This is a genomic window from Sphingobium sp. HDIP04 (genome assembly GCF_000445085.1).
GTDB lineage: Bacteria > Pseudomonadota > Alphaproteobacteria > Sphingomonadales > Sphingomonadaceae > Sphingobium > Sphingobium indicum.
Genome location: NZ_ATDO01000142.1, coordinates 55257 through 169477 on the forward strand (window position 1 = coordinate 55257; position 114221 = coordinate 169477).

General features: G+C 60.2%; 112 protein-coding genes and 7 pseudogenes (2 of these 119 cut by a window edge). 65 read left to right on the top strand and 54 right to left on the bottom strand.

All coding sequences use genetic code 11. From position 1 onward, the window contains the following. From fliQ to queE, 12 genes are all read left to right on the top strand, one after another. Nucleotides 1-239 carry the 3' portion of a flagellar biosynthesis protein FliQ gene (gene fliQ, locus L286_RS46420; protein WP_007682643.1) on the top strand. The gene continues 34 nt to the left of window position 1, outside the view, so 239 of the gene's 273 nt are visible here — the last part of the coding sequence; its start codon lies off the left edge, out of view; the stop codon is at nt 237-239. Beyond that, the gene (gene fliR / locus L286_RS46425; RefSeq protein ID WP_007682646.1) at nt 236-1018 is read left to right on the top strand and encodes a flagellar biosynthetic protein FliR; all 783 of its coding nucleotides are present in this window, start codon (nt 236-238) and stop codon (nt 1016-1018) included. The genes fliQ and fliR overlap by 4 nt, the downstream gene beginning before the upstream one ends. Nucleotides 1019-1021: 3 nt before the next feature. Beyond that, nucleotides 1022-2161 carry a flagellar type III secretion system protein FlhB gene (gene flhB, locus L286_RS46430; protein ID WP_021224055.1) on the top strand — a complete coding sequence of 380 codons (1140 nt, stop codon included), beginning with the start codon at nt 1022-1024 and terminating at the stop codon, nt 2159-2161. A 94-nt stretch (nt 2162-2255) separates the two neighbouring features. Continuing rightward, nucleotides 2256-2711 carry a hypothetical protein gene (locus L286_RS46435; RefSeq protein WP_021224056.1) on the top strand — a complete coding sequence of 152 codons (456 nt, stop codon included), beginning with the start codon at nt 2256-2258 and terminating at the stop codon, nt 2709-2711. Between the two features lie 341 nt (nt 2712-3052). Continuing rightward, nucleotides 3053-4501, top strand: coding sequence for a flagellar filament capping protein FliD (gene fliD / locus L286_RS46440; protein WP_021224057.1), 1449 nt, complete (start codon nt 3053-3055; stop codon nt 4499-4501). Nucleotides 4502-4515: 14 nt separating this feature from the next. Further along, complete coding sequence (locus L286_RS46445) at nt 4516-4914, top strand: flagellar export chaperone FliS (RefSeq protein ID WP_021224058.1); 399 nt, start codon at nt 4516-4518, stop codon at nt 4912-4914. Between the two features lie 126 nt (nt 4915-5040). Beyond that, on the top strand, nt 5041-6231 hold the full coding sequence (locus L286_RS46450; RefSeq protein WP_021224059.1) for an aspartate aminotransferase family protein: 1191 nt from the start codon (nt 5041-5043) through the stop codon (nt 6229-6231). A 173-nt stretch (nt 6232-6404) separates the two neighbouring features. Next, on the top strand, nt 6405-7334 hold the full coding sequence (argF, locus tag L286_RS46455; RefSeq protein ID WP_021224060.1) for an ornithine carbamoyltransferase: 930 nt from the start codon (nt 6405-6407) through the stop codon (nt 7332-7334). A 246-nt stretch (nt 7335-7580) separates the two neighbouring features. Further along, nucleotides 7581-8489 (top strand): Hsp33 family molecular chaperone HslO, encoded by a 909-nt coding sequence (gene hslO, locus L286_RS46460; protein ID WP_031293631.1) that lies wholly within the window; start codon nt 7581-7583, stop codon nt 8487-8489. Between the two features lie 95 nt (nt 8490-8584). Continuing rightward, on the top strand, nt 8585-8974 hold the full coding sequence (locus L286_RS46465) for a DUF3617 domain-containing protein (RefSeq protein ID WP_021224062.1): 390 nt from the start codon (nt 8585-8587) through the stop codon (nt 8972-8974). Between the two features lie 46 nt (nt 8975-9020). Continuing rightward, nucleotides 9021-9713, top strand: a complete 693-nt coding sequence (queC, locus tag L286_RS46470) for a 7-cyano-7-deazaguanine synthase QueC (protein WP_021224063.1) — start codon at nt 9021-9023, stop codon at nt 9711-9713. A 4-nt stretch (nt 9714-9717) separates the two neighbouring features. Next, nucleotides 9718-10365 carry a 7-carboxy-7-deazaguanine synthase gene (gene queE, locus L286_RS46475; protein ID WP_020820148.1) on the top strand — a complete coding sequence of 216 codons (648 nt, stop codon included), beginning with the start codon at nt 9718-9720 and terminating at the stop codon, nt 10363-10365. 188 nt (nt 10366-10553) lie between these two features. Here queE and L286_RS46480 read toward each other — a convergent pair whose 3' ends face one another. From L286_RS46480 to lipB, 3 genes are all read right to left on the bottom strand, one after another. Next, nucleotides 10554-11258 carry a hypothetical protein gene (locus tag L286_RS46480; protein ID WP_021224064.1) on the bottom strand — a complete coding sequence of 235 codons (705 nt, stop codon included), beginning with the start codon at nt 11256-11258 and terminating at the stop codon, nt 10554-10556. A gap of 75 nt (nt 11259-11333) precedes the next feature. Next, nucleotides 11334-11624 carry a hypothetical protein gene (locus L286_RS46485; protein WP_031293635.1) on the bottom strand — a complete coding sequence of 97 codons (291 nt, stop codon included), beginning with the start codon at nt 11622-11624 and terminating at the stop codon, nt 11334-11336. A gap of 61 nt (nt 11625-11685) precedes the next feature. After that, the gene (lipB, locus tag L286_RS46490; RefSeq protein ID WP_031293637.1) at nt 11686-12408 is read right to left on the bottom strand and encodes a lipoyl(octanoyl) transferase LipB; all 723 of its coding nucleotides are present in this window, start codon (nt 12406-12408) and stop codon (nt 11686-11688) included. Nucleotides 12409-12492: 84 nt separating this feature from the next. On the opposite strand from lipB, the gene L286_RS46495 reads away from it, so the two are divergent. Beyond that, nucleotides 12493-13281, top strand: a complete 789-nt coding sequence (locus L286_RS46495; RefSeq protein WP_013041176.1) for a hypothetical protein — start codon at nt 12493-12495, stop codon at nt 13279-13281. Here L286_RS46495 and L286_RS46500 read toward each other — a convergent pair. Genes L286_RS46500 through L286_RS46510 form a run of 3 tightly spaced genes read right to left on the bottom strand, consistent with a single transcriptional unit; the run spans nt 13263 to nt 15183 of the window. Next, nucleotides 13263-13862 carry a GNAT family N-acetyltransferase gene (locus L286_RS46500; protein WP_021224067.1) on the bottom strand — a complete coding sequence of 200 codons (600 nt, stop codon included), beginning with the start codon at nt 13860-13862 and terminating at the stop codon, nt 13263-13265. The two genes, L286_RS46495 and L286_RS46500, sit on opposite strands and share 19 nt — an antisense overlap. Nucleotides 13863-13864: 2 nt before the next feature. Further along, complete coding sequence (gene hemF, locus L286_RS46505) at nt 13865-14716, bottom strand: oxygen-dependent coproporphyrinogen oxidase (RefSeq protein WP_021224068.1); 852 nt, start codon at nt 14714-14716, stop codon at nt 13865-13867. Beyond that, nucleotides 14713-15183 carry a tRNA (cytidine(34)-2'-O)-methyltransferase gene (locus tag L286_RS46510; protein ID WP_021224069.1) on the bottom strand — a complete coding sequence of 157 codons (471 nt, stop codon included), beginning with the start codon at nt 15181-15183 and terminating at the stop codon, nt 14713-14715. The genes hemF and L286_RS46510 overlap by 4 nt, the downstream gene beginning before the upstream one ends. 193 nt (nt 15184-15376) lie before the next feature. On the opposite strand from L286_RS46510, the gene petA reads away from it, so the two are divergent. The 4 genes from petA (at nt 15377) to L286_RS46530 (ending at nt 18757) form a co-directional block, all read left to right on the top strand. Continuing rightward, entirely contained in the window at nt 15377-15958 is a 582-nt protein-coding gene (gene petA, locus L286_RS46515) for a ubiquinol-cytochrome c reductase iron-sulfur subunit (RefSeq protein WP_013041172.1), read from the top strand. An 11-nt stretch (nt 15959-15969) separates the two neighbouring features. After that, nucleotides 15970-17289, top strand: coding sequence for a cytochrome b (locus L286_RS46520; RefSeq protein WP_013041171.1), 1320 nt, complete (start codon nt 15970-15972; stop codon nt 17287-17289). A gap of 14 nt (nt 17290-17303) precedes the next feature. Continuing rightward, entirely contained in the window at nt 17304-18152 is an 849-nt protein-coding gene (locus L286_RS46525; RefSeq protein WP_007682710.1) for a cytochrome c1, read from the top strand. A 68-nt stretch (nt 18153-18220) separates the two neighbouring features. After that, the gene (locus L286_RS46530; RefSeq protein WP_031293640.1) at nt 18221-18757 is read left to right on the top strand and encodes an adenine phosphoribosyltransferase; all 537 of its coding nucleotides are present in this window, start codon (nt 18221-18223) and stop codon (nt 18755-18757) included. Between the two features lie 134 nt (nt 18758-18891). Here the strand turns inward: L286_RS46530 and L286_RS46535 are convergent, their stop codons facing one another. Both L286_RS46535 and L286_RS46540 read right to left on the bottom strand, forming a co-directional pair. Next, the gene (locus L286_RS46535) at nt 18892-19494 is read right to left on the bottom strand and encodes a 5'-methylthioadenosine/S-adenosylhomocysteine nucleosidase (protein ID WP_007682707.1); all 603 of its coding nucleotides are present in this window, start codon (nt 19492-19494) and stop codon (nt 18892-18894) included. A gap of 43 nt (nt 19495-19537) precedes the next feature. Next, nucleotides 19538-20356 (bottom strand): class I mannose-6-phosphate isomerase, encoded by an 819-nt coding sequence (locus tag L286_RS46540; protein ID WP_021224071.1) that lies wholly within the window; start codon nt 20354-20356, stop codon nt 19538-19540. On the opposite strand from L286_RS46540, the gene L286_RS0125100 reads away from it, so the two are divergent. Together L286_RS0125100 and L286_RS46545 are read left to right on the top strand one after the other, a co-directional pair. Next, a complete protein-coding gene (locus tag L286_RS0125100; RefSeq protein ID WP_152522359.1) occupies nt 20330-20596 on the top strand; it encodes a hypothetical protein in 267 nt (88 codons plus the stop codon). The genes L286_RS46540 and L286_RS0125100 overlap by 27 nt on opposite strands. Further along, on the top strand, nt 20589-20807 hold the full coding sequence (locus tag L286_RS46545; RefSeq protein ID WP_021224072.1) for a hypothetical protein: 219 nt from the start codon (nt 20589-20591) through the stop codon (nt 20805-20807). The genes L286_RS0125100 and L286_RS46545 overlap by 8 nt, the downstream gene beginning before the upstream one ends. Here L286_RS46545 and L286_RS46550 read toward each other — a convergent pair. Further along, nucleotides 20800-21705, bottom strand: coding sequence for an ROK family protein (locus L286_RS46550; RefSeq protein WP_037493757.1), 906 nt, complete (start codon nt 21703-21705; stop codon nt 20800-20802). The genes L286_RS46545 and L286_RS46550 overlap by 8 nt on opposite strands. A gap of 239 nt (nt 21706-21944) precedes the next feature. On the opposite strand from L286_RS46550, the gene L286_RS46555 reads away from it, so the two are divergent. Together L286_RS46555 and L286_RS46560 are read left to right on the top strand one after the other, a co-directional pair. Beyond that, nucleotides 21945-24275: a GH92 family glycosyl hydrolase gene (locus L286_RS46555; RefSeq protein ID WP_021224074.1), complete on the top strand. Its 2331-nt coding sequence runs from the start codon at nt 21945-21947 to the stop codon at nt 24273-24275. A gap of 297 nt (nt 24276-24572) precedes the next feature. Then, a pseudogene (locus tag L286_RS46560) lies at nt 24573-25473 on the top strand (IS256 family transposase); the annotation flags it as partial. Between the two features lie 35 nt (nt 25474-25508). On the opposite strand, the pseudogene L286_RS49720 reads toward L286_RS46560, so the two are convergent. Beyond that, nucleotides 25509-26535 (bottom strand): annotated as a pseudogene (locus L286_RS49720) (IS3 family transposase); the annotation flags it as partial. A 186-nt stretch (nt 26536-26721) separates the two neighbouring features. Between L286_RS49720 and L286_RS49725 the strand changes: the two are divergent. After that, complete coding sequence (locus L286_RS49725) at nt 26722-26913, top strand: hypothetical protein (protein WP_021224076.1); 192 nt, start codon at nt 26722-26724, stop codon at nt 26911-26913. Nucleotides 26914-27150: 237 nt separating this feature from the next. Here L286_RS49725 and L286_RS46580 read toward each other — a convergent pair whose 3' ends face one another. Then, complete coding sequence (locus L286_RS46580) at nt 27151-28668, bottom strand: hypothetical protein (protein ID WP_021224077.1); 1518 nt, start codon at nt 28666-28668, stop codon at nt 27151-27153. Nucleotides 28669-28821: 153 nt separating this feature from the next. On the opposite strand from L286_RS46580, the gene L286_RS46585 reads away from it, so the two are divergent. Both L286_RS46585 and L286_RS46590 read left to right on the top strand, forming a co-directional pair. Next, on the top strand, nt 28822-29841 hold the full coding sequence (locus L286_RS46585; protein ID WP_021224078.1) for a glycosyltransferase family 2 protein: 1020 nt from the start codon (nt 28822-28824) through the stop codon (nt 29839-29841). Continuing rightward, nucleotides 29814-30539, top strand: a complete 726-nt coding sequence (locus L286_RS46590) for a class I SAM-dependent methyltransferase (protein WP_031293648.1) — start codon at nt 29814-29816, stop codon at nt 30537-30539. The genes L286_RS46585 and L286_RS46590 overlap by 28 nt, the downstream gene beginning before the upstream one ends. Here the strand turns inward: L286_RS46590 and L286_RS46595 are convergent. Further along, the gene (locus L286_RS46595; RefSeq protein ID WP_238559352.1) at nt 30513-32099 is read right to left on the bottom strand and encodes a hypothetical protein; all 1587 of its coding nucleotides are present in this window, start codon (nt 32097-32099) and stop codon (nt 30513-30515) included. The genes L286_RS46590 and L286_RS46595 overlap by 27 nt on opposite strands. 202 nt (nt 32100-32301) lie before the next feature. Between L286_RS46595 and L286_RS48185 the strand changes: the two genes are divergently transcribed. Beyond that, nucleotides 32302-32946 (top strand): class I SAM-dependent methyltransferase, encoded by a 645-nt coding sequence (locus tag L286_RS48185; protein ID WP_084498572.1) that lies wholly within the window; start codon nt 32302-32304, stop codon nt 32944-32946. After that, complete coding sequence (locus L286_RS48760; RefSeq protein WP_152522360.1) at nt 32939-33811, top strand: hypothetical protein; 873 nt, start codon at nt 32939-32941, stop codon at nt 33809-33811. Before L286_RS48185 ends, L286_RS48760 begins: the two co-directional genes overlap by 8 nt. Here L286_RS48760 and L286_RS46610 read toward each other — a convergent pair. Both L286_RS46610 and L286_RS46615 read right to left on the bottom strand, forming a co-directional pair. Then, nucleotides 33798-35471, bottom strand: a complete 1674-nt coding sequence (locus L286_RS46610; protein ID WP_021224085.1) for an ArnT family glycosyltransferase — start codon at nt 35469-35471, stop codon at nt 33798-33800. The genes L286_RS48760 and L286_RS46610 overlap by 14 nt on opposite strands. A gap of 2 nt (nt 35472-35473) precedes the next feature. After that, entirely contained in the window at nt 35474-36481 is a 1008-nt protein-coding gene (locus L286_RS46615; protein ID WP_021224086.1) for a glycosyltransferase family 2 protein, read from the bottom strand. A 326-nt stretch (nt 36482-36807) separates the two neighbouring features. Between L286_RS46615 and L286_RS48190 the strand changes: the two are divergent. Next, nucleotides 36808-37328: pseudogene (locus tag L286_RS48190) on the top strand (IS3 family transposase); the annotation flags it as partial. 24 nt (nt 37329-37352) lie between these two features. After that, nucleotides 37353-37442 (top strand): annotated as a pseudogene (locus L286_RS49880) (IS3 family transposase); the annotation flags it as partial. Between the two features lie 43 nt (nt 37443-37485). Here the strand turns inward: L286_RS49880 and L286_RS49485 are convergent. Then, a pseudogene (locus L286_RS49485) lies at nt 37486-37879 on the bottom strand (transposase); the annotation flags it as partial. 223 nt (nt 37880-38102) lie between these two features. On the opposite strand from L286_RS49485, the gene L286_RS46625 reads away from it, so the two are divergent. From L286_RS46625 to L286_RS46635, 3 genes are read left to right on the top strand one after another with little or no spacing between them, the layout of a single operon-like run. Continuing rightward, nucleotides 38103-39266: a capsule polysaccharide export protein gene (locus tag L286_RS46625; RefSeq protein WP_021224090.1), complete on the top strand. Its 1164-nt coding sequence runs from the start codon at nt 38103-38105 to the stop codon at nt 39264-39266. Next, the gene (locus L286_RS46630; protein WP_021224091.1) at nt 39266-40048 is read left to right on the top strand and encodes an ABC transporter permease; all 783 of its coding nucleotides are present in this window, start codon (nt 39266-39268) and stop codon (nt 40046-40048) included. The genes L286_RS46625 and L286_RS46630 overlap by 1 nt, the downstream gene beginning before the upstream one ends. Beyond that, complete coding sequence (locus tag L286_RS46635) at nt 40045-40692, top strand: ABC transporter ATP-binding protein (RefSeq protein ID WP_031293656.1); 648 nt, start codon at nt 40045-40047, stop codon at nt 40690-40692. The genes L286_RS46630 and L286_RS46635 overlap by 4 nt, the downstream gene beginning before the upstream one ends. Nucleotides 40693-40713: 21 nt before the next feature. Here the strand turns inward: L286_RS46635 and L286_RS48195 are convergent, their stop codons facing one another. The 6 genes from L286_RS48195 to L286_RS46660 form a co-directional block, all read right to left on the bottom strand. Continuing rightward, the gene (locus tag L286_RS48195; RefSeq protein WP_084498573.1) at nt 40714-41181 is read right to left on the bottom strand and encodes an adenylyltransferase/cytidyltransferase family protein; all 468 of its coding nucleotides are present in this window, start codon (nt 41179-41181) and stop codon (nt 40714-40716) included. Continuing rightward, on the bottom strand, nt 41182-44994 hold the full coding sequence (locus L286_RS46640; protein ID WP_084498574.1) for a CDP-glycerol glycerophosphotransferase family protein: 3813 nt from the start codon (nt 44992-44994) through the stop codon (nt 41182-41184). Nucleotides 44995-45135: 141 nt separating this feature from the next. Then, entirely contained in the window at nt 45136-46104 is a 969-nt protein-coding gene (gene fcl, locus L286_RS46645; RefSeq protein ID WP_021224094.1) for a GDP-L-fucose synthase, read from the bottom strand. Nucleotides 46105-46108: 4 nt separating this feature from the next. Next, nucleotides 46109-47227 carry a GDP-mannose 4,6-dehydratase gene (gmd, locus tag L286_RS46650; RefSeq protein WP_021224095.1) on the bottom strand — a complete coding sequence of 373 codons (1119 nt, stop codon included), beginning with the start codon at nt 47225-47227 and terminating at the stop codon, nt 46109-46111. Between the two features lie 53 nt (nt 47228-47280). Then, entirely contained in the window at nt 47281-49092 is a 1812-nt protein-coding gene (locus tag L286_RS48200) for a discoidin domain-containing protein (protein WP_084498575.1), read from the bottom strand. A gap of 57 nt (nt 49093-49149) precedes the next feature. Next, on the bottom strand, nt 49150-53322 hold the full coding sequence (locus tag L286_RS46660) for a CDP-glycerol glycerophosphotransferase family protein (protein ID WP_084498576.1): 4173 nt from the start codon (nt 53320-53322) through the stop codon (nt 49150-49152). 280 nt (nt 53323-53602) lie between these two features. On the opposite strand from L286_RS46660, the gene L286_RS0125125 reads away from it, so the two are divergent. The 6 genes from L286_RS0125125 to L286_RS46685 are packed head-to-tail and all read left to right on the top strand — an operon-like array spanning nt 53603 to nt 58532. Then, nucleotides 53603-54745: a polysaccharide biosynthesis/export family protein gene (locus tag L286_RS0125125; RefSeq protein WP_031293658.1), complete on the top strand. Its 1143-nt coding sequence runs from the start codon at nt 53603-53605 to the stop codon at nt 54743-54745. A gap of 48 nt (nt 54746-54793) precedes the next feature. Beyond that, nucleotides 54794-55357: a dTDP-4-dehydrorhamnose 3,5-epimerase gene (gene rfbC / locus L286_RS46665; protein ID WP_021224099.1), complete on the top strand. Its 564-nt coding sequence runs from the start codon at nt 54794-54796 to the stop codon at nt 55355-55357. 3 nt (nt 55358-55360) lie between these two features. Then, nucleotides 55361-56434, top strand: coding sequence for a dTDP-glucose 4,6-dehydratase (gene rfbB, locus L286_RS46670; protein WP_021224100.1), 1074 nt, complete (start codon nt 55361-55363; stop codon nt 56432-56434). Then, nucleotides 56431-57318 carry a dTDP-4-dehydrorhamnose reductase gene (gene rfbD / locus L286_RS46675; RefSeq protein WP_021224101.1) on the top strand — a complete coding sequence of 296 codons (888 nt, stop codon included), beginning with the start codon at nt 56431-56433 and terminating at the stop codon, nt 57316-57318. Before rfbB ends, rfbD begins: the two co-directional genes overlap by 4 nt. Before the next feature lie 24 nt (nt 57319-57342). After that, on the top strand, nt 57343-58218 hold the full coding sequence (rfbA, locus tag L286_RS46680; RefSeq protein WP_031293660.1) for a glucose-1-phosphate thymidylyltransferase RfbA: 876 nt from the start codon (nt 57343-57345) through the stop codon (nt 58216-58218). Nucleotides 58219-58250: 32 nt separating this feature from the next. After that, nucleotides 58251-58532, top strand: a complete 282-nt coding sequence (locus L286_RS46685) for a hypothetical protein (RefSeq protein ID WP_021224103.1) — start codon at nt 58251-58253, stop codon at nt 58530-58532. A 44-nt stretch (nt 58533-58576) separates the two neighbouring features. Here the strand turns inward: L286_RS46685 and L286_RS49885 are convergent, their stop codons facing one another. Next, on the bottom strand, nt 58577-58714 hold the full coding sequence (locus tag L286_RS49885) for an IS3 family transposase (protein WP_443215363.1): 138 nt from the start codon (nt 58712-58714) through the stop codon (nt 58577-58579). After that, nucleotides 58691-58927, bottom strand: a pseudogene (locus L286_RS0125130) (IS3 family transposase); the annotation flags it as partial. The pseudogene L286_RS0125130 and the gene L286_RS49885, both read right to left, overlap by 24 nt. Before the next feature lie 430 nt (nt 58928-59357). Between L286_RS0125130 and L286_RS48205 the strand changes: the two are divergent. The 7 genes and pseudogenes from L286_RS48205 (at nt 59358) to L286_RS48770 (ending at nt 73727) form a co-directional block, all read left to right on the top strand. Then, nucleotides 59358-60974 carry a glycosyltransferase family 2 protein gene (locus tag L286_RS48205; protein ID WP_084498584.1) on the top strand — a complete coding sequence of 539 codons (1617 nt, stop codon included), beginning with the start codon at nt 59358-59360 and terminating at the stop codon, nt 60972-60974. A 6-nt stretch (nt 60975-60980) separates the two neighbouring features. After that, nucleotides 60981-61817 carry a DUF5672 family protein gene (locus L286_RS0125135; protein ID WP_238559353.1) on the top strand — a complete coding sequence of 279 codons (837 nt, stop codon included), beginning with the start codon at nt 60981-60983 and terminating at the stop codon, nt 61815-61817. Beyond that, nucleotides 61814-62761 (top strand): phytanoyl-CoA dioxygenase family protein, encoded by a 948-nt coding sequence (locus L286_RS46700; RefSeq protein WP_037493740.1) that lies wholly within the window; start codon nt 61814-61816, stop codon nt 62759-62761. Before L286_RS0125135 ends, L286_RS46700 begins: the two co-directional genes overlap by 4 nt. A 77-nt stretch (nt 62762-62838) precedes the next feature. Then, nucleotides 62839-66501, top strand: coding sequence for a glycosyltransferase (locus tag L286_RS46705; RefSeq protein WP_152522361.1), 3663 nt, complete (start codon nt 62839-62841; stop codon nt 66499-66501). A gap of 77 nt (nt 66502-66578) precedes the next feature. Further along, entirely contained in the window at nt 66579-72104 is a 5526-nt protein-coding gene (locus L286_RS48210; RefSeq protein WP_084498577.1) for an HAD-IA family hydrolase, read from the top strand. Between the two features lie 133 nt (nt 72105-72237). Continuing rightward, nucleotides 72238-73408 (top strand): annotated as a pseudogene (locus tag L286_RS46740) (IS3 family transposase). 40 nt (nt 73409-73448) lie between these two features. Next, entirely contained in the window at nt 73449-73727 is a 279-nt protein-coding gene (locus L286_RS48770; protein ID WP_202960968.1) for a hypothetical protein, read from the top strand. Here L286_RS48770 and L286_RS46745 read toward each other — a convergent pair. Further along, entirely contained in the window at nt 73684-74748 is a 1065-nt protein-coding gene (locus L286_RS46745) for an integrase (RefSeq protein WP_021224118.1), read from the bottom strand. The genes L286_RS48770 and L286_RS46745 overlap by 44 nt on opposite strands. 318 nt (nt 74749-75066) lie before the next feature. On the opposite strand from L286_RS46745, the gene L286_RS46750 reads away from it, so the two are divergent. The 21 genes from L286_RS46750 to L286_RS46835 all read left to right on the top strand — a co-directional run bounded on the left by L286_RS46750 (nt 75067) and on the right by L286_RS46835 (nt 87728). After that, nucleotides 75067-75642, top strand: a complete 576-nt coding sequence (locus L286_RS46750) for a DUF1643 domain-containing protein (RefSeq protein WP_021224119.1) — start codon at nt 75067-75069, stop codon at nt 75640-75642. Then, on the top strand, nt 75639-76088 hold the full coding sequence (locus tag L286_RS0125150) for a zinc-finger-containing protein (RefSeq protein WP_021224120.1): 450 nt from the start codon (nt 75639-75641) through the stop codon (nt 76086-76088). The genes L286_RS46750 and L286_RS0125150 overlap by 4 nt, the downstream gene beginning before the upstream one ends. Continuing rightward, complete coding sequence (locus tag L286_RS0125155; RefSeq protein ID WP_238559354.1) at nt 76085-76690, top strand: J domain-containing protein; 606 nt, start codon at nt 76085-76087, stop codon at nt 76688-76690. The genes L286_RS0125150 and L286_RS0125155 overlap by 4 nt, the downstream gene beginning before the upstream one ends. 2 nt (nt 76691-76692) lie before the next feature. Beyond that, entirely contained in the window at nt 76693-77289 is a 597-nt protein-coding gene (locus L286_RS46755) for a hypothetical protein (RefSeq protein ID WP_052033857.1), read from the top strand. Nucleotides 77290-77292: 3 nt separating this feature from the next. Continuing rightward, the gene (locus L286_RS46760; protein ID WP_021224123.1) at nt 77293-78549 is read left to right on the top strand and encodes a hypothetical protein; all 1257 of its coding nucleotides are present in this window, start codon (nt 77293-77295) and stop codon (nt 78547-78549) included. Further along, a complete protein-coding gene (locus tag L286_RS46765; RefSeq protein ID WP_021224124.1) occupies nt 78549-78839 on the top strand; it encodes a hypothetical protein in 291 nt (96 codons plus the stop codon). Before L286_RS46760 ends, L286_RS46765 begins: the two co-directional genes overlap by 1 nt. Beyond that, a complete protein-coding gene (locus tag L286_RS46770; RefSeq protein ID WP_021224125.1) occupies nt 78836-79093 on the top strand; it encodes a hypothetical protein in 258 nt (85 codons plus the stop codon). The genes L286_RS46765 and L286_RS46770 overlap by 4 nt, the downstream gene beginning before the upstream one ends. 14 nt (nt 79094-79107) lie before the next feature. Further along, nucleotides 79108-79521: a hypothetical protein gene (locus tag L286_RS49490; protein ID WP_238559355.1), complete on the top strand. Its 414-nt coding sequence runs from the start codon at nt 79108-79110 to the stop codon at nt 79519-79521. Next, nucleotides 79518-80036 carry a hypothetical protein gene (locus L286_RS46780; protein WP_021224127.1) on the top strand — a complete coding sequence of 173 codons (519 nt, stop codon included), beginning with the start codon at nt 79518-79520 and terminating at the stop codon, nt 80034-80036. Before L286_RS49490 ends, L286_RS46780 begins: the two co-directional genes overlap by 4 nt. Beyond that, a complete protein-coding gene (locus L286_RS49890) occupies nt 80033-80284 on the top strand; it encodes an NrdR family transcriptional regulator (RefSeq protein ID WP_443215336.1) in 252 nt (83 codons plus the stop codon). The genes L286_RS46780 and L286_RS49890 overlap by 4 nt, the downstream gene beginning before the upstream one ends. 2 nt (nt 80285-80286) lie before the next feature. Beyond that, nucleotides 80287-80508 (top strand): hypothetical protein, encoded by a 222-nt coding sequence (locus L286_RS46790; protein ID WP_031293671.1) that lies wholly within the window; start codon nt 80287-80289, stop codon nt 80506-80508. Continuing rightward, the gene (locus L286_RS46795; RefSeq protein WP_021224130.1) at nt 80498-80722 is read left to right on the top strand and encodes a hypothetical protein; all 225 of its coding nucleotides are present in this window, start codon (nt 80498-80500) and stop codon (nt 80720-80722) included. The genes L286_RS46790 and L286_RS46795 overlap by 11 nt, the downstream gene beginning before the upstream one ends. 916 nt (nt 80723-81638) lie before the next feature. Continuing rightward, nucleotides 81639-81857, top strand: coding sequence for a hypothetical protein (locus L286_RS46800; protein WP_021224131.1), 219 nt, complete (start codon nt 81639-81641; stop codon nt 81855-81857). Between the two features lie 141 nt (nt 81858-81998). Further along, complete coding sequence (locus L286_RS46805; RefSeq protein ID WP_037493744.1) at nt 81999-83339, top strand: DUF3560 domain-containing protein; 1341 nt, start codon at nt 81999-82001, stop codon at nt 83337-83339. Then, on the top strand, nt 83336-83935 hold the full coding sequence (locus L286_RS46810; protein ID WP_021224133.1) for an SAM-dependent methyltransferase: 600 nt from the start codon (nt 83336-83338) through the stop codon (nt 83933-83935). The genes L286_RS46805 and L286_RS46810 overlap by 4 nt, the downstream gene beginning before the upstream one ends. A 98-nt stretch (nt 83936-84033) precedes the next feature. Beyond that, nucleotides 84034-84339, top strand: coding sequence for a hypothetical protein (locus L286_RS48775; protein WP_152522362.1), 306 nt, complete (start codon nt 84034-84036; stop codon nt 84337-84339). Nucleotides 84340-84341: 2 nt separating this feature from the next. Next, nucleotides 84342-85091 (top strand): hypothetical protein, encoded by a 750-nt coding sequence (locus L286_RS46815; protein ID WP_031293677.1) that lies wholly within the window; start codon nt 84342-84344, stop codon nt 85089-85091. Between the two features lie 3 nt (nt 85092-85094). After that, nucleotides 85095-86111 carry a hypothetical protein gene (locus tag L286_RS46820; RefSeq protein ID WP_021224135.1) on the top strand — a complete coding sequence of 339 codons (1017 nt, stop codon included), beginning with the start codon at nt 85095-85097 and terminating at the stop codon, nt 86109-86111. Nucleotides 86112-86125: 14 nt separating this feature from the next. Continuing rightward, on the top strand, nt 86126-86785 hold the full coding sequence (locus L286_RS46825; protein WP_021224136.1) for an ATP-dependent DNA ligase: 660 nt from the start codon (nt 86126-86128) through the stop codon (nt 86783-86785). A gap of 19 nt (nt 86786-86804) precedes the next feature. Further along, on the top strand, nt 86805-87260 hold the full coding sequence (locus L286_RS46830; protein ID WP_021224137.1) for a hypothetical protein: 456 nt from the start codon (nt 86805-86807) through the stop codon (nt 87258-87260). A 183-nt stretch (nt 87261-87443) separates the two neighbouring features. Beyond that, on the top strand, nt 87444-87728 hold the full coding sequence (locus L286_RS46835; protein ID WP_031293679.1) for a hypothetical protein: 285 nt from the start codon (nt 87444-87446) through the stop codon (nt 87726-87728). Between the two features lie 177 nt (nt 87729-87905). On the opposite strand, the gene L286_RS46840 is transcribed toward L286_RS46835, so the two are convergent. The 30 genes from L286_RS46840 to L286_RS46980 all read right to left on the bottom strand — a co-directional run. Beyond that, nucleotides 87906-88697 (bottom strand): hypothetical protein, encoded by a 792-nt coding sequence (locus tag L286_RS46840; RefSeq protein ID WP_152522363.1) that lies wholly within the window; start codon nt 88695-88697, stop codon nt 87906-87908. A 3-nt stretch (nt 88698-88700) separates the two neighbouring features. Further along, the gene (locus tag L286_RS46845; RefSeq protein WP_021224140.1) at nt 88701-89075 is read right to left on the bottom strand and encodes a hypothetical protein; all 375 of its coding nucleotides are present in this window, start codon (nt 89073-89075) and stop codon (nt 88701-88703) included. Nucleotides 89076-89078: 3 nt separating this feature from the next. Further along, nucleotides 89079-89297, bottom strand: coding sequence for a hypothetical protein (locus L286_RS46850; RefSeq protein WP_021224141.1), 219 nt, complete (start codon nt 89295-89297; stop codon nt 89079-89081). Between the two features lies 1 nt (nt 89298). After that, complete coding sequence (locus tag L286_RS46855) at nt 89299-89673, bottom strand: hypothetical protein (RefSeq protein ID WP_037493747.1); 375 nt, start codon at nt 89671-89673, stop codon at nt 89299-89301. A 22-nt stretch (nt 89674-89695) separates the two neighbouring features. Next, nucleotides 89696-89968, bottom strand: coding sequence for a hypothetical protein (locus tag L286_RS46860; RefSeq protein WP_021224143.1), 273 nt, complete (start codon nt 89966-89968; stop codon nt 89696-89698). After that, on the bottom strand, nt 89965-90522 hold the full coding sequence (locus L286_RS46865; protein ID WP_031293681.1) for a glycoside hydrolase family 108 protein: 558 nt from the start codon (nt 90520-90522) through the stop codon (nt 89965-89967). Before L286_RS46865 ends, L286_RS46860 begins: the two co-directional genes overlap by 4 nt. A 62-nt stretch (nt 90523-90584) precedes the next feature. Beyond that, the gene (locus L286_RS46870) at nt 90585-90962 is read right to left on the bottom strand and encodes a hypothetical protein (RefSeq protein WP_021224145.1); all 378 of its coding nucleotides are present in this window, start codon (nt 90960-90962) and stop codon (nt 90585-90587) included. A gap of 66 nt (nt 90963-91028) precedes the next feature. Next, nucleotides 91029-91238, bottom strand: coding sequence for a hypothetical protein (locus L286_RS46875; RefSeq protein WP_021224146.1), 210 nt, complete (start codon nt 91236-91238; stop codon nt 91029-91031). After that, nucleotides 91235-91780, bottom strand: coding sequence for a DUF4376 domain-containing protein (locus L286_RS46880; RefSeq protein ID WP_021224147.1), 546 nt, complete (start codon nt 91778-91780; stop codon nt 91235-91237). The genes L286_RS46875 and L286_RS46880 overlap by 4 nt, the downstream gene beginning before the upstream one ends. Then, nucleotides 91777-95550: a hypothetical protein gene (locus L286_RS46885; protein WP_152522364.1), complete on the bottom strand. Its 3774-nt coding sequence runs from the start codon at nt 95548-95550 to the stop codon at nt 91777-91779. Before L286_RS46885 ends, L286_RS46880 begins: the two co-directional genes overlap by 4 nt. A 144-nt stretch (nt 95551-95694) precedes the next feature. After that, nucleotides 95695-99630: a hypothetical protein gene (locus L286_RS49495; protein WP_021224149.1), complete on the bottom strand. Its 3936-nt coding sequence runs from the start codon at nt 99628-99630 to the stop codon at nt 95695-95697. After that, nucleotides 99631-100338 (bottom strand): hypothetical protein, encoded by a 708-nt coding sequence (locus L286_RS46895; RefSeq protein WP_021224150.1) that lies wholly within the window; start codon nt 100336-100338, stop codon nt 99631-99633. A gap of 159 nt (nt 100339-100497) precedes the next feature. Beyond that, nucleotides 100498-101265: a hypothetical protein gene (locus L286_RS46900; protein ID WP_021224152.1), complete on the bottom strand. Its 768-nt coding sequence runs from the start codon at nt 101263-101265 to the stop codon at nt 100498-100500. A 13-nt stretch (nt 101266-101278) separates the two neighbouring features. Further along, complete coding sequence (locus tag L286_RS46905) at nt 101279-102469, bottom strand: hypothetical protein (RefSeq protein ID WP_021224153.1); 1191 nt, start codon at nt 102467-102469, stop codon at nt 101279-101281. A gap of 3 nt (nt 102470-102472) precedes the next feature. Beyond that, nucleotides 102473-102643, bottom strand: a complete 171-nt coding sequence (locus tag L286_RS49110) for a hypothetical protein (protein ID WP_021224154.1) — start codon at nt 102641-102643, stop codon at nt 102473-102475. An 18-nt stretch (nt 102644-102661) separates the two neighbouring features. Beyond that, a complete protein-coding gene (locus L286_RS46910; protein ID WP_021224155.1) occupies nt 102662-103138 on the bottom strand; it encodes a hypothetical protein in 477 nt (158 codons plus the stop codon). Next, entirely contained in the window at nt 103131-103472 is a 342-nt protein-coding gene (locus tag L286_RS46915; RefSeq protein ID WP_021224156.1) for a hypothetical protein, read from the bottom strand. The genes L286_RS46910 and L286_RS46915 overlap by 8 nt, the downstream gene beginning before the upstream one ends. Beyond that, the gene (locus L286_RS46920; protein WP_021224157.1) at nt 103472-103843 is read right to left on the bottom strand and encodes a hypothetical protein; all 372 of its coding nucleotides are present in this window, start codon (nt 103841-103843) and stop codon (nt 103472-103474) included. Before L286_RS46920 ends, L286_RS46915 begins: the two co-directional genes overlap by 1 nt. A gap of 62 nt (nt 103844-103905) precedes the next feature. Then, nucleotides 103906-104922: a major capsid protein gene (locus L286_RS46925; RefSeq protein ID WP_021224158.1), complete on the bottom strand. Its 1017-nt coding sequence runs from the start codon at nt 104920-104922 to the stop codon at nt 103906-103908. A gap of 84 nt (nt 104923-105006) precedes the next feature. Beyond that, nucleotides 105007-105669, bottom strand: coding sequence for a head decoration protein (locus L286_RS46930; protein WP_021224159.1), 663 nt, complete (start codon nt 105667-105669; stop codon nt 105007-105009). Between the two features lie 34 nt (nt 105670-105703). After that, complete coding sequence (locus L286_RS46935; protein WP_021224160.1) at nt 105704-106195, bottom strand: hypothetical protein; 492 nt, start codon at nt 106193-106195, stop codon at nt 105704-105706. Nucleotides 106196-106218: 23 nt separating this feature from the next. Then, nucleotides 106219-107118 (bottom strand): S49 family peptidase, encoded by a 900-nt coding sequence (locus L286_RS46940; RefSeq protein ID WP_021224161.1) that lies wholly within the window; start codon nt 107116-107118, stop codon nt 106219-106221. Further along, nucleotides 107115-108761, bottom strand: coding sequence for a phage portal protein (locus tag L286_RS46945; RefSeq protein ID WP_238559357.1), 1647 nt, complete (start codon nt 108759-108761; stop codon nt 107115-107117). The genes L286_RS46940 and L286_RS46945 overlap by 4 nt, the downstream gene beginning before the upstream one ends. Nucleotides 108762-108814: 53 nt before the next feature. Beyond that, nucleotides 108815-109051, bottom strand: a complete 237-nt coding sequence (gene gpW, locus L286_RS46950) for a head-tail joining protein (RefSeq protein WP_021224163.1) — start codon at nt 109049-109051, stop codon at nt 108815-108817. 3 nt (nt 109052-109054) lie between these two features. Next, nucleotides 109055-111256 carry a terminase gpA endonuclease subunit gene (locus L286_RS46955; RefSeq protein ID WP_021224164.1) on the bottom strand — a complete coding sequence of 734 codons (2202 nt, stop codon included), beginning with the start codon at nt 111254-111256 and terminating at the stop codon, nt 109055-109057. Continuing rightward, a complete protein-coding gene (locus L286_RS46960; protein WP_021224165.1) occupies nt 111243-111764 on the bottom strand; it encodes a hypothetical protein in 522 nt (173 codons plus the stop codon). Before L286_RS46960 ends, L286_RS46955 begins: the two co-directional genes overlap by 14 nt. Before the next feature lie 220 nt (nt 111765-111984). Next, nucleotides 111985-112638, bottom strand: a complete 654-nt coding sequence (locus L286_RS46965) for a hypothetical protein (RefSeq protein ID WP_021224166.1) — start codon at nt 112636-112638, stop codon at nt 111985-111987. A 2-nt stretch (nt 112639-112640) separates the two neighbouring features. Further along, entirely contained in the window at nt 112641-112829 is a 189-nt protein-coding gene (locus tag L286_RS46970) for a hypothetical protein (protein WP_021224167.1), read from the bottom strand. Continuing rightward, nucleotides 112829-113476 carry a hypothetical protein gene (locus L286_RS46975; RefSeq protein ID WP_021224168.1) on the bottom strand — a complete coding sequence of 216 codons (648 nt, stop codon included), beginning with the start codon at nt 113474-113476 and terminating at the stop codon, nt 112829-112831. The genes L286_RS46970 and L286_RS46975 overlap by 1 nt, the downstream gene beginning before the upstream one ends. Beyond that, nucleotides 113476-114221, bottom strand: the final stretch of a protein-coding gene (locus L286_RS46980; protein WP_021224169.1) for a DNA cytosine methyltransferase. The gene runs 1120 nt beyond the window's last position; 746 of the gene's 1866 nt are visible here — the last part of the coding sequence; its start codon lies off the right edge, out of view — the gene reads right to left on this strand; the stop codon is at nt 113476-113478. Before L286_RS46980 ends, L286_RS46975 begins: the two co-directional genes overlap by 1 nt.

Genomic DNA, 114221 nt, shown 5'->3' on the forward strand with positions numbered 1-114221 from the left:
AGCAGGCGCTGTGGATCACGGCGCTGGCGGCGGCGCCGATCCTGATTCCGGCATTGGTCGCGGGCGTCGTGATCGGCATGGTTCAGGCGGCGACGTCCATCAACGAACAGACGCTGGCCTTCATTCCCAAGATCATCGTCGTCGGCGCCATGCTGGTGCTGTTCGGCGGGTCCATCATGGTGCTGATCGCCGATTTCACGCGCGAGATTTTCGAGCGCATTCCGGACCTGCTGCAATGATCGCGCCGGGCTTCGCAAATGTCGAAGTCCAGCTATGGATCTGGCTGATCGCCATGATCCGGCCCGGCGCGGCGTTCATCGCCGCGCCTGTCTTCGGCGCGCCTGCCGTGCCGCTGCAACTGCGGCTGATCCTGTCGCTGGCGCTGGGGATGGCGGCGCTCAACAGCGTGCATATCGTGCTTCCCGCCGACGGCGTCGCCAGTTTCCAAGGCGTCATGCTGGTGGCGGGCGAAGTGCTGGCGGGCCTCGCCATCGGCTTTGCCGTGCAGATCGGCTATGCTGCCGCTTTGGTCGCGGGCGAAGCCATCGGCAACACCATGGGCCTCAATTTTGCGGCGATGGTCGATCCCTCCTCCGGCCAGGCGACGCAGGCGGTGGGGCAGTTTCTTTCCATCCTCTCCACCTTCCTGCTGCTCGCCATGGACGGGCATCTGATGCTGGTGAGCTTCGTGGTTCAAAGCTATCAGGCGCTGCCGCCGGGCGGCGCGATGCTCAGCAACGACGCGGTCTGGCACCTCATTGAATTTGGCGGCGCGCTGCTCGGTGCGGGCGTCACCATCGCGCTGCCGGTCGGCTTTGCGCTGGTGCTGGTGCAGATCGTCATGGGCATGCTGGCGCGCACCGCGCCTGCGCTCAACCTCTTCTCCGTGGGCATGCCGGTGGCGCTGATGGCAGGGCTGATCCTGCTGGCCGTCACCGCGCCGATCATGGGGGAGGGGATCACCGCCGCGCTCAAGGCCGGGCTGGACCAGGCCCAAGCCATTGCGGAAGGGCGCTGAACCATGGCGGAGAGCAATGGCGGCGGCGAAAAGACCGAAAAGCCGACAGCCAAGAAACTGAAGGACGCCGCGGAGAAGGGCGACATCCTCCAGTCCCGCGACCTGGCCACCGCGTTGGTGGTGATGGCGGGCATCGGCTGGATCGCCGTCATCGGGCCTTCGATGGTCGAATCCCTGTCCGACATGCTGATAGAGGCGCTGCGCTTCCGGCGGGAGGACATCGTCAATTTCGCGCCGGCCGACCGGGGTTTTGCCTTGCTGTCCGGCATCGCCCTGCCGGTGGCGGGGATCATGCTGGCGACCCTGCTGGCCGCCATCGCCGGACCGGCGCTGTTGGGGTCGCTGGGCTTTCGCCCCGGCGCCTTCGCGCCCAAGGCGTCGAAGCTGAACCCCGCAGCGGGCCTCAAGCGCATGTTCGGCATGCAGGGCCTGATCGAACTGGTGAAATCCGTCGCCAAAGTGTCGCTGCTGGGCGCGATCGGCGTCTGGATGATCTCAGACCGGCTGACGGAGATTGTCGGCCTGGGCAAGTCGGGCCTGGCCCCCGCCATGGCGGATCTGGGCAATATGTTCATCATGACCTGCCTGGTGATGGCGGGCGGCCTGTTCCTGATCGCGGGCATCGACGTGCCCGCGCAGCTCATGCAGCGATCCAAGCGCCTGTCGATGAGCAAGCAGGAAATCAAGGACGAGCATAAGGAGAGCGAAGGCTCCCCTGAACTGAAGGGCCATATCCGCCGCAAGCAATTTGAGGTGCTGAGCGGTTCGACGCGCAAGGCGGTGGCGGAGGCCAGCGTGATCATCACCAACCCGACCCATTTCGCCGTCGCCCTGCGCTACAAGCCGGGGCAGGACGCCGCGCCGGTCGTGGTGGCGCGGGGCTGCGACGCCATCGCCGCGGCGATCCGCGAACTGGCCGACCAGAATGGCGTGACGGTGCTGCAATATCCGGAACTGGCCCGCGCCATCTACTTCACCTCGCGCGCAGGGCAGATCGTCAATGAAGGGCTGTACATGGCGGTCGCGACCGTGCTCGCCTTCGTCTTCCGGGTGGAAAATCGCCTGGCGAGCGAAATGGATCGTCCGTTCATCACCGTGCCGGACGATCTGCGCTTCGACGCGGAAGGCAAAAAAACGGCTTGATAATCAACGCTTTCATGAAAATGCCTCGTCCTTAACTTAAGTTTAGGACTCAATATCCGTATAATCTTCGCGGGGACGCATTAGGATGTGCGTCATGAACAACTATATTTCGCGGACTGAACTGTCGGTGGAGCGCAGCGCGACCCGCGCGCCGTCCGCCGTGTCCGCGATTCAGCCGGTTTCCTCTTCCGGCACCGCGCAGCAGGGCGACCAATCCCCCCGGCATTCGATGGCGCAGGATCAGGCAGGCGCGGAGGAAAGCATCGCCACCAGCGCCGAATATGCGAAGGTGCATGCCCGCATAGCCGACATATTGGGCGAATTGCGCAGCCAGGGCGGCGCGGCGACCGTCGATGGGGCGGCCGACGAAATCCAGTCGATGCTGCCGACGCCGCAGGTTCTGGTTCCCCTGCCCCCCGCCTCCAAGGAAGCGGTGGAAAGCACGATCCGCATCGCCAAGCGCATCGCCGAGCAGGCCGCCTATGCCCATGCGGCGCAGGCCAATATCCGCCGCGGCGCGGTTGACCAGATTCTTTCTCCAGGCGTTTGAGCAGGGTTCGTCGAGGAGTTTTCCGCTCCGTTCGCAAGCGCCATTTCAGGTGGCGTGGACGAAACCGGGGCTCGTCGGACTGGGCGGTTTGGGTGGTTCCTCCTTTCGTCACCCCGGGGCTTGACCCGGGGTTCCGCTTTTCTTGTAAACCGGCGCCCAGTCCAAGGCAGCGGGACCCCGGATCAAGTCCGGAGTGACGGAGGTTGATGGCCGCAATTGGCCATTCCCGGCATTTCCGAATGCGTCGCGGGTGAGGATAGCGCTGGTTCCCGCCTCCCCCATGAAAATCATTCCTAAAGGTCTTCGCGCTAGGGCCGTTCTCTCTCTTGAAAGGACGGTCAATGACTTCGGTGAGCAGCAGCATCTTGACGGCGCTAGGCGCGGGATCGGGCATCGACACCGCGTCGCTCGTCTCCAGCCTGGTCAGCGCCACCAAGGAACCGCGCCAGGCGGCCATCACCAACCGCCAGACGCTCAACAGCGCGCGGATTTCCGCGCTGGCATCGGCTTCCAGCTCGCTCGACACCTTTGCCGATGCGCTGAACAGCCTGCTCGCGGGCACCGGCTATTCCGGCACGCCGGCGTCCAACGACCCCAGCATCGCTTCGGTGAGCGCGCTGCCCGGCGGCACGCCGACGGGCCTGCCCGCGCAGATCGAGGTGCGCCAGCTTGCCGCCAGCCGCACTCTGGTTTCCGCCGTCAACGCCAATCAGGACGCTGCGCAGGGGGCTGCGGCCACCGTCGGCATCGGGGAATTGTCGCTGAAGGTCGGTAACGGCAACCCCGTTTCCATCACGATCACCGCGGCCAATAACAGCTTTACGGGCCTGGCCGCCGCCATCAACGGTTCGGGGGCGGGCGTGACCGCGACCGTCGTCACCGATTCGCAGGGGACGCGCCTGATGCTGAAGGGGCCGACCGGCGCGGCGAACGACTTTTCGCTTACCACGGTTTCCTCCACGACCGACGGGACGACGGGCGCGGACCTTTCCCAGTTCGCCTTCTCCGCGACGACCCCGCCTGCGGGCAGCAGGATGAGCTCCGCCACAGAGCCCAAGGACGCGGTCATCCTGCTCGACGGCGTGGAGCAGCATTATGCCGGCAACACCATCGACGGCGCGATCCCCTATCTGCGGATCGACCTCAACAAGGCGGCGCCGGGGACCAATGTCACGCTGGCCACGACGGAGCCGACCACCTCGATGCGCGACCTGCTGGTCGAGTTCGTCGACGCCTACAACACGCTGATGAAGGCGCTGAACACGGCTACCTCGACCGGCACGGACCAGTCCAACGCGGGCGTGCTGAACGGCGAATCGTCGATCCGCGACATGAAGCGGCAGCTTTCGCAGATGGTGTCGGCTGAGCTTGGCGGCACGGGCGTCTACAGGACGCTGAACGACCTGGGCGTCAGCACCAATCGCGACGGCACGCTGTCGCTCGACATCAAGGCGCTGGACAAGGCGATCGCGGCCGATCCGAAGGCGATCACGCAATTGCTGAACCCGTCGGTCAGGACCGCGACCAATATCGGCCTTGCCGGGCTGATGGACAGCGTGCGCGACAATATCAAGAAGGATGGCGGGCCGCTCGCCGCCACGCAGGGCAAATATGAGAAACTGGCCAAGGAACTGGCCGATCAGCTCGACAAGCTCGACATGCAGATGACCAATTATCAGGAGCAGCTCACCAAGGTCTATTCGGCCATGGAGACGCGCCTGTCGGCGTTGAAGGCGACGCAAAGCTATCTCCAGCAGCAGGTCGCTCTCTGGACCAAGAACGACAATTAAGGGGTCGGAATATCATGTTCTACAATCACGGCGGGTTCGGTGGCACGGCAGCGGCGCGGCGTTATGCGGCAGTCCACACCGGCAGCCGGATCGAGGGCGCGACGCCCCATGCGCTGGTCAAGCTGTTGTTCGACGAACTGCTGCTGGCGCTGGACGCGACGGCGCTGGCCGAACGCAATGGCGACCGGCTGAAAGTGTCGGACAAGCAGGCCCGCGCCATGTCGATCCTGTTCGCGCTCGAATCGAGCCTGGACTTCGACAAGGGCGGCGACATCGCCACCGGCCTGGCGCAAATCTATCGCGAAGCCCGCCGCCTGCTGCTGGCTAGCGCCAAGGAGCATGATGCCGCCCCGGTCGATCAGGCCCGCGTCATGATCGGCGAAATCGCGGAGGCGTGGAACCAGATCGGCTGACGGCATCCACGGGGTTGCGCCTTCAAAGGCGCCCCTGTATAGGCACCGCTCGCAAAGGGCGGCCCGGCGGGGGCCGCCTTTTTGCGTTTCGGACTTTGTTTGCATCAGCCCAGAAAGGGAAGGACCATGTCGATCACGCCGCTCATGCCCGTTTACCCCCGGTGCGATGTACGCCCGGTCCGAGGCGAGGGCTGCTACCTGATCGGGGAGCGCGGCGAGCGCTATCTGGATTTCGCCAGCGGCATCGCGGTCAACCTGCTGGGCCACGGCCATCCCAGGCTGGTCAAGGCTATAGCCGATCAGGCCGCGACGCTGATGCACACGTCGAACCTCTACGGCATGCCGCTGGGCGAGAAGTTCGCGCAGCGCCTGGTCGACACGACCTTCGCCGACACGGTGTTCTTCACCAATTCGGGTGCGGAGGCGGTGGAATGCGCGATCAAGACGGCGCGCCGCTATCATTATGCCAATGGGCAGGCGCACCGGCACAAGATCATCAGCTTCGACAACGCCTTCCATGGGCGGACGCTGGGGACGATCTCCGCCACCAGCCAGCCCAAGATGCGCGACGGCTTCGAACCGCTGCTGCCCGGCTTCACCGTTGTGCCGTTCAACGATCTGGAGGCTGCGACGGCCGCCGTCGATGACAATAGCGCCGGTTTCCTGGTGGAGACGGTGCAGGGCGAGGGCGGCGTGACCCCGGCGACGCAGGCGTTCCTGTCCGGCCTGCGCAAGCTGTGCGACGACCACGGCCTGCTGCTGATCCTGGACGAGGTGCAGTGCGGCTATGCCCGTACCGGCACCTTCTTCGCCCATGAGCAATATGGCCTGACGCCCGACATCATGGCGGTGGCCAAGGGCATCGGCGCTGGCTTCCCGCTGGGCGCCTGCCTCGCGACCGAGGAAGCGGCCAAGGGCATGGTGTTCGGCACCCATGGGTCGACCTATGGCGGCAATCCGCTGGCCATGGCGGTCGGCATGACCGTGCTGGACGAGGTGCTGGGCGAGGGTTTCCTGGACCATGTGAAGAGCATCGGGGCGCGCCTGCGCTCGGCCCTGGAGCAGCTCATCCCCAATCACGACATGTTCGAGGACGTGCGCGGCCTGGGCCTGATGCTGGGCGTCAAGATGAAGAGCGATTATGACGCCCGCGCCTTCGTGGCGCATCTGCGCGACAATCACGGCCTGCTGACCGTGTCGGCGGGGCAGAATGTCGTGCGGATCCTGCCGCCGCTGGTGATCGAGGAAAGCCATGTCGCGGAATGCGTCGAGCGGCTTTCCGCCGGTGCGCGGAGCTTTGCGGAGGCTGCGGCCTGATTATATCCCCGTTCGTGCTGAGTAGGGGCTGAGCGAAGTCGAAGCCTGTCCTGAGCGCCTGCCTTGGCAGGCAGTCGAAGGGACCCGTATCGAAGCATCAGTCCTTCGATACGCCACTTCGACAAGCTCAGCGGCTACTCAGGGCGAACGGTAATTTGGGGGCGAACCTTCCAATGACCAATCATTTCCTGAATCTGAGTGACGCGGGCGGCGATGCCATCGCCGCCATGATTTCCGACGCCATCGACCGGAAGGCGGCGCGCAAGGGCTGGCCCAAGGGCAGCGCCGATGCCGACGCGCCGCTGGCCGGGCACACGCTGGCGATGATCTTCGAGAAGAATTCGACCCGGACCCGCGTGTCGTTCGACATGGCGATCCGCCAGTTGGGCGGCACGTCGCTGATCCTGGACGGCGCGACCAGCCAGCTTGGCCGGGGCGAGACCATCGCCGACACCGCCCGCGTGCTGAGCCGCATGGCCGACGCCATCATGATCCGCACCGACGATCATGCCAAGATCGAGGAAATGGCGCATCACGCGACCGTACCCGTGATCAACGGCCTGACCGACCTGTCGCATCCCTGCCAGATCGTCGCCGACCTGCTGACGGTGGTGGAACATGGCATTTCGCTGCCCGGCAGCCAGTGGGCCTGGCTGGGCGACGGCAACAATGTCCTCCATTCCATCGTCGAGGCGGCGGGCCTGATGAAGTTCGGCGTGCGCATCGCCGTGCCGGAGGGTTATGACCCCGACCCGTCCTTCGAGGCCGAAGCGCAGGCGCGTGGCGCGACCATCACCCGCACCCGCGACCCGCTGGCGGCGGTCGCGGGCGCGGACATCGTCGTCACCGACACCTGGATCTCCATGGGCCAGGCCCATGCCGAGGAGAAGCTGGCGGCGATGATGCCCTATCAGGTGACGCCCGAATTGATGGCGCTGGCCAAGCCGACGGCGAAATTCCTCCACTGCCTGCCCGCCCATCGCGGCGAGGAAGTGGTGGAAGCGGTGATCGACGGGCCGCAATCGGTGATCTGGGACGAAGCGGAAAACCGCATCCATGCGCAGAAGTCGGTGTTGCTGTGGGCGCTGGGGCGGCTTGGCTGACGCTAAATCCTCCCTGCGCGCAGCGTGGGAGGGGGACCATGCGAAGCATGGTGGAGGGGAAATTCGGAGGTCGTGCCTCTTCCCCTCCACCACCGCTTTCAGCGGCGGTCCCCCTCCCCATCTACCGATGGGGAGGAATGGGATGGGTCCGCTCTCCAACCCACCCGATTTGCAAGCGCGTCCATCGCCGCCTATCTAACCGCCTTTGCATGACCGGCCCGCCCAGCGGGCCGCACGGAGCCTGATTTGACCCCTTCCCCCACCCTCGACCAAGCCTTGGGCTTCACCATCCCCTCCCGCCATGCGCGGGGGCGGATCGTGCGGCTGGGGCCGGTGCTCGACGACGTCCTCGCCGCCCATGCCTATCCGCCGCAGATCGAACGGCTGCTTGCCTCCGCGCTCGTGCTGGCAGCGCTGCTCGGCTCGACGCTCAAGGATGTGGGCGGGCAGCTCACGCTCCAGGCGCAGACGGAAAATGGCGTCGTCAGCCTGCTGGTCGCCGATTACAAGGGCGGCGAAGTGCGCGGCTATGCCAAGTTCGACGCCGACCGGCTGGTCGAGCTTGGCCCCGATCCGACGCTGTTCGGCCTGTTCGGCAAGGGTTATCTGGCGATCACCTTCGACCAGGCGGTTTCCGGCGAGCGCTATCAGGGCATCGTCCCGCTCGACGGCGAATCGCTGGCCGACGCGGCGGAGCATTATTTCTTCCAGTCCGAACAGATCCCCAGCATCATCCAGATCGCCACCCGCCACGATCCGGGCCAGGGGTGCCTGGCCGCCGGCCTGCTGCTCCAGCACCTGCCCGAGGGCGAAGTCGGGCGCGAACGGCTGCATGTCCGCCACGACCATCCGGAATGGGAACATGTCCAGGCGCTGGCCCATACGCTGAAGGATGCGGAACTGACCGACAGCGATTTGCCGCTGTCCGACATCGTCTGGCGCCTGTTCCACGAAGAGGAGGAGGTGCGCGTCACCGATCCCGCCGCGATCAGCAAGGGGTGCCGTTGCGACCTGGATCACATCCGCAGCGTCATCGGCCGCTTCCCGGCGGCGGAGCGGGCGGACATGGCGGATGATCAGGGCATTATCGGCGTCGATTGCGCCTTCTGTTCGCGCCTCTTCCCGGTCGCGCTCGCCAGCTTCGCGGAGGAATGAGCGGGCATTTCCCCCATTGCTATCAAATTGCCGCAATTGACGGGCAAGGCTGATGCGGATCAGCAACGATCGACAGGGGGATCGGAATGACGGCAATGCTGCGCGCCCTTGGCGCGGCGATGGCGATGATGGCGGCAGTTCCCGCCGTGCAGGCGGCGGCGCCCGCGCCACGCCTGGCCAAGGGATTGGAGACAGGCGAATGGGAATTGCGCGGCCGGGGCGAGGGCGGCGCGCGCAGGCTCTGCGTGTCCAGCCTCAGCCAGCTTCTGCAAAGCCGCCACGCCGGCCATGCCTGCAAGAACTTTACCGTCAGCGACGCCGCCAATCGGCTGGTCGTCACCTATGAATGCGGCGCGGCGGGCAATGGCCGGACCGACCTGCGCGTCGAAACGTCCCGGCTGGTGCAGATCCAGTCGCAGGGGGTCGCCGACGGCGCGCCCTTCGCCTTTGCGCTGGAGGGGCGTTGGATCGGCGCCTGTCATTGAATGCGCGCGGCTTGCGCTGACGCGTCGGGAGGCGTAGCGCGGCGCTATGGTTGCCCATAACGGAAAATTCGCCGTCGTCCTGCTGTCCGGCGGGCTCGACTCCATGGTGGCGGGCGGGCTGGCGCGCGAGGCCGGCTATCGCCTGTTCGCCCTGTCGATCGACTATAACCAGCGCCACCGGCTGGAATTGCAGGCGGCGGGGCGCGTCGCAACGGCGCTGAACGCCATTTCGCATATCGTGCTGCCGCTGGACCTGACGGCCTTTGGCGGTTCCGCGCTGACCGCCGACATCGCCGTTCCCAAGGGGGGCGTCGGCGCGGGCATCCCGATAACCTATGTGCCGGCGCGCAACACGATCTTCCTGTCGCTGACCCTGGGCCTGGCCGAGGTGGCAGGCGCGAACGACGTGTTCATCGGCGTCAACGCGCTGGATTATTCCGGCTATCCCGATTGCCGGCCGGAGTTCATCGACGCCTTCCAGAAGATGGCGGCGCTTGCCACCAAGGCGGGGGTGGAGGGCCATCCGATCCGCGTCAACGCGCCGCTCCAGCATATGAGCAAGGCGGACATCGTGCGCGAAGCCTATCGGCTGGGGCTGGACACGGGATTGAGTTGGTCCTGCTACGATCCGACGCCGGACGGCAGGCATTGCGGCCTGTGCGACAGTTGCCGACTGCGGTCCAAGGGTTTCGTGGAAGCGGGCCTGCCCGACCCCACCGTCTACGCGGTGAAGCCCTGACGCCATGAGCTACGCCGTCAAGGAGATGTTCCTGACCCTTCAGGGGGAGGGCGTCCATGCCGGGCGCCGGGCGGTCTTCCTGCGCTTTGCCGGTTGCAACCTGTGGACCGGGCGGGAACAGGACAGGGCGAGCGCCGTCTGCCGCTTCTGCGACACCGATTTCGTCGGCACCGACGGCGATGGCGGCGGCAGGTTCGCGGATGCGGACGGCCTGGCCGACGCCGCGCTGGCCCTTTGGGGCGAGGGGCGGGACGGGCGCTATATCGTGCTGACCGGCGGGGAACCGATGCTCCAGGTCGACGACGCGCTGGTCGACGCGCTCCATGCGCGCGGCTTTGCCATCGCGATCGAGAGCAACGGCACCCTGCCCGCGCATCCGGGGCTGGACTGGGTCTGCATCAGCCCCAAGGCGGGAAGCGAAGTGGTCCAGCGCAGCGGCAATGAGCTGAAGCTGGTCTGGCCGCAGCCGGGGCAGGGGCACAGCATCGCCGATGTCGAGGATATGGAGGGCTGGGCCTTCGACCACTGGCTGGTGCAGCCGCTAGACGATCCCAAGGCTGCGGACAATGCGCGGGCGGCGGTGGAACTGGTGATGGAACGGCCGCGCTGGCGGCTGAGCCTCCAGTCGCACAAATATCTGGGGTTGCGGTAGAGGGGTGGTTTAGGTGGCTTCCCGCCACTCTTCCCTTGTCGCCCCCTCTCTCTTCGTCGCCCCGGGCTTGACCCGGGTTCCCGCTTTCTTTCCAAGGGCGCGCCTGTCCCAAGACAGCGGGACCCCGGATCAAGTCCGGGGTGACGGAAACTGATGACGGGAAGCGGCAAACCCCGCCATCAATGGCCTCAGGGCTGCACCCCGATCTTCTGGTTCCACGCGAGCTGGCAGGCGGGCAGCATCTTGCCCTTCTTCCAGCATTTGGGATCGAAGGAGGGCAGGGTCAGCGAATAGCTGCGGCCCGGATCGCCGTAGAATTGCTCGCCCGCCAGGACCAGCGACTTCTTGATCGATCCCAGCCCGCTCCGCGCCACGTCGTTCAGCGTGCCCCGCTGGGCGAAGATCGCCTGCCGCCCCACCAGCGCCGCCGCCTGGCAGAAGCCGCGCTGCGCCTGCACCGTCGAATAGCCCGAATAGATGCGCGTGCCATATTGGTCCGACGCCATCTGGCCGGGCTTGCCCTTGCCGACCGTGCGCTGGAAATAGCCGAGCAGCGTCGCCTGCGCCGCATCCAGTTCGGCGTCATGATGGGCGATCATCGCGTTGTAGTTGCTGATCGACAGCAGGGTCGGTTCGAACTGGCATTGCAGCGCCGCGACGTTCAGCGCCGCGCGCAGGTTCCACACCAGCCCGGCCTTCACCTCCGCCGCGGTTGCGCCCGGCAGGCCCAGCGCTGTCGCGGCTTCGGCGTCGGTCAGGGGCGGGGTCGAGAAATCGGGCGGCGACCAGAAGAATTGCGCGGCGGCCGGCTGCGCCGTCAGCGCCGCCCCCATCGCGGCCAATCCCAATGAGGCGCGGCGTCCGATGGAACGGCCCATGAAACGCGATGTCATCCTGATCCCTCTTCGAAACGGGCGTTGCGAACTATGCTTCGCCCGTCTGTATCATGCCTGAACGCGGATGCCAGCCTATTGATCCGACAGCACTTCGGTATCGGTCGCGGGCTTGCCCTCGCTTTCATTCCTCGCCGCCGCCGGAGCGGCCGCATTGTCGCTGCGGTTGGCGGGCAGGGCCATGGCCACGCCCTCGCTCTGCACGCCGTCCAGGTCGGTCATGGCGTCGGTCGCCGTGCCGTCCACCACTTCCAGATTGTTCATCGGGACAGTGGTTCCGCTTTCCTTCTGGCTGCCGCATCCCGCCAGCGCCATGCAGCCGGCCGAAACCAATATTGCTATTGTCGTCTTGACGTCAGGACGCATCCGGGTCTCCTAAAGCGTTGCAGCATGCCCGGCAGCCCCCCACCTGGCGAAAGCCGCGACCCTAGCGGCCCGTTCCGCATTGCTCAACCCCTGCTCCATCGGCGGCGGGACAGCGGCGCAGGCGATTGAGAAAGGCCGGTAAATGCCGGGCGAGCGCCAGGTCCAGCTCCGCCATCGGAATTTCCACGCCCAGCGCGGCCATGCTGGTCACCGGATATTCGGCCAGGCCGCACGGCACGATGCCTCCGAAATGGGACAGGTCGGGATCGACATTGATCGAAAAGCCATGAAGCGTGATCCAGCGTCGCACCCGGATGCCCAGCGCGCCGATCTTCGCCTCCCGCCCCTGGGCATCGTCGGCCCAGATGCCGATCCGCCCCTCCGCCCGCCGCGCCGCGATGCCGAAATCGCCCAGCGCCTCGATCATCCATCCTTCCAGATGGTGGACGAAATTGCGCACGTCCTTGCCCCGTTCGCGCAGGTCGATGTTGAGATAGCCGATGCGCTGGCCCGGCCCGTGATAGGTATAGCGGCCGCCGCGCCCCGCATCGTGCACGGGAAAGCGCGGGTCGAGCAGTTCGGCCGGATCGGCGCTGGTGCCGGCCGTGTAGAGCGGCGGATGTTCGAGCAGCCAGACCCGTTCGGCGGCCCGCCCCTCGAAGATCGCGGCCGTCCGCGCTTCCATCTCCGCCAATGCCTGGGGGTAATCGACGGGCGCGCTTTCCACGCGCCATTCCACGGTCCGGACGGCGGGGGCTTGGTCGGCTGGGGATTGCGGGGACATGGCGCTTCCTTGACTTGGGCAGAGCGAACGATCAAGTCTCCTCCGCTATTTTAAGAGCATCGGGAAGAGAACAAGGCGTAAGATATGGCGACGATGTCCATCGGCAAGGCGTGGGAGGAGGCGGTCGCCTTCGTCGCGCGTGAAGGCAGCCTGCTGTTTCCCGTCGCCCTGCTGTTCGTGGCGCTGCCGGGCCTGATCCTTCAGGAGATGACGCCGCCCGAACTCGCCAAATGGAACCTGTCGGAAACCACCATGCCGCAGGTGCCGGGCAGCTTCTGGCTGGCGATGATGCTGGCGGTGGTCATCATCTGGTTCGGATCGCTGACCCTGTTCGCGCTCGCCCTGCGGCCCGGCATCAGCGTGGGAGAGGCCCTGCGGCTGAGCTTTGCGCGGCTGCCGGTGTTGCTGGGCGTTGCGCTGGTGGTGGCCGGCCTCCTGGCAGGGGCGGTGATCGCCGCCACCCTGGCGGTGACGATCCTGTCGCTCATCGCCAAGCCGCTGGGCGCGACGCTGGCGCTGCTGCTGGGCGCGGGCGTGGTGGCCGCAACGATTTTCGCAAGCGTGCGGCTGCTGTTGCTCAATCCCGTGGTGATCGACGGGACGGAAGGCGTCATGGCTTCGCTGCGCCACGGCTGGGCGCTGACCAGGGGGCATTTCTGGCGGCTGTTCGGCTTCATCCTGGCGCTGACGCTGCTGTCGGCGATCGTCGGCGGCGCGGCGCAGGCGGTGTTCGGCCTGGTCGGGACGTTGATCGGCGGGCAGGCCGGCGGCCGGCTGATCGGCGGGGTGGCTGCCGCTGCCGTGTCGACGGTGGTGCAGGTCTATATGCTGGTGATGCTGGCGCGGCTCTACCGTCAGGCGGAGGGCGACTGACCCAGCATCGGCACATGCGGCGCGGCGTCGGGCGACAAAAGCCCCGCCAGCCGCGGATCGGCGAAGATTTCCACCTCCCGCCGGTAGGGCACGAAGCCTGACTTGCGATAAAATCCCAGGGCGGCGGGGCTGTCGAGCGTGCAGCTATGCACCCAGAAGCGCGTGACTCCCTTGCGCCAGGCCAGCGCCTTCGCCTGCGCCATCAGCCATTGGCCCAGCCCCTTTCCGGTCAGGGCGGGGATCAGCCCGAAAAAGGCCAGTTCGCAATCGGGCGGCGACCGGAAATCCAGTTCCAGCAGCCCCACCTCCACCCCGCGCGGGTCGGTCACGGCATAAACCTCTACCGCGGGATCGTGGATGATCGCCGTCAGCGCGGCGTCGTCCATCGCCAGGCGGGAAAACCACAGCCACGGTTCCCCAACGCGCCGGAACAGCGCGCGATAGGCGTCGGGCGCGGGCGCCTTCCACGGCGCCAGCCGCAGCGGGGAGGGCGGGATGGGCGCGGGCTTCGGCCGTTCCCGCATTTCCAGATGGGTGACGATGGTCGCGATCCGGTCGTCCGGAACCGGCGTCAGGCCCATGTTCAGCTCCAGCTCGCCATCGGCGGCAGGCTCATCAGGATCGCGTCGACATTGCCCCCGGTCTTCAGCCCGAACAGCGTGCCGCGATCATGCACCAGGTTGAATTCGGCATAGCGGCCGCGCCATTCCAGCATGCGGCGATAGTCGTCCTGCGACCAGCTTTCCCCCATGCGCCGCCGGACGATGGGCGGGAAGGCCCGAAGAAACGCCTCGCCCACGTCCCGCGTGAAGGCGAAATTGGCGTCGAAATCGCCCTCCAGATGGTCGTAGAAAATCCCGCCGACGCCGCGATGCACGCCGCGATGGGGTATGAAGAAATAGTCGTCCGCCCATGCCTTGAACCGGGGATAATAGTCCGCGTCATGGGCGTCGCAGGCCGCTTTCAGCGCGGCATGGAAATGCGCCGTGTCCTCGTCGCGAGGCAGAGGCGGGTTCAGGTCCGCGCCGCCGCCGAACCAGCGTTTCGACGTCACCAGATAGCGCGTGTTCATGTGCACGGCGGGCACATGGGGGTTGGCCATATGCGCCACCAGGCTGATGCCGGTGGCGAAGAAGCTGGGGTCTTCGCTCGCGCCATGGATGGTCTTGGCGAATTCGGGCGAGAAGGCGCCGCCCACGGTCGAGACGTTGACGCCCACCTTCTCGAACACCTTGCCCTTCATCACGCCGCGCACGCCGCCGCCGCCTTCGCCGGGCGCCAGGCCCGGCGCCTCCCGATCCCAGGCGATATAGTCGAAGCGGGCGTCGGAGCCGGCCTCCCGCTCGATCGCCTCGAATTCGGCGCAGATGCGGTTCCTCAGCGATTCGAACCAGGTGCGGGCGGCCTGCTGTTGCGGGTCCAGGATCAGGGTCATTGCGGGAAACTTCCAGTCTGGCGAAGGGCCTCTGCTACCGCGATGCCCGTGGAAACGGCGATGTTCAAGGATCGAAATCCCGGCGCCATCGGAATGCGCACGCGCACGTCCGCCAGATCGCGGACGGCATCGGGCACGCCCGCGCTTTCCGACCCCATCAGCAGAATGTCGTCGGCGCGGAACTCGACATCGGGCAGGCGCTGCGAGGCGTGGCTGCTCATCAGCATCAGCCGCCGGCCTTCGGCCCTGCGGCGGGCGTCGAACGCCTCGAAATTGGCGTGGCGGGTCACATCGGCCGATGCCCCATAATCCATCGCCGCCCGTTTCAGCTTCGCGTCGGAAAAGGCGAATCCCGTCGGCATGATGATGTCCACGGGCACGGAAAAGCAGGCGGCAAGGCGCAGGATCGCGCCCACATTGCCGGCGATTTCGGGTTGATAAAGGGCGATACGCATGCCCCGCGCCATAGAACAGCGCGGTTAATTCTCCTAGCCTGTCTAAAAGGCTTGGCAAATGGCGCATCCTACGGTTATCAGGCCTGCAAATCGCGCCCGGGGGAAAGGCGCGCCCTTCTGCTTGGGCGCCGCGGCTCTCCCGATACCATAGCCATAAATGGGCAATGCGGCGGGGTCAGGGACGTTCTTGCAAGGGTTGAAGTGCATGGCGATCGTTGAACATGTGGAGAGTGAGGGGGCGGCCGTCTCCGGTGGAGGCGGCGGCGACGGCGTGCGTCGTCGCGATTTCATCAACATCGCCGCGGTGAGCTTTGCCGGGGTGGGGGCGGTCGCGGTGGTCATACCGCTGGTCGACCAGATGAACCCCAGCGCCGACGTGCTGGCGCTGGCTTCGACGGAGGTCGACCTGTCCGCCATCCAGCCGGGCCAGGCGATCAAGACGACATTCCGGTCGCAGCCGCTGTTCGTCCGGCACCTGACCGACAAGGAAATCGCCGAAGCCGACAAGGTCGATCCGGCCAGCCTGCGCGATCCGCAGACGCTGGAGGAACGCACCGTCGACGGCAAGAAGCAGTGGCTGGTCACCATGGGCGTCTGCACCCATCTGGGCTGCGTGCCGCTGGGCGCGGGCGAGGGCGAGAACAAGGGCGAATATGGCGGCTATTTCTGCCCCTGCCACGGGTCTTCCTACGACACTGCCGCCCGCATCCGTAAGGGCCCCGCGCCCAAGAACCTGGAAGTGCCGAAGTTCAGCTTCACTTCCGACACCGCCATTCTCGTGGGTTGAGGGGGACTGTCATGAGCTTTCCATGGGCTGAACATTATACTCCCAAGCATCCCGCGATGCAGTGGATCGACGAGAAGCTGCCTTTGCCGCGCCTCGTCTACAATGCCGTGGGCGCCGGTTATCCGGTGCCGCGCAACCTCAACTATTTCTGGAACTTCGGCGTCCTGGCCGGGCTGGCGCTGGTGATCCAGATCGTCACCGGCGTGATCATGGCGATGCATTACGGCGCCAACACGCTGGTCGCCTTCGGCACCGTCGAACAGACGATGCGCGACGTGAACGCGGGCTGGCTGATGCGCTATGCCCATGCCAACGGCGCCAGCTTCTTCTTCATCGTCGTCTATCTGCACATCTTCCGCGGCCTGTTCTTCGGTTCCTACAAGGCGCCGCGCGAGATGGTGTGGCTGCTCGGCCTCGTCATCTTCCTCCTCATGATGGCGACCGCCTTCATGGGCTATGTGCTCCCTTGGGGGCAGATGAGCTATTGGGGCGCGAAGGTGATCACCGGCCTGTTCGGCGCGATCCCCGTGGTGGGCGAGCCGATCCAGACCTGGCTGCTGGGCGGTTTCGCCCCCGGCAACGCCTCGCTCAACCGCTTCTTCTCGCTGCACTTCCTGCTGCCCTTCGTGATCGCGGCCGTCGTGATCCTGCACATCTGGGCGCTGCATATTCCGGGTTCCTCCAACCCGACCGGCGTGGAAGTGAAGGGTCCGCAGGACACCGTGCCGTTCCACCCCTATTATACGGCGAAGGACGGTTTCGGGGCGGGCGTGTTCCTGATCCTGTTCGCGATCCTGCTGTTCTATGCGCCCAACTATCTGGGCCATCCGGACAATTATATCGAGGCGAACCCGCTCTCGACGCCCGCGCATATCGTGCCTGAATGGTATTTCTGGCCCTTCTACGCGATCCTGCGCGCCTTCACCGTCGACTTCTTCTTCGTTCCGGCGAAGCTGTTGGGCGTGCTGGCGATGTTCGCGTCGATCCTGCTGCTTTTCTTCCTGCCCTGGCTCGACACCTCTCCGGTGCGGTCGGGCAATTACCGGCCGACCTTCAGAAAGTTCTTCTGGATCCTCATCATCGACGTGCTGATCCTGGGCTATTGCGGCGGTGCGCCGGCGGAGGAGCCCTATGTGATGATCTCCCAGGTCGCGGCGGCTTATTATTTCGCCCATTTCCTGATCATCCTGCCGCTGATCTCGCGCTTTGAAAAGCCGCTGCCGCTGCCCAATTCGATCACGGAGGCGGTGCTTGGCCGCGACGTCATCGAAGGGGAGCGGGAGGCGCTTCCGGGCATGGGCAGCGATCCGCAGCCGTCGCACGCCGGTTAAGGGGGATAAGACTAATGATACGCATCGGCGCATTTCTTGTCGGCCTCTTCTTCGCGGGCTGGCTGCTGGTTTCCTTTCTGGTGGGCGCGGTGGCCTTCGTCACCGAGCCGCCGGCGAAGACGGTGGAGCATGAGTTCCACCTCAACCCCAAGCATGTGTCCTTCTCGTTCGACGGGCCTTTCGGCAAGTACGACCAGGCGCAGCTCCAGCGCGGTTTCCAGGTGTTCAAGGAAGTCTGCTCGGCCTGCCACAGCCTGAAGTTCGTCGCCTTCCGCGACCTCAAGGGCATTGGTTATAACGAGGCGGAGATCAAGGCGATCGCCAAGCAATGGGCGATCAAGACCCCCGACGTCGATCCGAAGACGGGCGAAATGTCGACCCGTGATCCGATCCCGGCGGATTATTTCCCCAAGCCCTTCGCGAACAATGTCGCGGCTGCGGCGGCGAACAACAATGCCATCCCGCCGGATCTGTCGCTGATGACCAAGGCCCGCCATCATGGCAGCGCCTATGTCTATTCGCTGCTGACGGGCTTCCAGGCGCAGCCGGCCGAGTTGCTGAAGGAATTTCCGGACGCCAAGACGCCGGAGGGCCTGCACTACAACCCCTATTTCCCCAACCTGAACCTCGCCATGGCGCCGCCGCTGACGGCGGATGGGCAGGTGACCTATGGGGACGGCACCAAGGCGACGGTGGATCAGATGTCGCAGGACGTCGCGGCCTTCCTGACCTGGACGGCCGAACCCAAGCTGGAAAACCGCCGTCGCGCGGGCCTGGCGACGATCTTCTTCCTGCTGATCGCGACGGGCCTGGCTTACATGGCCTACCAGAATATCTGGGCGGACAAGAAAAAGGCCGCCTGATCGGGGCCTGAAACGGAACATCGAAGGGGGCGCGGGAAACCGGGCCCCCTTTCCTTATGAGGGCGAAGATGAGCGCTGACAGCCTGGCGGCCCTGGTCCGCACGATCCCCGATTTCCCCAAGCCCGGCATCCAGTTCCGGGACATCACGACATTGCTGGCAGACGCCGCCGGACTCGCCGAACTGGTCGAACAGATGGCGGCGGCGGCGCGGCCGCTCGACCCGGCCTTCATCGCCGGGATCGAGGCGCGGGGCTTCATCCTGGGGGCGGCGCTGGCCCATGCGCTGGGGGTGGGCTTCGTGCCGGTGCGCAAGAAGGGGAAGCTGCCCGGCAAGACGGTGGGCATCGACTATGTGCTGGAATATGGCACCGACCGGCTGGAACTGCATGAAGGGCAGATTCCCGATGGAGCGCGGGTGGTGCTGGTCGACGACCTTATCGCGACCGGCGGAACCGCGCTGGCGGCGGCGCAACTGATCCGGGAGCAGGGCGCGACGGTGCTGATGGCGCTCTTTGCCATCGATCTTCCCGATCTGGGCGGCATGGCCGCGCTGGAAGCGGACGGCGTCGCATCGGCAGCGATCATCGCCTTTGAGGGGCATTGACCAGGTTCGGGTCAGCCGCCTTAGATAAAGGGGAGTGAGGTCTCAACGGGGCCAATCCAGGACATTCCCCTCCCGCAGGCGGGAGGGGGAACGTCCGCTTCCTACCCATTGCACCCCAGGACGACCGCATCTCCTCAGCGCCCGAGCGCTCCTTCCAGCATATCCACCGCCTGCGCCAGACGCTCGTCCAACAGCGCCAGCAACTGGGTCCACCCCAGCATGTCCGCCAGTTCGCCCGGACCGTCCGAAATGCCGCGCAGGCCCATCACGGGAACGCCGAAGCGTTGGCAGGCGCGGACGACCGCGAAGCTCTCCATGTCGACCATGTCCGCGTCGATCGCGGCATAATCCTCCCCGCCGACGATGTTCGCCCCGGTCGACAGCCGAGCGGCGCGAAGTTCCAGCGGCACATGCAGCGCTATTTCGGCCGGGTGGTCGGAAAAGGGGGTCACGCCTTTCGGAAAGCCCAGGCGGGAAGCGTCCATGTCCCGCCAGGAGACGCTGGCGACCTGATAGACCTCCCCCAGGGTGCAGGTGCGCGATCCCGCCGAGCCCAGCGAAACGACCAGATCGGGCAGCGCGCCGTCCTGATCCAGCCGCTGGAGCGCGAGGCCGGTGTTGAGCGCCGCTTCCACCGGACCCACGCCGATCATCAGCGGATCGAAACGGGCCCTGAGATGAGGGCCATATTCGGCCTCTACCGCCATCACGAACAGAACCCGCTTGTCCGCGATCATTTCTCCCCGTGGCATGAAATCCCCCAGATCGGCCGATGTCAGGTCAAGGCAGGCGGGCGAGCAGCGCGCTCATCCCGTCATCGATGGTCAGCGCGGCCGTCCCTTCGATCAGCCAGCATTCGCCCCGGCGCCACGGTTCGCCGTCGATCGCGCCGGCGCCGGCCAGCGGGATGAACCAGGCCATCTTCTCTTCTATCCATTGCCGGCTTCCCGCCTCGCCCTGCACCAGGTCCAGGATGAAGGGCGCGTCGCCGCCCGCAACCAGCCTTTCCTCAGCCATGATCGGGACCACCCTGTCGGGCAGGGCGTAGGGGGCCGCCATGCTGACCGCCATCGCCTCCTCCAAATGCAGTTCGCGGGGCCGGCCATAATCGTAGAGGCGATAGGTCACGTCATTATTCTGCTGCACTTCCACCAGCGTCACGCCGCCGCCTATGGCATGAACCGTGCCGGCGGGAATATAATAGAAGCTGCCCGCGCGCACCGGCTTCCAGTCCATCAGCGCTTCGATGCTGCCGTCGAGGGCTGCGGCGCGCAGGGCGTCCGCCGTCAGGTCGCAGGTCAGGCCGATGCCCAGCCGCGCATCGGGTTCCGCGTCCAATATGTACCAGCATTCCGACTTCCCGCCCGCCAGTCCGCGCTCCCGCGCCTGCGCATCGTCGGGATGGACCTGCACCGACAATTTTTCGCTGGTGAAGATATATTTGACCAGCAGCGGCAAGGGCCGCCCTGCGCCTCCTTCCGGCGGCGAGAACCAGATTTCCCCGATGCGACGGCCATCGGACGGCGCGACGGCCGACGGAATGTCGACGCGGCCCCAGGGCTTTTCGACGCTATGGGCAAGCAGGCGGGTCGTGGTCATGCGGTTCCTTATGAACGGTCGTTGCCGGCAGGCAAGAGCCTCGATCCGGAAAGGAGAGGAATATCGGGCAGGCGGTCGGCGAAAAGGGGGCGCGACATCGCCACGGCATCGTCCTTCCCGTCGGAATCGGAAACGGTCCGTATCGATCTTCCCGTCTGGAAGTTCGTTCTTCAGTTGCTATATGCAACCAATCTGTTCGACGAGGATCGGAACATGAAACGGCCGGTGCCCCATGAATGACGTGATCGGCATGCTCTGCGGGCGGATATGGCTGCGGCTGGAGGGGCGGGTGGCTGCCCTGATCCTGCCTGCTTTGGCGACGGCGGCGTTCCTGATGTTCTTCGCCACGGCCTATCGGTGGGTCGACGACCTGCTGGTCGCCGGCGTGATCGCCATGGTCGCGCCGATGATGGTGCTGCCGTTGCTGCTCCGGCGGAGGGGCGTCAACTGACGCTCTCGCCCGCCAGCGCATCCATGGCCAGGGCGAGCGCGCCAAGAGGGCCGGCCTGATCGCCCAGCAGCGGCGTGGTGACGATCCGGCCGATGCCGGCCTGGTCGACATGGGGCAGATAGCCGCCCAGCAGCGCGACGACCTTCCGGCGGACCTGCTCCAGCAGGTCGGCCCGACCCATGCCCACGCCGCCGCCGATCAGCACCTGCCGGGCCGAGGTGCCGAGCAGGATGGTGGCGACCAGATGGGCGATGTCGCTGGCAACATCGTCCCATCGCGGGTCGGCGGGATCGATCTCATGGCCCGGCATGCCGAAGCGCCGGGCGAGCGCCGGTCCGGACACCAGGCCCTCTATGCAGTCGCCATGAAAGGGGCAACAGCCCGCAAAGCCATCGCCCGGAGCGCGCGGGACGCGGATATGGCCGATTTCCGGATGCATGGCGCCGTGCACGGTATGGCCGTTGAACGCGAACCCTCCGCCCACGCCGGTTCCGATGGTGATATAGCACAGGCTGTCGGATGGCGCCTCCCCCAGCGCGCCCGCGCCCCAGCGCAGCTCCGCCAGAGCGGCTCCGTTGACGTCGGTGTCGATCATCGCGGGGCAATCGAACGGCGCGGTCAGCGTGCCGAATATGTCCGCGCCCGCCCAGCCGGGCTTGGGCGTCGGCAGCATGACGCCGAAATCGGGCGCGCGGCGATCGAGCCGAATCGGGCCGAAGCTGCCGATCCCGATCGCCGCGATCGGAGCCTGCGCATGCCAGCGTTCCAGCACCGCCACGACCCTGGAAAGCGTTTCCCGCGGCGTCGTGGTCGCTATCGTCTCCCGGTCGCAAACCGTCGTGCCGCGTGCGCGGAGAACCTGCACCTTGGTCCCGCCCAGTTCGATTCCCGCCAGCATCGGTTCAGCATCCGTCATTGCCGTCCAATCACAAGGCCGCACCCCGCAAGTTCCGCGCCCACCGCCATTTGCGGCCTTATTCGACATTTGTGCAAGGGGATGGCGGCTTTTCCATTGCCGGCCGCTGTCAGGGCGGGAAGAACAGGGCAGGGCGCGAAACGGCGCAAGCCGATGATAGGGAGATAATGGATCATGATCGGGCAAAAACCATGCTTCAATCCTTCCCTGGTTGCCATCCGATGAGGGGGACGTCGTTCCTCTGCGCGCTGCTGCTGGCGGCTTCTGCCTGGCCGCTCGCCGCACAGATGCCTGCCGATCCGCTGGCCTTCGTCGATCCCCTGATCGGCACCGGCCCCGAAGGCCACACTTTTCCCGGAGCCTCCGCGCCCTTCGGGATGGTCCAGCTTTCGCCCGACACCGATGCGACCTGCCAGATCCGCGAATGCTATGCCCATGCGGCGGGCTACAGCTATCATGATTCGACGATCCAGGGGTTCAGCCATACCCATTTCTCCGGCGCGGGCCATTCCGACCTGGGCGACATATTGGTGATGCCGCAGGCCGGAGCGGTCCGGCTCGATCCGGGCGATCCCGAACGGCCGGGCTCCGGCTATCGCCAGCGCTTCTCGCACGACAGCGAGACGGCGAAGCCCGGCTATTACGCCGTGACGCTGGCCGACAGCGGCATCCGCGCCGAACTGACCGCGGGCGAGCGGGTGGGCATTCACCGCTATGCCTTTCCGGCCGGGCAGGAGGCGCATCTGCTGATCGACCTGCGCTCCTCTCTTTACGATTATCCGGGCAAGATCCTCTGGTCCGGGCTGCACCTGCACCCCGACGGCACGCTGACCGGATTTCGCGAGACGCGGGGATGGGCGGCCGGCCGCAAGCTGTTCTTCGCCATGCGCTTTTCCGCGCCGCTGAAGGACCATGCCTTCATCGACCGGGATCAGGCGGTTCCCTATAAAGGCTTCCAGGCGCCGGGGCGGGGCAGCGACGCGCTGGCCGAGAAGCTGGGCAAGGCGCTGGAGGCAAGGCTCGACTTCGGCAGGCTCCATGGCCCGTTGGAGGTCCAGGTCGCGCTTTCAGGGGTGGACGAAAGCGGGGCCATCGCCAATCTCGATGCCGAAGGCGCGGGTTTCGACACCGTCAGGAGGAGGACCGAGGACGCATGGCGGCAGGCGCTCGGGCGGCTGAAGATGGATGCGCCGGAGCCGATGCTCAGGAATCTCTACACCGCGCTCTACCATACGCTGCTGGCGCCCAGCATCTGGAGCGACATCGACGGGCGCTATCGCGGGCCGGACGATCAGGTTCATGTGGCGAAGGACTTTACCTTCCGCTCCACCTTCTCGCTATGGGATACGTTCCGGGCCGAACATCCCTTGCTGACGCTGGTCCAGCCGGAAAGGACGACCTCCGACGTCGTCAACTCGCTGATCGCCAGCCGGGACCACAGCCCGCACGGAATATTGCCGGTCTGGCAGTTCGCCGGGCGGGAGACATGGACGATGATCGGCTATCATGCTGTGCCGGTGATCGCGGACGCCTATCTCAAGGGCATAAGGGGCTTCGACGCGGACAAGGCGCTGGCCGCCATGGTCGCCAGCGCGGACCATGCGCCCTATGGCGGGCTGGGCGACTATATGAAGCTAGGCTATGTGCCCATCGACCGGGAGCCGGAGGCGGCATCGAAGACCGTCGAATATGCATTTGACGACTGGACCATAGCCCGCATGGCGCAGGCCATGGGGCGCGGCGACGTGGCCCAGCGCTTCCTGGCCCGTTCGGGCAACTGGCGCAACAGCTTCGACGCCAGCACCGGCTGGCTGCGGGCGCGCAAGGCCGACGGCAGCTTCCGCACCCCGTTCGATCCGACCGCGATCAACTATGGTTCGGATTATACGGAGGGGAATGCGTGGCAATATAGCTGGTTCGTGCCGCAGGATCAGGCGGGGCTGTTCCGCCTGCTGGGCGGCGATGCCAGGGCGATCGCTAAGCTCGACGCCATGTTCGAATATGACATGTCGAAGCTCGACTACAGCCATGCCGAGGATATTGCCGGGCTGATCGGCCAATATATCCACGGCAACGAACCCAGCCATCATGTCGCCTATCTCTACGCTTATGCGGGCGCGCCCTGGCGGACGCAGGCGCGGCTCAAGCAGATCGTCGAGACCCAGTACAAGCCGACGCCCGACGGGCTGTCGGGCAATGACGATCTGGGGCAGATGTCGGCCTGGCTGCTGTTCACGGCGCTGGGCTTCTATCCCGTCACGCCGGGGTCGAACCAATATGTCATCGGTCGCCCCTTCGTCCGACGCGCGGTACTGACGCTTCCCAACGGCAAGCGCTTCACGGTGGAGGCGGAAAATCTGACCGACGCCAATGTTTATGTAGGTGCGGTCGAACTGAACGGACGGCCGCTGCGGCGGAGCTGGATCGCGGACGGGGAGATTCGCAAGGGCGGGACGTTGCGCTTCAGCATGCAGGCAAAGCCGAACCGGAAATGGGGCAGGGGAGCGGGAACCCGGCCTTATTCGCTTTCTACCGCGCCGGCTGAGCGGTGATGGGCGTGGCAAGGATTGAACTTGCGACCCCTGCGATGTCAGGCAGTGGGAGAAGGGAAATTCTGTCAATAAATTCAATTTGATATGGAAATTGACAGATCCGCATTCCCTGAACTTGCTCAACTCAGTCATCGTTATCGCTCCTGCAATTTCAGGATGCATTCGGCCAAGGCAAGGTCAAGCTCACCCCGTGATGTTTGACGTGCTCCCCTGGAATGTGACCGATATTGAGTAGAGTCCGACACGAAGGAGTCGGACGGAATGAAGCACAGCAGGTTCAGCGAAGAGCAGATCATCGACAAGATCATCTCAATGTATGCGCGGCATGAGCACGCGGGAGATCACCGGGCATCTGCGCGAACTGTACGGCATCGAGGCCTCGCCCGATCTGATCAGCACGATCACCGACGCGGTGCTGGAGGAAGTGGCGGTCTGGCAACAGCGTTCGCTGGACCCGGCCTAACCGCTGGTTTTCTTCGATGCGATCCGGGTCAAGATCCGCGACGAGGGGATGGTTCGCAACAAGGCGATCCATATCGCCCTGGGTGTCATGGCCGACAGGACCAAGGTGGTCCTTGGGCTATGGCTGGAACAGAATGAAGGCGCCAAGTTTTGGCTGCGTCATGAACGAACTACGCAACCGCGGCGTTGAGGATATCATGCTGGCCGTCGTCGACGGCCTCAAGGGCTTCCCCGATGCCATCACCGCCGTTTTTCCCGAAGCGATGGTTCAAACATGCATCGTCCATCTGCTGCGCAACTCGATGGATTTCGTGGCATGGAAAGATCGCAAGACGCTTGGAACCGCCCTGAAGGCCATCTACCGTGCCGTCGATGCCGCGGCCGCTGAGCAAGCGCTGACAGCCTTCGAAGCGAGCTTCTGGGGACAGCGCTATCCCGCCATCGGCCAGAGCTGGCGCCGGCCTTGGCCCGAGGTCATTCCCTTTTCGCCTTTCCCGACGAGGTCAGGCGGATCGTCTACACAACGAATTCGATAGAGGCTTTGAACTCCAAGCTGCGCCGGGCCGTTCGAGCGCGGGGCCATTTCCCCAACGATGAGGCGGCCACCAAGCTCCTCTATCTGATCTTGAACCGATCGGAGAAAGAGTGGAGAATGCCGCCGCGTGAGTGGAACATGGCAAAGGCCCAATTTGCCGTGCTCTTCGGCGAACGCTTCATCAGGGCCATGACGGCCTGATGGTCAACCGCCTCGCCGCACACGAAATTCCTTACAGGCCTCTCCTGGTTGTAATCCTCTGCCCAAGCGGCGATCACCACCCGGGCATGGTCCAGGCTCAGGAACAGGGTCTCGTTGAGCAGCTCGTCGCGCATCCGACCGTTGAAGCTCTCGACGTAACCATTCTGCATCGGCTTGCCCGGGGCGATATAGTGCCACTCCACCCCGACTTCCCCGCACCAGGCGAGGACGGCGTTCGAGGTCAGCTTGGTGCCATTGTCGCTGACAATCATCCCAGGTTTGCCACGTCCGGCGATCAGCTCGCTGAGCTCGCGCACCACCCGACGCCCCGAGATCGAAGTGTCCGGCACCGCGCGCAGGCACTCGCGGGTTACATCGTCGACGATGTTGAGCACTCGGAACCGGCGTCCCGTAGCCAGCTGATCATGGACGAAGTCCAGGCTCCATCGCTGGTTGGGTAGCGCCAGAACCGGAGCCGGTGCCCGTGCGCCGATGGCACGACGCCGGTTGCACCTGCGTCGGACCGCCAGCTTCTCCTCGCTATAGAGACGCTGTGTCTTCTTCCGGTTGATCACCACGCCCTCCCGCCGCAGCAGGATGTGCAGCCGACGATAGCCAAACCGGCGGCGCTGCTGCGCAAGCTCGCGCAGCTTCGACCGAAGGTCAGCATCATCTTCCCGCTGTGACCGATAGCGCATGCTCTTCCGGTCAGCGCCGATAACACGGCACGCCCGCCGCTCGCTCATCCCCAGTACCGCCTGGAGACGAGCGACCGCCTCTCGCTTGGCAGCGGGCGTTACCAATTTTTTGCGAGAAGATCCTTCAGGCCGGCATTATCCAGCATCGCCTCGGCCAGCCGTCGCTTCAGCTTGGCGTTCTCGTCCTCAAGCGCCCGCAGCCGCTTGGCCTCCGAGACTCCAGACCACCATATTTGGCCTTCCAGTTGTAGATCGTCGCTTCCGACACGCCATGGCGACGAGCCAGGTCGGCAGTCTTCGCGCCAGCCTCCTGCTCCTTCAGCACGCCGATGATCTGCTCTTCTGTGAACCTTGCTCGCTTCATTCGTCCGTCCTTCCATCAGGCCAGACTCTAATCAAGCTTGGAGGAAAATCCGGGGGTCAGGTCAGGCGCAGGGGTGTACCATTGAGAGCATCCGATTCCTGATCGAAAAGACCGCCTGCTTGACCGTCTGCGCGACAGGATCAATGCACGGCAGGAAAAGGCGTTGACTCGCATGATGCGGAAGGATTGGACGGCTTCGTCGGAGGCCTGAGTGCCCACAATTATCGCACCATCACCGATGCCGCCTCGTCGACCGCAACCCGTGATCTAGCGGAACTTGTCAAACTCGGCGCGCTGGATCGGGTCGGCGAGCGGCGCTACGCGCGCTATCATCTGACAATTGTCAACAGAAAGGGCGATGTCGGCGCAGACGGGTAGCGATCCTGCCCGGCCCGGTCATCGCGGGTCAGATAAGCGCGGCGAAAATGTTCGACGCCTGCTTGGGCTTGCGCAGAGTATAATGGTGATGCATTTTCCGGATTGCTTTATGTCGTTCAAACGAAGCGTCTGGAACAGGGCGGCTTAAAGTGTCCCCGCATTCAGGACGGCGTAATGCGCCTTTCTGCCGCTGAACTGGGAGCACTCTTCGAGGGACTGGACTCGTGTCGGCTCCCCTTAACTAGGCTTGTTGATTTTTAGAGCGCTAGACAAGTGGTTCGAACGCAGATAGCGCCGACTTCGACACACCCACCACAGCAAGAGGAGACCGCCTAGGCTGATGATGGCACCAACCCGCTCCTGCCAGATGTAAATTCGCTCGACGCGATAATGACCGGGACGGGCATGGAAGCGGATGACGGGGCCTTGGTAAGGCACGACCTCATTGTTCCGCATGACGCGCCAGATCGGGAAAGCGGCGCGGCGCATCATCACCTCTCCCGCTCTGTTCACCGCCAGTTCGTCGCCTGCCTTGATGCTGCGCCACGCGCTGAGATCGGGCCAGCGATCGACTTCCCGTATGAACCGAGTGTTGAACCCCGCAGGAAGATACTCAACGGCATCAGGCAAATCGCGCGCTATCCTGGAGTAGGGCACCGGCTTGGTCAGATATTCTGCCGATTGCGGTATCCATTTTATATATGCGAACAGGGTCAGGCCCATTCCCAGACCCAAAAAGATGGGCTTGGGACGACAGGAGGGCATCGCCGTTATGGCAGCAAATTCGATGAGTCCCAGCAGCCGCCATGGAAATTGCGCGCGGCTGAACGGAGGAATGTCCCAGATGAAAGGGATGAGACCAAGCGCTGCCAAGCCTGCGATAAGGCTGATCAGGGTCCAGATGGAACGGGCGCCAAGAGAGAGTGAAATGAGTCCGATCACGAGCGCCGGAATGGAAAGCACCTGCAGCAGCGAGCCCGGTGCCAGCAGACCCCATGAGGAAGGTCGATACCAAGGCCCCCAGAGCAGTTGCGAGGAAACATGATCCTGCAGCGTGAGTGCAGGGAGCAGATAGAAGGCGGCCAGGCTTATGGCGAGTGCGCCGCTTGCAGCGAGAGGCCAGAAGACGCGGCGGTCCTGCATCATCCTGTGCAGCCCCAAGGGAGCAATCAGGAAGAAGCCGGTCAGCATCGCCATAGGCAGATGCGTCAAAATGAGGCCGCCATAGGAAAGTGTCAGCAGGAGAATGCCCCTGCGCTCAGGCAGGCGGGTGATTGCCAGAGCGATGGGCGGATACCAGATGAACGCCGCAAACTCCGCCAGTGCGCCGCGCACATAGAAGTCCATGAGATGATAAGGGGCTGCCATGTAGAGAATGGCGCCCAGCAGCGGATAGGTGCCCCGCTCAGAGAGCCAATGGTACATGGCGACGCCGGACAGCAACAGCACGACAAGCCCGGTCATGTTGATCGCGGCGAATGTGGAAAGGCCGAACGCATCGAAGGCGCCTGCTAACCAAAAGGTGATCGGCGGATAGAAATAAAAGGTGGGACTGCCCAATCCTTCAAAGCTATCCGGCAACCAGCGGGGGTAGAGGTTACCCTTCGCCATCTCGGCCCCGAACTGGCTGGTCCAGATATAATTGTAGCTAACCGAATGGGAGTCACCGGGACCCAGCAGAAGCGTCGGCAGCATGATGACCAGCGCTACCAGTGCGAGAAGGCCGACGTTCCAAACGCCGTTCCTGATCGTCATATTTTGCCATTCCCCATCACGAACATCCTCATTCGCTCGCAGAAAATGGTAAACATTATATTCACCTCCGCAGTTAGGTGATGGCTTGTTAACCATTTTCCGGGATAGCTTCTGCGCAAGGGGCGCCGACCCGCATGTGGGAATTAACGAGGAATGACCAAACCATCGCTACTGTCGATCGTCGTTCCGGTCTTCAATGAACAGGAAAGCATTTCGCTGTTCCTCGAGGCGGCGCGGCCTGCAGTCGCGCAAGCGCTTGGTCTCATGGGCGAGGACGCACAGGCCGAATTTCTGTTCGTCAATGATGGCAGCACCGACCGCACCGGCGACATATTGGCGATCCTGGCTCGGCTGAACGCCGACGTTCATTATGTCGCCTTGTCGCGCAATTTCGGCAAGGAAGCCGCCTTGGCCGCAGGCATTGACCGAGCAAGGGGAGACGCGGTCATCCCGATCGATGTTGATCTTCAGGACCCGCCAGAGGTGATCGTCGCAATGGTGCGCCAATGGCTGGCGGGCGCGCGGGTGGTGAATGCCAGGCGTGTCGATCGATCGAGCGACGACTGGTTCAAACGGTGGAGCGCGCAAGGCTTTTATCGTCTGATCAACCGCTTGTCGGATCATCCCATTCCCGAAAATGTCGGTGATTTTCGATTGCTGGACCGACAGGCGGTGGACGTGATCAAGCAATTGGGTGAACAGGCGCGCTTCAACAAGGGTCTGTTTTCCTGGGTGGGCTTTAGCGTCGCTACCGTCGATTATGAGCGCGCGCCGCGCGAGGCGGGGAGCAGCAAGTGGCGGCTTGGCAAGCTTTGGGCGCTGGCGATTGATGGCATTACCGCTTCGACAACCATGCCGCTGCGGATCTGGTCCTATATCGGCGGCAGCATTGCGCTGATGGCGTTCGCCTATGCCGCGTTCTTGGTTCTGCACACACTGTTCACCGGAGTGGACACCCCGGGCTATGCCTCGATCATGGTCGCCGTGCTGCTGCTGGGCGGTCTCAATCTGATGAGCCTCGGCATCATTGGCGAATATCTGGGCCGCGTCGCGCAGGAAGTGCGCCATCGGCCGCTTTATGTCGTGGCCGAGGAAAGCGAACCCGTTGTTTCGCCTGCCGCTGAAATCCCCACAGAGGAAGAAATATGGATCGATCAGCCTATGCGAGCATGAGCGCGCAGGAGCAGGATCATTGGTGGTTCGTTGCTCGGCGCACCATCATCGACAGCCTCGTTCGCGCCCATGTTCCTCTCCCCTCAAAGGCGCGCATATTGGAAGCGGGTTGCGGCACTGGCGGCAATCTCTCCCTGCTCGCGCAATATGGCGCTCTCGACGCGATGGAATATGACGCCGATGCCCGCGGCCACGCTTCCGCGCGAGCCCTGTGCCGGGTGGAGGCAGGGGCCTTGCCCGACGCGATCGGGTTCGGCGACGCTCGCTATGACCTGATCGCATTGCTCGACGTACTGGAGCATATCGATGCGGACACGGCTTCGCTAAAGGCTCTCGGCGCAAGGCTGGCGCCGAACGGACGGCTGCTGCTGACCGTGCCTGCCGCGCCCTGGCTGTGGTCGGACCATGACGAACTGCATCATCACAAGCGCCGGTACACCCATGCCGGCTTGTTGGATGTCATCCGCGCCGCTGGGCTGAAAGTCGGGGTCTCAGGCTATTTCAACAGCCTGCTGTTCCCGCTCGCAGTTGCTCAACGTATGGCCCACCAGCTGTTGGGCCGCGACGCGCCGCTGGATGCGCGACCGTCGCCGCTCGTCAACGCCGCACTGCAGCGGGTTTTCGCGGCAGAGCGGCATTTGCTCGGCCGTGTTTCTTTTCCAATCGGCCTGTCACTTTACGCCATCCTGTCCGCCTGACGCCGCTTTCCGCGGATCCGACGAGCGAGGCCAACTTCCGTTCCAGCAGCGCGCTGGCTCGTTCGCCGATGCATGAGCCGGACGAAGGGGACGGATGAGTGCGGGAACCTTATCCACCGGAGCCAGGTAGGAACCCCTTGGGAAGGTAGCGAAGGTCTGATCCCAGGCCTTGAAGAAGCTGCAGCGCACCTCTGGCGCTGGAGGATTGATGAACGCCCGCCGAATCTCGGCAAAGCCGGTCATGCTTCCGATCGCTAGCACCGCCACCAGCCAGCGACGCATCGTCGCCTGCTCGGCCAATTGATCGCTGACCATCGCCGCAATCAGTGCCAGCGCCGTGATCGATCCTCGCATCATGAAGTCGTTCGACCATCCGACCTGCACAAAAGGAACCAGCATCAGCCAGATAAAGGCCAGCCACAGGCTGTCCCGACCGAACCGGATCGACTTTCCGGCGATCAGCAGCGGAACAAGGAAGGGCAGCGTTTCGAGTGATTGAAATATCAGCCATTGGACGAAAGGAACGGGCATGAACCGGATGCCGACATCGTCACCGGCGGCGCCGAGATAGACGAGCATCGGAAGGCTCAGGAGCAGAACGGCGGCGGGAATCAGAATATCCCGCCACTGAAGCGCGCGAGCGATCAGCATTCTAGCCCCCGCCAAGGCGACGAAGGGCATGGCCGCTAAAAGTCCCAGCGGCGACCAGAGCGCCGTCATCGGCAGCAACGCCAGCCAGGGCGCCAGCGGCATCCGCCTGTCCCGCCATAGCATATAGCCGACCGCGCCGACCCATGCGGCGATGGCGTGTTGCGGCACCCAGAAGAGCAAGGTGATGGTCGAGGAATATTGGAGGAAGGCCCAATCTTCCATGTGACCGGTGAGCGTTCCCTGCACGAGGAGATCGCCGATCGCGTCCATCCCGGAGAAACAGAGGAATACCGCCAGAGCGACGAGGCGTGAACGACGGTTGGGAAATAGCTGGCTGGCCAAGGCGAGCAGCAGCGCGACCAGGGTCGCATTCTGCAGGAGCAGGGCGATGTCTCCCGCTCGCGGACCGAATGCCTTGAACATGAGGGCAGGCACCAGGAACATGCCGATCGGCGCACGCAGCAGGTCCGGCTCCGGCCGAGTCGTATAGACGAACGGCCAGGAATTGATCCCCATATCCCGCAACACGGCGAAGCGCACCTGCCAGTCCACATTGGCGTAGAAAAACCGCCCTTCGCCGCTCAACAGCAGCAGGGTGAAAGCAATGAGAAAGCAGGTCAGCAATGTGCCCAGGTTCAGGCGACGCGTATCGCTGACCTCATTGATCACCTTGACGGTGAAGAAACAAAGCCCCGCCAGCAGCATGCCGCCGAGTGCATAAGCCCATAGGGGCGCGATATCGAGAAAGCGCCAGAGCAGCAGCTGACTGCCACCCATCCACCCCACCAGAAACGCCCAGATCCAGCCTTGCGCGACCGAGGCTGCCCGCCATTTCCGGTCTGACGAAGTGACTATATCGACGCGGTTGGACGGCTCAGCGATATGAGCCAAGGCTGATGCTTCCCCCATGCCGCCGGTCCTAACGGCTTTTAGGTTGCGGGTCGATAATGCGCATAGCGGTCTGGCCTTCTCCAAAAGGGGTCCTTGATGACACCTATTTTCAGATCCGTGGAAGCGGCAGCCTATGCTGTAACCTGCAAATCGACTCCTTAACCTTTAAGCAGGAGCTTTTGGTTAACATGTCCTTGCCGAACGGTTAGAGAGAAAAGATATGCAGCTGGTCAAGCGTTCCTATTCCCATGTCATGCACGTTTGCGCCAGACTTGGACCGTTGGAAAAGCTTCTACATGAGGCGCGCGACAGGGATCCGTATCGCTGGCATCGTTGGGCCGCATCCCTGCTCGCCATTCATGATGTGAAACGCATGGTCGCGCTCGACCTCCCTTGGTGGAATGTTCAGGCCACCCGGGAAGTAGAAGCATTCCTCGCTGGGCGTGCCAAGGCACGGGTATTTGAATATGGCGCGGGAGCAAGCACTGCATGGCTGGCACGTCGTGCGGCCACTGTGACTTCCGTCGAACATCATGCCGAATGGCAAAAACTGATCTCTCCCATAATAGAACGGCTTGGTAACGCGCAGCTTTGGGGCAAGGAACTGGCAGGCGACGCCTATATTGGGGCGATTGACGAAGCCGGCGGTGAATTCGACCTGATCGTCATTGATGGCCGCCGCCGTGTCGAATGCTTGGCACGCGCACTGCCGCATTTAAGAAAGGACGGTCTCGTCCTCTTCGACGATTCTGGCCGCCGCCGCTACCGCGCAGCCATCCGGAACTGCGGCTTGAAGGAAGAGCGACATTTCGGTCGTTCCTACTGTGTGCCATATCCTGATTTTACCAGCATCCTCCATGTCTGAAGCAGGGGATGTACCTGGCGCGTCCATCCTTGGCAGGGCAAGCCGCTGGGCAGGCGGCGCAGTGCTGGTTGCCAGTCTCGGGTTTATCGGTGATCGGCTCTGGCACCTGCAATGGTCGAGCCTGCAGGACCATACCTCCTGGCCGTTCGCCATTGGTTTAGCAGGGGCCTGTGCATCTTTTGCTGCAGCCGACCATGCGCTGGCTAGAGCTTGGGTTGCGACTAGCGATCCCATTGCCTTGGTGCCGAGGCGGGATCTGGTCCGCGCCTACGCCCGCGGTATTCTCATGAAATATCTTCCTGGTTCAATATTCCAATATGTAAGCCGCCATGCTGGAGGGCGCCAAGTCGGCCTTGCTCATGGCCAGCTTGTTCGTTCGACTGTCACGGAGGTCGGACTGCATGTTGTTGGAAGCCTCACCGTCGCGGCTCTGTGCCTGCTCACCAATCGCATGCCCTTTATGGCTGGTGCAGGCGCGGTCATCCTGATTGCAGGAGCAACGGTGACGCGCCGCCCATTGCTTATTGCCCTTGCCCTCCAGATTGCGGCCTTTGGACTGTTCGCGTTGGCAGCCGTGCTGGTCGGGGCGTCTATCCTGCCCAGTGGGACGGGGCTCGGCCAATTCGCCGCCCTGTTTATGCTGGCTTGGCTTGCCGGCTTCGTCATCCCGGTTGCGCCAGGAGGACTGGGCGTTCGAGAGGCAGCTTTGTTGGCACTGGCTGGTGACGGGATGTCTGCGACAAGCCTGCTTGCCGCAGTTCTTGCCTTGCGGGTCGCTTCCCTTGGAGGCGATCTGACCTATGGGCTTGGCACCATGGCGGTCACGCGTTCGAAAACAACGGGAAAGCCGTTCAGAACGGCATGAAGTAGGGTTCTTTAGGCGGGTTGGAGACTGGCTTAGCAAGCCTGTTACCCCATAGCAGCCGCGCACTTTCTTCCTCGGCAGACAAAATATATGTTCCCCGGTTTAAGGTTATGACTTCATCCTTGGCGAAGCGACGGCCCTCAATGATCATTGCACCGTCGCGAACCGTATACGCTCCCGGCACCCTCACATTCCATTTCACGGGGCGGTTGCCAGTCGTCACAATCTTACCCGCTATCCAAAATGGACCCCAGAACGGAACATAGGTATCTCGGATCGCGGCGAGGTCCTGCGGCAGCAGAACGCCGACCTTATTCTTGGTGCGGAGCGCATCGTCGAACATCCAGTCATTCTTGACCAGCAGTGGCACGGGTTCACGCTTCATCGCTTCAACCATGCTTGGCAGATTACCCGTTAGATAATGCTGAATGCCCCATGGCGTCATGAAGATGTTCACCTTCGGAAAGGTGCCCAGCATCGCGCAGGCGTCAAAATAGGAAACCCCTTTGGGGAAAAGCCGCTCTGCCTCCCGCTGTATCTGGCGCTGACGCTCTGTCGTATTCTCCGGTTCGATGACGAGCACTGCACTAGCACATAGTAGCATTACTCCAGCGATGAAGCGTGCTCCATATCGGCGCTGCGCGACCGCGATCGCTGGACTTGCTGCCACCGCCACGGGAGCCATCATGAAAACATAATAATAGGGTGCCGTGTTCTGATAAAACAGCAGCGTGGTAAGCGGTAGCCACATGCCCGTCAGCGCTATCTTGTGCGCATTGCTGCCGCTTTCGCGCCAAATCACGGCAGGTGCGGCGAGTGTCGCGATGGCAAGGAGGGGGGAGGTGATGGCGAAAACGAAAATGAACCAGCGATAGAGCGGATTGCCCAGCGTGAACATGCTGCTGCCCGCGCGCGAAACAAGATTGCGGGCCTCGTCACCGCTTTCTTCACCCAACGTTCCGGCGTGCAAAGCGTAAATAAGCGCCGCGAACGACATCACGCCGAAAGCCAGTACAACGAGCCGCACAAGATCCTCGCGCTGCCGTCCGCCTTCTGTCCACAGTAGCCAGGCGATGCCGACGAACACCGGTGCGTACAGCATCGTCTTCACGGTAAGTACGGTCGATGTCCCGGCCAACAAGGCGGCAGCCAGCATGGTGGGCGGGCGCAGCCCCCAGCGGAGCAATAACCACGCAGACGTCATCAGCAGCGCCGTCGCGGGTGGATCGAAGCGAAATGAGGTGCCATGCCGAAAAATGAAACTGGCGCTCAGGTAGGCGAGGGCGCAGAGCAGTCCCGTCGTCCGGTCGGTGAAACGCGTCGCCATCCCTGCGATGCAAGCCAGCGTAGTCAGTTCGCAGGCCAGCATGAATAAACGGATGATGATGATGTGTTCAACGCCCAGCCCTGGTAATCCGGGCACCCAGACAAAGGCCCTTGTGTACAGGGTTTGGAGTGGCTCGGTCAGTGTGCCGTTCGCCAATTTGACGACTTGACTGTAGTGATAGAATTCATCCCAGTTGATTGCCCGGTTGAGCACCAAAGGTAGTTGCAGGGCCAGAGTCGCCAGCAGGGCCGCGACGACCCATCTGAGCGCCTTGCCTTCGGATGTGGTGCGCCCCGTCGCAAGCGGTGGGGATTGTTCGATGGCGATATCCATGGTCAGGCGATCCGACGCCCAGTAAGGGGCGCCTGCTCCTCCGCAGGCTGCGCATCCTGTATCAAAACCAACCGATCTTCTATCCGGCGCAGATGAACCAGATTGGCTTCGATCAGCTTGCGGTTGGCGGCGATCAGATCGGCCAATATGCCCATGACAGCAATGAGCGCACCAAGCACCAGCAATGCACCGCCCAGTACCAACGATTGCACATGACCCTGTCCATCGCCGGACAGATAGAAGAACAAGAATCTTACGATCGGCATCATCCCTATCAGGATGATCAGCGCGCCTGTTCCCACAAAAACCCGCAGCGGATTGTAGGTTGTGTATGCCCGCGCCATGGTGATGCCGGTATTCAGGATGAAACGCGGAATTGACTTGAACAGCCGGGATGGCCGCAGCGTCGCGTTTGTGCTGATGGGCACGCTGCGGATCGCCAACCGTTTGCGGCCAGCCTGGATCAGCATGTCCGTCGTATAGCTGAACTCCGTCGTGATATTGATGCGTGTCGCCGCTTCTCGGCTGATCGCGCGAAAGCCGCTCACCGCGTCGTTGATGTGCGTGTTTGATAGGCGCTGAACCATCGCGCTGCCCAGTTGCTGCAGATGGCGCTTGATAAGACCGAAATGAGCATTGTTCGCGACCCCGCGATCCCCGATCACGATATCCGCCTCGCCGGCCAGAACCGGCATGACGATCTTTTCGATGTCTTGACCAGCATATTGGCCGTCTGCGTCAGTGTTGACGATGATGTCCGCGCCGGCGCGCAATGAGGCATCAATACCGGACCGGAAAGCATCAGCCAGCCCTCGGTTCGTGCGATGGCGCACAATATGATGGACCCCGCATCTGCTTGCAACCTGCGCGGTATTGTCGACGCTGCCGTCGTCAATCACCAGGATTTCGATCGTATCGATACCTGGAAGCTGGCGAGGTAGCGCAGCAAGCGTCTGAGGCAAATCTTCCGCCTCGTTGAAACATGGAATCTGAATGATCAGCTTTGTCACGCTCGCCCCCCGAGCAGAATAGCCCGCCCCGTCCGGGGTTTCGCACGAGCCGTTCTGAGGAAGCGTAAACTATGAACATTATCAGCTCAACCTCAAAACCCGGCTGAGCAAATGCCGGGGCAAGGCAGACCGGCAACGCTGCCTAGCGCGGGGGAAGGTCGAATCGAAGGACTGGTCGATGCTTCATCGGCGAGGACGAGTTCACGGATAGCATAGTGCCCTGGGTTGGACTTGTAACGGTTTTGCGCCGGTCACCTGAGAGTTCAAGGCTCTTTCAAGGAGACCGACGAGATGATCAAGCATAGTGAAGAGTCAAGCAGGAGGCGGTGCGCGTTGCGCTGACCAGCGGGTTGCCGCGCGAGCGGGTCGCGTCGGATTTGGGGATTGGCAAGTCGACGCTGAACTAATGGGTTTCGCATTATCGTCCGTCTGACTTGGTGGCAGCGCCGCAGGCAGATCTGGCACGAGAGAATGAACGGCTTCGCCTTGAGAACCGCGTGCTTCGGGAGGGGAGGGAAGTCCTAAAAAAGGCCACCCAGTTCTTCGCGAGCCAAAGGCCGTGAGGCTCGCCTTTGTGCACAGTTGGCGGCATCGTTGGCCGGTGGAGTTGATGTGCCGTGTCTTGCAGGTCAGCGAGCGCGGCTATCGGTCCTGGCGCTCACGCCCGATCAGTCGCCGGGAGCGCACGGATATGAAGGTTCTCGCCCATATCAGGGAGCAATATAGCCTGAGCCTCGGCAGCTATGGTCGTCCGAGGATGACGATGGAGTTGAAGGACGCAGGGATCAATGTCGGCGAGCGTCGCGTAGGGCGGCTGATGCGGATCAACGGGATCAAGTCGGTCCGACCCGCAGGCACAGCTGCCATCTTCCAGTACATCAACGGCTTCTACAATTCCCGGCGTCGCCATTCATATCTGGGCGGCATCAGCCCACTCGCCTTTGAGGCCAAGGTGGCATAATGAGATAGGTGGCCGGCACAAAACCGTTACAAGTCCAGTCGGTCTGATCAGCGCCCTTGCCACGATAGTGGTAGCTCGATCGTTCCGCCCGGAGCACAGCGCAGGCCCACCGGATACTGACCTGCCAGGTGCCGCGAACGTCATCGACCAGTTGGCACCGCTGATCAGGCCTCAAAGCTTTCGCGAGACCACATCCTGCAGCATCGCCTTGTCCAGGCTGAGGTCCGTCACCAGACGCTTGAGCTTGGCGTTCTCCTCCTCGAGCTGGCGCAGCCGCTTCATCTCCGACGGCATCAGCCCCGCGTATTTTTGCGCCAATTGTAGTAGGTCGCCTCGCTGATCCCGGCCTTGCGGCACACCTCGCCGACCGACGTCCCGTCCTCAGCCTGCTTCAGCACGAAGGCGATCTGCGCCTCCGAAAACTTCGTCCTCTTCATCGTTCACTCCGTATCCTGACCCTCCGATCATAACTGGAATTTTCCAGCTCCAAACGGTCCAGGATTGCGGGTGCAGGTCAAACGTCACGGGGTGAGCTTAACACCTTCCGAAAGTCGCACCACCTCACTCTTTAGCGTGGCGGCAGTCTGCTCTTGTCCGGAGACTAGTAAGAGCTTAATGCCGCAATCGGTCTCTCTGGCCGGAGGAAATTAGCGTTTGGATATGCACCACGATACTCAGCTCCAGCTCCAGGCTGACGAAGCAAAGCGGCCAAAAAAGATCATTGAACGCCTGAAGCATTGGCGCGGATTCTGCTTGTTCGTGATTGTTCCGTCCCTGCTGGCGACGATCTATTTCGGATTGATCGCTTCGGACGTGTATGTCTCGGAGTCTCGCTTCATCATCAAGTCGCCTGATCGCAAGCAAGGCTCGATCTCCTCGCTCGCCGGTCTGATACAGACCACCGGGCTATCTGCTGGCCAGGAGCAGACCAAGGAGATCATGGATTATCTCCGTTCGCGCGATGCGTTGCGCGACCTGAGCAAACGCGTCGATGTCCGCGGGATTTTCATGTCCTCTGCGGCTGACCCGATCAGCCGATTTCCAAAGATTTTTGATAAAGATAACTTTGAACATCTTTATGATTATTACGGGTCCATGATGGATACCCGTCTCGATCATGAGACCGGTATGGCCGTACTGAAGGTTAACGCCTATGATCCAGCCCAAGCCCAGGTTTTGAATGAAAACCTGCTGCAGTTGAGTGAGGGACTCGTTAATCGTTTGAACGAGCGAGCCAGTACCAAGACGATCCAGGAGGCGGCAGATCGCGTTGCAGCGGCGGAAGCCCGGGTGCGGAAAGCGCGCGCTGACTTGAGCCAATACAGGAATAAATCCGAACTGCTCGACCCCAAGCAACAGGGCATGGGCGTGCTGGAGGTTTCCAACCATTTGATCGCACAAGAGGCTGCTCTTCGCGCGCAGCTTGCTGAAGTTCAGCGGGTCACGCCAGGCCACCCCTCCATTCCAGCCCTGCGCCAGCGCATCGCCGCTCTCTCTGAGCAAATCGCCTCTCAGACGGGCCGCGCTGTAGGTACCCCGACAGGCATCGCTTCAAAGTTGAGCGGATATGAAAATCTGGTGGTTGAACAGGAATTTTCCACCCAAATGCTGACAGCCGCCAATGCTTCGCTTGAACAAGCCCGCGCGGATGCTTTAAAGCAGCACTATTATCTGGAGCGGGTTGTTCAGCCAAACAAGCCTGACGATGCGCTTCTGCCAGCGCGGCTCAAGGAAATTTTGACTGTCATTTTTGCAAGCCTGTGCCTCTATCTGATTGGATGGATGCTGGTGGTTGGTATTCTAGAGCACGCGCCGGAAGACTGATGAAACGCTTGAAAGACGGCTTGCGCATCCAGATGCTGGTGGTGAAGGCGCTGATGATCCGCGAACTCACCACGCGCTTTGGTCGCGAGAATATCGGCTTTCTGTGGCTCATGGCAGAGCCGCTCATGTTTGCTGGACTGGTAGGCCTTGTTTGGACCCTCATGAAGGGTACCGAAATGCATGGTATTAGCGTGGTTGCCTTTGTGGTCAGCGGCTATGTTCCATTGACATTCTTCCGCCATGGAGTGAGCAAATCGGCGAATATCTTCGTCGCCAACGGCGCACTTCTCTATCATCGCCAAGTAAAGATCCTCGATTTCATTTTCGTTCGTGTACTGATCGAGATGATCGGTTCGATGATGGCCTTCGTCTTCATTGCGGTCATTTTGGGATATTTTGAACTATTTCCGATGCCGCACGACTTGGGGTATCTGCTGGCGGGTTGGGGTATCTATGTCCTGTTCGTATTATCGATCTGTACCGTGATCGCTCCCTTGTCCGAGGTTTCCGAGCTCGTCGAAAAGCTGATCCCGGTTACCACCTACATCGCTATACCTTTTTCGGGTACATTCAATCTTGTGTCCTGGCTTGCGCCTGAGGCGCGTTCGTTCCTCATGTGGTCGCCTATGGTGAGCGGGATGGAGCTTATGCGGTACGGCATTTTTGGCTCTGCAATGCAGCCTTATTACGACATATCCAAAGCGATTACCGTTTCGGTATGTTTCCTTGCTATCGGTCTTCTCATGTGCCGTCGAATACGGCGAACGCTGGTGATTGGATGATAATCTGTCAGGACGTTCACAAACGGTATCGGAGCGGTCATAGAATCAAGACCGTCCTTCAAGGCGTGAACTTCACCATCAATCCAAAGGACCGGATCGGCCTTCTGGGGCGGAACGGGGCAGGCAAAACGACCCTGATCAAGCTCATCGGCGGGGTGGAAATGCCGACCTCAGGCAAGGTTATTCGGTCGATGCGCTGTTCCTGGCCATTAGGGTTCAATGGTGGATTTCAGGGCAGCATGACGGGCTATGACAATGCCCGCTTCATCGCGCGCATCTATAACAAGCCTTATGATGAGATGCGCGATTTCATCGAGGAATTTACCGAACTGGGTAGCCAGCTGCGCATGCCGGTCAAAACCTATTCGTCAGGTATGCGTGCCCGACTGGCATTCGCGCTTACATTGGCAATTGAGTTCGAATGCTACCTGATCGACGAAGTTATCATGGTCGGTGACCGCAACTTCCAACTTAAGTGTCAGGCCGAGTTCTTTGAAAAACGGCAGGATCGGGCACTGCTTCTCGCATCGCACAGCGCGGATTTTATCGAGCGCTACTGTAACCGCGCCATCATCCTTCAGGATGGTACGGCGACAGTTCATGAGGATGTCAAGGAAGCGCTCCAGATTTACGCGGCCTTGTGAGTTACAAGGGTATCCCACCGGTCAGGCTGAGCGATGACCGGCAACTGCAATCCGATCAATCTGTTCGTCTGATCCAGCGCTGATGAGTGAAGTGGACGCCTGAGCACCGCGCATAAAATCCTTTATCTCGGTCGTGGAGATGCCTTCGGTTCTTGGAAGATATACCACCTTTACCAAGTCAGACAGATCGTCGAATTTCCCTGTCCAATCATGGCCCATTCCAAATATATCGGCCTTTTCCCTTATTATATCTTCCCTTTTCTGTTCCCAGTTGTCTTCAGGAAATACATCAGAGACGTACCGGCACGACAGAAGAATCTCTCGCCGATGTGCATAGGGTACAACCGTTTTCTTCCCTTTCAAATTATTGAACTCGTCAGTTGAACATCCGATGACGAGACGATCTCCTAAGCTCTGCAAACGCTTCAACAGGCGGACATGACCAAAATGAAAAAGATCAAATGTCCCATATGTAATAACTGTTACCATTTAGGATCCCTTTTTGATTTGCATGATTTTATCACTGTTAAGAACATTTTTTTGAAATATTTCAGCTATATCATAAGATGAAAAATTATTAATCGCCGTATCGCGAGCCACCGATCCTATATGCTCCCGGAAGCGGGCATCTTTTGCGAGTTTCAGGGCAGCGTGCGTCCATTCATCTGGTGTTCGCGCAACCAGGATATTATTGCCATCGTGCATGAGGGTTGTGCCCGACGCCGGGGGGGGTGAGGTGATGGTTGGAACCGAATGCAATCCAGCCTCAAAAAATCCAAGCTCGCCTTGGTGAAGTGCGCCTGCCGCGTGAGGTGCGAGGCAGATGTCCATTTCCTCGAGCAACTCGTGAAACGCGTCATGGCTTAGATGAGGGTGGTAGACCCAGCCTTCCGGCAAAGCCTCCCATCCTGATGCCTCGTAAGGCAGGCCAACAATGTGGAATTCCACGTCCTCGATCTCTGAACGGATCCCGCCTGCAATCACGCGCAGCGCTTGAAGGCTGGAGCTGTGATTCGCATCATCTGCAAGATAGCAGATGCGGATAATGTCGTTCCGGCACTTCGGCTTGCCCTTCGAATAGCGAGCGATGGTGGCAGCGCTCAGCGAATAAGGGACATAGGTTGCCTGGTGGCCCTTTCTCTCCAGCAGGTCGGCCAAGCCCGGTGTCGCGGCGGTAAGGTGGGTTGCAGATTCGATGAGTTTCCTGAGATTTGCCGATTGCAGCCGCATTGCTGGCTGTCGCTCAGGATTCATTTTGTAGAATGCTGCCTGTTTCAGTAGTTCGCCATCGACTGAAACGTCAGCAATATCGACGACGACCTTCTTGCCGGATCGCCGAAAAGCTTCGGCTAGGTCCAGCATCTGATCGGTAATAGTAGCGCCACAGAATATCAGGACGTCTGCCTGTGCTGCATGGTCGATCGACAGGCTATCGCCGGCAATGATCTGGCTATCCCATCCCATATTGTCCAATTCGGATGCCAGATTGAATATACGGTAGCGCGCTGAAGCATCGTGCTCCCGATCAAACACCCACAATATATTGTCCTGAATTGCAGAATGACGGCAGGCACCATTGATATCCAAGATATTTGAACTGCCTTTATTAGTAGATATAACTCTCTCTATGACCCGGCTAGAATTCTGATCATCATAATAATCAATGAACAAGCGCCTCTTATGATTGTACATGGCGATATCTGAATCGCCCATACCGTTCATGGCGCTTTCTAAAGCCGAATATAGTTCATCAAATGTCCTGGCGACCTTCCCCGGGAAGGACCATTCGAGATCGTAGAAAAGGCCCCTCTCGCTATTTGCATAGCGATCATAATCATAGGCGAAGCTGACCACAGGCCTTCCAGTCAGAAGGAAATCTATAAAAATGCTGGAATAATCCGTCGCAACGACGGCAGCCTCCCGCAGAATGACCTCCACGGAAGGAAACAGGGCCTCGGGGAGGGCCAGAAAATCCTCTCCATAAAAGCGACTTGTATATTGGCGCGCGCGATCGGCCATATGTTCGCGTATGCCCATCACATAGCCGTTGCGCTTGAGCAATGAGGTCAGGGCGTTCTGCTCCTCAGGAGAGAAGGCGTAATATCCATCCTGTTGATCGTGACGGAATGTCGGCGCAAAAAGAATCAGCTTCCTGCCATTCAACAGAAGGCGGAGCTGGGACAGCTGTTCCTTCAGGTCATTAGGTAAAAGGCTCTCTGGCTTCAGGATAAAATCATGACGCGGTAGCCCGGTGACCCAGATATCATTAATGGTAAGTGGCCAATAGGCGGCAGCCATGGCGTTCCGGTCTATTTGAGAGGCCGCGATTACGGACGTGAGAAGCTTATTCTGTTCCGCTATGGTCTTGAGCCGGTGCTGGTTATCCAATGACGCATAACCAATCCGTTTGAGCGGAATTCCGTGCCAGAGATTATGAAAGCAATGCAACTCAGGCGACAGGCGAACCCCCAGATTCGATTCAACCCCATGCTTCAAAAATATATGGCGAGCACGCAGGAGGTAGAATTGTCCTTCCCGGCTGTTAAGCGGCAAAACAACGACGTTGGCACCGTCGACATTGACCAGCTTTGAACGCGTTAGGATAATTTTTTTTATATCAGGGTCACTCTTAACTTCTTCAAATAAGGCTCTGACATTGTCTCCAAACAAATGATTATATGCGCATACCGTAAATACCCACCAATCATCATATTTAGGAGTTTCTCTGTCTAATTCTATTAATTCATCATCCGAAAGTGGCGGGTTTATATCCAATAATTCGAAATCTTGATTTATATATATCTTCGAATTGTCTCCGGTCCTCCGAAGATTTTTTTCGTAAACCGATAGGCACTTGGAGATGCCAGCTGCTCGAACCCTGTCTTTCCAGTCGCCCAGGTTCGCCAACTGATAGTGATTTTCCACAAGATGATATTTTTTGAGAAGCGGGAACCCCTGGCCAATGAGGGAGAAGCTCGTTTCCGTGAAGACGGGCTGATGCGGATAAACCTTCCTGATGAAGGTATCGAAATCATGTCCCTGCGAAATGAGCAGGCGGGTCAGGCCGATTTCATACTTCCGTATAACATGCAGCTTCTCGCTCTCCTGGACAACGCCATTCAAGGCGTCGCGGACGCACTGGTTGGAAAAGGCTGGCTTCCGCAGCACCAGAAAATAGGAACCGACCAGGAAATCATAGATTGGCTGTTGCTCGAAGCGCCCCAGCCAATCGCTCTTTATGGTGTCGAGATCGATTGCCTCTGGAAGCGCCTGCGTGGCGAACGTCGTCGCGATGCCCTTGGTTGCCTGCAAGCCCCACCAGTCGCAATCGCGGCCGTCCATTTCCACGAAGACATCCTGTAGCGGGCGCATGAGGAAGCAGCTGTCATTAACCAGGATCAGTTCGTCGTAGCTGTCGATACGGTCCCACCCGACAAGCTGCTGGGCGAGCATCGACCAGGAGCCGAAGTCATGGCATCCGTGCCGCTTCGCCCATGCGCCCTTCGTCAGATTTTCCAGCTTTGCCAGTTCTTGGGGTGCGATATGGCAGTCCGCCAGATAATAGACATCCGCGTACTGCGCCAAATCGGCAATATATTCGACGACGACCGGGTCGATCAGCCCGTCTGGATCATAGCCGGCGAATAAGCAGATGCGCTTGGGCTTGTCGGGCCGCTCGCGATAGCTTGTTGAAGGGCGGAAGGAGATTGGGAGGGCGGGACGCGTCAGATGTCCCTTTTGTGTGCCGATGGCGACATAATGGAACAGAGGGTCGATGGTCCAATTGCTGCCCAGGTAGACTTGCGCATACCAGATCAGGTCGAATGCAGCGCTGGGATTGCGCCACTGGCGCCAACCATGGGTTGTGTAATGGTCAATGGGCGAGAGCCCAGATGAGCCAACATCCGAATTATTCTCAAGATAATAAGAAGGGTCGAATAAGCCGCTTCCTTGAACGGCGCGCTTATGGGAGGTCCATCGCCCCTCGGTTTTCCCTACCTTGATGTAATGGGCCAAGGGGTTCATCCCTGACGTAGCGACGTCAGGGTAGGCCTCAGTGTAGAAGAGGGTGTGGAAATGCGCGGAAGGGTCCCGAAGCTCCGCTGCGCCATGATCGATATAATGGCGTATTGGATCGACCTCGGCAACGTCGGGATACTGCGTCAGATAATAATCGACGTCGAACAATCCAGATGCAGAGATCGCGGAGTAGATGCGATGCTGATGCCGAATGAAGCCGGCGACAGCCGATTTGACCTTGCGTAAACCTGTTGCAACTCTCTTGCGGCTACTTCGCATCATTTCCCTGCTTGCTCGCTTGGACCTCCCCCAGAGGCATTTGCCGTCATTCAGGAAAGGTGATAGCTCATCACAGGCATGTCATGCAATTGTAACAAATGGATTTTGATCGGTTTGGCAAGCCGCTATCGCATTAATTTGCTCTCAGGTTCGAAAATCGGCCTCATGTTCGAGGAACCAGCAGTATGTATGAGTTAATCCCTCCTCCAGGTTAATTCGTGCCCTCCACCCCATGTTCGCGAGGCGGGATACCTCCATTAATTTTCGCATCGTACCGTCAGGCTTAGTTGGATCTGTTTCGATCCGCCCCTTGAAGCCTGTTATGCAAGCGATCTTTTCCGCAAGTTCCAAGATCGAGATGTCGATCCCTGATCCCACATTGATATGGCTCAACATGGCCTCGCTATTTGCTTGGTAAATATCTTTCGGCAGGTTGAGGACGAAAAGTGAGGCTTCCGCCATATCGTCGACATGCAGAAATTCCCGCATAGGCTTTCCGGATCCCCAGATCGTCACCGCCTGAGCACCCGACTGGACAGCCTCGTGAAACCGGCGGATCAGCGCTGGCAAGACATGGGAGTTTTCCGGATGAAAATTGTCACCTGGACCGTACAGATTCGTGGGCATCACTGAGCGGTAATCAACCCCATATTGCCGGTTGTAGCTCTCGCATAACTTGATCCCTGCGATCTTGGCGACGGCATATGGTTCATTTGTCGGCTCAAGTGTGCCTGTCAGAAGAGCGTCCTCTCGCATTGGCTGGGGTGCTTCTTTGGGATAGATGCACGAAGATCCGAGCAGCAGCAGCTTTTTGGTGCCGGCGGCAAAGGCCTGATGGATCACGTTGCACTCGATCATCAGGTTTTCGTAAATGAACTCGGCCGGATAGGTGTTGTTCGCATGAATGCCCCCCACCTTGGCTGCGGCGAGGATGACAACATCCGGACGTTCTGTCTGCATGAAGTCTCGAACGGCTTGTTGATTGGCCAGGTCAAGTTCGCTGTGAGTACGCACGATCAGATCCAGCGCTTCCCCCGCTTCCTTCCGTGCCTGAAGGTTGCGTAGAATGGCGCTGCCAACCATGCCACGATGGCCTGCGACATAGATTTTCATGCGCTTAGTTCTCCAGGCTTACCGGCACATGATGGCCATGCAATTTAAGCAGCGCATGACGCTGGGCCACTTTCAGGTCCTCTGCCACCATTTCGGCGCACATCTTTTGGACGGTGATTTCCGGTTCCCAACCAAGCCTTTCCTTGGCCCTGCCAGGATCACCCAGCAGCGTCTCCACCTCTGAAGGGCGAAAATAGCGAGGATCGATCCGCACGATCACGTCTCCCGCTTTTAGAGCAGGGGCCTTGTCGCCGGTCACGGACACTACTGTGCCAACCTCCTCCACGCCCTCGCCGGAAAAAGCGAGTTCAACCCCCAGCTCTGCCGCTGACCATGTGATGAATTCTCGCACGGAATATTGCAGGCCGGTTGCGATGACGAAATCTTCAGCCGCTTCCTGCTGCAGCATCATCCATTGCATCCGGACATAGTCCTTGGCGTGGCCCCAATCTCGCAGGCTGTCGATATTGCCCATGAACAAGCAAGGCTCAATGCCCTGCGCGATATTTGCGAGACCTCGGGTGATCTTCCGCGTCACGAAGGTCTCGCCTCGGCGGGGGCTTTCATGATTGAACAGGATTCCGTTGCAGGCATAAATGCCATAGGCTTCCCGATAATTGACGGTGATCCAATAGGCGTAGAGCTTCGCAACTGCGTAGGGGCTTCGCGGGTAGAAGGGGGTTGTCTCGCGCTGGGGGATTTCCTGGACGAGGCCGTAGAGTTCCGAGGTTGATGCCTGGTAGAAACGTGTCGTCTTCTCCAGACCGAGGAAACGGATGGCTTCCAGTAGGCGCAATGTGCCAATCGCGTCCACATCGGCGGTATATTCGGGAGCTTCGAAGCTGACAGCGACATGGCTCTGGGCGCCAAGGTTGTACACTTCGTCCGGACGAACCTCGGCAAGAATCCGTGTCAGGTTCGAACTGTCTGTCAGATCGCCATAGTGAAGCTTGAACCGAGCATTATCGTGGTGTGGATCCTGATAGATATGGTCAATCCGCTGCGTGTTGAACGAAGACGCGCGACGCTTGATCCCGTGAACCTCATATCCCTTTTCTAGAAGGAATTCTGCCAGATATGATCCGTCTTGTCCGGTGATTCCGGTAATAATAGCGCGCTTCATTGTTCAAGCGTCCTTTGATGATTAAATAGAAGATTCAGTTTCATTTTTAAGGATCATCGAGCAGCGGCGTGCTGAAGCCTGCTTTCAAGATAGGACAGGACTTCAGAATAAAGGCAGGGCCCTTCATGGCTCGGCATGCCTGACTTGCAGCGGTCTATGTGTGATGCGGCGCTGGCCTTGTCGTCCTTGGAGAAGGAGAGTTCTGCCATAAGTGCAGAATGTGGCCAGCTACCCGATAATGCTGCACGTTCGACATGTGGAAAATACTCAAGGAGATTGTAAGCGCTAAGGGTTTTCGCGGTAAAAATGCGGAAAATCTCGCTCAGGGAGCCACTTGCGTACCGATCAAGGAACAAACGTTCCAGAAAATCGGTGCTGCCTGAAAATTCATTATTCATCACGAGGAGGCAAGACAAAACGATATGATATAGTTCATTGTCCGGATCGAAATGAATGGCATTCTTCATTGCATCGATAGATGCGCTTAGATCACGATTATGCCTCCCATAAAAATAAGAATACCAATATCCAAATGATGTTTGAAGTTTATTATATATATAAGCGTTTTCCTCGAGGTCCTTTATGGATATTTCGTGTTGTTCTTTCGCATTGAACAGTTCGTGGGGTGACACGATGCTGCCGCCGCCTATCCAAGAAGCCTGTCGTGCAAAGCCGCTCGACCCTCCGAGAATCTTACCGAACCTCGACAGAAGAACAAGATCGTACATGGCCTTCTGATGCCGCTCCATTTTGGCGATCTTTTCGGCATTGAGTTTGTTCGAGTTGATGGCAGGGCCTACTTCGGCAAGATATTCAATCTGTTCTTCGTCCTGGCCAAAAAGATAAACGCTGTACCCGTCAGCGACGAACTTGCGGATCATTGCCTTTGCGATAGGGATGGTTAGTCCCTTATATGTATAATGAAGATATTTTCTATAATCCGAGTAAAAAACGTCTCCGCTTCTCAAGTGGACGGCGACGGATTTTTCTGGGATACGAGTCGTCTTGGCGAGATCAATTGCCTCATTGATTTCCTGTGAAAATTCGATTTTTTTGAATGCCTCGGATGGGCTGGTATTGCGCAGGACATCGGGCGCGTTGGAGATGTGATCAGAGAGGGCTGTGCGGGGCGCGTTCACTCCTCCTTGGGTGCACAATGTCCATTCAACTGCCGATAGCTCGTGTTTCGATTTATCAAATTCCCATGCACCCCTAGTCTGATCCAGGGGAATGTGATATTTCGATATGAAATCTGGCGAGAACATACGATCAACTGGCATGATCGCATGAAAATCATTATCAACGAGACTATTGCTCCACGAAAATCGGAACGGTGTCTGGAAAATATTACTCAGTCTTATTGCGTTGATAAGCGCATTGAGTCGCTCACCTAAGCCATCTGATCTGCGCGCCACAAAAAGGGGCGAACGGAATTTGGAATATATGCGTGCGTTTACTTCGATATGATGCAAGTGAAAGGATAGCTGTTCGCTCAGGCGCAAGCGTATGTAGCGGGCTTGAATCATCCCGCTGCAAGGGATTTCAAAACAGTCGGACCAGTAAACCAAGCCGCTATGTAGCAGAATCCAGTTATTTCCATCGTGAGAAGCTTCTACGATGACGGTTCTGGATCTATATTGATATCCACCCTTTCTATTGAAAATTCTTATATTTTCAACACGGTGAATATCATGAAGGTCTAATTCAAGATATGGGAAATCACTTCCGGGTGTATGGAAAGAGAATTCTCTGCCATTATCCTTCAGAACGTCAACATTATCTGTTGACGTTGACCACTTTGATACACTGCCGATTTTTGCAGTCTTTCCTTCAGATACATTCATTACTTTGTAGGACTGCATCATGCGTATAATACCTTGGGATACGTACGGAAATTGACCTGCAGATTGATCTACAGAGATTTAAAGCGTCGTTTCTGCGAGGGGCGAGGCCGAACCTGTTGAAGCGTTCATATTGCGGCTAGTGTCCGGAAGCACGGCATTTCGAAAATTCGTGACGGCACGAGCCTGATACTCGGATGCGCTAAAAGAATAGGGCCTTCCGCCTCTTTCGAGGAAAGCCAGCATGCCATGTAGCAATCCTTCCTCGCTATTCTCGACCAATTCGCCATATGCCTCGCTCAGCACGCCGCGGTTGCCGTCGATGTCTGTGGCGATAATGGGCTTGTTCAGCACCATCGCCTCCAACAAGACCATAGGCTGTCCTTCATGATTGGATGGCAGAATAAAGCAATCGCCGGCATTCAGGGCCGGGAAAGGGTTCATACGCAGGCCAGCCAGCTTTATGCTTTTGCCGACGCCCAGCTTGCCGATCAGAAGGCTTAGTTCCTGCCTTAGCGGCCCATCCCCAAGTATGACCAGTTTGGCATCGGGATGTTGCTTCACGACGGCTGAAAATGCCCGGATCAATTTGGCGTGATCCTTTTCGGGGGACATGCGTCCCAGGCAGACGAAGGTGCTGTTACCGCCGAACCAGGGTTTGAGATCGTCGTCCAGCGGACCCTGAGACAATGAGGCGATATTTGCGATATCGATAGTGTTATCGCAGCTGATGAATTTGTGCGTGCTTATGTCATATTCCTGACTGAGCCGCTCGAGATTGACCTGGTTCATCGTGCGAGAGACGGAAACAAGATGGTCATATCGGTCGTAAATCTGGAAAAGCTTATGCAGATAGGGAAGCCTTACATCACGTTCCCCGATCATGTCGTTGTGCAGGTATATGGTCTTTTGCACTCCTTCGGGCGCGGCAGCGGCGAGGGCAGATGTTACTGCGTTGTAGCCCTCAAAATTGACGAAGGCGTCGTGTTTCAGGTTGCCAAGTACGCGTTTGTATTCCCGTTGGTAGCCTTGCCAATAAACCGACCACATCTCTTCGCTTTCCAGCCTCTCTTTTGTATTAAAGCGCTGGTGTGTCCAGATTTCCTCTGGTGTGAGTACCATTTTACCTATGTGTGCGATGCACTTGACGTAAGCGGGCATCGTTTGAAACTTCTCGATTCGGGTCGCGTCAATTTCGATCTTGGCAGGATCGAACAGCATCGAGACCTGAATATCCTGGCTCTCTAGGCTAGGTAAAAGGTTGAGGCATGATGATGTGATCCCGTTCGAGGGGAACATGCCATTGTACATCACGATCGACTGGCGCGGGTCGTCGTAGCGCGTGATAATGGACTCCTCTGACCCAAAGAACAGAAAATCTACCGCACGCCGGGTGGCATTTCCGTCCTCGAATGGGCAGAAGCGGGCAAGCGCCTGTTGATATGCTGGATCGTGCTTCAAGGACTGCCCAAGTGACTGCGAAATCGCTTTGCGAACCTCCTCTATCCCTCTGCACAGGGTTCCGGGAAGCTCTGCCATGTCAAAATAGAAACCGCGTCCTGTCGTGTATTCCTCTAGATCATATGCGTAATAAATAATTGGTCGACCTGCAGGAAGAAAATCGAACAGAATGCTAGAGTAATCAGTTATTAGGACATCGACAACCGATAAAAGGTCGCATGTATCAATGGAATGTCGAGCGATTGAAACTGGAATAGCTAATCCAGACAGTGCAGATTCGGCAAAATAGTGTCCTCGGAAAACGATCTGGTATTCGTCGCCAACCATCGCCGACACATCAGCAGCAACCCTGTGACTGTCAATCTGCTGATCACTTATCCTCCCACGCCACGTCGGTGCATAGAGTACGATCGGTTTTCCGGCCGTTAATCCCAACTCTTTCAGAACTTGTTGTTTCCGGCCTTCATCTGCATTGACGACCTGGTCGATACGAGGATAGCCCGTTTCGGCGATTTTTCCAGCATATACCCCGTCAACGTCATGGCGTTTGATCAACACATCGCTCGTGTGCTGGTTAGGGTTCAGTAGGTGCGTCGCATGCAGGAAGTTCCGGGATATATTGCCGTGCGCCATGAACTCGTTCTTCACGTCCTTACCCATACCTTTTAACGGCGTACCGTGCCAGGTGTTCAGATATTTTTGACCATCGCGGCGGATGAACCAGTGAGGGAAGGTGGAGTTGTTTATCAGATATTCGGCAGTAGCCAGGAAACGTCTATAGGCATCGCAGTTACGCGGGATGAAAATGACGTTGTCCCTATCGGCATATTCCCTCGGGATTCCTGACGGATCATTGATCGCCCATATGTGCAACCAACCGGCGAATTCGGGCCGATCTATAATGTAACGGAAAATTGCGTAGGGGTTGCACCCGATCGATCCTGCCAGGAAGCTGTCGTACAATATCACGTCTTTGCGGATCGGCAGCGTTTCAAGATACTCGCAGTATTCCATCAAGGCCTTAGTCTCCTTGTTGGATTCGTACTTTGTCGTATCGACGCCGTAAGGGCGCTTCAATATCCGTGAATTGCGGAATGCTTCGCAGGCTTCCTCATATTTGCCGCGCCGTGTCAGCAATCCCCCCAGGTCGCGATGCCATGCGGGCCGGTGATCGGGGCTCATGTCTAGCGCCAATCGGTAGGCCTGAACCGCCGGTTCCAGCTGGCCCTGCATTTCCAGAAGCTTTGCTTGCGCGTGAGCGTGACTGGCGCGCCTGTGGATGGCCGATTCCTTGCTCTTGCGGGAAATTCCGGCGGCATACGCATTGGCCGCCTCCGTCAATCCCTCGGCGATGCGATGGAAGCTGGCGTTTGCCGGCAGGGCATCGTTTTGCGCCTGCGGAAGCCACTGGACATAAAAGGCCGGCCCTGATGCCTTGAAGGCTTCCCACGAGGGCTTGCTGGTCAGCAGATAGGCGGAGCAGGCCTCCACATGGGCACCAGCTTTTTCGAACACGTAACCGCAGCGATAATACCAGTAGGCACGGTGCTCTGCTTCCATGTCTGCGCCTGTACGATAGGCGCCAGCGGCCTCCCGCCATTTTTCCTGCCGTTCCAGCACGAAGCCAAGCCTATAATGCCAATAGGGGCGATCAAATTGCTGGGATAAAGCGACGGAATATGCGTGTTGCGCCTTGGCCCATTCGTAGCAGCGGTCCTGGGCAAAACCCAGCTTGAACCAGAGTTCGGGATTGTCAGGCTTCTGCGCCGCAGTGTCAGCATAGGCATCAGCGGCATCCTTGTACAAGCCGCGATTCTGGTGAAATACGCCAATCCCGAATTTGGCAGAATTGAGCTTCTTGTCTCGTTTTTGAGCGGCGTCATATGCCGCCTTGGCCTGTTCCTTTTCCCCTGCCAGTTCCAGCGCATAACCATGGCGATAATGCCAATCGGCTGATCCGTCCTTGATCGCGAGGGCTTCGGCAAAAGCGGATGCGGCGTCGGCATGGCGGCCCATCCTTTCAAGCGCATCGCCTAGACGAAACGGCAGATCTGCATTGTCAGGCGACTGCTTCGCTGCGTCCCTGAGGATGTCGGCGACCTGCCAGATCCGCCCCTGCCGCTCGACGACGTTCACCAGCGCCATCCGGTAATTCAGGGCATCCGGGCGCTGCAATATCAGCGCGTGATATGCGTCTTCCGCAGAAGCCCATAGGCTGTTCCGCACCGCATATTCGCCAATGACGCTCAGCGTGCTTTCATTGAGTTGGTGCGCGGCAAGGACCGCGCGGCAAGCCTCCACAAACAGGTGCCCTTCTTCTGCGGTCAGGGGTGCCAATGTCCGCACCGTCACCGCTTCAGGGGCAGCCTGATATTGCACGCAGTGGCGCTTCATCGGGTTTTCGAGGTGGGAGCTATCCCTGTTTTCCATCACCCAGTGCCAGATAAAATCATAGGCCTTGGGCGAAGGGCTTCGCAATTCCTGCCAGCCATGCTGTGCAAAATGGAATAACGGGTTCAAACCCGCCTGCGCGACATCCGGATTGTTGGTGAGATAGAAACCTGAATCGAACCAAGGGTTTGGAGCGAAGCGATTGGCCGCCCCATGCCGGATGTAATGATCAAGAGGATCCATGCCCTCAGGCAACTGCACCTGATATCGCTCTTGGTAAAAATGGGCGTCGAACAGCCCTGATTGGTCAAGCGCGCTGCGAAGGTTCGCCATGCGGCGATCAGCTTTTGGGGCAGTCACTTTTCTAAATGCGCGAACTGAAGGAAATACCGCGTATTTCATGTTTCCCCTGAATTATACCCGTTGGCTAGCCTGGAACCTGATAGGGCGAAACGCATACACCGTTTGGGATGGGCGGCAAATGCTTCCCGTGCCTGAAAATAGGATGGAAGCCAAGGCTATCGGGCGCCGATGCTGAAGGGCGAGTTGGGTGTCAGCCAGGACTGCGTCCCAGAAGCGCCAGCGCGGAATCAATACAATCGTAAGCCGACCTATTGTCCATTCCTGAAGGCCGATGCTAAGGCGTGCCACCGTCATTGTCGCAGCTTTGAGATCATCAGCGATGCAAGTGAAGAATTCGATATATCTAGCTCTGCTCGCTGGACTCGCGGGATGTGCCACGCTGCCTTCAAATGGCCCTACTGGTGGGCAAGTCAGGAAAACGGCGCTTTCTCCAGATAATGGATCTCCTATCCAGCTGGTTCCAATCCAGACGATCGCGGACGTGCCGAACCCGGACGCGGCTGTGTCACCGACGGCCTTGCTGCCTGAGCTTGCGCCACCGCCGACTGACATGATCGGTCCCGGCGATATCCTTGACATCAATATCTATGAAGCGGGCGTCACATTATTCGCCAATGGTGGTGGCGCGGCCGGACTGAACCAGATAGCGGCGAGTCCCGGCGTGCAGGTTCAAAAGCTGCCACCGACACGGGTCGACGATCTGGGCGACATCACCATTCCCTATGCCGGAACACTGCATGTGGCGGGAATTACCACCGGCGAAGTTGAGGCAATGATCCGCAACTCGCTGGCCCGCCTGTCGCAAAATCCGCAGGTGATCGTGACGCTAAGCCAAGCCATCACCAATTCGATCATCGTTGGGGGGGAAGTGGCAAGGCCGGGTCGGCTCGTACTGCAGACGAACCGGGAGACCCTGTCCGATGTGATCGCCCTTGCAGGCGGTTATCGTGGAGAGGCCAAAGATTTGTTGGTCCGCATTGTCCGGGGTGAGCAAAGCGTTGATGTGCGCATCAACGATCTTATTGAAAATCCCAATCTGGACATACGCGCCTATCCTGGCGATCGGCTGATGTTGATCGACGACCCTCGGACGTTCTCTGTCTTGGGGGCTTCCGGGCGGGTCGAGCAGGTCCCCTTCCGTCGTTCGACGGTTTCTCTTGCGGAGGCGATTGCTACCGCAGGCGGTGTTAATCCTGGCATCGGCAATCCCGCAGCCATCTTTGTGTTCCGCTATGTCCGAGATGGACAGGGCAATGAGGTGCCGAAGGTCTATCATATCAACATGATGAAAACAGGCTCCTACTTCTTCGCGCAGCGCTTTGCCATGCGGGATAAGGACGTGCTGTACTTCGGCAACGCAGCGGCCAACCAGCCCAGCAAGCTCATTCAGTTGATCAGCCAGCTCTTTTCTCCGATCTTGACGGTGACGAGCGCGGTGCAGACGGTGCAGAACAGCAAATGAGGTTTTAGCGGGTGTTATCGCCACCCGATTTCTATATGAGGTGGGAAGATGGAGATAACTTCCTTCGATATCGTCGGCCTCAAACTAATCACTCCCCGCCATATCGGGGATGAGCGCGGCTATTTCACCGAAACCTTTCGCGCCGATCTGTTCGCCCAGCACTGCGGGAATTGGACGTTTGTTCAGGATAATGAATCCCGTAGCGTCCGCGCGGGCACTATCCGCGGCCTCCATTTTCAGAGCGAGCCGCACGCCCAGGGCAAGCTGGTCCGCTGCACTGCCGGCGCGCTGTTCGACGTGGCGGTGGATATCCGTCAGGGATCGCCCACTTTTGGTCAGTGGGCCGGGGAAACACTGACCCCCGCAAATGGCAAGCAGCTCTGGGTTCCGCCCGGTTTCGCCCATGGCTTCTGCTCGCTCGAGCCCAATACGGTCATCTGCTACAAGGTGACCAGCCATTACAGCGCTGAGTGCGACAAGGGGCTACACTGGGACGACCCGGCGATCGGCATCCAGTGGCCCGACGTTTCCGACCCTGGAACCCTCTCGCCCAAGGACCGGCAGCAGCCGCTACTGGCCGAGCTTCCCGCCTATTTCACCTGGAGCGAATGACCCATGCGCGTGATTGTCACTGGCGGCGCCGGCTTCATCGGTTCGGCTCTTGTTCGCTATCTGGTGCTGGAAAAGGATTATGAGGTCCTCACCATCGACGCCTTGACCTATGCCGGGTGCGAGGCTTCGTTGAAGGCTCTCGAGGGCAAGGCCAATCACCGTTTCCTCAAGGCCAATATCTGCGATCGAGCCGCCATGGATAAGGCGATCGCGACCTTCCGGCCCGACCACATTATGCATCTGGCGGCGGAAAGCCATGTCGACCGGTCAATTACCGGGGCGGCTGATTTTATCGAGACCAACGTCGTAGGCAGCTTCACTCTGCTGGAGGCGACGCGCGGCTATTGGAATGGCCTGACCGGCGCCGCCAAGGACGCTTTCCGCTTCCTCCACGTTTCAACCGATGAGGTGTACGGCTCGCTGGGCGATGATGGGCTGTTCGATGAAACGACGCCCTATGACCCCAGTTCGCCCTATTCGGCGTCGAAGGCCGCGTCCGATCACCTCGCCAAGGCTTGGGCTCGCACCTACGGGCTGCCGGTGGTCGTATCCAACTGCTCGAACAATTACGGCCCCTATCATTTCCCAGAAAAGCTGATCCCGCTCACCATCCTAAACGCGCTCGCGGGTCGCCCGTTGCCGGTTTATGGCAAGGGCGAAAATGTCCGCGATTGGCTCCATGTCGACGACCATGCCCGCGCGCTCAGCCTCATCATAGAAAAGGGCGTGCCCGGCGAAACCTATAATGTTGGGGGTCGTAACGAACGGCGCAATATCGATGTTGTGCGCCGGATCTGCGCCGTGCTGGACGAACTCGTGCCCACCGATGCACCGCACGAGGGGCTGATCGAGTTCGTAACCGACCGCCCCGGCCATGATGCGCGCTACGCGATCGATGCAACTAGGCTGGAAACCGAGTTGGGTTGGCGCGCACAGGAAAATTTCGACAGCGGGATCGAAAAGACGGTGCGCTGGTACCTCGACAATGAGTGGTGGTGGAAGCCGTTACGGGATCGTTATGATGGTCAGAGACTGGGACTTAACGCCGCGCCTGACGCTGCCGGAGTGGTTGCGTGAGAATTGCGGTCACCGGCAAGGCGGGCCAGGTCGTCACCAGCCTGATCGAGCGCGGAGCCGCCGCCGGGCATGAAGTGATCGCGCTGGGCCGGCCCGAACTGGACCTTGCCGAACCTGCGTCTGTCGCCCGCGCGCTGGAGGCAGCCGCGCCTGACGCCATCGTTTCCGCCGCTGCATACACCGCGGTCGACGCGGCGGAGAGCGAAAGCGACCTCGCCCATGCGGTCAACGGCGCGGGCGCGGGCGCGGTGGCGCAGGTGGCAAAGACGCTGGGCGTGCCGCTGGTCCATATTTCGACCGACTATGTTTTCGACGGCACGCTGGACCGTCCCTATGTGGAGAGCGACCCGACGGGGCCAACCGGCGTTTATGGCGCGTCCAAGCTGGCGGGCGAGCAGGCCGTGCTGGCCGCCCATGGCCACAACAGCGCGGTGCTGCGCGTGGCCTGGGTTTACAGCCCCTTCGGCGCGAACTTCGTGAAGACGATGCTGCGTCTGGCAGGTGACCGGAACGAGGTGTCCGTGGTCGGCGATCAGCATGGAAATCCGACCAGCGCGCTCGACATCGCAGATGGCGTCATCCGAGTGGCTACCAATATGGTATGCAATAGCTATCCCGAACTGCACGGCATCTTCCACATGACCGCAAGCGGGGAAGCCAGCTGGGCGGATTTTGCCGAGGCCGTCTTTGCCGCATCGGCTGCGAGGCTCGGCCCCTCTGCCCAGGTTAGGCGGATCACCACGGCCGACTATCCGACCCCGGCCAAGCGGCCCGCTAATTCACGGCTCGACTGTAGCCGAATCGCGAAGGCCCATGGCGTGGTTCTGCCGGATTGGCGTCAATCGCTGGAAAGCGTGATGGCCCGCCTGCGTTCTGCAGTCTGAACTGACTACCAAAGGGGACGACATATGAAGGGTATCATCCTTGCCGGTGGCAGCGGCACCCGCCTGTACCCAATGACGCTCGCGACCTCGAAGCAGCTGATGTCGGTCTATGACAAGCCGATGATCTATTATCCGCTGAGCACGCTGATGCTGGCGGGGATCCGCGAGGTGCTGATCATCTCCACCCCGCGCGATGTGCCCGCTTTTCAGGCGCTGCTGGGCGATGGATCGCAATGGGGCATGAGCTTCGAATATGCCGAGCAACCAAGCCCCGACGGTTTGGCGCAGGCCTATATCATCGGCGCAGATTTCGTTGCGGGGCAGCAGTCGGCGCTGATTCTGGGCGACAATATCTATTATGGCCACGGTCTGCCCGAACTCCTCGCCAGCGCCTCATCACGCAGGGAGGGCGCGAGTGTCTTTGCCTATCATGTGAATGACCCGGAGCGGTATGGCGTGGTTAGCTTCGATGAGTCAAAAAGGGCCATCAGCATCGAGGAAAAGCCGGTGCAGCCCCGGTCCAATTGGGCAGTTACCGGCCTCTATTTCTATGATGAGCAGGTGGTGGGCATCGCCGCTGACCTTGATCCGTCGCCGCGCGGCGAACTGGAGATAACCGATGTCAACCGCGTCTATCTGGAACGCGGGCTGCTCAATGTAGAGATTATGGGCCGCGGCTTTGCCTGGCTGGACACTGGGACGCCTGACAGCATGCTCGATGCGGCTGATTTCGTCCGCGTTCTGGAAAAGCGCCAGGGTTTTAAGATTGCCAGCCCTGAGGAAATTGCGTTCCGCCAAGGGTTTATTGATGTGGTCGAACTGGAACAGGCGATCAATAAGCTCGGCAAATCGGCGTACGCCCGCTATCTGCAAGGATTAATGTCGAACGCTCGACCTTGACTAATGCATGCGCCATCGCAACCTTCGGCGGTATGACGCCGATAGAACGCGCTGCTCGCGCGCTTTGTAAGCTCGATGGCTATGCCGAGGACGGCGAACGCGAGGGCAAACCCTTGTGGCGCAGCTATCTGCCACAGGTTCAGGCTGTGCTGGACGCGATCGAGGAACCAAGCCCGCGCATGACGGAGGCAGGGGCAACGGTCATCCAATATGTCGGCCCTGAGGAATCGCAATCAGCCTATCAGAGCGAAGCGGCAAATGTCTGGCGTTTTATAATCCACGCGATGCGAGAGGATTTCTCTACCAAGGCCTAAGGCGAAGTGGACTTGTAACGGTTTTGTGCCGGTCACCTATCTCATTATGCCACCTTAGCCTCAAAGGCGAGTGGGCTGATGCCGCCCAGATATGAATGGCGACGCCGGGAATTGTAGAAGCCGTTGATGTACTGGAAGATGGCAGCTGTGCCTGCGGGTCGGACCGACTTGATCCCGTTGATCCGCATCAGCCGCCCTACGCGACGCTCGCCGACATTGATCCCTGCGTCCTTCAACTCCATCGTCATCCTCGGACGACCATAGCTGCCGAGGCTCAGGCTATATTGCTCCCTGATATGGGCGAGAACCTTCATATCCGTGCGCTCCCGGCGACTGATCGGGCGTGAGCGCCAGGACCGATAGCCGCGCTCGCTGACCTGCAAGACACGGCACATCAACTCCACCGGCCAACGATGCCGCCAACTGTGCACAAAGGCGAGCCCATTGCTCATCCGTCAGTCTGTCCCGGTCTCGCTCCAACATCTGGCTGATCTCCAAAAATCAGCCTTGAATCAGAACTCTACCCAATTGGAAATCCTCCAATCGTTAAATCCTCACTACAACCTAGCGTAAAGATTTCCCTCAAGAAGCCTTCGGCACCGCGTTCGCTTGAAAACTGGGACCAGCCACCTCTGCTATTCGGCGAGCACGAGGCAACCGCCAACCAAGATACATGGGAAAGGACCATGGTGAATGGCATCGCCATGGAGACCATACGGCAAAGGGTCTTCCGTGACGTTAATGCCGTGTCGTTGGCTTTCACGGTAATACGCATTGCGCTCTTTTCCTTTTTTCCTGTCCGCTATTCCGCTAATGCAGCATGGCATGCCATCAAACGAGTCAGATGCTTATCCAGCCACAGCTCTCGGCCTCTGGTTGAAGCTGCGTGTCCATGTCGATGCCTTCATCGCCTCACCTCGCGGCTACGCAACAGCCTCCTGGTGGCGCTTGCGCCGCAAGCGGCTGCGCTCCCGCGGCCAGTTCGCGCGACTCCTGGGGAACTCGCGCAGAGCCTATGATATGTGGATGCTATTCGAAGAAAGCATCGATGCCGTAGGGGATGACGATGCAGGGCCGCCGATTCTGGCTCTTGTCAAGATCGGGTCAGAGGAAAAGGAACTCGAGACAACCCTTCGTAACCTATCGGCTGAAAACGTGCCTGCATTAGTAATAGGTTCCAAGGACATACCTTCCCTCACGGAAGCAGCTCGGCAAATCAACTGGAACAGCCATCCTTGGTTGCTGCCCATGGTGGCTGGCGACCGGCTCGCGCGGGGTGCGGTTCAAGCTTACCGTAATGGGACTGCCGGCACGCGGGCGCAGATCGCATATGCAGATGATGATCTTCTGGACGTAGGACGACGTCGCACCTCGCCGCACTTCAAGCCGGACTGGAACAGTGAACTGTTTCGGCATTTCGACTATCTGACGGGAGCCTGCATCTTACGTTCCACGCACGCGGAACTCGAGGGACTCGCCACCGCCGCAAATTGGGCGCGAGAGCTCGTGGTGCGTAAAGTGGCGGAAGGAGAGCCCCTCCATATCCGAAAGATTCTGCATCATCGCCGGGTGCGCCCCCGCCCCCAGATTCCCGCTGTTCCTAGTGCAGTGCGGGAGGAACTTCCCTCCATGACTGTCATTGTGCCGACTCGTAACCGAGTGGATCTGCTGCAAACATGTCTGAACGGACTCTCGACGACCAACTATCCCGATTTCGAGGTGATCATCGTCGACAATGACAGCGATGATCCGCAGACACTTTCCTTTCTCGATGCCCTTGACCCCGCACGTTATCGAGTGCTGCGCCACGAAGGCGCATTCAACTATTCCGCAATCAACAATCGCGCCGTCGGGGAGGCGCGCGGACGCCTCTTGTGCCTGCTCAACAATGACATCGAGGTCATCGAGCCCACATGGCTGGAAACAATGGCTGCCCAGGCCTTGAGGGATGATGTCGGCGCTGTAGGAGCGCGGCTCTTGTATCCAGATGGCCGCATTCAGCATGCCGGGGTGGTGATCGGTGTCGGCAATGCGGCAGGTCATGCCCATCGTCTTCTGCGGCCCGATGAAGAAGGCTATTTCCATCGTCACACAGTGCCGCAATTCACCTCAGCCGTGACGGCCGCCTGTCTGGTCGTATCTCGCAACCGCTTCCTTGCCGTCGGTGGTCTCGACGAATATAATTTCCCTGTCGCTTTCAATGATGTGGATCTTTGTATGCGGCTCAACAAGCGAGGCTGGCAGTCCCTCTACGAACCGCGTGCAACGCTTATTCATCATGAATCGGTTTCTCGCGGTTTCGACCGTGATCCGGCAGGCGCAGCGAGGTTCGCTGCTGAACTGTCGGCGCTCCAACGAACATGGCGAACGGCCGAAGTCATAGACCCATTTCATCACCCCGAACTCAGCCGTTCAAGCGAACGTTTCGTGGTCAGGCTGTAGAGCGTCGTGTCTGCCGCGGCTTCCAAACGGCTGGCTTTACCGCGAGTGACGCTGTGCGCAGTCACCTCGGTCAATGTGAAGGCGACCTTGCGCGCGCTCGAATCATGTCTAGTGCAAGTCGATTTTGCTGCTTGCAAGCTATTTACCGACACCCTCATTAAGTCAGATCATCCCGCAATCTCGATTGTGCCTATCCCGCGCCTGAACTCCTCGGCAGCCTATTCGAAATTCATTCTGTCGCAGCTTGTGCATTATGTAGCCACTTCGCATTGCCTTGTGACGCAGTGGGATGGGCATGTGCTCGATGCTGCGCGTTGGCGCGCTGAATTCTTGGATTATGACTATATTGGCGCGAGTTGGCCCCAGTTCCGCGACGGGAACAATGTTGGCAATGGTGGCTTTTCTCTGCGAAGTCGGCGCTTGATGGAAGCCTGCCTGAATGTGCAGTTCCGCGCCTCCCATCCCGAAGATCTCGCCATCGGACGCGTCAATCGCAGCTGGCTGGAGAACCAGGGGATGCGCTTTGCGCCGCATGCGCTTGCTGACCTTTTCGCGACAGAAAGGAGCGGGGATCTGGGAAAAAGCTTCGGCTATCATGGCGTGTGGAACATGCCTCGCGCGATAGGGACCGATGCCTTTTGGCGGGTTTACCAGGATCTTGATGACCGTGGAACGATAAAGCATGATTTCCCCAGCATCCTGAAGGATGTCGGACATGGCAACTGCGGCTCCTTGCGCGCGCTGAGGATGATTATGGATCATTTGGGCGATCGCATGAGATCAAGGAAAAGCGTGGCAAAGCTCGGCCTGAAACCATCCGGCAAAAGGCATTATAATCTGTGAGCAACCCCCTCCCCGGCCTACCGCTGATCGAATCCCCGCTCTTTCCAATGCTCAAGGCGGAGCAAGAACTAACTGCCCAGGAGGAGGAGATCGCCATCACCCTCCATGAAAAAGGCTATGCCGTGTTCGAGTTCCCCGACTCGAACCTCGATGCGCGCATTGATCGGATCAAACGTAATCTCTCACCTCGTTACGGTGTCGACTTCGACAATCCGCAAAGCGACAAAACCACAGGTGAACGCCGTATACAGGACGCTTGGACTTTCGACGAGGATGTGCGCGCCATAGCTGCCAATGCGGCGGTCCTAGACCTTCTGAGCAAATTATATGGCCGCCGGGCCTTTCCGTTCCAGACGCTGAACTTTCCGGTTGGAACGCAGCAGGACGTTCATTCGGATTCCGTGCATTTTTCAAGCCTGCCTGAGCGTTTCATGTGCGGCGTTTGGCTTGCGATGGAAAATATTGGTCCCGACGCGGGACCATTGTTTTACTATCCCGGATCGCATCGTTGGCCAATCATGACGAACGCACTAATCGGCAGACAGGGATATGGTGCTGATCTTGATTCAGCCCAGGAACCCTATGGAGCTGCATGGCAGGCCATGTGCCAAGCCCATGATGCGCACGCAGAAACCTTCCTGGCGAGTAAGGGACAGGCACTGATCTGGTGCGCGAACCTCCTTCATGGTGGCAGTCGTCAACATAATGCGAGAATAACGCGATGGTCACAGGTAACACATTATTACTTTGACGACTGCATTTACTATACGCCCGCCTACTCCGACGAGGTGATTGGGCACGTACATCTTCGTCATCCTATTTCCATCGATGATGGCCACCCTCGCCCAAACAGCTATTTAGGGGAAAAGGTGCAAGACCCATCCAGCGAACCGGTCAAGCGAGCCTCGGTCAGGCATCGCTTTATGAAAAGATTCCGAGGGTAAGACCGAATTTCCCTTTATCTAGTGATATAGCGATATTACCTGTAATACACGTTGCAAACCGTAGACAGAGATGGACTTTGGTCAAACCCTATAAAATCGTAGCAAAGATTTTTTTTGGCAAGAAAGTCAAAGGATTTGACGCGAAATTCTACCTTTCTCACTATAACGACGTTCACAATGTAAGAACTTCTTGGGGCGCGGTAAGGCATTATGTAAAATTTGGAATTTCCGAAGGCAGATTCCCGAATAGACGTCGTTACTTAGAATATGCAGAATCTGAGACAAGCGATCTTCGTCTAAATTTCGATCCAGTAGCATATAAATTCTACAACAGAGACCTTCAAAATCGGTTTGAAAACGACGAAGAATTATTCGGACACTATGTCCGTCATGGACATAGGGAAGGTCGGCGGTGTTCCTTCCTAGAAAATGACGAATATGAAGTTGCCATTCCCGACGAAGAAAAGTGGAAATCCATTTTTTCTGTTCCAGATTTTCTCGCTTGGTGCGGCGATGAACTCGATTTCCTTCCCACCTCTCGCGAACAAGCTTTGGAATTATTCGAGTTTTATGGGATACCCAAACTGTGTCCTATCAGTTTCGACTACGCCTTTGATGCGGAATATTTTCGAAATTCAAAAGTGATTGAAAATCTTATCAACCTGTCCGATGAGGATTTGTATAGATTTTGGCTGACGGAGGGGTTTCCAAAAGGCATCGCGCCAAACGCGCCCATTTTCCTCGCCCCCTATCTGGGTGGCCTCCCATATCCCTTAGCATTTGACTGGGTTAGCTTTGCCAGAAAAACAAAAATCTCACCGGCAGCCACCCGAAGCGAAGCACTCGTCGCGCTTTTCAACGAGCATGCCAACACGATCATCCCCCACGCAGATTTATTAGGGCAGGACGCCCCCTGGTTGCTTGAAAGGATCGGCCGCCGGGCCTTGGAATCAGGAGACATCCGCAAGGCAATCGCCTTGCTACAACACTCACTATCCCTATCCCCTAGCGCGGAAACTCTATGCACCCTGGGGGATGCATATGGCGGCGCTGGCAACGAGGCCAGGGCGCTGGAAGCATTTTTGGCGTCAACAATGCATGACAGAGCGCCGCTGAGAGCTTTTCTACAGGCCGCCGGATGTCACGCAGTTCGAAAGGAGTTCTCCGAAGCCTTCGCGGTGCTCCGCAAGGCCTATCCTCTCTGGCGACAGGTGGTCGACTTTGAACGCAAGCTCGACGATGTGATAACGCAATATTTCGACAGCAGCAGCGCTGAAGCTCACGAACTATACAAACACAGCATCGAGCATTCCGATTTTGCATCAAGAAAATCGGCTGATCGTCTACTGACAGAAACTTTGGATGAAATCCGGAGCATTTATCTAGAAATGGGAGATTTCCCTAGCAGTTTCGAAAATAATCCAGACGGATATGTGTCTGTTTTAGCGAACGATGATATTCGCCAATGCACACACTACCGTGTTGAACAAAAAAAGTATCAATTCCAAAAGGCGGGGATCGAGCTAAGAATCTTCTCACATTCGGACGTTCAAGGTTTTATTGATAGTTTGATTGGCGCTCGATCTGCTATTTTCTATCGCGTTGCAGCCACCCCAGATATACTAAAGGCAATTCTACTTTCAAATAGCTTGAACATCGACACATATTACGAGATCGATGATTTAATCTTCGACGCGGATCATTACCCTGATCCATACCCCTCCTTTGAAGGTCAGATTTCCCTCAGCGATTATGCAGGGTTGCAATTTGGTGTCCCGCTTTTCCGCTATGCCATGCAGATGTGTAGGTCGAGCATCGCCTCTACGCCCGCACTGGCGGAGAGAATGCGCCTTGCGACCGGGAGCGACACCAGCATCGTTATCCGCAATGGACTAGATGAACGTAACAGCGACACAATCATGATCGGAAGCCATCCTCTCCGAAAGGATGGGCGGTTACGCCTCTTCTATGGATCAGGTACGAAAGCACACAACGCCGACTTCAATAATCTCCTTGGGCCGGCTCTAGTCAATCTGATGCACAGATATCCCGGCGTCGACCTTGTCATCGTGGGTCATCTGAAGCTGCACCCCGAACTAAGTCGCATGACCGAGAGGGTGTTCAACTACCCATTCACACCGGACATCAAGGCATATTGGTCCTTGCTCGCGAGCTGCGATGTAAACCTGGCTGTTCTAGCACCCGGATTGACGGCTGATTGCAAGAGCGAAATCAAGTGGCTGGAAGCTGCCGTACTCCAGATACCATCTGTCGTCAGCGCCACAAGAACATATTGCGAGATCATTGAGCATGGTGTCGATGGCTTTGTGGTTAGCTCCACCGAAGATTGGTATGACATATTGCGTCTGCTGATCGAGCAGCCGGACCTGCGCAGGCAAATCGGCCATAGGGCCCGAACAAAGGCATTGCGGGAATATAGTGTTGAGCAAGGCGCTCGGACGATCGCGGCCACTTTCGGGAATAAGGGTATTGCCACCCGTTTGCCGGGGCAGAGGCGCCTGCGCGTTCTTATCTGCAATGTCTTCTTCGCCCCGCAGAGCTATGGGGGCGCAACAAGGGTTGTGGAAGATAATGTTCGCACCTTCCAGGAGAGATACGACGAACTCGAAATTGGGATATTCTGTTCGAACGAAAGCGCCGCGCGAACTGGCAGCCTGAAACTGGGATCGGAAAACGGCATTCCAGTCTATCGGCTCTCTACACCGCGAGAGCCCCATATGGATTGGCGCCCCTTCAACGATGATCATGCCGCCCCCTTTGAAAGCGTACTGGATCATTTCAGACCTGACCTCATCCATTTCCACTGCATTCAACGCCTGAGTGCAACGATCGTAGAGGTCGCCCTAAAACGGCAAATTCCTTATTTGGTCACACTGCATGATGCGTGGTGGATTTCCGACTACCAGTTCCTGGTGGACGATGACGGTCTGTTGCGTACGTCAGGGACCGATATTCTGGCGGACTGTGCCCAAAGCCGCAATCCGATCGCTTCCATCGATAGGCGTCAGCGGCTTCGCACTCTTCTTGCCAAATCAGAAGCAAATCTGAGCGTGTCGGAACCATTCGCCCGAATATACCAGAATGCAGGCATCGACAGATTGCGCATCGTCGAAAACGGGGTTCCGCACATCGACCGTGTTGCCCATTCGCCCCGGCATGATGGCCGGGTGGCTCTCGGGCACCTGGGAGGCCGATCCGCACATAAGGGCGCCGCGTTGATCGAGGCCGCACTGCGTAAAGGCCAGTTCAAGAACTTGCACCTGACGATGGTTGATGGAACTCTCCCACCCGGCCAAGCAGCGGACACTTTCTGGGGCACCACCCCCGTCACACTGACGGCACCCTACCCCCAATCGCAGATGGGACAGCTCTATAGTCGCTTGGACGTACTTCTGGCGCCTTCCACATGGCCGGAAAGTTTTGGACTTGTAACGCGTGAAGCGCTGTCCAGCCACGTGCGAGTCGTGGCATCCAATCTCGGCGCCATCGGCCAAGGCATTTCAAATGGGCTAAACGGCTGGCTTATCGACGTTTCCACGACCAAAGGACTTACTGAAGTCCTCAGGATCATCGATTCCGCCCCCCAAAAATATCGTTCGCCAATCGCCGAGCCCCATACCCACTTACGGGGAACGGACGAGCAAGCGGCTGACCTTCATGCACTTTATCATGAGATCGCCGACGTGCCACCGGGACGACGCATTGCTCCGGAAGCATAATCGCCTGCAGATAAATTGAAGATAAATTACATATACCGGACAAGACGGACGACATCATTTACAGATTTGGAAATGACATGAACAAAATTGACGCCATATCCGATGCTTATCCTTATTGTTCATCGAATCCATATATTTCTTTCGATTTATTCGATACGCTAATCCGTCGTCGGTATCTGAAGGTAAATGAAGTACATGATACCGTAAGTGCATATGCGCTGGCTCTGCTGGGACGAAGGGAGGCGAGCAGCCCGTTTGATCTCACTTTGCTGCGTTATCGTCTGTCGGACGCGCTCAAGAAGTTCGATGGAACTGGAACCCAGGAGCCCTTGATCGAAGAGGTTTGGGACAGAATCCTGGAGAGGGAGATTGCTGACGCGGACGCACGATTGTCAGCGGTCGAGAAAATCGTCGCCTTCGAACTGGCGGTAGAAATGGCCAACCTCGCCGTAGTCGATGGCGCTGTTGAATTATTACGCAAGCTACGAGCGGATGGAAAAATCCTTATCGCCACTTCCGACATGTATTTCAGCTTTGAAATCATGAATAATATTTTAGAAAAATTAGAACTCAAAGATCTTTTTGACCATGTCTACATTTCCGCCGATCGCAAGTTCACCAAGCACTCTGGAGATCTTTTCCAAGATGTTCTAAGCGATATCGACATAAGTCCGAACCAGATTCTTCATGTTGGTGACAACCAGCATTCCGACATTTCAATGGCCGTCAAGTCAGGGGTCAGTTGCGTTCTCGTAGATCAGCCGTCCTTACTTGAATTAGAACGACCGAAATATGGAAATCGCTTTCGTATCGGGGAAGAGGTTTCCGATCTTATTAAATTACATCTTTCATCTCTTCTTTTTGACGCGCTAGATAAGCGTGTAGAACATATATATTTTCTCGCCAGAGATGGATGCGCCATCAACGAGTTCTCTGAGAGATGGCGAAACCCCATAATTGATAGACATCTTTCACCGCACTCCGCCAGCGACATATACATGAACCGCATTCTCTCCTGCTGGGGAGGCGTAGATTTCTCTGGGGACTGGCTGGTGCAAGCCATCGGTTTGGTATTCTGGCTCAATCACGGTGAGGCTTCCCCAGAAGAAATGTGCAGCCGACTGGGCGTGGAAGCGGTTCCAACAGCATTCGGCGCGGAAGTCCTGCGCACCGATCGAGACACATTCCGGGTCGCAAAAATATTGCAGGATGAGGGATTAGTCGAAACGGTCAGGCAAGAAATCATTCGCAAACGCGAGTTGATCGTTCGCCATTTGCAAGATATCGGTTTTTTTGAGCACAGGTCCGTCGCATTTTCCGACGTAGGCTATTCCGGAACAGTCCTTCGCGACCTCAACAGCCTGTTTGTTAGCAAGCTTGGTAGTGAAGGGATTAATCCTCCTTCCATGCATTTGCACTTGATCGCGACCAATAACAATTATGAGGTTAACCGGTCTCGCTCCTATCCATTTGTTCGTTTCTCATCTCAAGTCGTACTTCCAAACAGCCTTCTGCCAGAAAGCCTTACAGCCTCTTTCTCTTGGCTTGAGTTCTTCTTCAAGCACCGAACGTTACAACCGATCCTCCGTTTCGTCGAACGAAACGGCAAATTGGTACCAGAACTGCGTCATCACGAGGGCAATCAAACGCCTATTCCAACAGAACGCGTACTCGCCTTCGCAGAAACGCGAGATGATGATATTGTGCCACTCTGGATGGCGGCAGTGAACTTCCATGCACCATTGGTTGATCCCGTAGTCGCGCGCTTCAATGATCCCGACGCTGACACGTTGAGCCAAATGTCAGACGAGATATTTGAACTTCATTCCGTACAAGGCTCAAGACGCTCAATCATTTTAGACGTCCCCGGCGGGCGTGTCGAAGCGATTGCCCTTGCCGCGCGTGAAGGGGATTACTGGATCCCCGGGTCTATTGCAGCGTCGCGCGCGGCCGTTCCAGAACTTCTGCAGGATAGCCCCAATTCCCACCGAAGGCGAACGCCCGGCAAAAAAATTCTTCGGCTTATTCGCGGCAAGAAGCATGCCGTCAATGTGCCGCCGATAGCGACTTCCCGAAGCTTCGACGCGAGATTCTATCGCGATTTCTATCCTGATCTTCGCCATTTTACCAGCGACGAGGAACTTTGGCAACATTATTTTGTTCACGGCCGACAAGAGAAACGGCTCGCAAATTATGATGCGCTCGTTGCTCAGTTGACGGCAGAGTTCGGCCCGATTCCGACCGATTTTGATCCCAACACTTATTTGGCGCTCAATCAGGACATTGCCAGTCAGATTGACAGGCCGGAGCGCGCACTGGATCATTATATGCGCGCGGGTCAGAAGGAAGGGCGGCCATATCGTTTTGTTCGGCGAGAGGTTGTCCGAGAATTTGACGTACTTCACGCTCGCGGCAAAATCGCACTTTCGCCTGCAGAGGAAACGGCGTGGACAAAGGGAACGTCGGCCCTCGACATTTTCCTCAGCAGATATGGTGTTAAGCAAGGCCCATGGATTGATGAGATAAATCCCGCCGAATTTAGAGCATTGCACTCAAAATGGGCAGGCCCAGTAGAAAACAAGGCGGAATGTATCATTGCCTTGTTTGAAAACGGATTAGAAAGATCACCCGCCCTGTCGCTCAGCTGCGAGTTTGATCCAAATTTCTATCGCAAACAGGCCGGAAGAGGCTTGGAATGCCCGGCACATGAACTTTATCACCATTATCTCTCTCAAGGATCAAGAAGAGGCCTGGCACCTTCAGAAGGTGCCGCGCTCAAACGACTTTGGGGATATTCTGATTTTCCGGAAGAATTTAACTGGCAGGCATTCGCCGAAAGTCTTGGATTGCAAGTTCCTTTAGTGGAACGATTTGATATACTGCGGCAGTTTGTTGATACGCCCGGGATCGAGCGGTTGCGCTTCCTATCGCCTTCGGCAGGCGGTCGGTTAATCGAGTTCTTAGCCGTCCGTACAAAGCGCGTTTACGGGCGCCTGGACGAGGCAAAGCAGTTGCTGCAAGCAGGCCTGAAACTGTCGCAGAATCATGGGGTATTTCACCACCTTCTTGGCGATCTTGCACTGCAAACTGGCAATCACACGGAGGCCCTTCGCCATTTCCGCGATGGTATTTTGTCCGCGTCCCCCAATAGGTGGAGTTTCATTCACGCCGCAGAGTTGCTCGTGGAACAAGGGAACCATGCCTTGGCTCTCGGACTTCTCGAACGCGGCGAGGATCAATGGGAGCGGAGAGCACCTTGGCGCCGGGTCTATGAACGCGCACTTGAGCTTCGCTGCCGGGAAACACTTCATGATCTGCTGTCGCGAGACACCGCTGCCGAGGATCTTGCAAAGGCCGATCGCTTATTTTCCGACATCGCCAAAGCGTTTCCTGCAAGGATGGAGATGAAGGACGCTGGGCGGGGTGTTCTGCTGCTCACGATGCGTGCTTCCTCATCGGCCCGGCGAGATCGCGCGCTCATAGATGGTATCACTGTGCTTGACCTGCTCTCGATTGAGCAGGAAGATTATTTGGCAGCGCTGTTAGCGCATGAGATCGTCATCTTCCATGAGCTTCCATTCACATACGAGGTACTGCGGGCGATCGCGGCAGCCCGCAGCCTTGGAAAGAGGACAATAGCGTGGCTGGGAGATCTCGTGAATTGGCAGGGGCACCAACTTAGCCATTGCGAATGGAACGAAGAGCAGTTCAACCCATCTCCGCTCAAACTCACAAACTTTGTTGAAATGGCACTGCCAGCACGTTATTGTGACGAAATTGTTACCAATATTTTTGGATTTATACCCTTCATAAAGAATATCTCTGATAATATTATTATACACTATCTTCCCAGCGATTTACACTTACTTTCCGACAGTCATAAAGATCATCATGTAGTTTTTGTGGTTCCTCTCTCCGATGCTTCTGGAGGAGATGTACATCATCTAGCGAGGGCATTGCGCAAAGTTGCCCAGGAAGATCCCCGAGTTCACATATTAGCTGACAGGCGCCTTTGTAATACCCCAGATTTTCAGAGAATCGCGGGACGCTGGACCCATCTCAGTGAGGACATGGATTTGCCAGCCTTGGCCCAAACGATCCAGCTCTGTGACGGAGTCGTCCAATTACTGAGAAATCCGTCGAGGCAATATGCTGCCTGGGCGGATGCCCATAGGGCGGGCGTTCCCGCAATCACCCTCGCTAAAACACCAGCATCTGGCGGGATTCGCAGAGAAGACCAGCGTAGTGCCGCAGAGCCCTGGCCCGAAGGGCTGAAAAGGATGCTGGTTAGTGATACAGATGCTGTAGCATATGAAGTATCAAGATCTTTGCGGCGTAAGGGGACGCCAAAGGATGCTCTCTTCACACCGCAAAGGGCGACGACAGGTACAACCCGATCAGATAAGCGTCAACGTATTCTCTTCGTAAATATATTCTTCCCGCCTCAGGTGATCGGCGGCGCCACTCGCGTGCTCAAAGACAATATTGATTATTTCATCGACCATCGGAGCCAGGATTACGAATTTGCAATTCTATGCGCCGATGAGGAGAATAATCATTCGGGCGAGTGGCGGTTGGATGGCTATCGCGGCATTCCTGTCTTCCGCATAGCAACGCCCCAGGAACTGAACATGGACTGGCGGGCCGCCAATGAAATGGTAGGCGCTCGCTTTGCCGCTGTGATGCGTGCGTTCAAGCCGGATCTTGTCCATATCCATTGTCTTCAACGGCTCGGAGTTGTCGTGGCAGAGGTCTGCCAGGAAATGGGCATTCCGTACATTGTGACGCTTCACGATGCGTGGTGGCTATCTAACTATCCATTTATGACGGACCAGAACGGCCAACTGGTGCAGGTGGAAAGGGATTTCCGTACCCAAGTGCAGCTCCCCGAGGTCGGATCCGACGTTTCCCTTCTAAGGGCCGAGCGTTTACGCCGCGCACTCCTGAATGCACGTGATCGTCTCGCGGTATCGCAAAGCTTCGCAGACCTTTACGAAGCATGTGGCATTTCATGCCGCGTTATTGAGAATGGCACGCCAAGGATTTTACCCAAGCCGAAGCCAGCGAAGTCGGACACGCACATTCATCTGTGCCACGTAGGCGGCCTCGAGTATCACAAGGGCGCCTATCTTGTTGAAGCTGCACTACGGACAAACCGTTATGACAATCTGCACTTCACGGTCGTGGACTTGGCGCGCGGCATGGGTCAGGACACCCATGCGATTTGGGGAACGACGCCCGTCACAATCACAGGGAAAATGTCCACTGAGGAGCTTGCCCTCTTCTATGCCCGAATGCACGTGCTAATAGCGCCTTCGACTTGGCCGGAGAGCTATGGCCTCGTCACTCGGGAAGCGATCGCACACGGGCTTTGGGTCATCGCCGGGAATCGGGGAGCAGTGGGGGATCCTGTTCGACCGGAAAATGGCTTCATCGTATCGGTATCAGACACAAATGACTTATCCAAAGCTTTGAACATAATAGATCGCCATCCAGAAAAATATCGCTGCGCTCCTGCACATCTGTTAAGATCTAGGTCAGCGAATGATCAGTCCCAAGAACTCCTATATTTGTACAAATCTATATTGCAGTCCCCTTCTTGATATAATCCAGGGGAGGCATCCACCGCATCATTTCACTTTCTCGTCGCCTTCATTCCCTTTGACGTGCTCTGACCTGACCCCCGGATTTTCCTCCAAGCTTGATTAGAGTCTGGCCTGATGGAAGGACGGACGAATGAAGCGAGCAAGGTTCACAGAAGAGCAGATCATCGGCGTGCTGAAGGAGCAGGAGGCTGGCGCGAAGACTGCCGACCTGGCTCGTCGCCATGGCGTGTCGGAAGCGACGATCTACAACTGGAAGGCCAAATATGGTGGTCTGGAGTCTCGGAGGCCAAGCGGCTGCGGGCGCTTGAGGACGAGAACGCCAAGCTGAAGCGACGGCTGGCCGAGGCGATGCTGGATAATGCCGGCCTGAAGGATCTTCTCGCAAAAAATTGGTAACGCCCGCTGCCAAGCGAGAGGCGGTCGCTCGTCTCCAGGCGGTACTGGGGATGAGCGAGCGGCGGGCGTGCCGTGTTATCGGCGCTGACCGGAAGAGCATGCGCTATCGGTCACAGCGGGAAGATGATGCTGACCTTCGGTCGAAGCTGCGCGAGCTTGCGCAGCAGCGCCGCCGGTTTGGCTATCGTCGGCTGCACATCCTGCTGCGGCGGGAGGGCGTGGTGATCAACCGGAAGAAGACACAGCGTCTCTATAGCGAGGAGAAGCTGGCGGTCCGACGCAGGTGCAACCGGCGTCGTGCCATCGGCGCACGGGCACCGGCTCCGGTTCTGGCGCTACCCAACCAGCGATGGAGCCTGGACTTCGTCCATGATCAGCTGGCTACGGGACGCCGGTTCCGAGTGCTCAACATCGTCGACGATGTAACCCGCGAGTGCCTGCGCGCGGTGCCGGACACTTCGATCTCGGGGCGTCGGGTGGTGCGCGAGCTCAGCGAGCTGATCGCCGGACGTGGCAAACCTGGGATGATTGTCAGCGACAATGGCACCAAGCTGACCTCGAACGCCGTCCTCGCCTGGTGCGGGGAAGTCGGGGTGGAGTGGCACTATATCGCCCCGGGCAAGCCGATGCAGAATGGTTACGTCGAGAGCTTCAACGGTCGGATGCGCGACGAGCTGCTCAACGAGACCCTGTTCCTGAGCCTGGACCATGCCCGGGTGGTGATCGCCGCTTGGGCAGAGGATTACAACCAGGAGAGGCCGCACTCATCCCTTGGATACGAAACCCCTGCGGCCTTCGCCGCTGAACTGCATAAGCAATGGCCTGCTTCGCTACGCCCTACGGGCTCCGCTGCGCAGGCCATTGCTCAACCCGCGCTCATGCGCAACAAACCTGCACGGCTCTAATCCGCACTGGTAGAAACCCGGGGGTCAGGTCAGTGAGAATATGGCAGGTAATAAGCGCAATATTCCTGAAATCAGGAACCGGCTTCGTGAGATTGCGGACGAAACCGGCTTTGAAGAACTTCATAGCTTGGCTGATGAGCTTTATCGTAATTCACCTGTTGGTAGGGCAGCTAATAGCAGTGCGACCCTGACCCCGGAACTGGCAGAAGAGATCAGGAAATACGTCGCTGAGCATCCAACCCTGCACCAGCGTGACGTTGCACAAGAGTTTAATGTTAATCCCGGTCGTGTCTCAGAGGCATTGAATCATCTTGTTTAGGTACCCCCACCCCATGTTTTATTTCGTTTGTCCATGAACGCCCGGCGAGCTTTTTTGCGAGATCGGTAGGCCGCAGGTGGGCATAACGAAAAAGCATTCGGGGGTCGCGATGACCGGAAATCACTGAAAGTTCGATGGTCGTTAAGCCCATTTCAGAAAATGGGCTGATGGCTTCGTGCCGTAGGTCGTGCAGTCTCAGGTCTGGTATCCCGGCTCTGATTCGTAATCTGTTCCAAGCAAGTTTCAGCGACACAGCCGTCATCGGGAAAACCCGGTCATCATCCTTTGTCAGGCTATTAAGGATCATCACCGCCTGATCGTTGAGGGGGATGGTCCGAGAATGGCCGGTCTTGGTATCAGGGATATGAGCCGTCCGGTTAAAGCAATCGATATGTCGCCATTGCAATTTCAATAACTCACCGCGCCTCAGGGCTGTTTCAACTGCCAGCAGGATCAAGGGACGGATAAGCGGATTGCGGGTTTCCGTCAGCGCGGTTTCCAACCGCTGTAGCTCGCCCGGACGGAGGCGTCTGTCGCGGGCATTTTGAATGCGAGGCTTGCGGACCAAGGCGACAGGATTAGTCGGAAGCTGATATCCCCAATCCCGCCGGGCTACGTCGATGACGTTATGGACGAGCGATAATTCGCGGGCGACGGTACCGGCTTTCACCCTCTGCAATCTTTGGTCGCGATAGGCCGATATCGGTGCCGACGAAAGTTCCGCAAGGGATAGCTCGCACATTGGAGCGGAGAGCATCTTGGTCATCCGCAATTCTTCGCTATGGGCGCTCTTCTTGGTCGGGGTTACCTCCGTCATATAACGACGCATCAGGTCGCCTAGGGTGGTCGAGAGAAGAGCTTTCCTATCAATCGGGGCATCGCCCCTGTCGATTTCGGATTCGCGTTCCCTCGCCCATTTGTCCGCAGCAGCTTTGGTGGGGAGGGTACGGTATTCGGGTTGGTATCCCTTGCGGCGAATCTGAACAGACCAACCCGATTTACGTTTCGTAATGGTCGCCATGTGGCGGCTCCTGTGTTGAAATTGTGTCAGGAGCGGCGAAACGGCGCATGTAAGGCCGGGTGGAAACAAATAAGGCCTCAGAAACCCGAAGATTCCCAAGGCCTTATCATGGTGGGCGTGGCAAGGATTGAACTTGCGACCCCTGCGATGTCAACACAGAGGATATAGCGGAAATTGGCAGAAATCCGCCATTCCTGCTTTTTCGTCAGGGACTAAAAACCAAGAACGAACCGTGATTCTCCGCGACTTTCACCGGAGTTACACCGGACTGCCTATCATCGCCTGCGACTCGCGGAGAATACTGGCGGGAGGTGCCGGATGAACGCGCCGCTCCCACATGACCTTTTCGGCAATGAGACGATGCAGCGCGATGCCATCTTTGCCGGCCATGACCGCATTGAACTGATCCGCTTGTGGGGGCCGGGGCCGATTGCCTGCGTCATCGGCTGCAATCCCTCGAACGCGGACGCGAAGCGGGATGACCCGACCACCCTCTGGTGGATCGACTGGTTCCAGCTGTTCGGATTCGGCGGCTTCAGGGCGGTCAACCTCTATCCCTTCTGCACCTCCAGCCCGGCCGAGTGCCGGAAGCGCGCCGACTGGCACCTGACCGACGACTGGTACGTGCGGGACCAGATAATCATGACGAACCTGCCCCATGTCGGGAAGGTGGCGAAGGAGGCCGATCAGGTCTTCGTCTGCTGGGGCAACATCGCCTGGGACGACATGTGGATCGAGCATGTCATTCAGGAGATCCAGCAGGGCGAAGCGCCTTGGCCTGACCTGTGGTGCTGGGGGAAGACGAAGAGCGGCGCCCCGAAGCATCCCATGGCGCGCGGCAAGCATCGCATCCCGAAGGATCAGAAGCCGATCCTGTGGAGGGCTGGGGAATGATAGTCGATCCGAACGACTTCACCCCCGAAGCGCTCGCGAAGGTGGCGCCGACGTGCGCCGATTGCGATTCGGCGGAGCGGGTCACGATGGCCCGCGGCCCGGAGATCTACCCCCATCGCCCGGATCTGGCTGACAAGCTGTTCTGGCGCTGCGGCTGCGGAGCCTATTGCGGGGTCCACGCCGGCACCCTGAAGTCTCTCGGTCGCCCGGCCGGAAAGGCGACCCGCGACGCGCGCCAGGCGGCCCATGCCGCGTTCGATCCCCTATGGGAGCGGAAGATGCGCCGGGATGGCGTGTCAAAACAAAGGGCGCGCGGGGCGGGATACAAATGGCTGGCCAGCCAAATCGGGATCGCTCCCAAGGATTGCCACATCGGGGACATGGATAGGGCCACTGCTCTGAAGGTGGTCGAGGTTTGCCAGAATATCGGGAGGAAATCAGCGTGACCCAAGCATATCCGCTTCACTGGCCGGCTGGGTGGCCGCGCACCAAAGCCCGCGCCACAGCGCGCTTCTTCGAGCATAAAGATCGAGGCGGCTGTGTCGGTCAAAAGTCGCTGTCGATCGCCACCGCGGTCGAGCGTCTCGAAGCCGAGTTGGATGCGATTGGAGCGCGTAATGAGGTGCTGTCCTCCAACCTGGAGCGGACGCTATCGGGCCGTCCCCGCGGCGACCGTGGTGAACCAGTAGATCCTGGCGTCGCTGTGTATTTCGAGCGGAAAGGCAAGCCGATCGCTCTCGCCTGCGACCGCTGGAACCGCGTAGCCGACAATATCAATGCCATTGCCAAGCACATCGAAGCGATCAGGGGCATGGAGCGCTGGGGCGTCGGCAATCTCGACCAGGCGTTTACCGGCTATCAGCGTCTCGCCGCGCCGGAACAGTGGTGGGAGGTGCTGGGCGTACCTATGCGGCCGACGCGAGACGAAGTGAACCGGGCCTATCGAGACAAGGCGCGCACGGCGCACCCGGATCAAGGCGGCAGCCATGCGGCGATGGCCCGGCTGAACGCAGCGCGCGACAGCGCCTTGGCAGAGATTGGAGGATGAGCATGACCCCCGACATAATAGCTGCGCTAGGCCCTGCTGATCGCATCAACGCCTACGCAGCCGCCACCGGCTATCCCAACGGCCTCTTCATCGGCGGAGACGGCAGGATCGTCGGCACATGGATCATGGGCAACAACTATCGGGTGAGGTCCTCCTATTATGGCGGGTATCCTGCCGGCTATCTGCGCCGCGTCCGGGCCATGTTCCCCGAAAAGCGCAGCGCCTTGCATGTTTTCAGCGGCAAGGTGGATCTGGACGCTTTCCCCGGCAAGCGCGTCGACATCAATCCCGAACTCGAACCCGACTTTGTGGACGATGCCCAAACCCTCGCGTCAGTGCCGCTGGAGACGTTCGATATTATCCTGGCCGACCCACCCTATTCGGTGGAGGACGCTGAGCGCTACCAGACGTCGATGGTCAAGCGGAACAAGGTCATGGATGCGCTGTCGCGGTGCAGGCCTGGCACGCATGTCGTCTGGCTCGACCAGGTTCTCCCCATGTATCGCAAGGCCGATTGGGAAATTGAAGGCGTGATCGGGATGGTGAAGTCCACCAACCACCGCTTTCGCATCATCACCATCTTCAAGAAGAGAGGCTGAGATATGGCCCAGGAAAATAGCATAATAGCTGCGCTGGCAGCAAAGGCAGCCGATGAATGGCGCATCCCGTGCAGCAAGAACCCGAACGATGACAGCCTTTGCAAGCCGAAGGACGATTGCGTTTGGGGGTACGAGCAAGGCTATCTCGCAGCCCTCTCAACTTCGCCCGCAGGTCAGGAGGTGCCAGATGAAATGACGGCCGCCAGCGTGGTGCAGGAAATGGCGCGCATTAAGGCGCTGTTTCAACCGGCTGACGGAGACAAAGAAGACCTGATCACTTACGCCAAGGAAATTTCGCACCTGCGCAGTCTATCGGTAGAGCCTGCGGGCAATGGGCGGGAGAGCGTAGAGGCGATCATGGATGCCGTAGTTGAAGGCATCATGTCGATGGACCGCGATGAACTGATGAAGTTCGTCACGCCCCAAGACATTGACAATGTTAAGTCCACCATCGCGGACGCCATCGCCAAAGCCGCCGCAGAACGCGCCGCCCTTTCATCACCCCCTGCGGCCGATCAGGAGGCTATGACGCCCGAAGAGGCTTGGCAGGAACTTGTCGAGTACGACGATCGCACATCGCCAGAAGAATATCCCGACATGGCGCTTATCACCTTCGAGGAATTGCGAGTGTTCATGGGTGCGGCCAGCGGTGCCACCCATCCCGCGCCTGCTTTGGATGGGGTGAGAGAGGCGCTGGAGGCGGGGCGCAGCATGCTGATCCGGCATCACCATTGGCACACACAGCAACGAACACCGGACCCCGAACATGGCTTTATCCCGGCAGACGAATACGGCGATAGCGCGCTGTATGAACAGACTGCCGATGCAATCGACAAGATTGATGCCGCTCTCGCCGCCCTTTCCTCCCCATCTGAAGGGGAGAGCGCGACGGTATCGCGGGAGGGGGAGGCAAAAGGAGGTTTCGCGTGCCCGGTCTGCGATAAGGAAGAGTCGCATCACCATGGGCTTGGCGTTGTGCAGGCTTGGCGCAACACAACATATCAAAGGATGATTGAAGCCGCTATTTCGCAAGCGTTTTCCGATGGCGCGTATGCGGTAGCAGGGGCTTACGGCATCGATGACCCGCAAACCGACCACGTCATCAAGCAGGCGTTTAGTCCGAAAGATTACGCTCTCTCCACCCCTGCAACCTCAACCGAGCCGGACACGCGGGCCGTGTGCGAGCAGTGCGGCAAGCTCGGCGCGTTCTTTTGCGATCATGTGGGCGCTTCTGCAACCTCAACCGAGCGGGGGCGGTGATGGGCGAGCATCGTTTCGTGATCGTAACACGGTCTGGTCGAGCGGAAAACTGCAAGGACGGTTCCACCTACTGGTCCATCCTCTCAGACGTTTACGCGCGGTACCAGAGCGCGGGCGGCAATTGGGACCGACCAAACATGCTCTTGCTGAACGGCAAAATCGTCATCGCTTCCGGCTTGGCGGACAAGGCTTGGGACTACGGGAGGGCGAAATTCGAGCGCACCGCCCAAACGGTTGCTGCTTTGCAGGTCGAGCAGGCTCCCGACTTCTTGAAGGATTTGAAGCCATGACCCACCCCACCGATACCGCGAAGAGCGATGAACTGAAGGCTGGCGGGGAGGGGCGGCCGATAGAGCCAAACCATGCCTCGTCTGCTTGGTATCGAGGCTGGGAAATTGGCTGGAATGACATGGCCGCGAAATGGGCTGGCACCGGCTGGGATGCCTACAAGGGCGGCTGCGATCTAGGCGCGCCGCGCATCCAAACCTCTGAGTGGCAGGACTGCTTGGACGAGATTGATGATTATGAGGATGGTGACGCATGACCGATAAAGCACCCGTGACGGTCGAGCAGGGGGACCGCTTCCTGCTGGTTAAGCGCGGCCTGTACTATCGGCCCGGCAATCGGGGGTACACCGGCATCAAGGATCGTGCTGGCCGGTACCCAGAGAGCGACGCCAGTCCGGAGGACGGCATCACCGCGATCCATGAGGACGAAGCGCCGGAATATTCCCAAGCCTGCTTTGCCGACCTTAAGGAAAAGCACATGATCGGCAAGATCGCCGCGCTTGAAGAGGAGATAAAGCGGCTGAGGGAGGCGCTGCGCCCGTTCGCGGAGGAGGCGGATCAGGTTGATAGTTGCGAGGCCCATCCAAACGGATGCCCCGCGCACTACAGCGCAGGATGGTGCGCTGATTTGACTATTGGCGATTTTCGTCGCGCCCGCACAGCACTTGAAGGGCGCGGATCATGATGAGCGACGACGCGCTGCTCAACTACCTGGCTGAAATGACGCCGGCGGTCCGTGCTGCTATCCGGGACGCCACCGAAAGGGATGGTGCATTTTTCCCCGGCTTTGACGCCTATAGGGCTACGGAGATGGTCGAGTTGGTCCGTCCGGACATGCCCACCATATTCACGGAAAAGCGGCTGAGCAAAGACGGTGTGCGTGCGCGCCTGATGCTGCTGGCGCGGTGGGATGAGATTGAACAGGCCAGCCGCGACCCTATCCTTGAAAAGTTGACCTGTATGGCACCCTTCATCGACCAGTCATGGGACGGCACCTCAACCTACAGCCCCTCCGAGAAGATGATCATGCGCTACTTTATCGCCGTGGCGGACAAGGAGAACCCCGCGAGGATACGGCGCATGAAGGAGCAGGCAATCGGATGGATCGATGAGTCGAGGCGTCGGTGGAAGGCGGGCTTTCATGCCAATCCGATCGGCACCCCTCTGCCTCGGACTGAAATGCAGGGGCACGGATCATGAGCAGCATAGCATGTCCCAAGTGCGGATCGTACCAGAACAGCGTCATGGACAGCCGGTCCAACCCTGATCCCGTCCCGAACATACGCAGGCGCCGGAAATGCCAATGCGGCCAGCGGTTCACCACCAAAGAGGTCGTCGTTGACGGGATGGAGAGACGCCAGATGCTCGATTTGAGCGACCTGCCATTGGCGACCAGGGCAGCGTTTCGGCAGTTGCATGCGGCGGCGCTTCGCCGAGATGGGGTATGAGAATGGATCAAGCAACCGCCTATGCAGCCCGCCAGCTTGGCGCAACTCCGGCAGACATTCCCGGACTGTGGAACGTGCCCGGCCTTCCGGAACTGACGACAGGCCAATTGCTCCAGATTGCAGCGCAGCAGGTGTGCCCGATCGACTTCAACGATATGCAACCCTTAGGCGGGGACATCGAACGGATCTGGGATCAGAATTTGGACCAGCTTTATGAGCGATGATGCGCCGGCCGTCCATTTCGTCTGGTTCCGCGGCGATGAATATCATAGTGCCTGTAGGATATGGGGAAAGCCGGACTTCATCCACATGGCCTGGGACCGGCGAGCGCTTCGGGAGATTGCGCCGGGTGACGTCGTGATTTTTGCTCGCGGTCCTCATGATCAGCCGTATGTGGATCGGAACTGCAACGATATTATCGAACGGGCCGACCATTGACCCGAACCAACCGGAGTGGCGGATACGCACGAAGCCGCTCCGCCTCATGTAGCGCCCAGGCTAACCCTTCCCGCCGCCGACTATCGATCGACACCGTGTTGATCCGGTAAGGAATTTCCTTCGCCTCATCCTTTCGTGCCCGGACTGAGTGGAAGAACGCTTCCACGGCGCGCGCCCAGGTATAGTCAGGGTCTTCAGGAATATAGGGGTCCGGTTCAGGCGGCGGCTGTGACGCAGGCAAGATTATCGCTTGATCGGACGAACCGCATTCCCTGCACCTAAACCGCCTTACCGCCCGCCGGAGATCCAGGGGCCAGCCGCGGACCTCAAAAGCCGACACGACGTCTTCGGCATCCATGTCTTTGCCGTTCGCGCAGCGCCAGCACCAGACCCGCACACGAAGCCCGGCGAACGCGATTTCCCCGATGGAGCCGAATCGAGCCATTGCGCGGTTATACGCTTCAAGGAACACTCAGAGAACATTTTTACCGAAACACGAAGCTCTAACAATCAAGCATAGTTGAATGACGAACACGTCATAAAAACGGGGTCTTCCACCGCTTAACGGTTCGGCCCGTTCTGGGTAGGACCCGCGTTTTTCCTATTGTGATCCTGCGTCTCTTCTGTCTTTCTACTCATGCAACGCAGCGATGCGGAGTGCTGGCCCGGCAAGGGCACTTGAAACGAAAGGCAAGAACACATGCGCGTTCATCACGCAGCAACTAAGCAGCCCCAATATGAAGGTGGCCTTATCTACGGATGGTCCAGCCTCCTGAGTGCCGGCGCTGCTTTCTTCTCCATCTTCGGTGCCGCAGCGGCATCTGACCCCCTAGCAATATGTGCCAGCGTCCTTGCAGCCATAGCGGCGGGGACAGCCTCTGTTGCCCTCATCGCAATCGAACCGGAGGCCTGATCCATGACCGCATATAACCCCATCGCCACCATGCAGCGCCTACAGGAAGCGGGCCTGAACCGCAGGCAGGCAGAGACATTGGCCGATGAGTTCGTTTCTGTTAGGGATGATCTCGTGACCCTGAGCGACCTCAAAGCCGAATTGAACGCCGTGGCCCTGCGCATCTGCGCGGCTATGGCGCTGGGCTTCACCGCCTTGGGCTTCATCGTCTCCCTGAAATAACCGGCGCGGCGCGCCTTGTGCGCGCCGTCCCTCCAAGCGGCGGCCCCTCATCGGGGGAATGACCCTATCGCCGTTTTGAGGGGCGCAACGCCCGTGCCTGGCCAGCTTCGGCCACTTGAACCGAACCAAAGGGACAGAACTATGACCACCATTAGCGCCACATATAGCCCAGAGGATAACAAGATCCGTCTGTACCCCTCATCTCGGCTCGATGCGGAGACCTATGCGCGGGTGAAAGAGGCTGGCTTCGTCTGGGCGCCCAAGCAGGAATTATTCGTCGCCCCCAAGTGGACACCGGCACGCGAAGACTTGGCCATTGAACTGGCGGGAGAGATCGAGGCGGAAGAGATGACGCTGGCGGAGCGCGCCGCGATCAAGGCGGAACGGCTCGACAATCTGGCGCACAAGCGGCGCAATGAGGCGGTATCGCTCCACCGTCATGCTGATGAGCTTTCGCAGGCGTTCTATATGGGGCAGCCGATCCTTATAGGCCACCACAGCGAGCGGAAGGCGCGGAAGACCAAAGAGCGGATGGATGCGGCGCAGGATAAGGCAGGCAAGGCCGAGCGCGCCGCCAACTATTGGCTGTATCGGGCTGAGGGCGTGGAATGCTTCGCCAATATGAAGAATAACCCGCGTGTTAGGGCGAACCGCATCAAAACGCTTTTGGCCGAGCTGCGCGACCTGCAACGCGCCATCAACAAAGCGCATAGCAATCTAGCGCTGTGGGAAAAGGTCACGACCGACGATCAAATTCGCGCGCTGATCGGGCACGGTGATATTGCGCCTTACGACATGTGGTCCGCCTTGCGTGATGGAAGCATCTCGCCCCAAGAGGCCCGCGCAAAGTGCATTGCAGGCGCGCAGCTGGTGGCCACCGGCCCGAACCGCAAGCGCTGGATCGACCATGTGCTTAACCGCCTGGCTTTTGAGCGCTCGATGCTTGGCGAGGTGCCGCGCTATGAAGGCGAACTGACGCCCGTCATCATTCAGGCTTTCGCCCGCGAGCATGGCGCGGAAAAGCCGAAATGCACTGTGATCGATGACGGGTATTTCATGCTGGAGTCGCCCGTGCCGTTGCCCGCCCATATCAGCGACCGCTCATATCTGGAACTGAGCGAGGACGAATGGCGCGACGTTATGCGGGCCTGCGGCTATGTCGTCCCGGCGAAGAAGGACGCAGCGCCGCCGATCCTCAATCTCGACGTGACGGAAATTCAGGCTAAGTCCCGCGCGACCTATCGCGGCGCGCCGGAAGTCGAGTTTATCCGCGTGGCCCGCGTGACCAAGGAACAATATTCCAAGGTGGGCGCAGACTATCGCGGGACCCGCCTAAGCGCTTGCGGGACCTTCCGTTTCAAGGTGGCGTCGGCTCGCGCCTTGGGCGTGGCACAGGAGGGCGAACACTGGGCTTTTGTGGCTGTATTCCTGACTGACAGCAAGGCGCACCCGTTGCCGGAAGCACTGGAGCAAGCAGCATGAAGCCGAGCGTCTATAAGCGGCCAGCCAAGCCCCTCTATATGACGGTCACGCGCCGCCGGGATTTCGAAGCGCTGCCCAAGGCGGAGCCGGTCGAGATTGTGGCGGTTGACCGGGCCACAGAGTGCCATGTGACGCCGCCCGAGGTGGCGGCGCGCATGGTGGCCTATCTGGGCGCGCCTGGCGATAAGCTGACGCTGGAGCCGAGCGCTGGGACGGGCAATCTTTCCCGCGCGCTGCTGGAGTCGGGCCATAGCCGCTATGAGCTTGTGCAGGTGGAGCGCCATATCAAGCTGTCCGGGATGCTCCACCCGTTCGGCAGCGTCATCAACCGCTGTTTTCTGGAATATGCGGCAGAGGCGCGCGGCAAGGTCGAGTTTCCGCGCGTCATCATGAACCCGCCCTTTAGCGAGGTGCGCAAGCATGTAGCGGCGGCACTGTCCCTTATGGGCAGGAATGGCCACGATTGCGCGCCGCGCCTAGTGGCGCTGGTCCCTATCACGTTCCAGCATCCCGACGCGGAAGAACTGGAGACGCTGCCCGATGACACATTCGCAACGGCCAAGGTTCGCACCAAGGTAATTCGCATATTCCGATAACGGCGAAACGGCGCGCGGCCCTATGCCGTGCGACCGTCGCGCAAGACTGGCCCCCTGCGCCTGATGAGCTGGCCACTTGAAACGAAAGGAAAAGAGACATGAAAAAGGAAGCACGTACGCCGGGGCCGTGGATGGTGAACCCGGCGAACCCTTTGGAGGTATGCCCTCAATTGCGCCCAGGTGTTGTTCACCCCTGCCTTGTAACGCGAGTTGCGGGTTTCAGTTATAGGAATAAGGCGGACGCAATTCTGATCGCTGAGGCTCCTGCGATGCTAGAAGCACTACGCAAGGCCGTCGCATGGCTTGATCGTTTACCGGTAGGTGCAGCGTGCCGCGCCAATCCGGGCGATGCCAACCTAGATGATTTTCGCGCCATCCTTGCCCGCATAGATGGGGAGGCTTGAGCATGCCCCGCTTCCTGATCGAAGGATCATCCGACGGCTCGCTTTTTGCCGAGACCATCGACGCCAACAGCAAAGAGGATGCGGAAGCGTTCGCCATCGAGCGCCTGTGCGAAGCTTGGGGCGAAACCTACGGGCCGGACACCACCCTTGACGATCTGGGCGACGCGGCCAGCGTCACGGAATATAGCCCGGATGATTATGCTCGCGACGCTGCGCCGGGGATGCTGGCAATCCTGCGCGAGATCATGACGGTCACGCTTGATCAGGACGGCGACCTCATTCTTTTCGCTGATGATGACGGCACCAATTCTTGGGCCGACAGGATAGCCGCCATCATTGCGGCTGCTACCGGATCGGTCTCCATCGGCGCTGCGCTGTCTCTCCCCGGCGTTGAGCAAACCCCATCGGCGAATGAGCCTGAGGCCACCCTATCGGCGCAGATAGCCGGACCGATCGATCCGCCCGAACTCCCTGCCGGCATCACGTTCAACGAAGCCAACCTCGAAACGGCCATGTGCCTATGGGAGGCGATGCTTGAAATCCGCGACCGGCCGGACATTGCCGCTCGTTTCGAAGAAGTCGGCACCGTGGCCATGCGGCACGCCGTCATGACCCTTATCGCCGATTGTGAGCGGGAATGGGAGGCGGCGCGGGGCCGCGACGAGGATCATTCCCCCTACGACTGGGAGTGGTGCCCTGCGTTTCTGGAGCGCAACCTATCCCGGCTTGGCATTGACGCGGTGGAGGGCTGAGCGATGGACCTGTTTAACGTGCATCAGGGCATAGAAGGCCTGACTGAGAAGCCGCGCAGCGCCACGATAGACGAGCGCAACGCCTATCTCCGCTGGCTTGCCCAGCGAGATGGCATCGGCATCCCTGCCGACGCATCATTTAGCGATCGCGGCATCTACAGCAAGGCAGCAGACGCCTACCTTGTGAACATGCCCGGATATGGCAAGCAGCCGATGCCGACTTGCGAATTGCTGGACGAGAACGGCAACGTCATCCGGACAATCACCTTGCCCGCCGATCCCAGAGGTAAGGGGGCGCTACCCATGACCGCGAAGCAAGTCCAGGAGTGGACAGGACTGGAGAAGGCCCGAAAGCGGCGCGCGCCGAAAGCAACAGCCCCGACGTCGGTGCAACCCGTGGCGGCCGAGCCGGTGAAAGCCGAGCCGGTTGAGTGTCTCTCATCGGCGCAGGAGATGCCCGCCCGATATGGTGTACGCTTTGACGCCCCATCCGTGCACGCTGCCAACGACAATCTAGCACCCAAGCGCGAGCGGACCGCCGCAGAGCGGCGTTGCATCATGCGAGCATGGCGAATGCGCTCTGAGATGCGCGGTCGCGCCGATTTAGACCGGCGGGCCTTGCTGATCGCGAATGGAGATAATCGCCGTCTACATGGGGCGCTACAGGATGCTGAGGCGGTAAGAAAAACCATGAAGGCCGAGCGCGACGCGGCGTTGACGGAGATTGCCCGCCTGAAGGCGAAGCCGCACCACTTCGGGAATGAGGTCCGGCCGGATGATGTGCGCCGCCTAGTTGGGGAACGCGATGACGCTCGGCGGCTGCTGGCCAGCATGGAGGAGGAGCGGGGTCGGTTGGCCCGCGCCGTCGCGGCTGGCGCGGAGATGCTAGACGGCATGACGGAGCGAGCTTTGCGAGCCGAGATCGCCCTCAAGGCCATGTCGGCGCGGCAATCGCGCGAAGGAGCGCTAACCCCCTATCGGGTGAATATGACCGGCGTGTCCTTCGAGGTGGCGGCATGAGACCCCATCCCGCTTTGAACAGGCGCCCCCGCGAACTGGTCCAACTGGCCGGGGAATGGAAGGGGGGCGTTCCAGCCCATGGGACCATGGTGGAAGAGAAGCTGGATGGCGTCCGCGCCTGCTGGATCGGCGGGGAACTGCTGACCCGCGAGGGCACCCCCATCGGGGGAATAGGGCATATCGCCTATCGCCTACGCTCAATCGAGAAGGCTGTGGGCCATGGGATCTTCTTCGATGGGGAGTTTCTGGCCCCCGGCGGCTTTCGCGCCACGCTGCGCCACATAGGGCAGGGGCTGCGCGCTCCGGAACAGGGCACCCTGCACCTCTTCGATGCCATGCCAGCGCCCGCCTGGGCCGCAGGAGGGACCGACAGGCCCCTATATGAGCGAAAGGCCAGGTTGAGGCGCTGGGTGGCCCTGGCGGCCGATCCTGCCCTATCGTGGGAATGGCGCCCCGGCACCCATGGGCGAGAGCCGAAGGAGCCGGCGCTGGCCGTCATCCCCGATACCTGGTGCGCCACGCAGGCGGATGTTGAACGCCTGGCGAACGAGATATGGGCGCGTGGCGGCGAGGGCGTGGTATTGAAGGACGCCGAATCGGGCTACCGCCGGGCGCGCACCGCGGACTGGCTCAAATATAAGCAACGCGGGTGGTCCACTCGCCAGGTGGCATAGGGTATCGGGGGAATAGGAAATGAAGGAAAGACCGAAATTCAGGACCAGGATTCCCACAGCGGAGCATTTCCAGCAGGTCGCCCGGAATATGCAGGATTACATCGAGAGCAGGAAAGGCGCGTCCACCGACCCATTGGCCGACGGATACACCCATGAGGAAATCGCTTGTAATCGGGGACCAACCTACCAATTTCTGGGTAAGCTGCTGGGCGAACATACCACCAACCCCAAGCGAGACCGGGCCAAATGGACAGAGATCCGCCTTTGGGAAACCCCATCGGGGAAATGGGTGGCGGAGAGCGCCGGGTGCAGCGATGAGCCGGGCCATGTCGACATTGCCGACGCTGCGGTCATCGCCGGAGATCAAGACGGTCGCAGCATGGAGTTTCAGGCCATGGATTTCTGGGGCTGGTCCTCACCGGCGAAGGCGCTTGCGAAGCGCCTGGGCTGGAATCTGGTGGTGCGCGTCGATTGAGGAAGCGTGAATTCCGCGCCTACTCCTTCGATAGGCCGCTGGGGCCGTGGCGGGACGTTCGGGCAGATGCTGAGGAAGACGCCATCATCGCAGGGGAGGCTGATCGCAGCGAATTCTCCCGCGCCATTTATTGGAAGGTCGGCTGTCGGATCGATGAAAGGCCGAAGAAGGAAGGTATCGACGATGGTAGGAAAGCCACCTCTTGAACGCGCCGCGCGCGCCATCATCGACGCAGCCCAGGAGCAGGGTGCCTATGTCGGCGGGGAGCCTGACAATCTGCGCTCTGTGCCTATTGATGGCGTGATTGATGCTGAGGCGATGGTGCGTGCCGTCCTCGCCGCGATCCGGGAGCCGAGCGAGGCGATGGAGCGCGCTGGTTGGACTGCGGATTTACCGTTCACGCCATCAATCAAGGTCGGGACGGTCTGGCGCGCCATGATCGACGCCATGCTGGAAGAAAGGCCGTGAGGCGAATCCTCTTCTACAGCGAGGCTGCCCTTGTTGGTGCAATCAGCATCGTTGGCGTATTCCTGGGCTTCGCGAACGCCGCCGGAGAAGTGGGAAACTGGTTGGGTTGGTGAGCAGGCGGACGGCAGGCCTGTGGCTACCCGCCGCCCGCCCTACCGGCGTTCACCAGGCGCCGGATCAGATGAAGCTGAGCAGCGCAAATTCCTGGGCAAATGTGCCTGGCTTGACGCTTGCCGTCGCGAACGGTGGATCGCGGAACACGCCGAAATAGGTCTTCGCCTGCCGGGCGGTCGTTGCCTGGGGATCGAAGCACAGGAACACCGGCTGCCGCCTTCCCACTTTCTCGATCATCGGGCGCCAGTTCGCCTCATATTCCGCGCCGGGAATCCACGACAGCTTGAACGTGACGGTCCGGAAGATCAGCCCCTCTTCTTCTTCCGGCACCCCCCACCGGCCGAAGTCGACCGACCCCAGATCCTGCACCCCGAACTCGAAATTACGGTCGTAATAACGGGCTGGGGTGATCTTCTTTCCGAAAACCGCTTTGGCCGCCTCGAAGTCGCCGTTATGGCCGCCGATGTCGATGCGCCACCAGCGGGCCGTGACGGACCCCGGCAGTTCATGATGGGAATGGTATAGCCCGTCCTCTCTGGTGATGGCGGGGCTGATGAAGGGCAGGGCGCCGCTGTCATAAGGCGCGCTCCCGTCCACCTGGGCCTGCGATGCGCCCAAGCGGATCCTGATGGTGGTGCCGGGCTGCGCGTTCGCCTGCAGCAGCGACACGAAGTCCACGACGCGGTCCTGCCCGAAATCGCCCCGGATCCAGATATTGCCGTTGCCGTTGCTGCGCCAGGTCATGCCGATATGCTTGAACTGGGCTAGGTGGATGGCGGGCTTCTCTGCGCGCTCGTTGCCGGTCGCGATGGCAGTCAGCGGGTAAGGCTGAAACATGAAGGGCAAGGCAGGCATGGATTATCCCCAGGTGGTGAGGACGGAGCGATCCGTCTCGTAGTCAATGCCCAGTTCCACGACGATGGCCGGCAGGTCGGCGCTCTTTTCGCTATCGATGATGCGGGCGGTTGGTGCAGTCATGTTGAAGTCGAGCGATTCCCCCGTGCCCGTCCCGCTGATTTCTGTCACGAAACGGCGGCGGTCGGGCGAAAGCAGGGCCAAGCGTTCGGCCGCCACGGCTTCTGCGTCTTCCACATTGTCGAAGAAGCATTCCAACGGTTCTTCCGTGTCGCGCGCTTGATCGCCATATTTCGCGATGACAGTCCCATCGGGACCGGCGGTGGCGTTGCGGACGGCCTGCGTGATGAAGCCTATGCGGCTGGCGCTAGCCGGCATCTCTTAATCATCCGCCGCGGCGACGGCAGCGAGCTTTGCCTGAAGCCGTGCGTGACCTTCGTCATTATCAACCTGAATATCCGCCAGCGCCTCCTTGGCCGTGGCCTGGTCGGGATCATTCAGGAGGGAAGCCGCCGCCTGGTATAGCGCCACGAATTCGGGCGCTTTGGCGATGACCGGCCCGACAACGGGCAGGACGTTCAGCAGGGTAGAAATGTTCATGTCAGGCTCCCGTCTTGCCGGTTAGGGTGAGAAGGTCGGAAATAGCCGCACGGGCTGCCACAAGGGCGCTGGCGTAGCTGGTCGCGTTCCCAGCGGCGTAGGCTTTGCGGACCACGCCGAGGGCGGTGAAAGCCCGTTGATCGAGCTTTGCGATCTTTGCGGCCGTTGCGCCCTTGATAAGCCCAGCGTCGACGCTGGTTTCGACGGCGACCCGCGCCGCCTTGTAGGCGAGTTCGGCGGCCAGCGCGCCCTGTTCGTCCAGGACAGTGCTGTCGGCCACCGCCGCCGGCGGCGCGGGCAGGCTGTTGATGGCTCCGGTGACGACGCCGCATGCCATGAGGGCGAGCGGCAGGCAAAGCGCAATGAGGCATTTCATATCATTCTCCTTTTTCGGTGGGTCAGGACTTGGTGTCGCTGATGGGCGGATCGACAGGTGGGAGCTTCGCGATCAGTTGCTCATTCACAGATTCGCCGCTGTCGCGGGCCTTGAAGGTGCCGATCACGCCGATCAGGCCGGTTACGGCGGCGCTGATGAAGCCGAGGGCCGCCACGATCTGCGCCAGATGGGTGTCCGGCTCGACGCTGACGCAAATCACGGCCGCGACGATCGACATGATCACGATGGCCGCGAGGGTCGCCAGATAGGCGATGACGTTGTGGCGGTTGTTCATGCCGCGATCGCCACACGATTGAGCAGCCAGCCATACACGAACGCCTCCTGTGAGCCGTTGCGTTCAGCTATGCCGATGTAGCGCTCGCCCTGGAGCGCGTTCATCGCGGCGAGCAGGACATCGATCCGTCCGCGCCGAGGATGCGCCAGATAGGCGGCCAGTGCCGCGTCACTCTTGCTGCCATAGTTGCCATCGATCTTGGCAAGATCGGGCCAAAGCTTCCCGCCCTCGTTGAAGGCATTGAGCGCGCGCTGGAGGAACATCACGCCCCAGGGCGCGCCCATGTTGACGCCTGTGTCCAGCGCCTCCGCCGCCAACTCAGGCGAGCGTTTGGCGAGCAGATCGATGCCAGTCGCGGTGACGAACTGCCGCCAATAGATGTCGAAGGCCGATCCACGCGGAAAGACCCTCATGTCGCCCTTATAGCCGTTCTTGCGCGCGAGAGCCTGCGTGATCCCGAACCGCGTCGGCCCGCCTCGATCGGCGGGATGGTTCACGTAATCGCCCTCCCGGGTGATGACGTCGTCGATCATCTCCTTCGGCGTCTTGGCCATGTCATTCTCCATAAAAAAGGGCGCCTGAAGCGCCCGAAAAAATCACCGATCATGGGAATGGATCAGGTCGACCCAAGCCGACGGTCATGGGCCGCGATTACGGCCCCCAACTGCCGGGCTTGCCCCTCTCCGTCGACATAGGCTTGCAGGCGCGCGAGCTGGGCTTCGGTTTCCCGCTTCGATGCGTGGCAATCCTCCACCTCACGCTCCAATCGCTCGATCCGCTCATCCTGCTTCTCCAGCCGGTCTTCCAGCGCGAGGCGATATGCCTTCCAGCTTTGGTCCAGTTCGGCCCGCTGCTGATCGTTCGACGCTGCCACGCGATCGGCGCGGCCTGTCAGCCAGAGAATGAGCCAACGCACCGCATATATTCCGCCCCCCACGCTAAAGCCGCCCGCAGCAACCTGCGCCACGTCACCCGCCAGACCGCCGTCGTCCATCGTTCACCTTCTTGTTTGAGTAATTATGCCGCTCAAGCGCATCGGCGCAGGACATCACAGCGGCAATCAGGTGGCCGGGCTGACTGCCTCGCCGCTCATAGATTCAACCCGCGCGACCTCGCGGTCGAAGAAATCGGTGACAAGCTTCAGCCAAACCCGAAGATCAAACCGACCCAACGACCGCATATTTGCCTGCCGCCCAGCGCCAAAGCTCTCAATCCAGCGATATTCTGCTTGTGCGACCATCGCCAGGATGATGCGTTGAAGGTAGATCATGCCGACTGCGCCGCGGGCCAGCCCCGGAATATGTCGACTGCCAGCACCTCTTGCGCTGTTTGGGCGGCATCCATCTGCGTGCGCAGATCGCGGGCATAATTGTAGATGCCGTCGACAAACTCCATCGCCTCGCCCGCCATCACCATCATTTCCGTCGGCGTGAGCGAAACGACGCTGTTGTCCTTCATCGTGAACTCCAGGGGCGCGTCATCGCCGCGTGATTTTCGCAGCATGGCAACGCCCACCTTGAGCTGAAGATTCTGGATATGGAGGGGCTGACTATCGACGATTCCCCAACTGGTCACCGCGCCGCCGACCGCGAAGGATGCGCGGATCGTCTTGGTAAAATCCCACAACGACGCGCGCAAGACTATAGGGTCAATGTCAAGCAACTGAGTTTGGGCGTTGAAGTCCTCCGCAGGGATCGTCACCACCCCGCGATTCCCGATGAGTGATTGAAGGCCTGCCGTTCCCTCCGGCCCGAAGCCCCGGATAAGCTCCTGACCCGTGCCAACGTCATAGATGACGAAGTATTCATTCATTTCTTCACCTCGGTAATCTGGAAGTTGGTGCCCTCGCCTAGGACCACCTTGCTGCCATCGTTCGGGCCGAAAAACTCGAAATTGAAACTGCAAATATGGTTGCCAGCGGACAGGCCGCTCACTCGGTAGCGGAATGATATGAAGGCAGAGCCAGAGCCAGCCATCGTCATGTCATGCCGACGGAACCAGTGCTGCGTTCCGTCGATGTAAATGCGTATCCACATTGTCGGGCTGGCGTTGCCGTTTGGCAGAAGGCTTACGGACGCTTCGAACTCAAGCGCGGAGCTGCCTTCGTCTTTGGCAAATGTCGTCGAATAAACTGCGTACCCGCTGCCCGTGTTGACGCCCTTGAACACATCGTATCCAGGGTTGGAAAGCTGCGAATAAACCGTCTTGTTGACGGCGTTGTTCGTGATCTTTCCCGTGGTGATTGTCCCATCGACAACCAGGTTGCCGCTGATCGCCACATTGCCGAGATTGGCGCTGATGGCGGCCAATGAAGTGACGCTGATCTTCGCGGCGGTGACAGCACCGGCATCGAGTTTGTCGGTAGTGACAGAGTTGGAGGCGAGATGCCGGGCGAGAATATCGCCATCGACGATCAGCTCCGCACTGGCGGCGACTTCAAGCTTGCACGCGGTAAACGCCATATATCCGGACGCGAAAGCAACGTCATTGTAAGCGCGCAAGTGATAGGAGTGGCAGTTAGCCGGGAAAGTGAATTGCCGCGACTTGGTCGTGTTTTCTCCCGGCGCGAAGTCGATGTTGGCCTGGGTGATGTAGGTTCCCGCTTCGTCGTAAAACTGTACCGCCACGCGCAAAACGCTTGATCCGCTGGGCGCAGTATTCCGGCCCCTTACGCGGAAGTTGTAGGTGAGGCCGTCCGCGCCGTTGATCTTCTTCCTGATGGAGGTGATATGCCGTCGCGAGGCAGCGCCGGGTCCCACTTCAGCAACGCGGGGCGTGGCCATGACAGTTGCCGCATTGGTACCGTTCGGCTCCCGCAAGACCCAGCCCGATTCAATCGATGACCAATATCCATTAAGGCCCGCATCATCAAAGTAGGGGTCTGGGCACATATTGTCCGGCATAATGGCCATCTGGTTCGCGCGGACCGAGTTTGCTGCCAGTTCTCGGGTGTTGATCGCTGCCGCTGCCACCTTCCCGGCAGTGACGCTATCCGCGCCCAGATGCTCTGCAAGGACCGCACCTTCAACGATCAGGCTTGCATCTGCCGCCTTCTGCAAACGAATTGCGGAGATCGACAGGTTTCCGGTCGCGGCCCACGCCTCCCCGTTATAGATGGCGATCCGGTAATAAATGCAGTTCGCCGGGAATGTGAACTTGGTCGACTTGATCTCGCCAGCGTTGGGCGTTCCTGGAGCGAAATCTACTTGCGCTTGCCCGATGATTGTCAGCGGGTCACCGCCATAGAACCATACGGCGCATCTGAGGATCGTTCCCGTGCCGCTGGTCGGTGTTGTGTTCCGACCATGCGCGCGGAGCCAGAAGGTCTCACCCTGGCTATCGCACTTCTGCAACCCGGTGCCGATATGGATACGCTCGCTTTGCGGGCCACCGATGTTGATGGCGCGCGGCACATTCATCGCGACCGATGCCCAGCCGGTCTCATTCAGGTAGGCCCAGGCGCTCTGCTGATCGACCCGGTAATTCCAATAGGACATGTCCTCGAAGAACGGGTCGGCGCACATGTTGTTGGGGATGATCGACATCTTTGATGCGACCACCGCCCCAGCAGCCAGATGCGGCGTCTGGATGGAGTTATCATCGATCTGTGTGCCGACAATCTTGCCAATAACATCGCCCGCCGCGACCGTCGCCACATAGGCAGAGCCGTTCCAGCGGTAGAGCTTGCCGTCCGAGGTATTGAAGACGGTATTGGTACTCTTCACCACTGGCAAGGTAGGACCGACAAGGGCAATCGGTTCGATGCCGGCCGCGAATTTCGCTGTCGTCAGCGTGGCATTGTCGATGTCCGCGCCGTTGATCGCGGCCGTCCACGCGCCGCTCTTATAGCGGTAGAGCTTGCCGTCGCTTTCCCGATATACCAGCCGACCTTCAAACAGGTTTGTCGTCGGCAGCGTTGATGCCACGATCTCATAGCCAGCCTTGATCTTGGTCAACTGGAACTCGGACGTCACAGTCTTGCCGCCATAGACCGCCGTGAGGGTCAGCTTGGCCGCATCCCCCGACATGGCGGTGACGCGGTAATAGCCCTTGGGCTGGCCCGCGACAGGGCTGGCTGTCGTCGTGTTGATCGTGCCGGTGCAGCCTGTGGCCGTGGCCGATAATGCGGCCGATGCAGTGACATCGACACCGCCCGACATAACCTTGACCAGGCCGTTGGCATTGGAAAAGTCGGTGACGATACCGTTCTCATAGGCCCAAAGCGTGACTGTCGGGCGTGACAGGGTGATGTTGGGAGCGGCAATCTGCTCCATCTGCTCCGGCGTCGCGCCGTGCGTCGCGTTCGGCTCCGCAGGCTTCAGGTCTTCAACCGGCGTCCCGTCTTCATAGGTGATGTTGCCGGCCGTGATCGGCCCGAACAGCTTTTCCCAATCGGGATTGTCGTCGCCTGGCCCGGAACCGGCATGGGGCGTATCGGACGCATAGAGCCAGCGCGACCCGTTCGGCAGGGATACGATATTGCCCCGTCGATAGACGGTGGTCGGGCTATATTCGCCACAATCGATCAGCGGCGCGTCGAAGGCGATCTCATCGAACGTATGCACCCGCCAACTGCGCGCCGCGCCGAACATGATGCGCTTGTACGGAGCGCTGACATCGGCTTCGGAGCAGCGCCGCACCGGCGGCAGGCGGCGTCCCTGGCAGTCCAGCGTCAGGCTCGGCGCGGCGAAGGTGGGACGCACAGCAAACAGCCGCCCGACCAGGTCCACGCCCGCCTGCGCGTTGCAGGGCCGCGCCATGCGGCGGGCCAGGTCCAGCAGGCTGGACTGTTCCGTGATGACGATATTCACATTGTAGGGGACCGCCGCGTCCAGCGCGTCCCAAGACGCCGCGTCGACCAGCGACGACGATATGCCCAGCACCGCCGCGATGCGCTGGACGATGGCGCCCGTCTTGCGCAGGAATCCGCCGCCATTGTCGCCGTCCACGTCGCCGGTGATGACGCCCGCCGGGGGCGCGCCCAGCCGTGCCATCCCCAGCGCGTGGCAGGTGGCCCAGCGGCCGTTCGGAATGTCGGCCGCCACCAGTTGCGCATAGGTCGCATAATTGCCGATGCTGGAACCCAGCGAAGCGCCGCGCTCATACAGCGCCGAAATGCCCTGGATTGCATAGGCGCTGAACTGGAAAACATTGTCCACGGTGCTGATCGGGACCGGCTCGACGTTCAGCGCCCGGCCGAATATCCATGGCTTCAGGCGGCCCTTCAGATCCTCGCCGCCCTCCGCGTCGCCGGTTCCGGCATAGGCCAGTTGCAGCACGTCCTTCTGGAACGGCTCCTGGTCGACCTCCGCGGTCAGGGTGAGGGCGTTGCCCTCCTTGCCGAACTCGCTGATCTTGCCCTTGAAGATCATGGCCCCGGCCAGGGAGGGGAGGTCATAGCTGCCCGCGGCGTTGAGCGATGCGGCGGGATCGACGGCGTAGAGCGTGATCCCTGCGCCAGCCCAGCGCAGGGCGCGCGCCGACGCGTGCAGGTTGGCCAGCGCATCGATGCGAATGGCGAGGGCGGCCGACCCAGGCTCAACGTTCTGGGTGAAGTCGCCATCGAACAGCGGAATCCCCAATGACGGCCGCTTGGATATGGCGGGCCACCACCGCTCTCCCGCAACGCCGTTAAGCCGCCGGTCCTGCGCCGACGAAGCGCGCAGCACGGGGCGGCTCCCGTCAACCGCGTTGAGGGGAGAAAGTTCGGCAAGGATATGCATGGTTTAGAAGTTGCCCCTCGCCGAAAGCAGATTGGACGCGACCGGAGTGCCCGCTCCTGACCCGCGCATGGCCGCGAGTTGATTGTTGAGGATCGCCTGCAGGATGGTTGCCAACGACCCCGTCTGGCCGTTCAGGGCGGCGACCAACTGCTGGGTCTGGGATTCGGTGGCCGAAACCACGGGAGCGGCAGCGGACTCGCTGGCGAAGATGCTGTCGCGCGCCGCAGAGATGGAGGCGACATTGGATTCCGCGTCGATGCGCGTCTTCGTCAGCGCCGTCACCTGGTCCAGCAGCTTGAAATAATCCTCGCTGGATCCGTAGACCTGCCTTTGCAGGTCGAGCAGCGTCCGCGCCGCGTCGGAATAGTCGTCATAGGCGGAGATGTCGCCGCCCGCCACGCGCTGGGCGAGGGGGTTATATTTGGCCTGCGCCTCCGCCAGCCGCTCCCGGAGCGACCGGGCGTCGTTGCCGACGGTCAGTTCATCGAACAGCGATTTGAGCGAGGCCGTGACCTTCTCCGCCGCATCCTTGACCGCGGCGGCGCGCTCCTTGCCGTACAATTCCTCCAGCGATGCATATTCTTCGGTCGAGGCGCCGGCTTCCTCGAATATCTTTTTCAGCCGGTTGAATTCCTTGTCCAGCGTGTCCATCGCCGCGCCGACCGGGTCGGTATATTCCTTCAGCCGATGGAACACCCCTTCGAAGTCGAGCGCCTTCTGAAGCTGGCCTTCGATGTCGCTCGACCGCGTCAACAGCGCCTGGGTCGACGCCCGCAGGCCCAGCAGCGCGCCGTCCTTCACCGCATCGGAAATGGCGAACTTGATCGCGTCCTCGCCGCCTTCCTTGCCGAAGTCGGTCACGTCGCCATATTTCGCCTTCAACTTGCCGCTGCGGCCGGTAGTGGAGACGCGCCATTTGCCCTTATATTGGCCGATGCTGACGGAATAATCGCCGATGTCGGCGCCAAGCTGCTCGGCGATGGCGTCCAGCCCGCTCTGGATCGAAGTCCCCGCCAGGTTTGCGTTGGACCGATAGGCAGCCTTGTTCCCCGCCACGGTGACATCGCCGCTGCCCTGGCCGGTAACGACGGCAGTGCCCCATTTCGGCTTCGACAGCAACCCGCCCAGGGCGCCGCCCAGCAGGCCGCCGGCGATGGAGCCGAGTGGGCCGGCGAAGTCGCCCAAGCCCTTGGCGATCTTCTCCAATCCCTTCGTCAGGAATTTCTCGCCGATCTTGTTGCCGAGCGCGCCGCCGATGCTGCTGCCGAGCGCGCTGTTCGCTCCGCCGAAAGCAAGATTGCCGGCGGAAGCGCCGACACCGGCGGCTCCCATGGCCTCACCCAGCGTCTTGCCGATCTTCTCCACGTTCTCCTTGCCGAAAATTTCCTCAATACCGCTGGAGATGGCTTTGGACAGGCTGTCATTGAACAGGTCGGTTCCTGCTCCGACGCCTTTGAGCAGCAGACTAAGGCCGGAATCCGCAGGCGCTCTTTCTGAGACACGGGCGAGGAAGCGCGCGACATCGTTTCCGAAAAAGTCCGCAATGTGCTGGAGTCCGGTATCGATCTGGCGATTGGCTTCACGCGCAAGTTCGCGCTGGCGGCGAAGGCTGTCTTCCTGCTGTTCGTTGAAGAGTTCGCCTTCCTTTTTCCGGTCGCCCCACAGATCCTTGTCCATCTGATCCATGGCGCGCTGGTTGCGCTCATTGTCATTCGCCACCTTCTGCTGCGCGGCGGCAATGCCATAGGCGAGAGCGTCATCGGGCGAGATAAGCCCCGCCTTCATCACCCGGTCGATTTCCGCCAGCGCGTCGGCATATTCCACGGCGGCGGCGCGGCCCTGGTCGAACTTGCTGAACAGAGTTTCGGCGGCGCGCTGCAGTTCCTCCGCCTGGCGTTTCGCTTCTTCCGCCTGTCGCTCGGCCGCCCGCGCCAACTGGTCGTTGATGCGGTCGCTGTTGACCTCGTTCTTGCCGCCAGCCCATGCAAGGTGAAAATGGTCGCTATGGCCCTTGTCGCCGGGGCCGAGCAGTTCCTTGACCGTCAGGCCCGCCGCTTCGGCGGCGGCGCGGATCTGCGCCTTCGTGATCGAACCCATGCCCCCGGCAGGCACGAAGTCCACCGCCTGCCCCTTATAGTGGTAGGATCCCCTGACGTGCTGGCTGCCGGTGGTCGAGGTGATGGTGCCGCCGAATGCGGAAAGCAGCAGCTTGCTGACCTGGCCGACGGTCGCGGCTTCCCGGTCGCGGGCGGTGCCGCTGGATTTTAGGGCCTGTTCGGTTTCGCGGATCTTCGCCAGTTCGGCGGCGCGGGCTGTTTCGATGCGTGCGAGAGCGTTGGCAACTGCTTCGTCCGATCCGCCCTTGGCGATGACACTGTTGCGCTCGATGTCGAAGCGTCGGTTCGCACGACCCTCCGCCGTCCGCATCTGGTCGGTGATGCTGGCGATGTAGTTGCCGCGATTGATATTTGTATTGCGCGAGAGCCGGTCCAACTGATCCTGATTGTCTTTGAGCAGTTGAGTTAGTCGCTCAACCTCGCGGGTGGCGGCAACGAAGCCAGGATTGATGACGTCGCCGCGCGCGGTAATCTTCACATCATCGCGCTTCTTTTCAGCCGCGATCTTGGCCTGCTCCAGCATGGCCTTCGTTTCATCGCGAGTAGCTTGCGCATTTTGACGCCGAATATCGATGTCAATAAAGGCAGCGCGCGCCCGATCTTCCGTTGTCTGGATTGATCGCTCCGCAGCCTCATTCAGAGCCTCGATGGCGCGCTTCTCTTCCTCGATGGCCTTTTTGGTTGCCTTGGACGCCTCATCGTGTTGCCAGAGTTTTTCGACCAGCAGTCCAACGGCGAAGGCTGCGCCTGTGAAGGCAATGCCCCACGGGCCGGATAGCAGGGTCGCTATGCGCCCGATGCCCTTCTGCGTGCCATCGGCCTGCACCCCCAGCCCGGACAGGGCGAAGGCCAACTGCGGCAACTGCTGCGCGAACACGACGCTCGCCCTTTGGCCGCCGATGAGGCTGATGACCAGATCCTGCCCCTGCTGGCCCGTCTGGATATAGGCCTGCCGCAGGATGCCGGATCCACGGGCCAACTGATGGAAACCGTCATTCTGAGCATGAATGGCGTTGCTGTGCGCCTGAAGCTGATCGCGGGCATTCTGCACCGCGGCGGCATGCAGCCGCTCATCGATGATGTTCGCCTTCAGAAGATCGTCTGCGGTGTCCAGCGCCTGGTTGAACCGCTGCTGGGCCGCGTACATGGGGTCCAACTGGGCGTGCAGTTGAGTGGCGGCTATTCCCAGGCGTTCCATGTCGCGGACCTGCTGGTCCAGCGCGGAAAATCCCGCGCCGCCTGCCATTGCTGACGGGCGGGAGACGCCCAGCGCGCCGTTGTAGCTTTCCTGCGACCGTCGCGCGTAGACTTCGTCCCGCGCCGCGCGAGCCTGCTCCGCATAGAGTTCGCGATAGGAAGCGGCCAGGGCGGTGTTGCGCGCCGCAGTGGCGTCGATCTCAGCCTGCAACCGGGTATAAGTCGTGACCTGGGCGTCGGCGGCTTCCCTGGCGCGTGTCGCCTCCACGACCTGGGCGCTGAGCGCCTGGAGGTAGGAGCGGGTCTGCGCGGACGTGTCGCCGGTCGAGATGGCAAGCGCCTGCGCCGCGTCCCGCGTGGTGCGGAGCGAGAGTTCATAGGCCTTGGCCTGTGCGGCCGCCTGGCGGAATTCAGCGACACCAAGGTCTATCGCGCCGGACGTCTTCAACCCGCGCGAGACCGCGCCGTTGATGACGCGCTCCACCTCGGCGAAATTGGCTTCGAAGGCGCGGCGCGCGCGGGCGGCCGACTCCCCGGCCTCCCGTTCGAAAAGCGAGAAGCCTTGGCCGGAGGGATCATATTCGGCGCGGATGAACGCCGGAAAGATCGCGGACTGATCGGTCACTTACTTCCCCAGGGCTTGGCGGATGAGAAAGGGCAGGTTGGACCTGGCCCAGGCGAGGATCGCGCGCGGATTGACCCGTGCGCGGCGAGAGGTGCGGCGGATGCCGATGAAGGCGACGAACTGTTCCTGGAGGGCGCGGCCAGCGCGGACGCGGCCACTGGCGGGAAGCCGGCGGGGATTGGCGCGACCGGCCATGCGCGTGGTGACGTTCCGGACGATCAGCAGCGCTTCGCCCGGATGCCGGCCGGGTATCTGGACAAGCGGCCCGATCTTGCTTTCATAGCCGCCGGCGCGATACCGCGCCGGCGTCATCCGGAAATTGCCTTTGACCCGCTTCTGCAAATCATCGCTGGCGATCCACAGCCATGGGCCGCGGGGCGTTATCTCCGCCCCTTCGGTGTAGGAGATGATGGCGCCGACGGTGCGTTCATTCTCCGTCCGAAGGTGGACGATGCCCGACGCGGAAAAGCCTTCCGCGCCCCGGCGATGAACCCGGCCGGAGCGCCGCAGGTCTGACGTCGACGTGATGGCGTTGCCCAGCCGGCCCAGCCCGGCCGCCGCCATCTCCGCCCGGAGGGTCGACACGACCATGCGCGCGCCGCGATCCGATGCGACCAGGGCGGCATTCTCCAGTCGCTGGATGCCGCCCCTCTGGAAATCGCGGAAATGATTGAGGCTGGGTGGGCGAAGCGAAGGCCTAATCGGCATTGCTTTTCAGCCGCGCAAGCTGGTTGCCGATGATGGCGAAGGCCTGCACCAGCAGCGTGGGCTGATCGAGCAGGGCGCCGCCATCCGGCCACACCATCCCGCTGAGTCCCCGATCGCATTGATGATAGAGGCGCAGCAGGTCGAAATCGTCATCGCTGACTAGGTCGCGGGGGTTTCGTCTGAAATCGCCGACGCCGTCGATGTGCCATTCTGTGACTCCGTTCCAGTCGTCGAAGTCGGCTGGTCGGTGGGCGATGGCGGCGGCGATAAGGAGTTTTTTTCCGCTTCCTTCGACAGGAACATGCGGTTGGACGCTTCGACGTACAGTTCCACGAACGCCTTGCCTTCGGGAAGGCCGTTCGCCTTTTCCAGTTCGGTAAGGTCGGCGTCCAGCGCCTCAACCGTATCCAGGCTGAGGACGCCCTCGCGTGAAGAGAAGGGCGTCGCGATGCCCGACCAGCCCGCCAGCACCACAGAGATGAGCAGGGCGGGCGCTTCCCGATTGAAGATCACGTTGTCGGCGGCCAGCTTCCGCAGCGGCGGCCAGTTTTCATGAATGCCGCGCGTAACGGTGGAAATTTCCTCGTCCGACGGTCCGGGGCATGTAAAATCGGGAATGTCATCGATGGGCTTTCCGCGATGCTCTTCCTCCCACTCGTCCCGCGCATCCCAGTGCTGGCGCAGCAGGGGTTCCCAGGTTTCGAATTCATCGTCGCTGGAGAGGGCGCGCAGGCCGCGCAGGGTTTCGGCGCGCATGGCTTCCCGGTCATGCAGCCGCAAACCTTCCTCGATCATGAGGCGGTCGTACCGGCGCCGCTCGCGGCGGCTGACTGCGCGCAAGCGAAAGACCGGCGGGTTTTCGATATTGGCCAGCGCATCGGGGGTGAACCGATGGATCTCGCTGGCCTCATAGGGAACAGAGGCCACGATATTCTCCGGGTTAGAAGGGGAAGACGATCGAGACGTTCCGGTCGGCCGCGTCCACGAACAGGTCGCCGGTTTCGTTCACGAAGTCGCCGCCGACATTGGGCGAGCGATAGTTGAAGCGGGCATCAGGCACGTTGACGCTGACCACCGACCCGGCGCCATAGCCATATTGCGCCCAGACCGCATGCTGGGCCTGCGCGTCGGCCAGCGCCAGCGTGTCGAATTGCGCCTTGCGATATTTCTGCAGGTCGGCGGTGACGGTGGTCTTGCTCTCCACCAGTTCCTCCGCATCCGAACCGTCCGATTTGTTCGGGTTCGGGGCCGCAGCGGTGCGCAGGCCTAGGTCGATGATGATGGACGAACCGCCCACGGCCTTGCCCGCAATCCACAGGTCGCCGTCGCGGAACTTCGGCACCGCGCCCAGGGCGGGGATGGTGGGCGTCGCTTCGTCCGCCGTGCCCTGGATGGACCCGGTCATGGTGACTTCCAGCATCGGAATCGCGCCCTGCTGGCGGGTGGACGTCGGCAGGTTGATGCGCAGGCCGGAGACGCGCATGTTCACCAGGTCGAACCGCAGGCCGTCCAGCCAGAGTGACAGCGACAGCGGATCGGGGTCCGTTTCCGCGATGGAGCGTTGATAGGCCAGTTGCGGCGGGATCTGGTAATTGCCGTCGGGCGGCGCGCCCAGGGTTTCCATTAGCGTCGCCAGCTTGCCAGCGGTATAGGACCGGATCGCGGTCAGGCGCTGGGCATAGGTCGTTCCGATGCTGGCGAGCGATACCAGCAGGCCCTTATACAGGCCGGCCGTGGCAGCGGCAGTCGCCCCCAGCGTGACGCTGGTGGTGGTCGGACCGGCGCCGATCGCTTCGGGCGCGGCCGGGATCGCCGCCGACACCCGGTTCTCGGTGAACTTGGCTGCCTGGAGGATTCGGCCGGGCAGAAACGCATTGGCGGCCGGCACGGCGCCGCCCGTCGGCGGGCGCAGATAGATGTTGAAGGTGAGCGTGCAGTTCTTGCCGATCACCTCGTCCCCGTTCTTGTGGACCGAGCCGGTATATTCTTCATTCGCGACGGTCACGCCCTGAATGTTGAAATTGCAGTTCGCGATGGGCAGCACTTCGGTCGTTGCGCTGGGCTGCACGAACGTGTCGATGATCGGCTGCTGCGCGATGGCGAGCGCCGTCTTGTTGACCTTCAAGCCCATGGATCAATCCTCCTTGGCGGGGGCAGGCGGCGCATCGGCCTGCAGTTCGGGACGGACGAAGCGGGCCTGCTCCAGGGCCTTGTCCAAATCCTTGCCCTTGCGGGCGGCGTCGTGGAGCGCGTTGAAATCCACGCTGCCGTCGGGCAACGGCGGCGCGCTTGGCGTATCAGCCATGGTCGTTTCTCCGGGTGGTTAAGGGAAAAGCTGGCCGCCGACGCCGACGATGGTCGAATGATCGTGGATCAGCGTGTAATAGCTGGCGACGACTTGCAGCACGGCGCTGCCGACGTCGGAGGATTCCGATTGCGTGACGTCGGAACCGATGGGCTGGATGTCCTCCAGCAGGCCGCCCAGCGAAGCGTCGGCTTGCAGCGCGTTGCTGATGTCGGTGATGCTCTGCTGGTTGATCTTGTCGAACGAGCCGTCAACGGTGTTGCCGCTCTGGCATTCGAAGGTGAAGGTGGCCTGGTTGAAATATTGCCCGCCGTCGGGCGCCAGGCCGAACTTCACCTCATAGCGGATCATATAGCCGGGCCATTCGCCCTCGCTCAGCGGTTCGGCCGCGGTGCGATCCGGAAAGGCGTGAAGCGCGCGCCCCGCCGCCGCGACCTCGACCGCGATGGCGGCGATCATGGCGGCCTGCACCTTGCGCACCGCCGCCTCAGCCATTGGGTTCCTCCCTCAGGCCGAATTCCCACCGGAACCCGCTGTCGTCGGTGTTCACTTCCTTGGGGGAAAAGACGCGGCCCGGCAGGCGGGGCAATGCAATGCGCCAGGTGGCGATGGGCTTGCCCGGCACCAGTTCCTTGCCCAGGTCGATAAGGATGTCCTGCGCCGTGGCGGCCGAAAAATCCAGGACGCGCGTCTTGTCGCGGTGACTGACATGCGCCTTGATGGTCATCGGCGCGCCGTTGGGCGGCACCACGCTGATGGTGTCGCCCAACATTGCGTCGACGGCGGAGAACAGACCGGGGGTCAGGCTCTCCAGGTCGGGGGCGGGCATCAGATCGGCGGTGCCAGATTAGGGGTGGAACTCATCGACGCCAGCATCTCGGCTTGGAGATGGGCCTGCTCCGCCATCATCAGATATTGCTCGGCGTTTGCCTTGCCCTTGATGATCTTTGCAGGTTCGATCCCCGGTCCCTCGACCTTGAAGCGCCCGCCGGGAATGGCGGTCATGGTGAAGGCGGAAGTCGTGATGGCGAGGCCCTCGACCTCGATCTTTCCAGCCTCTATCAGCATGGCCACAGCGTCCTCCGGGACCATGGGGAGGCGTGCCTTTTCATCGGAACTGCCCGGATCGCCATGCACCTGACCGTAGCCGGCAATGAACTGAGTAAAGGCCTTCAGCGCCCTGCATTGGATCGTTTTCATGTTGTCGTTCCCTTCAAGCGAAGGCCGCCCTTCAAGGGACGGCCTTCATTCGATCCAGCGCGTTAGCTGCCGGTGCGGCCCTGCAGCAGAGCATCGGGACGGGTGCAGATGGGAAGGCGGTGCGATTCCATCTCGACGTCCGCCCATTCCTCGCGGTCCTTGTCGACAACGATGCGGCTGTACCATTCCTGGCCCATCGTATTGACGGTCGAGAAGGTGGGGGCAGGGGCGAAAGCCTCCTGGAACAGCCCACGCACGCCGGCAGGGAAGAAGCGGCACTTGGCCGCATTGATCGCGACCTTGGTGTTGTCGTCGGTGCCCTGATAATGGACCCAGGTGACGCCCCACGCATCGACCGCGTCGAACACGGTGTCCTCCAGAAGCTTGGAGGCGTTGTTGGTGTTCTTGAAGGTGTCGCGATATTCGCTGTTTTCCTGCATGTCGAAATAGAAATCGTCCCCGCAGAGCGCCATGACGCGCATGCCCGGAGGGGCGACGCCGCCCAGCGCCCGGACGATGGGCAGCTTGACATTCTGGGCAACGAACTTGCGGACCTTCGTCTTGCTCGCCCAGTCGAAGGCGATTTCCGTCGGCGCGGCGATGCCGAAGGTCTGGTAATAATCGTAGATGGTGGTGTCGTCCGCATCGACCAGCACGCCGTTGACGCAGGAGAGGCGGAGGCGTTCGACCGTCGCGGACAGATCGTCCACGATGTTGGTCTGACGCTCGGCAACCTCCTTCTGGAGCGACTTCAGTTCGGTCTCGGAACCGAAGGCGCGGATGCCCTGAAGCTGCTCGGCGGTGATGGTGCTGGATTCCTCGACCCGGCGCGTGCGCAGGTCGCGGATATCGCCCTTGTCGTTGCCGCGCTTCGTGCGGGGCGAACCAGGCTCACTCGTCTGCACGATGTTCAGGGTGTTACCCTTCGTCTCGACCGCGACGGTGCGGGTGCGAACCGGCTTCGGGGTGAACAGGCCGAGCGCGCCGATCAGGCCCGGCACGGTCTGCTTCTTACGGACGGCCTCGGTCAGCGATACGGCCGAGAATGCGTCCTGCTTGAAAACGTCCATGGTCAACATGGGTCGATATTCCTTCTTGAAAAGGCACGAAAAAGGGCGCCAGAGCCAAGCCCTGACGCCCTTGCGTCGTGTCGGGGGTTCAGATCAGCGCAGGATGATTCCGCGGCGCTTCAGGTCGGCGGTGCCCTTGGCCTTTTGGGCGGCGTTCAGGCCGGTTTTCCAGACCACGATGTCGGCATTATGTTCGCAGTCGCGCTTGTAGGCGACGCCAGGCTGGTCGGCCGACGTGGCGTTCACCGCGCCGTACAGGATGCCCGTGGCGATCTGCGAACCATCGGTCCCGGCAGGATTATATTCGACCTCCTTTTCCGTCACCACGCTGACCGTGATGTCGAAGCCGTCGCCTACGGCGAAGTCGGTGGAGCCGTCCGCGAGCGCGCCCTTGATCTGCTCGCTGACCGCACCGGCGCCCGCTACCATTACGATATCGCCCAGCACGATGCCATCCGGGTCTTCCAGCCGGAACGTGCCGTTGTTCGCGGCGGCGGCAGTGCAGCGGAGGGAGTAAACGCCCAGCTTGGCGCCGACCAGAAGCGGAGTCGTCGCGTCGACGGTGAAGGTGCCGTTCCCAGTGTTGCCGCCAGCCTTGGCCGCGGAGACAGCGGTGCCGGAAACCAGCGTGGCGATCACGGCACAGGCCTTCAGGTTCTGGCCAGACTTCACGATCACGGCCTGGCGCGAGCGCTCGCCAGCGGCTTCGCTGACAAGCGACTCGGTGGCGTAAACGCCTTCAGTCAAAGTCGTCATGGTTCAATATCCTTTCCGGAAATTTCAGGTTCGGTCAGCGACGCGCGTGGCGGGCGTCGATGTCAGCATGGATTTCGCTCCAACCGTGGTTGGCTTCGGCCGTCGTCTTGCCGCCGTCGGTTCCGAGGTCGACGTTGCCCGCGGCGGCAATGGCGGCCAGAACGGCAGCAACGCCTTCGCCGTCACCTTCAGCCGGGGCGGCGGCAGCCGCCACCGGAATGTCGTTGAGGGTCGCGATGATGTCTTCGGCGGACATGTCCGTCTTCGACAGCAGAGCGCGGGCAGTCGCTTCACGGCCGACGGCCTGTTCGGCGCCCAGCACGGTGGCCCAGCGGGTATTGGCGGCAGCCGTCGCGGCGGCGATGTCAACCGCGGCGGTGGTGGTCGGTTCGGTCATTACCTGTTCCTCATTTTCGGGGTCAGAACTTGCCTCTCCGGTGACAGCCGGCGGCGTGATTTCGGTGGAGCTATCAGCCGCGGCGCGCGCGGCTTCACGATGCGCCGCGAGGCGCGAACTGGTCGCCATATCGGGTTCCTTCCAATTGCCGGTCAGGCCGACCGGATTTCCTCTTCCAGCAAGGCCCAGGCCTCGCGCTCGGAGCAAATGTCATCGATCAGGCCGCGCTTCAGCAGTTCGTTGCCGGTGAAGACGGCTCCGCGCATATCCTTGATCTTAGCTTCGGGGAGCGAGCGCATCGCAGACACGAACTCCACGATCATCTCGCTGGCTTCGTCCACCAGCGCGCCCAGCATTTCCAGCGTTGCCTCATCGACCGGCACGCCGTCGCCGCCCAGCGCCTTCCGGTCAGCCCAAGCGGCGCGGATCTGGATAGGCTGAAAACCGGCCTTCTCGTAGGCCCGGCTGGTGTCGAGCATGTTGATGATGGCGGCTATGGAACCGCCCTGACACTCCCGGCGGCCCATGATGCGGTCATAGGCAGACGCCAGCACATAGCCGGCGGAACAGGCGCGCTCGTCCAGATAGGCGAACATGGGCTTGCCGCCCTCCGCCTTCGACATGGACGCAATCTCTTCGGCCGCCGCGAACATGCCGGCGCACTCGCCCCCGCCGGTGTGGAAGGGGGAGAAGACGCCCTTGATGTCCGGATCATTCTGGGCGGCGCGCACCGCCGAGACGATGCGGTCGTAGCCGATCAATCCGGAGTCGGCATCCATGTAGGAGCCGCGCTGCACCAGCGTGCCCCGGACCGGGATGACAGCGATGTTGTTCAGGAACCGGAACGGCTTGCGGCCCGCATCCGAATAATGGCTGGCGTCATCCGCCATTGCCGAGATGTTCGGCGCATCCAGTGTCGCCGCCGTGATCTTGGCCGGCTTGATACCCGCCAGCCGAAGCTGGGCAATCTCGACCAGCACGTCATTCTTGAAGCGGTCGATGGCGATGGGGTGGTTGAACAGGCGATCAGCCCAGAGTGGGGTAATGCTCACTGGCCGCCCTCCGTCGTCTTTTTCGGCTGCTTGCTCTTGCCGCGCTTGTCCGCGAATTTCCCGTCGCCCTGCCGCGCCTTGTCGCCGCCGTCGCTGCCATCGTCGGCGGGATCCGGCTGTTCGGGCTGGACCGCCTTGATGGGCACGATCTTGTCCAGCCCCAGTATCTCCACGGCCTTTTCGACCTTGCGCGCGCCGCGCAGCACCTTGCGCCATTTCAGCCCCTGCTCCGCGCAGGTGAGGATGAGGTTGGTGCGGCGCGCATTGGTGTCGATGTCGTTGGCGTTCGCTTCCTGAAGCGGGTTGCCGGTGCCTCGGCCCGGCCCCATCCAATCGGCCTGCACCAGCGCGGCGCGCCATTTGTAGAAGCCCTGCCAGCCGCCGGGCGCCTTCACCTTGCCCAGCAACACCGCCTCTTCCATCCAGGCGGAGTTGATGGGCGTGCAGAACATTTGCGTGAACAGCCGGCGTTCATGCAGCATCGCTCGCCAGACCTCGTTGCCTTGCAGCCGGCCCGACGAATAGTTGATGTCGGCATAGTCCTGGTTATACTGGGCATAAGACAGACCGACCGCGCTGGCGCCCTCCCGCTTCAGGTCGTGGCTGAAGTCCACATAATTGTCGTTCGGGTGGTTGGACGAAAGCAGCTTGGGTTCTTCGCCGGGCAGGTAATGGTTCACCTGAGGCCCGACCAGCCGAATGCGGTTCTTCTCGCGATAGGCAACTTGCTGTGCCAGCGACCAACCCTGGTCTTCAGCCCCTGTCGGAGCCAGGGCGTCACGGACATCGCTGGTGGGGTACGGGCTGACGATGCCGACCGCGAGGAAGTTAGCCAGAATAGCGGTGTCCAGTGTGGCGCCGGTCAGCTTCTCGCTGACCTTCGCCAGTTTGATGAGCGCGGAAAGGCGGGAGACGCCGCGGCGCTGCTCGGCTCGATCAGCGCGGAAGGCGTGAATGAACTGAGGACGTCCCGTTGGACCGAAGCGGGCCACCCGCTCCCAACGATAGCCGTCATCGCCATAGAAATTGTTGTTGTCCGGGTGCCGGACGCGGATGTGGTAGGCGATGGGGGCGCCGCTCGCGTTCACCTCCACGCCGCCATAGACCCGGCCCTTGGCACCATTTGGCACCATGCCGTCCGCCACGCCGTCGGGGTTGCTCAGCCGGTCAGGGTCGATCAATTGGATTGCGGTCTGGAACATGGCGCCGCGGTCGAGCATCTTGACCACCGCGCAGGCCTCGCCATCGATGACCCAGTGGCGATAGGCGAGGGCTACCATAGCGCCGAACTGCATCTGCATGGCGACGTCGCAACGGTTCATGCCATCTTCAGCCCAGAGGTCGAACCAGGCTTCCGTGTTCGTGACCCAAGCGTCTTCCCAATCGTCGTCCTTGCCCATGACATCGATATTGGGTTGCGGCACGTACATGACGTTCGGGCCAACGACCATTTCCACCAGCCGGTTGACAGCACCGGAGAGGTTGGGGTTGTTCCGCGCGAGGTCGCGCGCCCGCGCCACGATGACGTCGCGAGACGGGTTGATCTCGTTGTCCGGGTGCCCGATGCCGGGCTGCCACGAATCCATCTGGGGAATGTCGTAACGCCCCGCGTCGTAGGCGCGTCCGTTGCCGCTCAGAGCCATCACGCGCGTCTTCCGCCCGTCGCCATAGGTCCGCTTATAATCATCCGGCCCCATCAATATGTCACCCCGATGCCGCTGCGGCGCGGCCGTCCGGCCGCCTCATTGGTCTTCCGGTCGATCTCGTTTCCGAGGAAGCTGATATAGTCGTTCAGGTCGGACAGGTTGCGTTCCGAATATGTCATGCGCCGGCCGTCCCGCCAGACTTCCACGACCTGCTCACCCATCGCGAGCAAATGGCGCGCGGCTTCGGCCTCCGCCAGCCATGTCTGCAGTTGCGTCAGGTCTGCCAATTCTCAATCCTCATATGAGTTGAGGCCGTCGAGTCGTTCGATCAGCGATTTGGGTTTTTCCATGCGAGCCAAGGCCTTGTTCTGACCCTCGCCCCCAACCTCAGGACCACCCCCTTCCAAGCTGTCGGGGGCGGGGGTTGCCCACGGGGGCAGCTTCCCTTCATCCCATTTGATGTCCTTGCGATCCGGCTGGAGCATCTGGCGGCCGGCTTCTTCGTAGCCGAAAAGGTCAAGGCTCTCGTTCGGGCCGTTACGGACGAACTTCCCCTCCACCAGCGTCTCGCCGAAATATTCATCGAAGTGGTTGGCAGCGATACCGTCAGCGAACTCGCACTGTCCCGGTCCGCCGTCGGTGACGCCCAGCCGTTCGATGGCCTGCTCCTTCAGGCCGAAGACGCCCAGTTCGAATTCCAGGAGGACCGGCTCCACTTCCCGCCCATGCTCGTCTTTGTTCACCTTGCGGGGCACCACCGGGAGCGCCGGTGCCGTCGAAGATTTCGCTCCCTTGATCAGTCGGACCTTCGGCCAGGGGTTGGAGGCCCGTCCCCAGTAGCGTCCGTTCCTGATGGATCGACGCGCGAACTCGCGGGCCTTCCACGTCACGTTGCCGTCGCCGCTGTCGATGCAGACCGCTGCCACGGGCATCGACCAGCCCAGCCGCCCGATGATCGGGAACCGGCGGTCGATCACCTCATAGAGAACGTCCCAATCCTCTATGCGGTCGGGCGGGCGAATGTCACGCATCACACCGTCGGGCCACCGGCGCTGCCGGATGGTGAAGCGGTCGATCCACCAGGACCGGGATTCCAGATCCCAGCCCCGGAAACTGACGTCGAACTTCCCATGCCCCACGTCCACGGCTGCGGTGATGAAGCGCACCGACGGCGGGCAGCGGCCGACGCGGAAGATCAGGTCATCATTGACCGCTTCGTCCGTCAGCAGCACCCTGGCGCGCTTCTGCAACCCGGCGCTGTCCAGATCCTGCCCGGCGCCCGCGCCCTCGAATATCTCGGCGAAGACCTTGGCCAGCACCTGCCTCAGCTTGTCCACCTTGCGCGTCGACTGGTAGTGGGCGTTGGCGCCCTCCAGATCCCGCGCCAGTTCGGCGTTGGTGATGGCCTTTACCATCAGTCCGTGAATCCAGAAGCCGCGCGCCGGGTTTTCGTCTGGCTCGCCAATGATGCCCGCCTCAATGTCGAGCGTCTGGCCTTCGTGCATCCAGCCGTTGCCGGGGCCGGCGGCTGCATCGTCCACCATGGCGAACCTCTGCTTGTCGTCCAGGCCGGTCAGGCAGTGCGGGCACTGCATCGCGGCCGTCTGTTCGGCAACCTTCAGGCGTTTGGACAGTGGCCAGGCCGCACCCTCCGGCATCTTCTCGTACACCAGCCGGAAGCGGGGCACGTCGGGCCAGAATTTGGTGGGGTAGGGCGATGCGTGCCCGCCGCAGTTGGGGCACTGCATGATGTAGATGCCCTTGCTCGACAGCGTCCACGCCTGCGCCACTCCGCTCGCCCAGCCCAGGTCCGGGTGAGACGTGATCCCGACCTTGCGATGCGAACCCAACTGCCGTCCGCGGATGCGTGACTGCTCCAGGAAGCTGGCCGCCAGCTTGGGCTGGAAAGTGTCAATCTCATCGACCCGCATCCATCCGGCCTGACGGGCCGTAATGGTCTTGCTGTTGGCTTGAAGCACCTCTACCGACCGGCCCGCGACCTTCTTCGCCTTCAGCTTGTTGTCGCTGCGGTCCGGTCCGATCTTGGCAGCGATGTCGGGGTGATCCTCGAAGAGGTATTTGAACCCCTTGTCGCAATAGCTGTCGACCTCGCTATCCGAACCCAGATAGATGAGCATGTCGGGCATCGGCCCGTGCTTCATCAGCTTATGCTCATAGCATTCGAAGATCGCCGTCCCGCCGGACCGGCCCGGCTTGGGCATGATCACTTCGCGGCAGGTGTCGTCGTCCAGGCCGAATTTCGCCGGGCCGATCAGGTAGGGCGTCTGGCTGCGGTTCCAGAGGAACTTCTTGTCCCCCTTGGGCGACCGGAAATAGCGCGACGTCTCCGCGCATTCGATGGTCCCGATGTCCTGGGGCGGGATGAGATGCGACTGGGCGTCCCGCGCGATCTCCGCAATGTCGGCGCAGAAGCCGTCGGCCGCGATCCGCTCGATCGTGTCGGACAGTTCCGCCCTGCTATAGACCCTCACCCAAATTCCTCAGAAAGATGTCGACCTGATCACCGACATGGGCCGCCACGTTCCGAAGCTCATTGTCGACCAGGGCGCGGACCGTCGGGTCCATGCCGCCGTTGGGATCGACGGTTTGGGAGACGCCCAGGATGGCGCTGATCACCGCCGAATTATATCGGGTCAGGAAGTCGCGGACCTGCGCCGCCGGCACATAGCCCCTCTGCTTTTCCTTCATCGCCTGCGCCCGCATGGTCAGGTCCGCCAGCTTGCTCAGTTCCGCGATGCCGACCGGTCCGGCCGGGTCTTCCGGAACCGTGAAGTTGGTAAGCTGGTGGATGCGCCGGGCCGCCGCGTCGTTGGCGGCGATCCGCTCCCGCGCCCTGCGGATCATGTGCTTCAGCACCTTCACCACCTGGAATTCCCATGCGATCCCCTCGGCGCCGCGGCGCTTTATGGGAAAGCCTGGGTCAGGCTCTATGTGGGTGACCAGCAGGTTGCGCCAGGTCATGCCAGCGATTTTGGACATCACCACTGCGTCAACGACATCGCGAGGCTTGGCCACCTTAAGGGCTGCTTCAAGACGGCGCGTGAGATCGCTAGCGTCGCCTCTGGGCCGGGCCATGAAGCACCTCCGAGTCGCATCAGCTAAGTTGATGAAAGATAATAAAAAAGCGCGCCACGTTTCCGGGCGCGCCTTTAAGAGATTGCATTACCGTATGATTCGGTCAGTCGGGAATGTCAATGGCTTAGCTGAACCGCCTCTCAATCTCCAGCCGATGAGCAATTCCTCCATGCAGCGCAAGCGCGCCAGCCAGCAGGGCAGCCTTAATGTAGCGGTCGCCCCGGCGTATCATCTTCGAAACGTCTCTAAGTGTTTGATCATGAAGCACAATCGCGTCAAAAACGTGGACCACTTCTATGGGGATAAAGCTGTTCGCGAACCGGAAGTCGGACCGCGCCTCAGCCGCCCATTGCGAGCGCGGCAGGTGCCCGTAGACCAGGTCGCCTCGGATGCTCTCGCCATAGGACGAGACCGGCGCCGACGGCTCCATCTCCGCGGCATCCCATCGATCCTTGTACCAGCGGCACGCCGCGAACAGATCGTCATCCAGAACGCCATGGCTGTAGAGATAGGCGATCTGGCTGATGAGCAGCCGCCGCACCGTCCTCACGCTCCGGACAGTGCCGTTATTGCCCTTGGGCGTATAAGGCACGAACGCACCTGTCTTCAGCAGTTCGGGGGTCGGCGGCACGACCGTATCGTCCAGGTTGGCGAACTCTCCGCTCTCCACCTGCTTCTCAGCGACGGCTCGGCGGCGTTCCCGCTCCGCGTCCTCTCTGTCGCGCCTCAGGATCTCGGCGACGCGGTCCTGCTCTGCTTCTCGCACGGTCTTATTCATCGTCAGCTTCCCCGCTTTCCATAAAGGCGCTTCCCGATTGCCTCGATCCACATGGCGTCGAGACGGCTGACGTCGTTCGGGAAAATGACGACGATGCCGTGGTGGTCGTAGAGTTGCTGGGCCGCGTCGCGCTGGGCGCGCGGGTCGGGATCGCGCATCGCAGAGGCGTATCGGGCGAGGCTGGAGCGCATCAGCGAAGCCCCTCCGTCGACATGGGCGCGTCGGCCTCTGGAAACTCGCGCAGGCGCAACTGGCGGCAGACGGACCGCGCGATTTGCTTGCCCGTCAGTTCCAGTTGCATCAGCCGGGTCAGCTTCATCATGTTGTCGCGCGCCGTCGCCTTCAGACCGTAGCCCCGGCACTCCGCCAGCATTTCTTCTTTCCACATAAGGTTGAGAAGCTGGGCGGCGTGAGGCTCAGGCTGTTCGGACCAGTAGCGCTTCGGCTCCCACTCGCCATAGAGGTAGCGGCCCGGCGCCTCTGGATACGCCCAAATCGCTCTGGTGTGGCCGCGCGCCGCTTCCATCAACTCATCCGACGGGAAGAAGCGCGGCGCCCCGTTCTGATAGGGGGTCGTATCGAACCAGCGCTCATGAGCGATCACGATGACGTCGTGCCCGGCGCGGGTGAAGTGGTCGACCTGACGGGCCAGCCTGTCCAGCTTGTCCCGCTCGGACTTGATTTCGACCAGCGTGACGCGATCGGGCTGGACCGCGGCGAGGTCGGCCCGGCAGCCGCCGACCACCAGTTCATGGATGATGCGGCTGTTCGGGAGCATGTCGCGCAGCCGGCCAGCGGCATAGTCGCGGATCTCGCGTTCGGCGGAGGAACCGGCCATCAGGCTGCCATCCTCATTTCGGAGAGTCCAGGTTGATTGGCCGCAACCAAAGCGCGCGCGACCGGGGGGCACACGCTGTTGCCGACGGCGCTGATCTGCATCGCCTTGGGTAGGCGGCCGAATTTGCGGTTGCCCTTCTCCGTCGTATACCAGCATTCCGGATCGAGGACGTAGCTGTCGGGGAAGCCCTGCGCCCGCGCCAGTTCGCGCGGCGTGAGCATCCGAAGCCCGATGTCGACGATGACATAGGTGATCGCGTCGATCGTGACCGTGACGACAGCGAAGCGGGCCTTGGTCGTGATGGTGTCCAGCGGACGATCTACCGGCTGGATCTGCGACGTCTCATTCTCCCCGCCCGTGGCGTAATATTTGACCAAGAACGCGGCGACCTTCATGGCGCGGTCCATCATCTCCGGCGGCAACGCGCCCTCTTCGATCAGCGTCGTCTGCACGATCCGCTGCTGCGATCCCGATGTGGTGGCCGTCGACAGCGGGCGATCGGCGGCGCGCCCTGCTGACCTGGTGTTGCGTGGCCCGCCGTTCGCCTGCTCGATATGGGCTGTCACGATCGCGTGATGCTGCCCGCCGGCACGCGCGGTCCGCAGCGGCCGTTCAGGCCGGCCCCCGCTGCCCTTCTTGTCGCTGCCGTAGAAGCTGGAGAGGAAGGCGGTGACGATGGCCGCATCCGCCTTGGCGGTCGTGGTTGGATATGGCCCGTCCATGGGCATTGGAGGGCTTTGTCCTC

Excerpts from the sequence above, each read along its gene's own strand:
- fliR (WP_007682646.1), top strand. The coding sequence starts at position 236 with ATGATCGCGCCGGGCTTCGCAAATGTCGAAGTCCAGCTATGGATCTGG.
- flhB (WP_021224055.1), top strand. The coding sequence starts at position 1,022 with ATGGCGGAGAGCAATGGCGGCGGCGAAAAGACCGAAAAGCCGACAGCC.
- L286_RS46435 (WP_021224056.1), top strand. The coding sequence starts at position 2,256 with ATGAACAACTATATTTCGCGGACTGAACTGTCGGTGGAGCGCAGCGCG.
- fliD (WP_021224057.1), top strand. The coding sequence starts at position 3,053 with ATGACTTCGGTGAGCAGCAGCATCTTGACGGCGCTAGGCGCGGGATCG.
- L286_RS46445 (WP_021224058.1), top strand. The coding sequence starts at position 4,516 with ATGTTCTACAATCACGGCGGGTTCGGTGGCACGGCAGCGGCGCGGCGT.
- L286_RS46450 (WP_021224059.1), top strand. The coding sequence starts at position 5,041 with ATGTCGATCACGCCGCTCATGCCCGTTTACCCCCGGTGCGATGTACGC.
- argF (WP_021224060.1), top strand. The coding sequence starts at position 6,405 with ATGACCAATCATTTCCTGAATCTGAGTGACGCGGGCGGCGATGCCATC.
- L286_RS46465 (WP_021224062.1), top strand. The coding sequence starts at position 8,585 with ATGCTGCGCGCCCTTGGCGCGGCGATGGCGATGATGGCGGCAGTTCCC.
- queC (WP_021224063.1), top strand. The coding sequence starts at position 9,021 with ATGGTTGCCCATAACGGAAAATTCGCCGTCGTCCTGCTGTCCGGCGGG.
- queE (WP_020820148.1), top strand. The coding sequence starts at position 9,718 with ATGAGCTACGCCGTCAAGGAGATGTTCCTGACCCTTCAGGGGGAGGGC.
- L286_RS46480 (WP_021224064.1), bottom strand. The coding sequence starts at position 11,258 with ATGACATCGCGTTTCATGGGCCGTTCCATCGGACGCCGCGCCTCATTG.
- L286_RS46485 (WP_031293635.1), bottom strand. The coding sequence starts at position 11,624 with ATGCGTCCTGACGTCAAGACGACAATAGCAATATTGGTTTCGGCCGGC.
- lipB (WP_031293637.1), bottom strand. The coding sequence starts at position 12,408 with ATGTCCCCGCAATCCCCAGCCGACCAAGCCCCCGCCGTCCGGACCGTG.
- L286_RS46495 (WP_013041176.1), top strand. The coding sequence starts at position 12,493 with ATGGCGACGATGTCCATCGGCAAGGCGTGGGAGGAGGCGGTCGCCTTC.
- L286_RS46500 (WP_021224067.1), bottom strand. The coding sequence starts at position 13,862 with ATGGGCCTGACGCCGGTTCCGGACGACCGGATCGCGACCATCGTCACC.
- hemF (WP_021224068.1), bottom strand. The coding sequence starts at position 14,716 with ATGACCCTGATCCTGGACCCGCAACAGCAGGCCGCCCGCACCTGGTTC.
- L286_RS46510 (WP_021224069.1), bottom strand. The coding sequence starts at position 15,183 with ATGGCGCGGGGCATGCGTATCGCCCTTTATCAACCCGAAATCGCCGGC.
- petA (WP_013041172.1), top strand. The coding sequence starts at position 15,377 with ATGGCGATCGTTGAACATGTGGAGAGTGAGGGGGCGGCCGTCTCCGGT.
- L286_RS46520 (WP_013041171.1), top strand. The coding sequence starts at position 15,970 with ATGAGCTTTCCATGGGCTGAACATTATACTCCCAAGCATCCCGCGATG.
- L286_RS46525 (WP_007682710.1), top strand. The coding sequence starts at position 17,304 with ATGATACGCATCGGCGCATTTCTTGTCGGCCTCTTCTTCGCGGGCTGG.
- L286_RS46530 (WP_031293640.1), top strand. The coding sequence starts at position 18,221 with ATGAGCGCTGACAGCCTGGCGGCCCTGGTCCGCACGATCCCCGATTTC.
- L286_RS46535 (WP_007682707.1), bottom strand. The coding sequence starts at position 19,494 with ATGATCGCGGACAAGCGGGTTCTGTTCGTGATGGCGGTAGAGGCCGAA.
- L286_RS0125100 (WP_152522359.1), top strand. The coding sequence starts at position 20,330 with ATGGGCAAGCAGGCGGGTCGTGGTCATGCGGTTCCTTATGAACGGTCG.
- L286_RS46540 (WP_021224071.1), bottom strand. The coding sequence starts at position 20,356 with ATGACCACGACCCGCCTGCTTGCCCATAGCGTCGAAAAGCCCTGGGGC.
- L286_RS46545 (WP_021224072.1), top strand. The coding sequence starts at position 20,589 with ATGAATGACGTGATCGGCATGCTCTGCGGGCGGATATGGCTGCGGCTG.
- L286_RS46550 (WP_037493757.1), bottom strand. The coding sequence starts at position 21,705 with ATGCTGGCGGGAATCGAACTGGGCGGGACCAAGGTGCAGGTTCTCCGC.
- L286_RS46555 (WP_021224074.1), top strand. The coding sequence starts at position 21,945 with ATGAGGGGGACGTCGTTCCTCTGCGCGCTGCTGCTGGCGGCTTCTGCC.
- L286_RS46580 (WP_021224077.1), bottom strand. The coding sequence starts at position 28,668 with ATGACGATCAGGAACGGCGTTTGGAACGTCGGCCTTCTCGCACTGGTA.
- L286_RS46585 (WP_021224078.1), top strand. The coding sequence starts at position 28,822 with ATGACCAAACCATCGCTACTGTCGATCGTCGTTCCGGTCTTCAATGAA.
- L286_RS46590 (WP_031293648.1), top strand. The coding sequence starts at position 29,814 with ATGGATCGATCAGCCTATGCGAGCATGAGCGCGCAGGAGCAGGATCAT.
- L286_RS46595 (WP_238559352.1), bottom strand. The coding sequence starts at position 32,099 with ATGGGGGAAGCATCAGCCTTGGCTCATATCGCTGAGCCGTCCAACCGC.
- L286_RS48185 (WP_084498572.1), top strand. The coding sequence starts at position 32,302 with ATGCAGCTGGTCAAGCGTTCCTATTCCCATGTCATGCACGTTTGCGCC.
- L286_RS48760 (WP_152522360.1), top strand. The coding sequence starts at position 32,939 with ATGTCTGAAGCAGGGGATGTACCTGGCGCGTCCATCCTTGGCAGGGCA.
- L286_RS46610 (WP_021224085.1), bottom strand. The coding sequence starts at position 35,471 with ATGGATATCGCCATCGAACAATCCCCACCGCTTGCGACGGGGCGCACC.
- L286_RS46625 (WP_021224090.1), top strand. The coding sequence starts at position 38,103 with ATGCACCACGATACTCAGCTCCAGCTCCAGGCTGACGAAGCAAAGCGG.
- L286_RS46630 (WP_021224091.1), top strand. The coding sequence starts at position 39,266 with ATGAAACGCTTGAAAGACGGCTTGCGCATCCAGATGCTGGTGGTGAAG.
- L286_RS46635 (WP_031293656.1), top strand. The coding sequence starts at position 40,045 with ATGATAATCTGTCAGGACGTTCACAAACGGTATCGGAGCGGTCATAGA.
- L286_RS48195 (WP_084498573.1), bottom strand. The coding sequence starts at position 41,181 with ATGGTAACAGTTATTACATATGGGACATTTGATCTTTTTCATTTTGGT.
- L286_RS46640 (WP_084498574.1), bottom strand. The coding sequence starts at position 44,994 with ATGATGCGAAGTAGCCGCAAGAGAGTTGCAACAGGTTTACGCAAGGTC.
- fcl (WP_021224094.1), bottom strand. The coding sequence starts at position 46,104 with ATGAAAATCTATGTCGCAGGCCATCGTGGCATGGTTGGCAGCGCCATT.
- gmd (WP_021224095.1), bottom strand. The coding sequence starts at position 47,227 with ATGAAGCGCGCTATTATTACCGGAATCACCGGACAAGACGGATCATAT.
- L286_RS48200 (WP_084498575.1), bottom strand. The coding sequence starts at position 49,092 with ATGATGCAGTCCTACAAAGTAATGAATGTATCTGAAGGAAAGACTGCA.
- L286_RS46660 (WP_084498576.1), bottom strand. The coding sequence starts at position 53,322 with ATGAAATACGCGGTATTTCCTTCAGTTCGCGCATTTAGAAAAGTGACT.
- L286_RS0125125 (WP_031293658.1), top strand. The coding sequence starts at position 53,603 with ATGCAAGTGAAGAATTCGATATATCTAGCTCTGCTCGCTGGACTCGCG.
- rfbC (WP_021224099.1), top strand. The coding sequence starts at position 54,794 with ATGGAGATAACTTCCTTCGATATCGTCGGCCTCAAACTAATCACTCCC.
- rfbB (WP_021224100.1), top strand. The coding sequence starts at position 55,361 with ATGCGCGTGATTGTCACTGGCGGCGCCGGCTTCATCGGTTCGGCTCTT.
- rfbA (WP_031293660.1), top strand. The coding sequence starts at position 57,343 with ATGAAGGGTATCATCCTTGCCGGTGGCAGCGGCACCCGCCTGTACCCA.
- L286_RS46685 (WP_021224103.1), top strand. The coding sequence starts at position 58,251 with ATGACGCCGATAGAACGCGCTGCTCGCGCGCTTTGTAAGCTCGATGGC.
- L286_RS48205 (WP_084498584.1), top strand. The coding sequence starts at position 59,358 with ATGCCATCAAACGAGTCAGATGCTTATCCAGCCACAGCTCTCGGCCTC.
- L286_RS48210 (WP_084498577.1), top strand. The coding sequence starts at position 66,579 with ATGAACAAAATTGACGCCATATCCGATGCTTATCCTTATTGTTCATCG.
- L286_RS48770 (WP_202960968.1), top strand. The coding sequence starts at position 73,449 with ATGGCAGGTAATAAGCGCAATATTCCTGAAATCAGGAACCGGCTTCGT.
- L286_RS46745 (WP_021224118.1), bottom strand. The coding sequence starts at position 74,748 with ATGGCGACCATTACGAAACGTAAATCGGGTTGGTCTGTTCAGATTCGC.
- L286_RS46750 (WP_021224119.1), top strand. The coding sequence starts at position 75,067 with ATGAACGCGCCGCTCCCACATGACCTTTTCGGCAATGAGACGATGCAG.
- L286_RS0125150 (WP_021224120.1), top strand. The coding sequence starts at position 75,639 with ATGATAGTCGATCCGAACGACTTCACCCCCGAAGCGCTCGCGAAGGTG.
- L286_RS46755 (WP_052033857.1), top strand. The coding sequence starts at position 76,693 with ATGACCCCCGACATAATAGCTGCGCTAGGCCCTGCTGATCGCATCAAC.
- L286_RS46760 (WP_021224123.1), top strand. The coding sequence starts at position 77,293 with ATGGCCCAGGAAAATAGCATAATAGCTGCGCTGGCAGCAAAGGCAGCC.
- L286_RS46765 (WP_021224124.1), top strand. The coding sequence starts at position 78,549 with ATGGGCGAGCATCGTTTCGTGATCGTAACACGGTCTGGTCGAGCGGAA.
- L286_RS46770 (WP_021224125.1), top strand. The coding sequence starts at position 78,836 with ATGACCCACCCCACCGATACCGCGAAGAGCGATGAACTGAAGGCTGGC.
- L286_RS46780 (WP_021224127.1), top strand. The coding sequence starts at position 79,518 with ATGATGAGCGACGACGCGCTGCTCAACTACCTGGCTGAAATGACGCCG.
- L286_RS49890 (WP_443215336.1), top strand. The coding sequence starts at position 80,033 with ATGAGCAGCATAGCATGTCCCAAGTGCGGATCGTACCAGAACAGCGTC.
- L286_RS46790 (WP_031293671.1), top strand. The coding sequence starts at position 80,287 with ATGGATCAAGCAACCGCCTATGCAGCCCGCCAGCTTGGCGCAACTCCG.
- L286_RS46795 (WP_021224130.1), top strand. The coding sequence starts at position 80,498 with ATGAGCGATGATGCGCCGGCCGTCCATTTCGTCTGGTTCCGCGGCGAT.
- L286_RS46800 (WP_021224131.1), top strand. The coding sequence starts at position 81,639 with ATGACCGCATATAACCCCATCGCCACCATGCAGCGCCTACAGGAAGCG.
- L286_RS46805 (WP_037493744.1), top strand. The coding sequence starts at position 81,999 with ATGACCACCATTAGCGCCACATATAGCCCAGAGGATAACAAGATCCGT.
- L286_RS46810 (WP_021224133.1), top strand. The coding sequence starts at position 83,336 with ATGAAGCCGAGCGTCTATAAGCGGCCAGCCAAGCCCCTCTATATGACG.
- L286_RS48775 (WP_152522362.1), top strand. The coding sequence starts at position 84,034 with ATGAAAAAGGAAGCACGTACGCCGGGGCCGTGGATGGTGAACCCGGCG.
- L286_RS46815 (WP_031293677.1), top strand. The coding sequence starts at position 84,342 with ATGCCCCGCTTCCTGATCGAAGGATCATCCGACGGCTCGCTTTTTGCC.
- L286_RS46820 (WP_021224135.1), top strand. The coding sequence starts at position 85,095 with ATGGACCTGTTTAACGTGCATCAGGGCATAGAAGGCCTGACTGAGAAG.
- L286_RS46830 (WP_021224137.1), top strand. The coding sequence starts at position 86,805 with ATGAAGGAAAGACCGAAATTCAGGACCAGGATTCCCACAGCGGAGCAT.
- L286_RS46835 (WP_031293679.1), top strand. The coding sequence starts at position 87,444 with ATGGTAGGAAAGCCACCTCTTGAACGCGCCGCGCGCGCCATCATCGAC.
- L286_RS46840 (WP_152522363.1), bottom strand. The coding sequence starts at position 88,697 with ATGCCTGCCTTGCCCTTCATGTTTCAGCCTTACCCGCTGACTGCCATC.
- L286_RS46845 (WP_021224140.1), bottom strand. The coding sequence starts at position 89,075 with ATGCCGGCTAGCGCCAGCCGCATAGGCTTCATCACGCAGGCCGTCCGC.
- L286_RS46850 (WP_021224141.1), bottom strand. The coding sequence starts at position 89,297 with ATGAACATTTCTACCCTGCTGAACGTCCTGCCCGTTGTCGGGCCGGTC.
- L286_RS46855 (WP_037493747.1), bottom strand. The coding sequence starts at position 89,673 with ATGAAATGCCTCATTGCGCTTTGCCTGCCGCTCGCCCTCATGGCATGC.
- L286_RS46860 (WP_021224143.1), bottom strand. The coding sequence starts at position 89,968 with ATGAACAACCGCCACAACGTCATCGCCTATCTGGCGACCCTCGCGGCC.
- L286_RS46865 (WP_031293681.1), bottom strand. The coding sequence starts at position 90,522 with ATGGCCAAGACGCCGAAGGAGATGATCGACGACGTCATCACCCGGGAG.
- L286_RS46870 (WP_021224145.1), bottom strand. The coding sequence starts at position 90,962 with ATGGACGACGGCGGTCTGGCGGGTGACGTGGCGCAGGTTGCTGCGGGC.
- L286_RS46875 (WP_021224146.1), bottom strand. The coding sequence starts at position 91,238 with ATGATCTACCTTCAACGCATCATCCTGGCGATGGTCGCACAAGCAGAA.
- L286_RS46880 (WP_021224147.1), bottom strand. The coding sequence starts at position 91,780 with ATGAATGAATACTTCGTCATCTATGACGTTGGCACGGGTCAGGAGCTT.
- L286_RS46895 (WP_021224150.1), bottom strand. The coding sequence starts at position 100,338 with ATGCCGATTAGGCCTTCGCTTCGCCCACCCAGCCTCAATCATTTCCGC.
- L286_RS46905 (WP_021224153.1), bottom strand. The coding sequence starts at position 102,469 with ATGGGCTTGAAGGTCAACAAGACGGCGCTCGCCATCGCGCAGCAGCCG.
- L286_RS49110 (WP_021224154.1), bottom strand. The coding sequence starts at position 102,643 with ATGGCTGATACGCCAAGCGCGCCGCCGTTGCCCGACGGCAGCGTGGAT.
- L286_RS46910 (WP_021224155.1), bottom strand. The coding sequence starts at position 103,138 with ATGGCTGAGGCGGCGGTGCGCAAGGTGCAGGCCGCCATGATCGCCGCC.
- L286_RS46915 (WP_021224156.1), bottom strand. The coding sequence starts at position 103,472 with ATGCCCGCCCCCGACCTGGAGAGCCTGACCCCCGGTCTGTTCTCCGCC.
- L286_RS46920 (WP_021224157.1), bottom strand. The coding sequence starts at position 103,843 with ATGAAAACGATCCAATGCAGGGCGCTGAAGGCCTTTACTCAGTTCATT.
- L286_RS46925 (WP_021224158.1), bottom strand. The coding sequence starts at position 104,922 with ATGTTGACCATGGACGTTTTCAAGCAGGACGCATTCTCGGCCGTATCG.
- L286_RS46930 (WP_021224159.1), bottom strand. The coding sequence starts at position 105,669 with ATGACGACTTTGACTGAAGGCGTTTACGCCACCGAGTCGCTTGTCAGC.
- L286_RS46935 (WP_021224160.1), bottom strand. The coding sequence starts at position 106,195 with ATGGCGACCAGTTCGCGCCTCGCGGCGCATCGTGAAGCCGCGCGCGCC.
- L286_RS46945 (WP_238559357.1), bottom strand. The coding sequence starts at position 108,761 with ATGGCTCTGAGCGGCAACGGACGCGCCTACGACGCGGGGCGTTACGAC.
- L286_RS46960 (WP_021224165.1), bottom strand. The coding sequence starts at position 111,764 with ATGTCCAAAATCGCTGGCATGACCTGGCGCAACCTGCTGGTCACCCAC.
- L286_RS46965 (WP_021224166.1), bottom strand. The coding sequence starts at position 112,638 with ATGAATAAGACCGTGCGAGAAGCAGAGCAGGACCGCGTCGCCGAGATC.
- L286_RS46970 (WP_021224167.1), bottom strand. The coding sequence starts at position 112,829 with ATGCGCTCCAGCCTCGCCCGATACGCCTCTGCGATGCGCGATCCCGAC.
- L286_RS46975 (WP_021224168.1), bottom strand. The coding sequence starts at position 113,476 with ATGGCCGGTTCCTCCGCCGAACGCGAGATCCGCGACTATGCCGCTGGC.